The following is a 110,844-nucleotide window of genomic DNA, read 5'->3' on the forward strand; positions in this document are numbered from 1 at the left end:
GAGCAGGGGATTGAAAATCCCCGTGTCGGCGGTTCGATTCCGTCTTCGGCCACCACTTTCGAAGGCCTGCAGAAATGCGGGTCTTTTTTTTCCGGGAACCGGGTGTGATCACGGTTGCCACACAATTTGGCCGAGTAGCTCAGTTGGTAGAGCAGGGGATTGAAAATCCCCGTGTCGGCGGTTCGATTCCGTCTTCGGCCACCATCTTCAGAGACCTGCAGAAATGCAGGTCTTTTTTTTTGCGTGACCGTGCCTGCCGGCTCTGTAGTACCGTCCTTGGTCCACTGTATGGAGCACTGATGACATGGATGACGCACCTTCTCTACCCCAACTGCAGCAATCGCTGCGACGCCGGCACTGGCTGGTTGCCGGGCTGTCCATGTTGTTGCTGGGCCTGGCCGCAGTAACGGCCTGGCTGCTTTCGCAGCGCGATGCCCCATTACACGTCGATCATTTGAGCACGCGGCAGCTGCAGGTACTCGACGAGCACGGCGTGGTGCGGGTGGAGATTGGCCAGGACAGCGCAGAAGACGGGCGACGAAGCCGCGCCGCGGGCATCCTGATTTTCGATGCTTCCGGCGCCGAGCGAGGCGGCCTGAGTACATTCGAGGACGACAGCGTCGCTCTTGCCCTGGATGCCCCGAAGGGACAGGGCGAGGACCGGTGGCGGGACCGGGCCGGACTCCGTGTGGACGCCGACGGCTCCGCGCAACTGCTGCTCACCGACAATCTGACCCGCGGCGCAGTACGCCTGCATTCCAAGGGAACCGGCGGCGGAGGGCTGGACACCTTCAAATGGGATATGAGCAGCGGCACGCTGCATACGCGAACGCTTACCTTTGACGGCGACGAGCGCAGTCAACGCCCGTTCGAGCAGTAGTTGCAAAAGTCGGCGGCAATGGTTGCCGGCGCATGGAACCTTTACACGTGGCCTTGGCCGCTCGCCTAAGCTCAGGACTCCTGAACGGAGTACACCGATGTCTCTGCGCCCCGCCCTGCTCGCCTGCCTGCTGCTGGCCGCCCTGCCGGTGATCGCCGCCGAGCCGGTGCGCGCGGTCGACACGCTGGACATCGATCGCTATGCCGGCCAGTGGCACGAGATCGCGCATCTTCCGGTGTCGTTCCAGAAGCAGTGCGTTGGCGAAATCACCGCCAACTACGGGCTGCGCCGCGATGGCCGCATCAGTGTCACCAACGCCTGCCGCAACGGCGACGGAGAACGTGTGGTTGCTGAAGGCGTGGCACGCCCGGTTGCCGGCCACCCCGGGCAACTACAGGTGCGCTTCGTTCCCGACTGGCTGAGCTGGGTGCCACTGGTCTGGGCCGACTACTGGGTGCTGGCACTGGACCCGGACTATCAGTGGGCGTTGGTCGGCGAACCGGACCGCAAGTACCTGTGGATTCTTTCGCGCCTGCCGGAAATGGATCGCGCCCGGTTCGAACAGCTGAAAGAAAAAGCCGAAGCTATGGGCTACGACCTCGGCCCGCTGCGCCTGATGGCCCCGATTCGCGATACGCCCGCCAACTGAACCGCGCCACACGCGCACCACACGCGCGCCATCCGGCGCCGCGCACGCCCGACCGCCATCTTCACGCGCTACCCTCTGCGACGGGTCGCCACAGGCGATCCAAACGACCATACGCCGTAGTATGCTTATCCAACGCACCCCTCCAGAGGACCTGCGCCCATGCTCCACCGTTTCCGTATCGCCTTGATCGTCCTGTGCACCCTCGCCCTTGTTGCCTGCAACAACGGCATCGTCAAGCGTGTTTCGGAACCGGCGGCCAGCCTGCAGCAGCTGACCGTGCGCGCCGACGGCAACTGGACCGTGGCCCTGCGCCTGCAGAACTACAGCTCCATGCCCATGACCTTCGATGACGTCGCGCTGGCGCTGACCGTCGGCGACAGCGACGCCGGCACCCTGCAGGCCAAGCCGGGCATCTCCATCGGCGGCACCTCGGCCGATGTCATCCAGGTCGACCTGGTGCCCAGCTCGGCCGCACGCCTGGTAGTGGCCGATGCGCTGGCCGGCAACCGCACCCTGGCCTATGGCCTGAAGGGAACGGTGGCGGCCACGCCGCAGGAAAAGAAGCAGCGCAGCTTCGACATCAGCAGCCGCAGCACCCTCAACCAGGCCCCAGGCCTGCCGGGCGTGCTGCGCTGATTCCCACCTTCCGTCGCGGCGCCTGGCGCCGCTCTCCCCTGCCCTGATCAAATCGAGACGTACCGATGAGCAGCTACACCGCCCCGCTTTCCGACCTCCGTTTCGCCCTGCACGACGTGCTCAAGGTCGAACCCCTGTTCGCCCGCCTGGGCTTCACCGACGCCACCGCCGACGTGGTCGATGCCGTGCTGGAAGAAGCCGGCCGTTTCAGCGCCACCGTGCTGGCCCCGCTCAACAGCGTCGGCGACGAGATCGGCTGCGTGCTCGACCAGGCCACCGGTGAAGTGACCACCCCGCCCGGCTTCAAGCAGGCCTACGACCAGTTCGTCGATGGCGGCTGGACCGGCCTGACCGCCTCGCCGGAGCTGGGCGGCCAGGGCCTGCCGCACACCCTCGGTGTGCCGCTCAACGAAATGATCAATGCTGCCAACCTGGCGTGGGGCAACTTCCCGCTGCTTTCGCACGGCGCCATCGAAGCACTGAAGCAGCACGGCGAGGCCTGGCAGCACGAAGCCTTCCTCAAGCCGCTGATCGAAGGCCGCTGGACCGGCACGATGTGCCTGACCGAACCGCACTGCGGCACCGACCTGGGCCTGCTCAAGACCAAGGCCGAGCCGAACGCCGATGGCAGCTACTCGATCACCGGCACCAAGATCTTCATCACCGCCGGCGAGCACGACCTGACCGGCAACATCGTGCACCTGGTGCTGGCCAAGCTGCCCGACGCTCCTCCGGGCGCCAAGGGCATCTCGCTGTTCGTCACCCCCAAGTTCAAGGTCGACCGCGAAGGCAACGTCGGCGAGCGCAACGCACTGCGCTGCGGCTCGATCGAGCACAAGATGGGCATCAAGGGGTCGGTCACCTGCGTGATGAACTTCGATGGCGCGCAGGGTTACCTGGTTGGCCAGCCGCACAAGGGCCTGCAGGCCATGTTCACCATGATGAACACCGCGCGCCTGGGTGTCGGCCTGCAGGGCATTGGCCTCTCCGAGCGTGCCTACCAGAACGCGCTGAAGTACAGCCGTGAGCGCCTGCAGTCGCGCGCCCTCAGCGGCGCCAAGTTCCCGGACAAGCCGGCTGACCCGATCCTGGTCCACCCGGACGTGCGTCGCATGCTGCTGACGGTGAAGTCGCTGGTCGAAGGCAGCCGCCTGCTGGCCCTGCACGCCGCCACCCTGATCGACGTTGTCCATCACGCCGAGGATGCCGCCGAGCGCGAGCGCGCCGACACTCTGGTGAGCTTCCTGACCCCGATCTCCAAGGCCTGCCAGACTGAATGGGGCATCGAGAACACCTACAACGCCCTGCAGTGCTTCGGTGGCCACGGCTATATCCGCGAACACGGCATGGAACAGCTGGCCCGCGACGCGCGCATCACTACGCTGTATGAAGGCACCACCGGCATCCAGGCGCTGGACCTGATCGGCCGCAAGACCGCGTCCAGCCAAGGCGCCGGCCTGAAGCTGATGCTGGCCGAGATCGAAGCCTTCGCCAAGGAACACGAGGCCAACGAAGCGCTGGCCGAGTTCATCGGCCCGCTGCGCGCCAAGGCCGCCGAATGGGGCAAGCTGACCATGGACGTGCTGCAGCGCGCGGCCGGCAATCCGGACGAACTGGGCGCAGCCAGCTACGACTACCTGTTCTATTCGGGCTACGTGGTACTGGCCTACTGGTGGGCTCGCAGCGTGGCCGCCGCCGACGCCAGCGCGCACGGCGCCGCTTTCGCCCAGGGCAAGCGCGAAACCGCTCGCTTCTACTTCGCCCGCGTGCTGCCGCGCACCCTCAGCCATGCCGCCGCCATCCAGGCCGGCGCCGCCCCGCTGATGGCGATGGACGACGAGCGCTTCGGCGCCTGAGCCGGGCTACCGCCCGGCACCTGCGGTAGTGCCGGCCGCTGGCCGGCAACCGCAACAGCCGGCTTCCTGCGGGATTTCGAGGTGGGTCCAATTGCGGGGGACGGCGCAAGTACGTCCCTGTAGCCTCGGTCGCCGCATCCATGCGGCTCACGCCCCGCAACCGGACCCACCCCGCCTTCGACAGATTTGTGCTGCTGGTAGGTGTCGACCTTGATCGACACGGCAGATCCACGCCATGCGTGGATGGAAACCCCCGAAATCCCTCTGGAGAAGAGCCCCCTTTTGTTAAAGGGGGCGCGCCGACAGGCGCGGGGATTAGGAGGGATGCGTGGACCTGAATCATTGCGATTTGGGCATCGCCCTCGGGGCGATACCCAAATCGCAATGATTCAGGTATAAGCTGTTCTCCCGATGGAGACAGACACTACACGCTTGGGTCTGATCGAAGCCGGAGCTCCGTTTTCTGCTCCGGGCGCCGAAGCATCGCCCAACGCCACGACGCTGCATCGCCCCGGCTCGGTCCGGCTGCTCTCGCTTGATGCCCACGGGCGCGTACTGGACTGGATCACCTGGCAGGACGCGGCGTGCCTCTACGCCCGCGAAGCCGTCGCCTGGACGCTCGGCGATCCCTGCCTGCACATCCATGGCGGCACCAACCGCTTCAGCGGCCTGCAGAGCGGGATGGACCTGCACCCGATCATCGCCGCCCGCGGCCACGCCCGCTCCCGCGCGATCGACCCCACGCCGAACCTGACCAACCCGGCCCTGTTCGCCCGCGACGCCCATCTATGCATGTACTGCGGCCAGCAGTTCAACCGCCCTACGCTCACCCGCGACCACGTCATGCCACTGTCCAAGGGCGGCCTGGACTGCTGGGAAAACGTGGTCACCGCCTGCTTCCACTGCAACTCGCGCAAGAGCGACCGCACCCCGCAGCAGGCCGGAATGCCGTTGCTGGCGGTGCCTTACCGGCCCAGCTGGATCGAACACCTGATCATGTCCAACCGCAACATTCTGGCCGACCAGATGGCCTTCCTGAAGGCGCAATTGCCGAAGCGTTCAAAACTGAGCACCTGAATCGCTGAAAATGCAACCCTCACCGTCCTGTCACGGGCGGCGGCGTTTGCTTGCCCCACCCCCGTTTGAGGGCGAAAATGGGCGTTCAGAACAAGTGCGAACATGATGATCGACTCTGCCCGCTATCCCCGCCTCGCGCGCATCCAGACACCGGATGACCTGCGCACGTTCGACGAATCCGAATTGAGGGCGGTCGCCGACGAACTGCGCGCCTACCTCATCGAATCGGTGGGCAAGAGCGGCGGCCACTTCGCCGCCGGCCTGGGCGTGATCGAACTCACCGTGGCCCTGCACTACCTGTACCAGACCCCGCAGGACCAGCTGGTCTGGGACGTCGGTCACCAGACCTACCCGCACAAGATCCTGACCGGTCGCCGCGACGAGATCCACACCGTCAAGCAGAAGGACGGCGTGGCGCCGTTCCCGAAGCGTGAAGAGAGCGAGTACGACACCTTCGGCGTCGGCCATTCGTCGACCTCGATCTCGGCCGCACTCGGCATGGCCATCGCCCGCCAGTCCGAAGGCGACAACCGCCAGGTCGTTGCGGTGATCGGTGACGGTGCAATGACCGCCGGCATGGCTTTCGAAGCGCTGATGCACGCCGGCGGCATGGAACCCGAGCCGAACCTGCTGGTGATCCTCAACGACAACAACATGTCGATCTCCGAGGCGGTCGGCGGCCTGACCAAGATGCTCGGCCGTGCCACCGGCAGCCGCACGCTCAATGCACTGCGCGAAGGCGGCAAGAAGATCCTCGGCGACAAGAAGAACAACCCCGCGCGCTTCGTGAAGCGCTGGGAAGAACACTGGAAGGGCATGTTCGTGCCCTCCACCATGTTCGAGGAAATGGGCTTCCACTACACCGGCCCGATCGACGGCCACGACATGCCCGCCCTGCTGTCCACGCTGAAGACGCTGCGCGCCTCCAAGGGCCCGAAGCTGCTGCACGTGATGACCACCAAGGGCAAGGGCTATGAGCCGGCCGAGGGCGACCAGATCGGTTACCACGCCGTCGGTCCGTTCGATCCGGACAAGGGCCTGGTGGCCAAGGCCGGTGCCAAGAAGCCAACCTACACCGATGTGTTCAGCGACTGGCTGTGCGATGCCGCCGCCGCCGAGCCGCGCCTGTACGGCATCACCCCGGCGATGCGCGAAGGATCCGGCCTGGTGCGTTTCAGCAAGGAATACCCGCAGCGCTATTTCGACGTAGCGATCGCCGAGCAGCACGCGGTCACCCTCGCCGCCGGCATGGCGACCCAGGGTGGCAAGCCAGTGGTGGCGATCTACTCCACCTTCCTGCAGCGCGCGTACGACCAGTTGGTGCACGACGTGGCCATCCAGGACCTGGACGTGCTGTTCGCCATCGACCGCGCCGGTGTGGTCGGCCCGGACGGTGCGACCCACGCCGGCAACCTCGACCTGAGTTTCCTGCGCTGCGTGCCGAACATGGTGGTGATGGCGCCATCCAATGAAGCCGAGTGCCGCCAGATGCTCAGCACCGGCCTGCAGCACCCGGGCCCGGCCGCCGTGCGCTATCCGCGCGGCACCGGCACCGGCGTGGCTGCCGGCACCGATCTGTCCACCCTGCCGATCGGCAAGGGCGAGCTGCGTCTGCAGGGCAGTCGCATCGCCCTGCTCGCCTTCGGCAGCACCGTGGCCGCCGCCGAACAGGTCGGCCGCGAACTGGGCCTGAGCGTGGTCAACATGCGTTTCATCAAGCCGCTGGACCGCGAGCTGGTGCTGGCTGTCGCCGCCCAGCACGAGGGGCTGGTGACGATCGAAGACAACGTGGTGGCCGGTGGCGCCGGCTCCGGCGTCGGTGAGCTGCTCAATGCCGAAGGCGTGCTGCGCCCGATCCTGCACCTGGGCCTGCCCGACAGCTACCAGCACCACGCCAGCCGCGAGGACCTGCTGGCCGAAGCCGGCATCGACGCCGCAGGCATCCGCGCGGCGGTACTCAAGCGCTGGCCACAGCTGGGCGCAGGAACCCCACCGCTCAGCGCGGCAGGCTGAGGCCGATCACTACCCAGTGGATCCAGCATGGCGTGGATCCACTGCGGAACAGGGGTCGATCCACGCCATGCGTGGATAACGAGCTCCGGAAGCCCCAACCCTCAGCCGTAGCTGACCGCTTCCACGAACGCGCCGCTGGCCTCCACCCGCACCGCAGCGCGCTGCCCGGTGTCGACAAAGTGGAGGCGTGCAAGGGTTTCAGCGAAATCGTACGCCCGGGCACCATCGCGGAACTCGATCGGTTCCGGCCGGTCCGGGTGCAGCACGCGCCATTGGCGTTGCTCGCATTGCAGGCGGATCAACATGCAGCTCACTCCTTGAGGCAGCGTATCGACGGTAGCGGGACGGGCGTGCCGGTTACGGCAGACTTCATCACGAGGGATCAGGGGCACGCAGAGGTGCCCTGATCGCAGAAGATACGACGTTCAAAATGTGAGCTGTATCAGATTATTCTGATTTTCGAGTGGCGTACTCAATTCACCTGGAATTGCGCCCGGCAGCCGTCGCTGACCCAGATGCCACGACGGTCCCAGCCCCAGGTCTGGCCCTCGATGCAGGCGCTGCGTGAATCCTGGCGGACCAGGCGCACGCCACGACGGATGCGGGCATCGCAGTACTCCTGGCGGTGGCCATTGGAATGACAAGTGATCACCTCACCACCGCCCCAACCGTTTCCGTTGCCGTTGCCCCAGCCGCCTCCGTTGCCCCAGCCACCGCCACGACGATACTCGCCAACGAACTCGGCGCGACAGCCCTGGGTCACCCAGACGCCGTAGCGCGACTGGCCCCACGTCTCACCTTCCACGCAGGGTGAACCGGACAACTGGCGGATCATCCGCGCCCGGCCTTCAAGACGGCACTCGTTGCTGCGGTTCTTGATCGATTCGCAGCGCACGATGCCGCTGCCTTCGCGGCCGCCGTAGCGGTCATCGTCATAGCCGTAGCCATAGCTCTGCGCCTGGGCGCCACCCGCCGCCGCCAGCATTGGCAGCAGGGTGCAGGCCAGGGTGCGCCAGGTGAGTGCCTTGCCCATCGAGATCTCCAGATGAATACGATGGCGCAAGCATCCGGGATTCGCGGCACGGCGCACAGGGGGGCGCGTGACGGCGGTTTTTCCCCATTCAAACAACGCAACCGTAGCTGACTGCACCACGGCGGTCGGCGTCAGTCTCCGACGTGAAGGGCATCCACCGTGCTGCCGAGCGCCTCGACCCGCACCGTGCTGCGCTGGCCGGTGCGACGGTGGTGCTCGAGGGCCCGCGCCGCGGCGACATCGAAAGCCTCGGCGCCCCGCGCATAACGGGTGGCGTCATGCGCCTGCGGATCCAGCACGGACCAGTGCCGGGCGTTGCATTGAACGGTAATGACCATGAGGGGCTCCTGCGGTTGGAAGGATGCGACGGCAGGCGGACGGGCCACGTACCGGTACACCTTCAGGCTAGCGATCACCTCAGGGATGGCCCATCAGATTTGTACGAAAATGCCGCGCCCTCTGGTCAGCCCTTCCCTGCCCTCACATCCCTGAGCCCGTTTAGCCTGTTCTTTCCGTGATCCTTGTCACGGAGTCAGCAGAGCTTCACACTATCGTCACCAACAGGGGCCCCTTCCACATGCGCACCTTCTTCTCCCAGCAGCGTTGGACGCTGCTGAAGTTCTACTTCGTCGCCAGCTACCTCGTCCTGATCGAGGAACTGATCCGCGCCGCCCTGCACTGAGCACTTGCTGCCGTTTTTCCTGCGGCCGACACTGTTGCTTTAGGCACGGAGCTTCGCCGATGAAATCCCTTCTTCTGATTCCAGCCCTGCTGGTCCTGGCCGCCTGTGCCAGCCCGGACAAGGCGCCCACGCACGCCGAAGCGGCAGCCACGTCGCCAGCCACGCCGGTGGTCGGCGGTGATCGCGATGCGCATGGCTGCATCGGTTCGGCCGGCTACCAGTGGTGCGAGCACAGCCAGCGTTGTGAGCGCCCGTGGGAACTGGCGCAGGCGCAGGGCCTGGCGAATACCGCCGAAGCCATCGACGCCTATTGCGCAAAGCCGGCCAGCCCGGCGCGCAAGTGAGTCGCTTCCACCATGGCTGAGCTGAGCCCGCTACCAACGCTGGCCCCGGGCCGCTACCGCCACTTCAAGGGCGGCGAGTACGAAGTACTCGAGATCGTCCGCAGCAGTGAGACCCTGCAACCGATGGTGCTGTACCGCGCGCTGTATGGCGAAGGTGGTCTGTGGGTACGCCCCTATGCCATGTTCGTCGAGCAGGTGCCGGGCGAGCACGGACCGCAACCGCGTTTCGCCCGCATCGACGCATGACGGTTCCGCTGCCGGTCCAGGCCGGCAGCGCGGTAACGCAGCGGGCCTGCGCTACAATCGTACCGTCCAGTCGGTTTCTTCCTGCCATGTCCGCATCCCCTTCCCGTTCGCGCCGCAAGGCGCCCGACAGCGTGCGCCAGTCACTGCTGCAGGCCACCATTGAAGTGATCGGCGGTCATGGCCTGGCCGCGCTGACCGTGCAGGACGTCGCGCAGGCCGCCGGTGTCAGCAAGGGTGCGTTGTTTCATCATTTCAGCAGCAAGCAGGCACTGGTGGATGAAGCCATCGGAGCGCTCATCGGCGAGTTCGAAGCGCGGGTACGTGCCCTGCTGCAGGAAAACCCCGAAGGCCATGGCCGTTTCAGCCGCGCTTATGTGCAGGCCAATTTCGAGCATCTGCTGCAGCAGGAACAGGACAACGACATCGGCCTGACCCTGGGCAACCTGATGGAGCCGGCCCTGCTGGCGCACTGGCGCGACTGGAAGCGCGCGATGCTGGCCGAGTTTCCCGGCGAGGCCACCGACCCTCGCCTGTACGCTGCGCGCTGTGCGGCGGATGGTTACTGGGCCACCGCTTACGGCCGGCCACTGGACGAAGAAGAGCGCATCAATGCACTGGCGATGGCCGAGCAGGCCCTGAAGCTGTGCGATCCTCTGTAAGCCGGAGCCCGCGATGAATCCCTACGCCTACCTCGCCGCCGCGATCGTGCTGGAAGTGATCGCCACGTCGCTGCTGAAGGCCTCCGACGGTATGAGTCGACTGGCGCCGACACTGGGCGCGCTGGTCGGCTACGGACTGTGCTTCTACCTGCTGTCGGTGACCATGAAGTCGATCCCGACCGGCATCGCCTACGCCATCTGGTCCGGCGTCGGCATCGTGCTGATCTCGCTGATCGGGCTGATGGTGTTCAAGCAGCGCCTGGATGCACCGGCGTTGATCGGCATCGGCCTGATCTGCGCCGGCGTACTGGTAATCAACCTGTTCTCGCGCAGCAACGCACACTGAGCACGCTGCTGCGCGACACACGCTAGCTGACCTTCTTCGCTACGGTCATGCCGAGCAGGAACAGCACCACCGCGATGATGATGCCGGCCCAGAACAGGAACTTGGCGATGCCGACCGCAGCGCCGGCAATGCCGCCAAAGCCGAGCACGCCGGCAATGACGCCGATGATGGCGAAGATGATGGCCCACTTGATCATGTCAAACCTTTCCCCGCAGGGACTGCGTACTGGATGATCAGGCTAGGCCGTAGCCGATGCCGCAGTCGTGAACAGGCCGCGTGCGCGGCGTGAATCAACGCGGACGGAAGCGCAGCAGCGCGACGGCAAACGCCAGGAACACGCTGCCCACCAGCCGCTCGAACCAGCGTCGTGCGAACGGCTTGGCCAGCCAACGGCGCAGGCCATGGCCACCGGCTGCATACATTACGTACCAGAACAGTTCGCAGGCGGCGAAGGTGGTCACCAGCACGCTGTACTGCAGCGCCTGGCCACGGGACGGATCGACGAACTGCGGCAGGAACGCCGCCGCGAACAGCAGCAGCTTGGGATTGCTCAGACCCACCAGAAGGCCACCACGGAACACCTTCCACGCGCCCAGCGACGCCGCAACCGGCAGCGCGGCATCGACCGTCACCGGTGGTGCTGGCCGGCAACTGTCACGCCATGCCTTCAGGCCCAGCCAGGCCAGATAGGCCACGCCCAGATAACGCAGCACCTCGAACAGCATCGGCGAGGAATGCAGCAACGCACTCAGGCCCGCTGCGGAGGCCGCCAGCACCAGCAGCATCGCCAGCAGGCAGCCGGCCATCGCCGGCACGCTGCCGCGGAAGCCGAGCCCGACGCTGCGGCCGAGGATATGCAGCATGTTCGGCCCCGGCGTGCCACACAGAACGAACACCGTGGCGAGGAACCACCACCAGGTATGCAGGGCCATAGCGCACATCCACTTCAGAAGACCCAACCAGCATAGAGTGTGCCTGCAGCGCGCGGCACATACACCACAACATGGATATGGTGGTTACAGATCGCCGGCGTCGGCAACCGGGCACCATCTGTGCTGCAATGAGGGTTCCTGGCTTGGAGCTGCGCATGAAAACCCTCGGCCTGATCGGCGGCATGAGCTGGGAAAGCTCGGCCCAGTACTACCGGCTCATCAACGAGGACGTGCGGCAGCGCCTCGGTGGCGCACATTCGGCACAACTGCTGCTGTGGTCGGTGGATTTCGCCGGCATCAAGCAGCTGCAGCATGACGGCGACTGGGCTGCACTGGGCGACCACATGGTTGACGCCGCACGGCGCCTGCAGGCCGGTGGCGCCGATCTGCTGCTGGTCTGCACCAATACCATGCACAAGCTGGCTGACCGCATCGAGGCAGCCTGCCCACTGCCGCTGCTGCATATCGCCGACCCCACCGCCCAGGCCATCGTGCAGGCCGGCGCACGCAAGGTGGGCCTGCTTGGCACCGCCTTCACCATGGAGCAGGACTTCTACCGCGGCCGGCTGCAGGATCGCTTCGGCCTGGAGGTGCTGGTGCCCGGTGCCGATGACCGGTGCAGCGTGCACGACATCATCTACCAGGAGCTGATTGCCGGCGTGGTCAGCGAGCAGTCACGACAGATCTATGCCGGCGTGATCGCGCGACTGGTGGCGCGCGGCGCCGAAGCGATCACTCTTGGCTGCACCGAGATCATGCTGCTGGTACGCCCGGAGGACAGTGCAGTGCCGCTGTTCGATACCACTGCCCTGCATGCGCGGGCTGCGGTGGACGCAGCACTGGCTTGAATCGCTGCGCGCCGGAGCGCGGAATCAGTCCGCGCCCTGCACTTCCAGCGCGGTGATCAGCCACTCGACCACCGCCTGTGAATCGCACAGGAAGAAGATGGCGTCACCGGAGCGCGCTTCGGTAAGCAGCCGATAGACCGTGATCGCCACCGCCGACTGGTTGGCGATGAACACTTCCGGGCTGCGCGGCCCTTCACTGTGCCCGGCAACGGCATGCAATGCCTTGCGCGCAGCCACGGTGGCAGCCGGGTCCGCGCTACGGGTCAGTTCCGGCCCGCGCAGGCCCCAGGCGATGAACACATGCTTGCCCTTGAACGTAGTGTCCAGGACCCGCACCTCGGCGCCACCTGCGTCGGCCGAGCGATGAATGACGGTACTGCTGATCAACGCAACCCCCTGTGGTCGTCGTGGTCCGCGCATCCTCCCCCACAGGCCGCCCGCACACCAGTGACGGCAGCCACAGGCTGCGCCGACAGACGTGGGAGACATGTAAGAAGGTGTAAACCGATGCGATCGGATGTGCAGCGATGATACGGGATGTAAGCCTCTGCATGGGCCCGTGCGCACTACTAAATCCCTACTGAGCCAGTTCCGGAACGATGCGTTCCGACGGTCCCATGCTGGGTCATTCTTGCCGCCCGAATCCCCGCTCGAGGCTCCCCATGACCCTTCGCCCGCTGCTGCCGATCACCGGCGCCGCCCTTGCCCTGCTGCTGGCCGCCACCGCCGTGGCCGCCCAGGACTACGACACTGATCACATTCCAGCGCTGCGCTGCGAATCCCAGTTCAACAAGACCGAGCAATGCCCCATCGAGGGTCCGATGCGTCTGGCCAGGCAGCTGTCGGTGACCCGTTGCGTGGAAGACCAGAACTGGGGCCAGAGCCGGCGCATGCTGTGGGTGACCGATGGCTGCCGCGCCGAGTTCGTCGCCGACGAACATGGCCGCTGGCCGGGTCGTGGCCGCGGGCGTGGTCGCGACAACGAGGGTGAACGCCTGGTCTGCGAGTCCTACGAGAACAAGGACAAGGAGTGCCGGATTCGCGTGCGTCACGAGGTGCGGCTGGTCAAGCAGAAATCGGTGACGACCTGCATCGAGGACCGCAACTGGGGCTGGGACCGCCGCGGCGTGTGGGTCAGCGACGGCTGCCGTGCCGAGTTTCGTGTGTATTGACTGCCGACCACACGCTGGCTGTGGCGGATGCGCAGATACGGCCGACGTGACCGATAGACTGGGCGCACCCAGCCCTGGAGCCTTCGATGCCGCCGCCCGCCCCCTCCTCGACCATGCTCTATATCCGCGAGGCGATGCCCGGCGACGTTCCCGCGCTGATCGCGCTCGACAGCGTTGCGGCCCACGATCCGCGACGGGCACGGCAGATCCCCGACTGGCTGGCCGGCGGTGGCGTGCATGTGGGCGAACGGGCCGGCCAGCTGGCCGGTTACCTGGTCATCCACCATCACTTCTTCGGCGAAGCCTTCGTCGAGATGCTGATGGTGGCGCGCGAACAACGCAGCCAGGGCGTGGGTGCCGCCCTGCTGCGCCATGCCATCGCGCTACAGGGCCAAGGCAAGCTGTTCACTTCGACCAATGCCTCCAATACCGCTATGCAGCGCCTGCTCGCCGCCTCGGGTTTCATCGACAGCGGCATCGTGCATGGACTGGACGAAGGAGATCCGGAGTTGATCTACCGCTTTGCCGGCAGCTGACCGAGATATGCGGCCACCTTGGCCTCCAGCAGGTCCATCAACAGCGGATCCATGCAGCGATAGTCGTCGGCGATGTCCAGGCAATGCAGGCGCTTGTGTTCCAGCAGGCGCGCGTATGCGGCCTGCAGGCGATGCTGGTGCTTGGCTTCCATCAAGAGGATGACATCGGCCCAGCGGATATCCGCCGGACCGATGGGGCGTCGTGCATGCGGGCTGGTGCCGGCCGACAGCGCGGCGAAGCCGGGCCGCCGTCGCCACATGGCTTCGGCGGTCGGGCTGCGCAGCTGGTTGCGGCTGCAGACGAACAGCAGGTTGATCATTCCTGTTCCTGCAGTTGGCGGGCACTGAGGACCGGATAGGTGAAACCCAGCTGGCGTGCACGCGCGAGCTTGGCATCGCGCGTATACAGCAGCTTCCAGTTCTTCTCGGGCTTGTAGCTGTACGCGGTCGTGGCGCGGTCGCCACCGCGGTTGCGGGCCTGGCTGCGGCGCCAGGCACGGTTTCTTGCAGATTCCATGATGTGTTCTCGTGAGTACCGGGTTCAGCAGCCGCGGTAGTACGAGTGGCGCGCAGCATACACCGCACGCACAAAAAAGCCCACGCATCGCTGCGCGGGCTTCTTGATTCATCACAGTGGTCGGGACGGCCGGATTCGAACCGACGACCCTCTGCCCCCCAGGCAGATGCGCTACCAGGCTGCGCTACGCCCCGACTGATGCTGCGATGTGCCCGCCAGTGCGGCGGGCCGTGAAGTATAGCGGATTACGATGGAAATGGGATCAGCGGCGCAACAACTGCAGCACTTCTTCCAGTTCCATGCGTACCTGCTTGATGATCTGGTTGCTCAGCGCCGATTCCTCGCGGGCATCGGGGCCGTCCAGACGCAGGCGTGCACCACCGATGGTGTAGCCCTGTTCGTACAGCAGGCTGCGGATCTGCCGCACCATCAGCACGTCATGGCGCTGGTAGTAGCGGCGGTTGCCTCGGCGCTTGGCCGGCTCAAGGCTGGGAAACTCGGTTTCCCAGTAGCGCAGGACGTGCGGCTTGACGTCGCACAGCTCGCTGACTTCACCGATGGTGAAGTAGCGCTTGGCCGGGATCGGCGGTAGTTCGCGGTTACTGCCCGGATCCAGCATAAGCTTCCACCCTCTCCTTGAGCTTCTGGCCCGGACGGAAGGTGACCACCGTACGGGCGGAAATCGGAATTTCCTCGCCGGTCTTGGGGTTACGGCCCGGGCGCTGGTTCTTGCGCCGCAGATCGAAATTACCGAAGCCCGACAGCTTCACCTGACGTCCCTGTTCCAATGCTTCACGCAGCACATCGAAAAACGCGTCGACGAATTCCTTGGCTTCCCGCTTGTTCAGACCGACTTCGTCGAACAGCTTCTCCGCCATCTCCGCCTTGGTCAATGCCATTGCCTGCTACCCCCGAGTGCTGCCCGCTCAGCCGCGGATCCGGGCGTGATGTTCACGCTCGATGGCAGTGACCGCCTCGGCCACCACCGCATCCACGTCGCGGTCCGTCAGAGTGCGCGACTTGTCCTGCAAAATCAAGCCCATAGCGAGACTCTTGAACCCCGGCTCGACACCCTGACCGACGTAGCGGTCGAACAGGTTCAGGTCGCGCAGCAGCGGACCGGCGGCCTGGCGGACGGTGGCGGCCAGGTCGGCCCAGGCCACCTGTTCAGGAACCAGGAATGCCAGGTCGCGACGCACCGCCGGGAAGCGCGACAGCTCGCCGGCACGCGGCAGGCGACGGGCGGTCAGCGGCTCCAGGTCCAGCTCGAAGGCGTAGACATCGGCTTCGATGTCCATTGCCTTGGCCAGGCGCGGGTGGATCTGACCGATCCAGCCGATTGCCACGCCATCGCGGAATACGTCGGCTGAACGCACCGGGTGGCCATAGGGTCGGGCCGACGGGCGGAACGCCAACTGCGCGCCACTGGCGGCCGCCAGCGACTCCAGGTCGCCCTTCAGGTCATGGAAGTCGACCTTGCGGGTCGGCAGGCCCCACTGCACCGCCTGCGCCTCGCCGCAGACCGCAGCGGCCACACGTGGGGCTTCCAGCGGTGCCGGTTGGCCGTCTCCGGCCTGCTGGGCGAACACGCGGCCGAGCTCGAACAGGCGCACGCGGCCCAACTGGCGGGCGGCGTTGCGGCCCAACGTGGCGACCAGGCCCGGCAGCAGCGACGGGCGCATCACTGCCAGTTCGGCCGACAGCGGGTTGGCCAGCGGGACCAGGCCGTCGCGCAGCTTCCACTGGGTCAGCAGCGCGTCGTCGACGAAGGCGAAATTTACGGTTTCCTGCTGGTCGCGGGCGACCAGCTGGCGACGCACGCTCAGCGCGTCCAGCTGGGTCTCGCTCGGCATCGCCACGCGCGAGGCACCGCCCGGCAGCGTGGTCGGGATCTGCTCGTAACCGTGGATGCGCGCGAGTTCCTCGACCAGGTCCTCTTCGATGGCGATGTCGAAGCGGCGGCTCGGCGCGATCACCTGCCAGCCGTCGGCGGTGGCGACCACGTCCATGCCCAGCGCGCGCAGGATGCGCTCGACTTCAGCATCGTCGATGGTGATGCCGAGCACGCGGGTGATGCGGGCGCGGCGCAGCAGGATCGTCGCCGGCTTCGGCAGGTCATCGGCGCGCACGGCCTCGGTGACCGGCGCCGGGGTACCACCGGCCAGGTCCAGCACCAGGCGGGTGGCGTATTCGATTGCGGTGCGTGGCAATGCCGGGTCGACGCCACGCTCGAAGCGATGGCCGGCATCGGTGTGCAGGCCCAGCTTGCGGCCACGGCCCATGATCGCGGCCGGTGCGAAGTGCGCGGCTTCCAGGAACACGGCGGTGGTGGCGTCGGTGACACGGGTGTCGAAGCCGCCCATCAGGCCGGCCAGGCCAACCGCACGGTCAGCATCGGTCACCACCAGGAAGCTGTCATCCAGCGCGGCATCGCGGCCATCCAGCAGCTTCAGGCTCTCGCCCGCGCGCGAATGGCGCACGGCGATGCTGCCCTGCAGGGTGGCGAGGTCGTAGGCATGCATCGGCTGGCCCAGCTCCAGCATCACGTACTGGGTGATGTCGACCAGCAGCGAGACCGGACGCACGCCGCTGCGGCGCAGGCGCTCGGCCATCCACAGCGGGGTGCTGGCGGCGGCGTTTAAGCCTTCGATGACGCGGCCCAGGTAACGCGGCGCTTCCGCGCCGGCGTCGAGCTGGATCGACAGTTCGCGGCTGCCGACCGCCGGAATGGCGTCTGCCGCGAAGTCCAGCACTTCGCTGCGGGTCGCGGCGGCGACGTCGTAGGCGATGCCGCGCAGGCTGAAGCAGTCGGCGCGGTTCGGGGTCAGCTTGATCTCGATGCTGGCGTCCGGCAGGCCGAGGTACTCGACCAGGGTCTGGCCCACCGGTGCGTCGTCCGGCAGTTCCAGCAGGCCGGAGGCATCATTGTCCAGGCCCAGCTCCTTGGCCGAGCAGAGCATGCCGTTGGACTCGACGCCGCGCAGTTTGGCTGGCTTGATCTTCAGTTCGCCGATCTGCGCCCCGACCATCGCCAGCGGCGCGACCAGGCCCGGGCGAGCGTTCGGCGCACCGCAGACGATCTGCAGCAGCTCGCCCTGCCCGGCATCGACCCTGCACACCTGCAGGCGGTCGGCTTCCGGATGGCGTACTGCGTCGACGATGCGTGCCACGACCACGTGATCGAGGCCTTCGCCCAGCGCAGTCACCTCTTCCACTTCCAGACCGATGGCGGTCAGCACCGCGCTCAGTTCATCGCGCGAGGCGGAGGTCGGGACGTGGCTGCGCAGCCAGTTTTCGGAGAATTTCATGGTGTCACCCTGGTGGGCCCGGCGCATGCGCCTGGGCCTGCGAATTTAGGAGCAGCCGAGCATGGCTCGGCTCTACATGGTTGCGGCTTATGCGAACTGCTTCAGGAACCGCACGTCGTTCTCGAAGAACGCGCGCAGATCATTGACGCCGTAGCGCAGCATCGCGAAACGCTCCACGCCCATGCCGAAGGCAAACCCGGTGTAGCGCTCCGGATCGATGCCGACATTGCGCAGCACGTTCGGATGCACCATGCCGCAGCCGAGCACTTCCAGCCAGCGGGTGCTGCCATCGGGCTGCTGCCAGGCGATGTCCACTTCCGCGCCCGGTTCAACGAACGGGAAGTAGCTTGGGCGGAAGCGCATTTCGAAGTCGCGCTCGAAGAACGCGCGCACGAACTCGGCCAGCGTGCCCTTCAGGTCGGCGAAGGTCGAATGCTCGTCCACCAGCAGGCCTTCCACCTGGTGGAACATCGGCGAATGGGTCTGGTCGCTGTCGCTGCGGTACACCTTGCCGGCGGCGATCATGCGCAGCGGCGGCGCGTGGTCGCCCATGTAGCGCACCTGCACACCGGAGGTATGCGTGCGCAGCAGGCGGCCGTCGCCGAAGTAGAAGGTGTCGTGCATGGCGCGCGCCGGGTGGTGCGGCGGGAAGTTCAGCGCCTCGAAGTTGTGCCAGTCATCCTCGATCTCCGGCCCTTCCGACAGCTCGTAGCCGAGCCGGCCGAAGATGCCGGTGATGCGCTCGAGGGTGCGGGTGATCGGATGCAGGCCAGCACGGTCGCCGTTGCGGCCCGGCAGGGTGATGTCGATGGCTTCGGCGGCCAGGCGCGCATCCAGTGCCGCGTCTTCCAGCAGCGCCTTGCGCTCGCCCAGCGCGCGGGTCAGCGCGTCGCGGGCCTGGTTGATCGCTTCACCGGCGGCCTTGCGCTCGTCGGCCGGCAGGGCGCCGAGCTGCTTGAGCTGCGAGGTGATGCTGCCACTCTTGCCAAGCAGGGCCACGCGCAGCTGTTCCAGCACGTCGGGGCTCTGTGCGGCGGCCACATCGGCCAGCGCCTGGGTGGTGAGGGATTGGATGTCGCTCATGGTGGGCCGGAACTCCAGTCGATCTGCCATCGCGATGCGCGAAGGGCCGCCCCCTGTCGCCACCGCCGTCCCCGCGCTGCCGCCATGGCCTCGCCGGGACCCAAAAAAGAATGGGGAAGGACTTGCGCCCTTCCCCATGCATTGCCTTGACCTGACACCGTTCCGAGTGAACGGTTACGGCATCGGGAAGGACTTATGCCGCCAGCGCGCCCTTGGCCTTTTCGGCCAGCGCGGCAAAACCGGCTGCGTCGTGCACGGCGATGTCAGCCAGGACCTTGCGATCCAGGGTGATGCCGGCCTTCAGCAGACCGTTCATGAAGCGGCTGTAGCTCAGACCGTTGATGCGGGCAGCCGCATTGATACGGGTGATCCACAGCGAACGGAAGTTGCGCTTCTTCTGCTTACGGCCGATGTAGGCGTACTGCTGTGCCTTGATGACCGCCTGCTTGGCGACGCGGAAGACCTTGCGACGGGCGTTGTAATAGCCCTTGGCGAGATCCAGAATCTTCTTGTGGCGGCGACGCGCCTGTACGCCACGCTTAACTCGTGCCATTTTTCAGTTCCTCAGAGGTAAGGGAGCATGCGGTCCAGACGGCCTGCGTCTTCTGCACGGACATGGCCCGTCTGACGCAGATTACGCTTACGCTTGGTCGCTTTCTTCGTGAGGATGTGGCTACGGTTGGCGTGGCCGCACTTGTACTTGCCCGAGGCGGTCTTGCGGAAACGCTTGGCCGCTGCCCGGTTGGTCTTGATCTTGGGCATTGCAATGTCCTTGATGGGATATGACCCTGGTTTCTGACTGATCTGGCGGCGGCCTGGGCCGCTCTTTCCGTCCTGCCATGATCGGCGTACGACCCGTCCTGGGTGGGTCGAGCCGGGCATGATACAGGCAAAACCGCCCTGCCACCAGCCCCTGCAACCCTCCGCCGGCAATTCACCGGCTTCCTGCAAAAGCAAAGGGACGCCAATGGCGCCCCTTTGCCCTGAACCATTCAGCCAGGCGCCCCGGAAGGCGGCCCGTCAGGCCTCAGGTCTTCTTCTTCGGCGCGATCATCATGACCATCTGACGCCCTTCCAGGCGCGGACGGGATTCAATGACGATGTCCTCGCCCAGATCGGTCTCGATCCGGTTGGCCATTTCGCGACCCAGTTCCTGGTGGCTCATTTCACGGCCACGGAAACGGATGTTGACCTTGATCTTGTCGCCTTCTTCAAGGAACCCGCGCATCTTGCGCAGCTTGATCTGGTAGTCGCCCTCGTCCGTGACCGGACGGAACTTCACTTCCTTGATCTCGACCTGCTTGGTCTTCTTCTTGGCCTCGCTGGCCTTCTTCTGCGCTTCGAACTTGAACTTGCCGAAGTCCATGATCTTGCAGACCGGCGGATCGGCCTGCGGCTGGATTTCGACCAGGTCCAGGCCTTCATCTTCGGCCATGGACAGCGCTTCGTCGCGCGACAACACGCCGATCATTTCACCGTCACTGCCGATCACGCGGACGCGCGGCACACGGATTTCCTGATTCTTGCGGTTCTGTTTGTTGTCAGGGGTGCTGATATTACGTTCTCCCAAGGGTATCGAACCGGTCCGGGTGCCTGTGCCCCCGGACCGGACCTTTGCTTACGCGCCCTCGGCCTGGAGCCGCTCGATGAAGGCCTGCAGGCTCATGCTGCCCAGGTCTTCGCCAGAACGCGTACGCACCGCCACAGCCCCATTCTCCTTCTCGCGGTCACCAATGACCAGCAGGTAGGGCACGCGCTGCAACGTATGCTCACGGATTTTATAGCCGATCTTCTCGTTACGCAAATCCGAGCTGACGCGGAAGCCTTGCTCCGCAAGGGTTTTGGTCACGCCCGAGACGTAGTCGGCCTGGGCGTCGGTGATGTTGGCCACCACCACCTGGGTCGGCGCCAGCCAGGCCGGGAACTGGCCGGCATGGTGCTCGATCAGGATGCCCAGGAAGCGCTCCATCGAGCCGACGATGGCGCGGTGCAGCATGACCGGATGCTTCTTCTGGCTGTTTTCGTCCACGTACTCGGCGCCGAGGCGGCCCGGCATCATGAAGTCGACCTGCATGGTGCCCAGCTGCCAGGTACGGCCGATGGCATCCTTCAGGTGGTACTCGATCTTCGGGCCGTAGAAGGCACCCTCGCCCGGCAGCTCCTGCCATTCCACGCCACAGGCGGACAGTGCCGAACGCAGTGCGCCCTCGGCCTTGTCCCAGGTGGCATCGTCGCCCAGACGCGATTCCGGACGCAGCGCGATCTTGATCTGGATCTCATCGAAACCGAAGTGCTGGTAGACCGCCAGCGCCTGCTGGTGGAAGGCGGTCACTTCCGATTCGATCTGGCTCTCGGTGCAGAACACGTGGCCATCGTCCTGGGTGAAACCACGCACGCGCAGGATGCCGTGCAGCGCGCCGGACGGCTCGTTGCGGTGGCAGGAACCGAACTCACCGTAGCGGATCGGCAGGTCGCGGTAGCTGTGCAGGCCCTGGTTGAACACCTGGATGTGGCCCGGGCAGTTCATCGGCTTGACCGCGTAGGTGCGCTTCTCCGACTCGGTGAAGAACATGTTGTCCTGGTAGTTGTCCCAATGGCCGGACTTCTTCCACAGGCTCACGTCCAGGATCTGCGGGCAGCGCACTTCGCCGTAGCCGCTGTTGCGGTAGACCTTGCGCATGTACTGCTCGACCACCTGCCACAACGCCCAGCCCTTCGGGTGCCAGAACACCAGGCCCGGCGCTTCTTCCTGCAGGTGGAACAGGTCCTGCTGCTTGCCGATGCGGCGGTGGTCGCGCATCTCGGCTTCCTCGATGCGCTTGATGTACGCCTCGAGCTGCTTCTTGTCGGCCCAGGCGGTGCCGTAGATGCGCTGCAGCTGCTCGTTCTGCGCGTCACCGCGCCAGTAGGCGCCGGAGATGCGGGTCAGCTTGAAGGCCTTCAGGAAGCGCGTGTTCGGCACGTGCGGGCCGCGGCACATGTCCACGTATTCCTGGTGGTAGTACATGCCCATCGCCTGGATGTCGTCGGACATGTCCTCGATCAGGCGCAGCTTGTAGTCCTCGCCACGGGCCTTGAAGATCTCGATCACTTCGGCGCGCGGCGTCACCTTCTTGATGACGTCGTAGTCCTGGGCGATCAGCTCGCCCATGCGCTTCTCGATCGCCGCCATGTCGTCCGGGGTGAACGGGCGCTCGGAGTAGATGTCGTAGTAGAAGCCCTCGGCGATCACCGGGCCGATCACCATCTTCACGTCCGGGTACAGCTGCTTGACGGCGTGGCCGACCAGGTGGGCGCAGGAGTGGCGGATGATCTCCACACCCTCCTCGTCCTTGGCGGTAATGATGCGCAGGCTCGCATCGTGGTCGATGACGTCGCTGGCATCGACCAGCACGCCATCCACGGCACCGGCGATGGTGGCCTTGGCCAGTCCGGCGCCGATCGACTGGGCGACCTGCATGACGCTGACGGGGTTTTCGAATTCGCGGCGGCTGCCGTCGGGAAGAGTAATGTTGATCATCGCAGTGGCTTCGTGCGGGGCCCGCTGAGCGGGCTGGAAAGCGTTCCCGGGGCTGCGCCCGGGCAATAAAAAAGCGCCGCGAGGGCGCCTGGAACACAGGGCCTTCGGGGGCAGGTCAACAGTGGGCGGTGGTAGTGCTCATGTCGCACGCTCGGCCGGCGCTGGGCGCGGGCCACCTTGTTCCAGTCAGGGTTCTGCGATGATCTTAAACCAGTGCACGGGAAAGCCCAAGGCCCACCGTACGGTCCCCTGAATGGGTCTCGCTGGCGGCGTGAAATGGCAATGATTACCATGTCGGCGCAGGCGCCTCGTGCCAGCCTGCCCGCTTTCCCCAGGACCCCGTGATGCGCCACCCGCTCCGACCGGCTCCCGCCGGCCCCGCCCGTGTCCCGCGTTCGCCGGCCCGCTGCCACGCTGGCCGCCCGCGATGATCACCGTCGGCCTTTCCACGCTCGGCTTCTGCAGCCTGGGCATGCTGGCAGCGATGTTCTCGGCGCTGGCCTTCTACGCCGCCTCGCCGCACTGCCGCTGGCCACGCCTGCGCCGCGCCGGCCGCCTCGGCCACCAGATCGGCCTGGTCGCCGCGGCTGCCGCGCTGTGGCTGTGGATGGCCGAGCTCGGCTTTGCCGCCGGCCTGGTGGCCATGCTGTGCACCTGGATGCTGGCGGCGATGCTGCTGCCGGCGCTGGCCGCCTGGCACCGCCCCGGCACGGAGTCACCCTGATGTGGCCGCGTGCCCTTGCCGGCATCATCGCCGGCTTCTTTCTGGCCGCAGCCGCCACCGGCCTGCTGGCGTGGCTGCCGCCCGGCCCGTGGCAGCGGGCGCTGGTGCCGACCCTGATCGCCTTCATCCCGCTGTGGATGCTGGCCGCCCTGTGGGCGTTCAGTTTCCGCAGTGCGCTGCGCGCCTGGCTGGTGCTGGCCGGCAGCGCGGCCACCGGTTTTGCCGTGCTCGGGCTGCTGCGCCTGACCGGCGCGGTGCAATGAGACCCCTCCCATGAAGTTCAGTTCGCAGACCCTGCGCACGTTTACCACCCTGCACACCTGGGTCGGCCTGGTCGCCGGCTTCGGCCTGTTCGTGGCCTTCTACGCGGGTGCGCTGACCCTGTTCCATCACGACCTGCCGCTGTGGCAGACCCCGGGCGCAGCCACCGCGCTGCCGGCGGGCCTGGACGACGCGCAGTATCTGCTGGAAGACGTACTGGCGGCACACCCGGAAGCCCGCCGCCACGTCGGCATGACCTTCCCCGGCGCCGAACATCCGCAGCCACTTGCGTACTGGCAGGCCGATGATGGCAGCTGGCGCTATGCCTGGCCCGGCCAGATCGCCGGCAGCACCACACCACCACAGACCGGACTGGCCGAGCTGGTCAACGAGCTGCATTACAGCCTCGGCCTGCCGGTGGCCGGCATCTACGTGATGGGCATCGTCAGCCTGCTGTATGGCATGGCGCTGCTGAGCGGCCTGGTGATCCACCTGCCGAAGCTGTTCAGTGATCTGTTCGCGCTGCGTCCGGGCCGCAACCTGAAGCAGCTGTGGCAGGACGCGCACAACGTGGTCGGCGTGCTCAGCCTGCCTTTCCACCTGATGTTTGCGGTGACCGGCGCCCTGCTCTGCCTGGTGTTCGTGCAGATGGCCCTGCTCAACCCGTTGATCTACGACGGCAAGGCCCTGCAGGCGGTGCCGACGGCGATGGACACCGCGCCCGTGCGCGAGGCCAGTGGCATTCCGGCGCCGCCGGGCAGCCTGCGCGTGCTGCATGCACGTGCGCTTGAAGTCGCCCGCGCACAGGGCGTGGCCAACTTCGAGCCGGCCTACCTGAAGCTGGCCAATGCCGGCGATGCCAATGCCACCATCGAGATCACCGGTGAATCCACCGGCACGCTCGGCCCGCTTGGCGCGGTGGCGCTGGACGTGACCACCGGCAACGTTCTGGCCTCGCAGCTACCGGGCCAGCGCGACGCCAACCATGCCACGCTCAGCGCCGCCTACGCGCTGCACTTCGGCGAATTCGGCAATGGCGTGGTGGTCTGGCTGTACTTCCTGCTCGGCCTCGGCGGTGCCTTCCTGTTCTACTCCGGCAACCTGTTGTGGATCGAATCGCGGCGCAGGCGCCGCCAGCCGCAGCAGCCGCGTGCCGGGGTGAACATGGCGCGGGCGACGGTCGGTGTGTGCATCGGCCTGTGCGTGGCGATCTCGGTCGCCTTCGTCACCGCACTGGTGCTGGAGCGGCTGGCGCCGACGGCGGTCGACCACGGCATCCGCTGGGCCTGCTTCGGCAGCTGGGCGGCCTGTGCGCTATGGGCCGCGCTGCGACGCCCGGCGCAGGCCGCACGCGAACTGCTGTGGGCGGCAGCGATCAGTACCGCGCTGGTGCCGGTGCTGCACGGCGCACTCAATGGCGACTGGCTGTGGCGTGCTGCGGGGCGTGGTCACTGGCCGCTGTTCTGGGTCGATGCCATCGCGCTGGCCATGGCGTTCGGCTTCGCCCGCCTGGCCGTCGCCAGCCAGCGCCGCGCCCGCATCGGCGACCCCAACAGCGTCTGGGCCAACTGAGCCTCCGCCGGGCATGGCCCGGCGCTACCTACCGTTGCGCGCAACGCCCCCTGTAGCGTCGAGCTTGCTCGACAGCTGTTGATTTCGCGCCAATGTAGAGTCGAGCTTGCTCGACTGGCGTTGATTTCGCGCCAAGCACCGTCGAGCAAGCTCGACGCTACCCAAGCAGGATCATGCCTCGCCGGGGTAACGACTCACTTCGATCAGGTTGCCATCCGGGTCGCGGAAATACACCGATTCGATCGGTCCCAGCGCGCCGGTGCGTGCGACCGGCCCCTCCTCCACCGCAACGGACTGCGCCTGCAGGTGGGCCAGCACATCGACTGTCGCCGTACGCGTGACCAGGCACAGGTCGGCACTGCCCGGCGTGGGTCGCCGCGCATGCGGCTGCAGCGGTGCACTGGCAGGATGCAGATTGATCTTCTGCTGGCCGAACTGCACCGCGGTACGGCCCGCACCGAAGCGCACGACCTGCATGCCGAGCACGCGCTGGTAGAAAGCACAGCTGCGTTCGATGTCGGCGACGGTGAGGACCAGGTGGTCCAAGCGTTCAAGATGGATCATGCCCACAGCGTAACGCTGCGGGCATGGACATGCTGTGCGGGGTCGGGCCGATGGCATTGCAGCATTGCTGCAGGACATCGCCTGATGCAGCTCAGTCGCCGATGCGCGCTTTCTGCCACGGGCCCAGCATGGCGTTGAGCAGGCTGGCCTGTTCGTCGTCGCCGGTCAGCTCCCACATGAACACCCCGGCCAGGCCCTGCTCACGGGCGAACTGCGCACGCAGGCCGATCGAGCGCGGGTCTTCATAGCTGATGAAGATCTTCTGCCCGGCGTTGTACAGCCATGGGCTCTGCGCCTGCGGCTGCCAGTGCTTCGTCCAACCCGGCTGGTCGAGATAGCGTGCCTTGATCACCCGCCAGTCGCCGGCATCGGCCGGTGCACTGTAGGACTGGTACAGCCCATCCGCGGCATCGCCGGTGACCTTGAAGCCGCGCCCGTAGAACGGTACGCCCAGCACCAGCTTCTCGGCCGGCACGCCGTGCTCGCGGTAGTACTGCACCGCGCCGGCGGCGTTGTTCCAGCGCCGCAGCTCCGGCGCCAGCGGATCGGCCGGCACTTCATGCAAGGGCGCGTTGAACGTCGACACTGCCGAGAAGCCGGTGCCCATGTCGTAGCTCATCAGGTTGATGAAATCGAACACCTTGGCCAACGCCGGCAGGTCATAGCTCGCTGCTGGATCGTACGGGCCATCGGTCTGCAGGCGACCGGCGGCCAGCGCAGCGGTCAGCAGCATCGGCTGCCCCGCCTTGCGGCCGTGCGCGTCGAGTGCCACGCGGAACGCCTGCGCGAGCCGGGTCAGATTGGCGCGATCCTGCGGGCGATGCGCCAGCTCTTTCGGCCCGCCACTGACCGGGAATTCCCAGTCGATGTCCACGCCGTCGAAACTGCCGGCATGACGATCGAAGAACAGCGCCATGCACGAGTCCACCAGGCGCTTGCGGCTGGCCTCGGTCAGCGCTGCATCGGAGAACCCACCTGCGCCCCAACCACCGATCGAGATCAGCGTGCGCAGGTGCGGGTGCGCCTTCTTGAGTTCAGCCAGCGCGGCGAAGTTCTTCGGCGCCTCCGCACCGACCGTGCAGCGGCCGTCCTCAATGGTGGAGAACGCATAGAACAGATGGGTCAGGCGCTCGGCGGGAATGCTCGACACCGGGTAGCGCTCGGCCGAACCACCGGGGTAGTAGGCGCCGAAGATCGGCGCTTGCGCGGGCGCGGCGAGCGCGGCAATGGGCAAGGCACCGGCAATCAGCACGGCAAGAACGGCCACGGTCTGGCGGAACATGGGAACTCCCGGTTCGAAGGCGCCGCCACGTTAGCAAACCGATGGGGCTGTGGGACGGTTGTCGCGGCATGTCGTCCAGTGGACAGCAACGATCAGCCAGAGGGCGACAACGAGGCAGTCATGCCACTGCCATCACGCATTGCAGCAGGACACGCGCCGACGCAACGCACCCGGCCCCCTGCTTCGGCGAACGTGGCCGCGGATCTTCAACCGCACATGGATATGAACACCGACACCCGACCTAAGGCAACCTGCTGGACGATGCGTCCCTCGACGAACACCAGATACTGGAAGCGCGCGCCTACGATGCGTTCCACGAGGGCGATCTGGCGAAGGCGGTGGAGCTGTTCGGCGGACTGATCGCCATGGCCATCCGTGGGTCAACTGGCCGTTATAGCTGCAGCGGTCGAACGCCGGAGCCTTGTGGCACAAGGCCTTCAGAATTCTTCAGGCCGGCTTCCAGCACTTCAGACGCAGCGCAGGCTCAATCGGGTTCCCTTTCGATGGAGTCCGACGATGCGTTCGATCCTGTCTGTCCTCACCCTGCTCTGCGCCATCTGTGGCGCGCCCCTCGCCGCCCGCGCCACGCCCCCGGACCCGACCCGGCTGGCGGCGCTGGAGCGTGCCATCGCCAGCGACGAGCTCAAGCAGATCCGCAGCGTGCTGCTGCAGGTCGATGGCACCGTGGTCTATGAGGGCTACTTCAACGGTGCAGATGCCGAGACCCTGCATGACGTGCGGTCGGCCAGCAAGAGCGTGACCGCGCTGCTGGTCGGCGCCGCCATCGGCGAGGGCACGCTGCCCGGCGTGCAGGCCCCGGTCTATGACTACTTCCCTGCCTTCACTGCCCGGCACACGGTCGACCCGCGCCTGCGCGCCACCCGCGTACAGGACCTGCTGACCATGAGCAGCCTGTGGGAGTGCGATGACGAGAACCCATTCTCGGCCGGCCACGAGGAAAGCATGTACGTAACCGAGAAATGGCTGGACTTTGCACTGAGCTTGCCGATGAAGGGCTTCGCGCCGTGGATGCAGCGGCCGCAGGACAGCCCGCATGGGCGCGCATTCGCCTACTGCACTGCAAACCCGTTCGTACTTGGCGCGGTGCTTGAACAGGCCAGTGGGCAGCCGTTGGCCGATTACGCCGCGCGGGTGCTGGAGCGTCCGCTGGGGATCACCCACAGCCAATGGAACCGTTCGCCAGAAGGGATAGGCATGGGCGGCGGCGGCACCCGCTACCGCACGCGTGATCTGGCCCGCTTCGGTCAGCTCGTGCTCGATGGTGGCCGCTGGCAGGGCCGGCAGCTGATTCCGAAGGACTATGTCGAGACGATGGTACGGGCGCAGGCAACCGCCCCCGACGGCAGCGACTACGGCTATCAGTGGTGGGGCCTGAAGCTGGATGTGCACGGTTCACCGCGCACGATATGGGCGATGTCCGGCAATGGCGGCAACTATGTGTTCGTAGTGCCCGAACAGCGCGTGGTGGCGGTGGTCACCAGCCAGGCGTTCAACCGCAGCTTCGCCCATCCGCAGTCGCGACGGATCCTCACCGAGTTCCTGTTGCCGGCGCTGCACTGAGCGAGGCCAGGTCGTCGGGGCGCCAGGCTGAGGCCAGCACCTTGGCGCGCTGCCGGCCGATATCGGTATCGAGGCGATCCAGCAGTGCCGCCCAGCCCGGGGTGTCGCGCAGTGGGGCGAACAGTGGCGTAGCACGCAGCCACGCCACATCGCGGAATCCGTCATCAACGGCCCGGTGCAGTGCTGCCACCGCGTCATTGCTGCGCCCAGCGGCCTGCAGCAACAACGCGCGCTCCAGGGCTGCATCGGGCCAGCCGTCGCCGTCGCTGTCGCCGAGCCTCCGCAGACGCTGATCGATCCACCCCTGATCCGCCGGCTGCGGTCCATGCAACGCCGCCAGGGCCTGCCCCAGCGACTGTTGGGGCCGCAGCTGGCGGCCACGCTCGAAGGCTTCGGCAGCGGCCGTGCGGTCACCGGCCAGCAACGCCAGTTCGCCCTGCAGGCGCAGCAGCTGCGGATGCGGCGTGCCGCGCGCCAGCGCCTCGTCCAGCGCCTGCCTGGCCTGCTGCGGCGCGCCGGCCAGGTACAGGCTGCGCGGCCAGGCAATATTGGAGAAAACGTTGTCCGGGTACAGCTGGAAGTTGCGCGCGTGGCGAACCGCAGCCGCCTGGGTGAAGCCCAGCAGTTCCAGCTCGCGCGCGACCTGCACATCACGGAAGCGGATGCGCTCGGGAGCCTTCAAGGTCAGGTTGGCCTGCAGCGCTGTGGCGAGCTGGCCGCGCTCCTGCTGCAGGTAGGCCAGCGATGCGCGGCTGCGCTCGTCTCCCGGGTCCAGTTCAATGGCACGCGCATATCCCTGGATTGCCTTGCGCATGTTGCCCTGGCAGTCCTGCGCGTAGCCCCACAGCGCATGGGTGGCTGCGTCGCGCGGCGCACGCTGGCGCTCCAGTTCGGCCAGGGACAGCGCTTCGCTCAGCTGCGCGGGCGTACCGTTGAACAGGCACCCCTGCGCCGACAGGGCGCGAGACAGACCACGCCGCGCGCCAGCAGACTCCGGGTCGGCCTGCAATGCCTGCCGATACAGGCTGATGGCCCGTTCGTTGTTGCTGGCCTGGCCGATGCCGGCGTAGTAGTCGGCGCGCTGCAGCAACGCCTGTGCGCCGCTTTGCGATGCCGACCGCGACCACGGCAACAGTGCGGCCACCCCGCACAGTACCGCCACGGCGGCTACGCCCCAACCGAATCGGCGACGCCAGCGTGATCGCTCGGGCGGTACGGCCGCAGGCAGCGGCGGCACACACAGCTGGTAGCCGCGACCGCGCACCGAACGGATGTAGCGCGGGCGTCGGCTGTCGTCACCCAGGGCCTGGCGCAGCAGTTTGACCCGCTGGCTGACCGCATCTTCACCGACCACCGCCGGCGCCCAGACCTGCGCGGCAAGCGTGTCGAAATCCACGACGTCGGTGCCGTGCGCGAGAAGCACATCGAGCAGGGTCCAGCTGACGCCGCTGACCGGCAATGCCTCGCCGTTGCGACTGACGCGCCGCGCCGGGCGATCGATGTCCAGGTCGAGCAGGCGCAGGGTGTCCATGGCCGAAGCATAGCGGCTGCAGCGCGCTGGATGACAGGCAAAGAAAAAGCGGGCCGAAGCCCGCTTTTTCATTTGCGAAAGCGTGAGGACCAACGGTCCCCACCCACCGCGCAATCGACCGGAGGTCGATTACTCGGCGCTGACGGCGTCGCCTTCTTCCACGGCCTTCATCGACAGGCGGATACGGCCCTGCTTGTCGACTTCCAGCACCTTGACCTTGACCACATCGCCTTCCTTCAGCACGTCGCCGACCTTCTCGACGCGATCGCTGGAGATCTGCGACACGTGGACCAGACCGTCCTTGCCCGGCAGGATCGTGACGAACGCACCGAAGTCCATGATCTTGGCGACCTTGCCTTCGTAGATGCGGCCCGGCTCGACATCCGAGGTGATCTGCTCGATGCGGGCCTTGGCAGCCTGCGCAGCGATGGCATTGACCGAAGCGATGACGATGGTGCCGTCATCCTGGATGTCGATCTGGGTGCCGGTTTCCTTGGTGATGGCCTGGATGGTCGAGCCACCCTTGCCGATCACTTCGCGGATCTTGTCCGGGTGGATCTTGATGGTCAGCAGGCGCGGCGCGTAGTCCGACAGCTCTTCGCGCGGAGCGGTCAGGCCGTGGGCCATTTCGCCCAGGATGTGCAGACGACCAGCCTTGGCCTGCTGCAGCGCCTGCTTCATGATCTCTTCGGTGATGCCTTCGATCTTGATGTCCATCTGCAGGGCGGAGATGCCCTCAGCGGTACCGGCCACCTTGAAGTCCATGTCGCCCAGGTGATCTTCGTCACCCAGGATGTCGGACAGGACGACGAAGCGCTCGCCTTCCTTGACCAGACCCATGGCGATACCGGCAACCGGCGCCTTCACCGGCACGCCGGCGTCCATCAGGGCCAGCGAGGAACCGCAGACCGAAGCCATCGACGAGGAACCGTTCGACTCGGTGATTTCCGAGACGACGCGGATGGTGTACGGGAAGGCTTCCAGCGACGGCATGACAGCCAGCACGCCGCGCTTGGCCAGGCGACCGTGGCCGATTTCGCGGCGCTTCGGGCCCATCATGCGGCCGCACTCACCCACCGAGAACGGAGGGAAGTTGTAGTGGAAGAGGAAGTTTTCCTTGTACTCACCGGCGACGGCATCGATGACCTGGCCGTCACGGGCGGTGCCCAGGGTGATGGTCACGATGGCCTGGGTTTCGCCGCGGGTGAACAGCGAGGAACCGTGGGTACGCGGCAGCACACCGGTCTTCACGGCGATCGGGCGGACGGTATCCAGCGCACGGCCGTCGATACGGACCTTGGTGTCCAGCACCGAGTCACGCATGGTGCGGTATTCCAGCTCGCCGAATTCCTTCGACAGCTCGGCCGGGTTCCAGCCTTCAGCGGCCACGCGGCCAGCCAGGGTTTCGAACACGTCCTTCTTGATCGCCGAGATGGCGTCGCGGCGCTGCAGCTTGTCGCGCACCTGGAAGGCTTCGCCCAGGCGCGGGCCGATGGCTTCCTTCAGGGCGGAGATCAGCACGTCATTCTTCGCCGGGGCTTCCCAGGTCGACGGCTTGGTGCCGGCTTCGACGGTCAGCTCGTTGATCGCGTTGATGACCTTCTGCATCTCGCGGTGACCGAAGGTCACGGCGCCCAGCATCACTTCTTCGGACAGCAGCGCGGCTTCGGATTCAACCATCAGCACGGCGTTGGAGGTACCGGCGACGACCAGCTCCAGCTGCGAGTCAGCCAGTTCGCTGACGGTCGGGTTCAGGATGTACTCGCCGTTCTTGTAACCGACCTTGGCAGCGCCGATCGGGCCCATGAACGGGGTGCCGGCCAGCGACAGGGCAGCCGAGGCACCGATCAGGGCAGCAATGTCGCCGTCCACGTCCGGGTTCAACGACATGACCGTGGCGATGATCTGCACTTCGTTCTTGTAGTCCTCCGGGAACAGCGGACGGATCGGACGGTCGATCAGACGCGAGATCAGGGTTTCCTTCTCGGTCGCACGGCCTTCACGCTTGAAGAAACCACCCGGGATACGGCCGCCGGCGTAGAACTTTTCCTGATAATCGACGGTCAGCGGGAAGAAGTCCTGGCCTTCACGCGCGCTCTTGGCGGCGACGGCGGTGACCAGCAGTACGGTGTCGTCCATCTTGACGATGACGGCACCGCTGGCCTGACGGGCGACTTCGCCGGTCTCGAGCGTGACGGTGTGCTTGCCGTACTGGAAGGTTTTGGTGATTTTTGCCACGGAGGGTGTCCTTGGGGATGCTGTCTGCGAATTTGGACCGTCGGCGACCCTTGCCGCCAGCGGGTGGCCGGATCGTTCCGGCCTGAATCGGGGATTGCGGTGCTACAAAACAAAACCGCGGCGCATCGCTGCGCCGCGGGGGATTCGTTGCTTAGCGACGCAGGCCAAGCTTTTCAATCAGGGCCTTGTAACGCTCGACGTCCTTCTTCTTCAGGTAGTCGAGCAGGCTGCGACGGCGGTTGACCATCTGCAGCAGGCCGCGGCGGCTGTGGTGGTCCTTCTTGTGGGTCTTGAAGTGGCCGGTCAGCAGTTCGATGCGGGCGGTCAGCAGGGCAACCTGGACTTCCGGGGAGCCGGTGTCAGCCGAGCTGCGCTTGTTGTCTTCAATGACCTTCTGGGTGTCGATCGACATTTTCTTTTTTTCTCTGTGATGCGTGGCCGGCAGGAACGCGCTTCGCGCACCGCCAGGCTCGCCGTGGACTACAAGGATGAAACCCGCGCGAGGCAGGCTGCCGGAAAACGGCCGCGAAATTGTAACGGGCGGGGGCTTCCGGGACAAGGACCGGGGCTGAACCGGCAGGCCAGGTCAGAGGTTGAAACGACGCTGCGGGGCCAGCAGGCCACTGTCGTCGACCTGACCCAGGCCCTGGACAGCGTCGTCCGGACCGAACACGGCCACCAGGCCATGGGGCCAGGACGGGTCGCGCTGGCGCTGGCCGACGCAGAAGCGGTGGGTCTGGTCGGCATCGAGGTCGATCCGTGGATACTCAGCCAGGCCGGCCGCCAATGGCAGCAGCAGCGCGTCCATGCCCGTCTCGTCACCCGCCTCGACCATCGCCCGCAGCTGATCCAGGGTGACCATCGCCGGTTCACGGAATGGCTCGACCCAGAGGCGGCGCAGCGCGCTGATGTGGGCACCACAGCCCAGCGCCTCGCCCAGGTCGCGGGCCAGGCTGCGGATGTAGGTGCCGGAGCCGCAGGTCACCCGCAGGCGCAGCCGTTCCGGCTGCTGCTCCAGCACCTCGATGGCATGCACGTGGACCTCGCGTTCCGGGGCCTCGATGACATCCCCACGGCGGGCCTTCACATACAGCGGTTCCCCACCCTGCTTCAGCGCCGAATAGATCGGGGCGCGTTGGCGGATGCTGCCGGTCAGCGGCACCAGCGCAGCCTGCAGGGCCTCGGCGCTGATCGAAGGCACCGGGCGCTGCAGCAGCACCTGGCCTTCGGCGTCATCGGTATCGGTTGTCTGGCCGAGCACGATCTCGGCGTCGTAGGCCTTGGCCGAGCCGAGCAGCAGGCCGGCGATCTTGGTTGCCTCGCCGAAGCACAGCGGCAACAGGCCGGTGGCCAGCGGATCAAGGCTGCCGGTATGGCCGCCCTTCTCGGCACGGAACAGGCGACGGGCCACCTGCAGGGCGGCGTTGGAGCTCATGCCGGTCGACTTGTCGAGCAGCAGGATCCCGTCCAGGCGGCGGAACTGAATTCGGGTCATGACAGAATTTCGTAGAGTCGAGCCATGCTCGACTGCCGCAGCGGGGTCTGCATCAGACATCGCGCAGCCGGAATGCAACAACGCCGGGCATGCCCGGCGTCGCGCGCTTATTCTTCGTCGCTCTCGCGACGCTTCTCCGCGGCCAGCGTATCGGGCAGGTCGCGCAGGATGTTGTCGATGTGCTCGCCACGGTCGACCGAGTCGTCGTAGTGGAAGTGCAGTTCCGGCACGTGGCGCAGCTTCATCGCGCGGGCCAGGTCCATGCGCAGGCGATAGCCCAGCTCCTTCAGGCCGGCCACGGCTTCAGCCGAACGTTCGGGCATCAGCGCGGTGACGAACACCTTGGCATGGGCCATGTCGCGGGTGATTTCCACGTCGGACACGCTCACCGAGGGCAACCCGTGCTCACGCACGGCGTTGTGCACCAGGGTGCCGAGTTCACGGCGCAGCTGGGCGGAGACACGGTCGGTTCGATGGAAAGTCTTGGGCACGAGGAGCTCTTGGTTCAGTTGTCGCCCGACCAACGGTCGGCCGCTACCCATCTGACGCTGGCCGGCAACCGGACCCATCAGGCCGCGCGGGCCAACCCGCCCTTCGCATCCGCCGTGGTCGACAGATCGAACACCTCCACCGCGTCGATCAAGCGGTTCGCCTGCTGTTCCAGGCTGCGTGCGGCGGCACTGGCTTCCTCCACAAGCGCGGCGTTCTGCTGGGTGGTGCCGTCCATCTGGATCACGGTCTGGCTGACCTGTTCGATGCCCGCGCTCTGCTCCTGCGAGGCGGCGGAGATCTCGGCCATGATGTCGGTCACGCGCTGCACCGACGCCACGATCTCGGCCATGGTGTCGCCGGCCTCACGCACGCGCCGTGCACCGTGCCCGACCTGTTCCACCGAGGCTTCGATCAGCGACTTGATCTCCTTCGCGGCCGCCGCCGAACGCTGTGCCAGCGTGCGGACCTCACTGGCGACCACCGCGAAGCCGCGGCCCTGCTCGCCGGCACGCGCCGCTTCCACCGCCGCATTCAACGCCAGGATGTTGGTCTGGAAGGCGATGCCGTCGATCACGCTGATGATGTCGGCGATCTGCCGCGACGAGCCTTCGATCGCATCCATCGTCGCCACGACCTGGCCGACCACTTCACCGCCCTGCGAGGCCACGCTGTGTGCGCCGATCGCCAGCTGGTTGGCCTGGCGCGCATGCTCGGCGTTCTGGCGCACGGTGGAGGTCAGTTCTTCCATCGATGCCGCCGTCTCTTCCAGATTGGCCGCCTGCTGTTCGGTGCGGCGTGACAGATCGTTGTTGCCGGCGGCGATCTCCGCTGCCGCCGTGTGGATGTTGCCGGAGGCGTGCTTGATGTCGGTGACGATGGTTGCCAGCTGCGTAGCGGTGGTGTTGGCGTCGCCGGCGATACGCGCGAACACGCCCTGGAAATCACCGTGCATACGCGCGCCGAGGCGGCCATCGGCAATCGCGCGCAGCATGCTGGAGACCTCGCCGAGGTTCAGTTCGGTGGTCTGCATCAATCGATTCAGGCCGTCGAGCATCGCGCGGAAGTCATGCTCGAAGCGTGCGCTGTCGCCGCGCTGGCTGAAGTCACCGGCGGCAGCGGCCTCGGCCAGGCGGCGGATCTCGCCATTGATCACGCCGAGATTGGCCTTGGCCGTATCCAATGCGTCGGTGATCACGGCCTTCTCGCCGGGCAGGCGTTCCATGTCCTCGCTGAGGTCACCGATCGCGTAACGGCCCATGATCGCAATCGCACGCAGCTTTACCTGGATATGCGCGTCGACCAGCGCGTTGCTGTCGGCCACCATCGTGCCGAACGCGCCGGGGAAGGCATCGGCATCCATGCGGTGGCTGATGCTGCCGGCTTCATGCGCCTGTGCCATCGTGGCCTGTGCATCCAGCACGTCGCGCAGCGTGGACTGCACCGCCTGCATCGCCTGCGCAAGGCGACCGATCTCATCGCGGCTGCGCACCTGCACAACGTGCTGCAGGTCGCCGGCAGCGACTGCACGCGCGGCGGCTTCCACCGCCAGCACCGGCTGCACGACGGCACGCCGCAGCCACCAGGCCAGTCCCATCAGCAGCAGCACCGCAGCCAGCACGGTCAGCGCCGCGCACAGCAGCAGGGTCTGGCGTGCCTGCTGCGAGCGTGCCGTCAGCGCCGCTTCGCCCACCTGCGTGGCGTGCGTGCTCAGCGCATCCAGTGCCGTCGCCACCGGGCGATCCTTGCCGCGCACGAGGTTGTCGCCGGCGGCCGGGTCGTAGCTGGCCTCGGCGAACGCCTGCAGCGCCCCGTGGTAGTCCTGCTGCAGCTGTGCGTGCAGGCCGATGAAGGCCTGTGCCAGATCACGCGTGCGCGCATCCGGGCTGCTGGTCAGTCCCTTGGCCAGCTGCTCGACCAGGCGGCCTTCACTGTCGAACGCCTCCAGGTGGCGCTGACGCAGTGCGTCGTCGCGGCCGCGCAGCAATACGTTCTTCCATTCCTGTACCTGGCCGCGGAACTCACGCTGCAGGCGTTCCGCATCGCGGCTGTGCGCGACTTCGGGCGGAACTTCGGTGGACAACTTCAACCAGGCGGAGGCCAGGCCCGCCAGTGCGCACAGCAGGACCACGGCCAGACCAACGGAAACCGCGCCGAGCAGCTTGGACTGCAGGCGCGGAGCACGGACAGACGCTTTCATGGAAGGGACTCTCGGGAAGGGGCAATGCGGTATCGACCCGATGCGTGCATGCTGAAGTGGGACGCGCATCACATTCGCGTTTCGTTTAGTGATGTGAAGGAGATGTTTCACAGGACAAATGTGTCCATATGGAACGAATGCGGACTCTCGACAGAGGATTTAAATGTAACTATTGTTGTTACATGAAATCCGCGAACCCGCTTTCCGACGCCCTGCATGTGATGGCGCACCTGGTCGGCCAGGCCGCTCCGCGCACCTCCGAGCAGCTGGCATCGTGCCTGCCCACCCATCCGGTGGTGATCCGGCGCCTGCTGACGCAGCTCCAGAAGGCCGGCCTGGTGAGCAGTGCCCGCGGCCACGGCGGCGGCAGCCTGCTGGCCCGCGATGCTGCCGCAATTACCCTGCATGACATCTATCTGGCCGTGGGCGCACCGCCGCTGGTGCAGGTCGGGGCCCGCGATTCGGGTGGCGGCTGCCCGATCCAGCAGCTGGTCAACGGCGCCCTGCTCGAGGGCGCACGCGAGGCGCAGCGCCTGCTCGAAGCGCGGCTGCAGGCGACCACGCTGGACCAGCTCGGCGCCGACTTCGCCCGACATCTTGCCCATCACCGTTCCCTGGAAGGTCACCATGAATCCTGATGTGCTCATCGTCGGCGGCAGCTACGCCGGCATTGCCGCCGGCCTGATCCTGGCCCGCGCCCGTCGCCCGGTCACCGTCATCGACGCCGGTTCGCCGCGCAATCGTTTCGCCGGTCATTCGCACGGGGTGCTGGGGCTGGATGGCGTCAGCGGCGCCGAGCTGCTGAAGACCGCGCGCCAGCAGCTGCTGGACTACCCCACGGTGCGTTGGGTGCATGCCGAAGCCGTGCAGGCCAGCGCCAGCGCCGAAGGTGTGGAAGTACGCACCGCCGATGGCCAGGTCATGGCGGCGCGCAAGCTGCTGCTGGCCAGTGGTATCGCCGACCAGTTGCCGGCGTTGCCCGGACTGACCGAGCGCTGGGGCAGCACCGTGCTGCACTGCCCCTACTGCCATGGCTATGAAGTGGGTGGTGGTGCCATCGGCCTGCTTGGCGGCCATCCGATGTCCGCCAGCAAGGCGCCGCTGTTCGCCGACTGGGGCAATGTCACGTTCTTCAGCATGGGACTGGACATCACTGATGAAGAGCGCGCCGCCATGCAGCAGCGCGGCGTGCAGATCGAGACCTCGCCGGTGCTGGGCGTGCAGGGCGACCAGCCGACCTGGCTGGAAGTGGAACTGGCCGATGGCCGCCGCATCGCCCAGCGTGCGCTGTTCGTGCCGGCCACCCAGGCGATGGCCACGCCGCTGGTGCAGCAGCTGGGCTGTGCGCTGGCCGAGAGTCCGCTGGGTGTGCTGATCGAAGTCGACATGATGAAGCAGACCTCGGTGCCGAATGTGTATGCCGCAGGCGACGCCACGACGGTCGGCAACATCACGTTGGCTGCTGCCGAGGGCGTGCGTGCGGGCATTGGCGTGCACCACGCGCTTGTGGCCGAGGACAGCGTGGCGCGCTGATCGTTCCACAGGTGGGTGCCGACCTTGGTCGGCACCGCGCCGTTACCCCTTCACGCACAGCACCTGCCGCAGCGTGTGCACCACGTCCACCAGGTCCAGCTGGGCGGCCATCACATCATCAATCGACTTGTACGCCGCCGGTGACTCGTCCAGCACACCGCTGTCCTTGCGGCATTCCACATGCGCGGTGGCCTCGCGGTGCTGGGCCAGTGTGATCCGCTGGCGTGCAGCGCCACGGCTCATCACCCGGCCGGCACCGTGGCTGCAGCTGTGGAAGCTGTCCGCGTTGCCCTTGCCGCGCACGATGTAGCTGCGCGTGCCCATGCTGCCGGGAATGATGCCCAGCTCGCCCTCGCGCGCACTGACCGCGCCCTTGCGTGTCACCAGCAGTTCCTGCCCGTGGTGCGTTTCCTTCTGCACGTAGTTGTGGTGGCAGTTCACCGCCATCGCGGCCAGCTGGAACTTCGGCAAGCGATGACGCATCTCGGCCAGCACCCGCGACATCATCGCCTCGCGGTTCTGCCGCGCGTAGTCCTGCGCCCACGACACGGCTTCGACGTAGTCGTCGAACAGCGGCTCGCCTTCCATGAAGAACGCCAGGTCCTTGTCCGGCAGGTGGAAGCCCAGCACGCGCCGGGCCAGTTCCTCGCGCGCCTTCTCGATGAAGTAGGTGCCGATCAGGTTGCCCGTGCCGCGCGATCCGCTGTGCAGCATCACCCACACCGTGTCCGTCTCGTCCAGGCACAGTTCGATGAAGTGGTTGCCGCCGCCCAGCGTACCCAGCTGGCGGTCGAACTTGTCGGTGCGGATCCTGAGGTGCTTGTCCTTGATGTTCTCCAGGCCGGCGGCCAGCCCGGACTGCACCAGCCGCGTATGGATGCTGTCGGGCATGCGGTGGTGCTCGCCGCCACGGCCGTTGCCGACCGGGATGCTGCGCTCGATGCTGTTGCGCAGCTGCCGCAGGTCATCGGGCAGGTCGTTGGCACGCAGCGTTGTACGCACCGCGGCCATGCCGCAGCCGATGTCGACGCCGACCGCGGCCGGGATGATCGCACCGCGGGTCGGGATCACCGAGCCCACGGTCGCGCCCTTGCCCAGGTGCACGTCCGGCATCACGGCCACCCACGGCCCGACGAACGGGATCGCGGCGATGTTGCGCAGCTGCTCATGCGCCTGCGCTTCCAGCGGCACACCGTTGACCCAGCCCTTGATCGGCGTGGTGCCCTCGGCGTGCAGCCATTGATAGTTGTGTTGAGTGTCCATGTCTTCGTGTATGTCCTTGATGGGCCGGCGGCGCGTCCCTGCGCCGCCGCTACCCCCTACCTGATCGTCACCAGCTGCTTCAGCACGCCATCCAGGCCGCCGAACACGGTGAGCTTGTCGATCTTCTCGGTGACCTTCTCCAGCGCCTCCAGCTCCTTCAAGCGCATCAGCACCGGGTTGTCCTCGATCAGCTTTGCGGTGTTGAGCTGCGAACGCGTGGCGTTGGCCTCCTCGCGGCGACGGATCACGCTGGCCTGGGCCTGCTTCTCGGCCAGCACCACGCCGTTGAGGATCTCCTTCATCTCGCCCGGCAGGATCACGTCCTTGATGCCGACGCCGAGCAGGCGTACACCGTGGCCCTCGATCGCGGCCTGCACATGGGCGGCGATCTCGCCGTCCAGCGCGGCCTTGTCACCGAGCAGCTCGTCCAGGCTGCGTGCGGCGATCGCCTGGCGCAGGCCGAACTGCAGCTGCCGATAGATGAACTCATCGGCATTGCTGAGCGTGCGGTGTGCACGCACCGGGTCGACCACCTGCACGGTCGCGGCCAGGTTTACCCGCAGGGTCACCTTGTCGCGGCTCAGCAGTTCCTGGCCGGACACGTCCAGCGAACGCGCGCGCAGCTCCACACGCTCCACCGACACGTTGCCGTTGAAGTTCCAGAACGCGTGCAGACCGGCATCCAGCGTCTGCCGCAGCGTGCCGTCGATGAACAGCAGGCCGACCGACTCGCTCGGCACGGTGCTGATCACCGCCACACGCGGCAGCACGCCCAACTGGCCCAGGCGCTGCTGCACGTCCGCCGGAATGCGCGGCTCGTCACCCAGCGCCATCACGCGCACCTGGGTGTCGACCGAACCACGCCAGTACAGACGGCGGCTGCCCGGCGGAAGGACTTCATCGATGCGACCATTGCGCAGCACCAGGCCGACCTCGCCGGCACCGACGTTGGCCAGTACGAAGTGCGTGTCCAGCTGTGTGCCCAGCGCTTCGATCAGGCTGTCCTGGTCGCTGCCGGTATAGGCCGCGCCCTTCGATGCAGTGTGGATGTCCACGTGCGGCCGGCCGCCGAGCGGCGACAGGCGGTGCACGCCCGGCAGCAGGATCTGCTGGAAACGACGGTTGCGATACACCAGGCCGCGCTCGCCGTCGCCGATCACGACCTTGATGGTCCAGAACATGGGAGTCTCTCCTTGTATGGCTCTGGTGGTTCGACCCGTTGCGGATGAACCGCCATGACCCGGGTCGATCAGGTCCTGGCGAGGCCACCTGCACACCACGTGCAGGCAGCGGAAGAGGGCGGCCATCGACGGACGGTCCGCGCGCGGAGCCTTCGGTGCACCGGCACTGCTGCCATCGTCGTTGCCGGCAGGAAGCACCGGGGCGGAACGTGGCTGGCAGTGGCGGCGGACCGGGGCCCGGCGTGCGGTCCGTTGCCTTCCACGCCCCGCCCGAAGGCGATGGCGGTGGACGGCGACGATGGCCGCTGGGGCTTGCGCCCCGGGTGTTGCTTCAAGTCATGACGTGACAGGTCATGTGGTTTGGAGTGGGAGTCGAACCCACGACAGACGGAATCAGGATCCGTTGCTCTGACCAAGCTGAGCTATCCAGTTGGGGACCGCGCGGAATCGAACCGCGTACCGGCGAACCGGCGCCTGCCTCCAGCAGGCGATCCAGGCGATGGCATGTCCGCGACCTCCGGCATACGCCACGGCAACGCCGCGCGCACCAGCCCGTGGTTGAAACGGGACCGTTGGAGAATCGAGGGTGCAGGCCACCGACATTATCGGCGAGCGATAATGTTTTGATGCGATGCAGATAATGTCCAGGCGCTGCCGGTCGCGCGAAGTAAATCCTTCGGCGGGGCGGGAAAAGCCTGGGTCAGTGAGCGGCGAGTTGCCGCGCGGGGTGCAGTTCTGGCATCGCGGGTCCTTGTGCCGACGCAAACGAAAACGCCCCCGGGACTTGCGTTCCGAGGGCGTCGTCAGGCCTCGGAGATCGGGGTGGCCGATCTCCGCAGGGCGGGTATCAGGCCGTTGTCAGCTGGTCTTCCTTGCCGAACGCGCGCGCCAGCACGTCCATGCGCAGGCATGGCAGCAGTTTGGCGGTGGCGACGGAATGCGCGTTCAAGGCAAGTTTCCAGTGGTTGTTGAAACGAGGTGCGCACGATAAACCACGATTTACTCGCGCGCAACCATTTTGTTCAATTATTTTCTTCGCCGTTGTGCAATGCCGGCCAGCGGCCGGCACTACAACTCAGGCTTCCGCGCTGGCGGCGTCGAGTTGCGCGATATCCTGCACGCTCAACGACAGGTTGGCCGCTGCCAGCAGATCGTGCAGCTGCTCGACGCTGGTGGCGCTGACGATCGGCGCGGTGATCGACGGCCGTGCGATCTGCCACGCCAACGCGATCTGCGCGGCGGTCGCGCTGTGCTTGCTGGCCACGTCATCGAGTGCCTGCAGGATGCGCAGGCCACGCGGATTCAGATAGCGCTTCACCACGTTCTCGCCACGCGCCGGGCTCTTGGCCGCATCGGCCGGCGTGCGGTATTTGCCGCTGAGGAAGCCACTGGCCAGCGCGTAGTAGCCGATCACGCCGATCTGTTCGCGCTGCACCAGCGGTTCCAGTTCCTTTTCGTAGCCGGCACGGTCGTACAGGTTGTACTCCGGCTGCAGGGTTTCGTAACGCGGCAGCTTGTAGTCGGTGGATACCTTCAGCGCATCGGCCAGGCGCGTGGCGCTGTAGTTGGACGCACCGATCGCACGTACCTTGCCGGCTTCGATCAGGCGGCCGAACGCGGCCAGGGTCGCTTCCAGTGGCGTCGACTCATCATCCTCGTGGGCCTGGTACAGATCGATCACGTCGGTCTGCAGGCGGCGCAGCGAATCCTCGACCGCGGCATTGATGTTGTCCGGGGTCAGGCCGGGGCGCTCGGCCCACTTCGCCACCTTGGTTGCCAGCACCACCTTGTCGCGCTTGCCGCTGCGGGCGAACCACTTGCCGATCAGCGTTTCCGATTCGCCGCCGGCATTGCCCGGCACCCAGGCCGAATACACATCGGCGGTGTCGACCAGGTTGAAGCCGGCATCGACGAAGGCATCGAGCAGGGCGAAGCTGGCCTTCTCATCGGCGCTCCAGCCGAACACGTTGCCACCGAAGGCGAGCGGACGTACATGCAGGCCGGAACGGCCCAGTTCGCGGGTTGCCGTCATGGGCACGGACTCCTTGGGGGAAGTGCTCCAGAATAAAACGCGTTGTGTGACCGTGCTGCGGCGATGGCCACAAAACAGTGTTCCGCGATGCGCACGCAGCTAACGTTTTGTGAACACCTGGGGCGCCGTGGCTGCTAGTCTCGCCGCATCTTCCGCTGGAGTCGCTCCTATGATGCCTGCTTCGTCCCTGCGTGGTTGCCGCCTGCTGCTTGCTTCGGCCCTGCTTGCCGCTGCTCCCGCGTTCGCCGCACCGGCCACGGTGGCACCGGCAAAGATCCAGGTGTCACCGGCCATCGATGCGGCGGTGAAGGCGTCGACCCGTGATGCCAACAACGTCAAGCGCGATGGCTTCCGTCATCCGGCGCAGACGCTGTCGTTCTTCAAGGTGACGCCGGAAAAGACCGTCATCGAGATCACCCCCGGCAACGGCTGGTACTCGGAAATCCTGGCGCCGCTGCTGCAGGACAAGGGCCACTATGTTGCCGCCGTGGTCGACCCGATGGCGGTGCCCGAGGGCCGCGGCCGTGACTACCAGCAGCGCAGCCGCGACAGCCTGGAAAAGAAGTACGCCGGTGCACCGGCAGAGTTCGGCAAGACCGCCGTGGTCGCCTACGATCCGGCCAAACCGGTGTTCGGCCCTGCCAATTCAGCCGATGTGGTGCTGACCTTCCGCAACGTGCACAACTGGCGCAAGGCCGGCCAGGTGCAGGGCATGTTCCAGGGCTTCTTCAACGTGCTCAAGCCGGGCGGCGTGCTGGGCGTGGTCGAGCATCGCGCCAAGGCCGATGTGGCCGACGAGGATGACACCGGCTATGTCGGCCAGCAGCAGGTGATCGCGATGGCCGAGGCCGCCGGCTTCAAGCTGGACGCGCGCAGCGAGGTCAACGCCAACCCGCGTGACACCAAGGACCACCCGAACGGCGTGTGGACGCTGCCGCCGACCAACCAGCACGACAAGGCCGATGATGCGAAGTACCAGGCGATCGGCGAAAGCGACCGCATGACCCTGCGCTTCATCAAGCCGTAAGGGGGGGCATGCGCTGACCCTGTAGAGCCGAGCCCATGCTCGGCTCATCGCGCGCAGCGCGACAGGGAACAACAGCAGCCGAGCATGGGCTCGGCACTACAGGGACGTGGCGCGTGGCACGGCATGGGACAATGCCCCACCCGCCGACTGCCGTGCCCGCAATGCTGATCGCCTTCAACAAGCCCTTCAACGTGCTCTGCCAGTTCACCGACCGCAGCGTGCCGCCACGGCCGACCCTGGCCGGGTTCGGCCTGCCGCCGCGCGTGTATGCCGCCGGCCGCCTGGACCATGACAGCGAAGGCCTGCTGCTGCTGACGGATAACGGTACGCTGGCGCACAAGTTGACCGACCCGAAGCACAAGGCCGACAAGACCTACTGGGTGCAGGTGGAAGGCACGCCCAGCGATGAGCAGCTGCAACGGCTGCGCGATGGGGTGGAACTCAATGATGGGCCGACCTTGCCGGCGAAGATCCAGCGCCTCGATCCGGCGCCGTCGCTGTGGACACGCGATCCGCCGGTGCGCTTCCGCAAGACCGTGCCCGATGCCTGGCTGGCGATCACGATCCGCGAGGGCCGCAACCGCCAGGTGCGGCGGATGACCGCGGCGGTGAACCTGCCGACGCTGCGGCTGGTGCGGGTGTCGATGGGGCCGTACCGGCTGGAGGACCTGCAGCCGGGGCAGTGGCGGCAGATCGGTTGAAATGAAAAGGCCGGAGCCCTTCCTGCGGAAGGACCCCGGCCCTGGCAGTGGCCGACGATCTCAGGCGTCGCTGCCGATATCGCTGTGCTCGTCCACCACGGTGTCGTTGCGGCGGTCGCGTGCGTTGATGCGCTGCGCCTGCCCATTCACCACGTGGCCATTGGCAGCCTTCTTCTTCTGCTGCTTGCGGTACAACGCGTAGCCGAGCAGGCCGACGCCGACGGCAGCTGCGGCAATGGTCACGGCCGGGTTGCGGCGGGCGAACTTGGTGGCGACCTTGCCGCCGGTCTTCACTGCGCCGAGGGCGGCGCCGGTCTTGATCCAGTCCGCATTGCGCAGGCTGCCACCGGCGCTCTTCAGGCCATCGCCGGCGGTGTGGGCCAGTTCCAGGGCGCGCTCCAGAGCGCGGTCGGTGATTACGGTCAGCTTGCTCATGCGGGGGTCCTTTGCCTCGGGTCGAAGTCCAGTGTCGCGTGTTGCCCGTAAACGGTATGTCAGCCGGGGACGCACGTGGTGTGACTTTACCGCAGCCATTCAGGATCAGGCAGGCTCCGCAATCGGCCGTGCCGGCACGACCGGTCAGGTTCCGCGCGGCTTGGCCCGGTGCGTGGCCGTGGCCGTCCACGGATCATCCGGCCACGGATGGCGCGGGTAACGGCCCTTCATCTCCTTTTTCACTTCGGCGTAGGTGCTTTCCCAGAAGTTGCGCAGGTCCTGGGTGACCTGCAGCGGGCGGCCGCCGGGAGAGAGCAGGTGCAGGGTCAGCGGCACGCGGCCATCGGCGATGCGCGGCGTGTCGGCCAGGCCGAACAGTTCCTGCAGCTTCACCGCCAGCACCGGCGGCAGTGGTTCGCCGCTCTCGCTGTCCAGCGCATAGGTGATCGGCCGCTCCAGTCCTGACGGCACGGTGATGCGGGTCGGTGCATGGCGTTCGACCAGCTGCCGTTGTGACCACTCCAGGGGCGACTTCAGCGCCTCGCCGAAGCTGGATTCGTCCAGCGCATCCAGACGGGTCTTGCCGGCGAACGCGGGCTGCAGCCATTGCGCACGCGTGGCCAGCAGGGCGTCGTCGCTGCAATCAGGCAGGCCGAGCTCAGGCATCCAGCGCCGCAGCGATTCCACCCGTGCCTGCCACTGGCGCAGGCCTTCGGTCCACGGCAAGGCCTGCAGGCCGAGTTCGGCGACCGCGTCGGTCAGGGCCTGCGCGGCGTGCTGCGGATCGACCCGCCCGGCCGAGCGGCTGTCCAGCACGATGCGGTCGAAACGGGCCTCGCGCAGCGCCACCAGGGCGCGGCGCTCGCTGTCCCAGCGCACCACGTCTTCGGTGACGAAGCGCTCCGGCCACGCCTTGCGCAGCTGGCCTTCGTCCACCGGTGCGGCACGCAGCAGCAGCGCATCGCGTGCCTCGAAGCGAAGCTCGCTGGCCACCAGCCACGGTTCGCCACGCAGGCCGCTCAGTTCGTGCAGGCGCGCGCTGCGGCCATTGGCCAGCAGGTAGCGCAGCGGATCACCGGGATGCTGGAAACCGATACGGTCGGGGAAGGCATGTGCGAGCAGGTCGCCCAGCTCGTGGGCCTCGATGCTGGCCGGCGGCGCGGCATCACAGCGCAGGCGACGTCGCCACTGCCTGGCGGCCGCATCAATGGCGGCCAGACCGCTGCGGTTGGCGTCACCCGGTGCGCGGCCATTGCGGAACGCGGCCAGCGCGCGCCAACGGCTCGCCAGCGCGTCGCCACCCTGACGCAGCGGGTCGCGGGCTTCCAACAGCGCGGCCAGATCGGCGGCCAGCGCCTGTGCGCGTGCATCGGGCGCCGCCAGCAGCATCGCCGCCATCCGTGGATGCGTGCCCAGCGCCAGCACACGCCGGCCGAGTGCGGTGATCGCGCCACTGCTGGACAACGCGCCCAACCGCTGCAGCAGTTCGCGGGCGGCGCCCATTGGGCCGGCCGGTGGCGGATCCAGGAAGCGTAGGTCGCTGCTGCCCCACGCGGCCAGTTCCAGTGCCAGTCCGGCCAGTTCCACCTGATCGATCTCGGCGCGGCGCTGCGGCTCCAGCCGCTGCGACTGCGGCCACAGCCGCCAGGCCACGCCTTCGGCCACGCGACCGGCGCGACCGGCGCGCTGGTCGGCCGACGCCTGGGCGATGGCCACCACGTCCAGCCGGGTGAAGCCGCTGTTGGGGTCGTAGCGCGGTTCGCGCGCCTGGCCGCTGTCGATCACCACACGCACGCCGGGCAGGGTCACCGAGGACTCGGCCACGTTGGTGGCCAGCACCACGCGGCGGCGACCATCGCTGGCGGCCTGCAGCACGCGCGCCTGCTGTTCCACCGGCAGCTCACCATGCAGGGCCAGTAGCTCGACGTTGCCGTCGAGTGATTCCTGCAGCCCCGCCTGCACGCGCGCGATCTCGCGTTGACCGGGCAGGAACACCAGCAGGTCGCCGGGGCGTTCGGCCAGCGCCTGCTGCACCGCGCGGCGCACCTGCAGTTCCAGCGCCTCATCGCGGCGCGCCGGGAAGTGACTGACCGCCACCGGGTAGCTGCGGCCCTCGCTGCTCAGCCGCGGCGCATCGAGGAAGCGCGCCAGCCGCTCGCCATCCAGCGTGGCCGACATCACCACCAGGCGCAGGTCGTCGCGCAGCTGCGCCTGCACATCCAGCGCCAGAGCCAGGCCGAGGTCGCCGCTGAGATGGCGCTCGTGGAATTCGTCGAACAGGATCGCACCGACCTCTTCCAGCATCGGGTCGTCCTGCAGCATGCGGGTCAGGATGCCTTCGGTGATGACTTCAATGCGCGTGCGCGCCGAGACCTTGTTCTCGAAGCGGATGCGGTAGCCGATCGTGCCACCGACCTCCTCGCCCAGCTGCCGCGCCATGAACAGTGCAGCGCTGCGTGCGGCAACCCGGCGTGGTTCCAGCAGGATGATCTTTCGGCCCTGCAGCCACGGCGCATCGAGCAGGGCCAGTGGCACCTGGGTGGTCTTGCCGGCGCCGGGCGGAGCTTCGAGCACCAGCCGTGGCTGCACGGCGAGGTGCTGCTGGATCTGCGGCAGCAGCGGGGAAATCGGGAAGAGCGGGGCGTTCATGTGCAAAGGATAAGGGGCCATGGCGGGCGCAGGTACAATGCGCGGGCACTTTTCCCCCGCGATGACCATGCACCTGATCGATATCGGCGCCAACCTGACCCACGACTCCTTCGACCGTGACCGCGATGCCGTCCTCGACCGCGCACGGCAGGCCGGCGTGGTGCAGATGGTCATCACCGGTGCCAGCCGCGAGCACTCACCGTTGGCGGTGCAGCTGGCGCAGCAGCATCCGGGCTTCCTGTATGCCACGGCCGGCGTGCACCCGCATCACGCGGTGGAGTACACCGAAGAATGCGATGCCGAGATGCGCGCGCTGCACGCCTATCCGGAAGTGGTGGCGGTGGGCGAGTGCGGGCTGGACTACTTCCGTGACTTCTCGCCGCGCCCGGCGCAGCACCGTGCGTTCGAGCGCCAGCTGGAGCTGGCCGCAGACAATGGCAAGCCGCTGTTCCTGCACCAGCGTGATGCGCATGCCGATTTCATGGCGCAGATGAAGAACTTCGAAGGCCGCATCGGGCCGGCGGTGGTGCATTGCTTCACCGGCGAGCGCGATGAGCTGTTCGATTACCTGGACCAGGACTGGTACATCGGCATCACCGGCTGGCTGTGTGACGAGCGCCGCGGCGCGCACCTGCGCGAGCTGGTGAAGAACATTCCGGCCAACCGCCTGATGATCGAGACCGACGCACCGTACCTGCTGCCGCGCACGCTGAAGCCGCTGCCGAAGGACCGACGCAACGAACCGATGTTCCTCTCGCACATCGTGGAAGAGCTGGCGCGTGACCGTGGCGAGGACGTGGCGGTGACGGCGGCCAATGCAACTGCCGCGACGCGTACGTTCTTCCGCCTGCCCGACGCGGGTTGATTCCCTTCGTCGCGTCGAACGCGGCGACCGTGTGTCGTAGAGTCGAGCTTGCTCGACTGCCGTGCAGAAGCAGTCGAGCAAGCTCGACTCTACAAGCGGGTCAGAGTGATTCCAGCAGCCCGCAGTCCTTCCCGGTACGTCGGGAACCTCGGCTTCCAGCCCAGGGCTTGACGCGTGCCACGGCTGTCGATGCGCTTGTTGCTCTCATAGAAGCGCCGCAGCGTCGGGCTCAGTGTCGGGTCGTCCCAGGCCACGGCAGGCGGCATCGCAAACCCGCCCAGCTTCGCGGCGAAGGCCAGCACATCCTGTGGTGGTGCCGGTTCGTCGTCGCTGGGCAGGTACAGGCCCCGGTGCGCCGGTCGCTGCATCGACGCGATGATCACTGCCGCAAGATCCTCTACGTGCAGGCGGTTGAACGCCAGGCCCGGCCGAATCACATGGCGGGCACGGCCCTCCGCCAACTGCAGCAGGGCATTGCGGCCAGGACCATACAGCCCTGGCAGGCGGAAAACCGCCGAGGCGATGCCGCGTTGTTCAGCCAGTGCAAGCCACTGTGCTTCCGCGAGCAGGCGCCGTACGCCCGTCGTTTCAGTGGCATCGGCCACGCTGGTTTCGTTGATCCAGCCGCCGGCCCGATCGGCATATACCGACGTGGACGACAGATAGCCCACCCAGTGCAGTGCCGGACTTTCGTGCAGAGCCGGAAGCAGCAGACGCAGTGCCGGGTCGCCCTCGGCATCGGGTGGCACGCTGCACAGCACGGCCTCGGTCTGCGCGGTCTCATCGAGCAGGGCAGGCGACGGTGGGGAGTCAGCTCGCAGCTGATACCGCAGCAGGCCGTCGTCCGGTGCCGACGAGGGATCGCGCACCGTCCCGGCCACGCGCACTCCCTGTGCCTGCAGCTGCGTGGCCAGCACGCATCCGCTCCAGCCCATACCGAGGATCAGCACCCGCGTAGGCAGCGCGCTGGCCTGCAACGGGATGCTCACGCGCCGCGCAGTGCCTGGTAGGCCTGCAGGCTGCTGTAGGCGACCTGCAGCAACAGGGCTTCCTGGTCGGCTTTGCGCGCACGCACCAGCATGTCGCCGACAATCTGTTCGGCCTCTACCTGCTGGCCGGCTTCCAGATCTCGCAGCATCGATGCCTTCAACGCCGAGCCCGCCTGGGTGAGGGTGCCGCGTGCGGTGTCCTGCGCGGCGTCGGGAATCGGCTCACCGGCAGCTTCGGCCACGGCCAGGCACTCGTCGTACAGGCCACGCACGATCGCCTCGCCATCATCGGTGGCGACGATGGTGCCGATATCCGCACGCAGCAGGCAGGTCGCGGCGGCCAGCGCGGTCAGGAAGGTGTACTTGATCCACTGTTCCTGGCCGATGTGTTCGCTGGCCAGGTGATCAAGATTGGCCTGCGCGCAGGCGGCGGCGAAGGCACGTACGCGTGCGGACGCCGCGCCGCCATCGCGCTCGCCGAAGGTGAGCTTGGCCGGCTTGCCCAGATGCAGCACGGCGCCATCGGGTGCCTTGGTGGCGCTGATGAAGCACAGGCCGCCCAGCACCGCCTCGCGGCCGAAGCGCAGGTCCAGCGCATTGTAGTGATGCAGGCCATTGAGGATGGGCAGCACGGTGGTGTTCGCGCCCACGGCTGGAGCAATGGCGTCGATCGAGCTGTCGAGGTCGTAGGCCTTGCAGCTGAGGATGACCAGGTCGAACGGCTTCTGCGCGGCCAATGCGGGCAGCGCATCGGCGGTGACGTGCTGCACCGGGAAGTTGGCATCGCCGATCGGGCTGCGGATGACCAGGCCATCGCGGTCCAGCTGTGCGGCGCGCGCGGGGCGTACGAGGAAGGTTACGTCCACGCCGGCCTGGGCCAGGCGACCACCGAAGTAACCGCCGGTACCGCCGGCGCCAAGGATCAGGATGCGCATTGCACGTTCACCGTTTTCTGGGGAATCAGGAGTGCGATTGTGCCGGAGATTGCGGCCAACGGCGGAGCCCCTCGTGGTGGTTCGCGCAGTTGGTTTCATGAGCTGGGTCGTGTGAGATGGGTTCGCGGGGGACGCCGTGAACCCCGCTCCGCGGTCCGGCCCAGCCGCTGGCGGCTGTGCGTTCGGGCGCTTGCGAAGCAATGCTTCGCAAGCAAAGCGCCCTCACCCCTGGGGCTTAGCCGCGCCATCCATGGCGCGGATACCCCCGCGAGCCCATCGCACACGACTCCTGACAGTTTCCGGGTGCGGCCACCACGGAAAACAGATCAGGAGCAGAAGCGGGTCGCTCGCTGCGCTCGCTCGTGCAGAGCGGTGCTCAGGTCAGTTGTTCGCTGAAGCCTTCGGTATAGCCCAATAGCAGTGTGGTGCGGGTGGCCAGCGTTGCAGCCAATTGTGACCAGGTGTCGTGTGTTCCGGCAGCGTAGACGCGCTGCAGGTCAGCGACCAACGCATTTGCCTGTGCAGGCGACGGCGCGCTGTCGCGCTGGAAGCCCAGCCACGATGCGCCAAGTCCGAACAGGCGGTAGTCGTGGCGCTCCTGCAGATGCCGTATCAGGGCATGGTTCTGGAAGATGTCCCAGTCCGCGCTGAAGTACCCATTGGGCAGGGCGGCAATCAGCAGGTCATCGCGGTCCACCGGCACCTGCTGCACGCAGACCACCTCGTCGACGATGAGGTCCGGCGTTGCATTGGCGGCGACCAGCGCCTCGATGTCCTCGTTGCTGCACATCAGCGTGCCCGCCAGCGCGCTCCATTCCAGCCGATGAGAGGAATGCTCGAGCTGCGCGACCACATGCGCCAGCAACCGCTCGCGTGCGGCCAATGCATCTTCGGGGGTTTCCGGGTCTTCTTCCTCGTACAGCGCGATGCGCGCGTCGTCTGACGCGTGCATGCTGGTGTAGCGGCACTGGCCGGCATCATCGAGCGTGCACAGGTAGCGATGGCGGGGATCGGCCACGTGCAGCGAGGCCAGGCAATCCAGCACCTCATCCAGCGTGGGCGAATCGCTCAGCAGGACATGGCTGAATGCATCGACGGGGCCATCCGACACGGCCTTGTCCAACGGAATGGAAGTGATCTTCATGACCACAGCCTAGCCGCAATCCCGAACGAAAAGAGCCGAGCATCGGCCTTACCGTGAATGCTCCATCCACGCATGGCGTGGATCTACCGTGTCGACCAAGGTCGACACCTACCAACAGCAGCGCAGAATGACATCCCGGAAGATCGCAGGAATTCGTCGAAGGCGGGGTGGGTCCGGTTGCGGGGGCGTGAGCCGCATGGATGCGGCGACCGAGCTTACATGGACGTACTTGCAGTGGCCCCCGCAACCGGACCCACCCCGCCATCCCGCGGATAGTCAGCTTTTGCCGTTGAAGTTGACGTTGACGTTGATTCGGCGGGTGCAGGGCTGCAGGCCCTGCAGGCCACCCTCAGCTGCGCATGCCCACGCCGCGACGCAGCAGCCACAGCGCCAGCGCCGTCAGCACCACCACGAATCCGATCATCAGGCCGTAGGCCACCGGCAGCGGTACGTCACTGCTGCCCAGCAGGCCATAGCGGAACGCATTGACCATGTAGAAGATCGGATTCGCATGCGTGGCCGCTTCGGCCCAGCCCGGCAGCAGCTTCACCGAATAGAACACGCCACCCAGGTAGGTCAGCGGGGTCAGGATGAAGGTCGGCACGATCGCCACGTCGTCGAACTTCTTCGCATACACCGCGTTGATGAAGCCGGCCAGCGAGAAGATCGTCGCGCCCAGGATCACCGTCGTCAGCATCACCAGCGGGTGCGGGATGCGCACCGGGGTGAAGAACATCGCGATGATCAGCACGATCACGCCCACCATCAGGCCGCGCAGCACGGCGCCGGCCACGTAGCCCCACAGGATCACCCAGTTCGGCATCGGACTGACCAGCAGTTCTTCCACGTGACGGCCGAACTTGGCGCCAAAGAACGAGGAACTGATGTTGCCGTAGCTGTTCTGGATCACGCTCATCATCACCAGGCCCGGCACGATGAACTGCATGTAGGTGTAGCCGCCCATGTCACCCACGCGCGACCCGATCAGGTTACCGAAGATCAGGAAGTACAGGGTCATGGTGATCGCTGGCGGCACCAGGGTCTGGCCCCAGATGCGCATGATGCGGGCGACTTCGCGGCGCACGATGGTCATCAGTGCGACGCGGTTGCGCTGGCCGTCGGTCAGCTCGGTGGTGCTCATGCAGGCTTCTCCAGGTTGCCGGTGAGGCGCACGAACAGCTCCTCCAGGCGGTTGCTCTTGGTACGCATCGAACGCACGCGGATACCGGCCTCGTTGAGCGTGGCGAACACGCGGTTGAGGTCCATTGCGCGCGGCATGTCGATGTCCAGCGTGTGCGGGTCCGGCGCGGTCAGCGTCGCACCTTCGATCACCGGCAGCTGTGCCGGCAGGTCACCGTCGATGTCCAGCAGGAAGCCCTCCACGTCCAGCTTGGCCAGCAGGGTGCGCATCGGCCCCTGCTCGACGATCTGGCCATGGTTGATGATCGCCAGGTGACGGCACAGGTACTCGGCTTCTTCCAGGTAGTGCGTGGTAAGGATGATCGTGGTGCCTGCGGCATTGATCTCCTTCAGCACGCGCCACATGTCGCGGCGGATTTCGATGTCCACGCCGGCGGTCGGCTCGTCCAGGATCAGCAGGCGCGGGCGTGTCATCATCGCGCGGGCGATCATCAGCCGGCGCTTCATGCCGCCGGACAGCGTGCGGCTCATCACCTGTGCTTTTTCCCACAGGTGCGCGCGTTTCAGTTCCTCTTCGGCGCGCTGCTCGGCTTCCTCGCGCGGTACGCCATAGAAGCCGGCGTAGTTCACCAGGATGTCGAAGGGCTTCTCGAACAGGTTGAAGTTGATTTCCTGAGGCACCAGCCCGATCAGGCGCATGGTGGCGCTGCGGTTGCGCACCAGGTCGCTGCCGAACACTTCCACCTGGCCCTCGCTGAGGTTGACCAGGGAGCTGATGATGCCGATCAGGGTCGACTTGCCGGCGCCGTTGGGGCCGAGCAGGGCGAAGAAGTCGCCCGGGGCCACTTCCAGGGAAACCCCCTTCAGGGCCTGGGTGCCGTTGTCGTAGGTCTTGCGCAGGTCGCGCACGCGCAGGGCGGGCGCCGTATCGTTCTGGGATGCCAAGCTCGAAGCCTTCGCGCCCATGGGCTGGCGCTGGAGAGGGGCGGGGAGGGGCTATTATAGAAGACCCCGAGGGCTTGCCCCGGCTACACACTGTCCCGAAAAGTCGTGCCTGTTCAATTCCCCCTCAAGCTGGTCGGCTGCCGCATGCTGGCCCCGACCGTCGGCCACTACCAGTTCGTGCGTGATGATGGACAGCCGCTGGATTTCCAGCCCGGCCAGTTCATCCAGGTCCATTTCAGCTACGCAGACGGCACCGAAACCAAGCGCAGCTACTCGCTGGCGACCATCCACGACCACGCGCTGGGCCCAGGCGAGGCGGTGGATATCGCCGTCAGTTTCGTGCCCGGCGGCGCCGCCACGGCCCTGTTCGAGGCACTGGAGCAGGGCGGCCAGATCAGTGCGTCCGGCCCCTATGGCCGGTTCTGCCTGAACCCTGGCGACCACAACGCCCGTTACCTGCTGATCGCCACCGGCACCGGCGTTACCCCGTACCGCTCGATGCTGCCGCTGCTGGAAAAGGCCATGGCCGAACGCGGTGTGCAGATCGTGCTGCTGCAGGGCGCGCGCAGCCCGGGCGAGCTGCTGTACAGCGAAGATTTCTACAGCTTCGCCGAAAAGCACCCGAACTTCCGCTATGTTCCGTGCCTGTCGCGCGAGTTGCCGGCTGATCCGCACCCGGACGTGCAGCACGGCTACGTGCAGCAGGCACTGGCCGGCTTCACGCCGGACCCGGCCACCGACATCGCCTACCTGTGCGGCAACCCGGACATGGTCGATGCCTGTGCCGACCTGCTGAAGGCTGCCGGCCTGGGCAACCCGCAGATCCGCCGCGAGAAGTACGTCAGCAGCAAGTAGGCCCGGGTAGTGCCGGCCGCTGGCCGGCAACTCCAAGAACCGGAGGCGGCGCCACGCCGCCCCCGGTGCCCTGCCTCAGTACGCGATCCAGGCATCACGCCAGGCAAAGCCGGTGCCCGGGCGATAGGCATCGGCGTTGATGTTGCACCACGCACCTTCCGGGAACGGCCGGCAGGCGTAGAGCTTGCCGTCGGTGCCCTTGACCACGGTTTCGCCCGGCTTGTAGCTGCCGAGGCCGGCGGGATACACGAAGTCGTAGTCGTCACCCGGCGGCGGATCGACCGGATCGACCGGGCCCGGCACGCGGGTATCGATCTGGAACAGGTTGCCCGGCTTCAGGTAGACGCGGTTCTCGGTGGCCGAGGCGACCGGTGTGATCACGCCGTTCTTCATCACGCCCACGCGCGCCTGCTGTGCACTGGCGTTGACCTTGCGGGCCAGCGCCAGCGGCCACTGGTTCGCAGCGGTCTGACCTGCGGCCAGGGTGATCTCCGGGCGCTCCAGATCATTGCCCTGGGCGTTGAACACGCGCAGCGTCAGGGTGGTGCCTTCTTCCAATGCACCGCGGGCGGTGACCGGGCCGGCATCCTGCCACTGCGGCGGCGGTTCGATGCCACCACCGCCTTCGAAGCGCACGTCCGCGCAGGTGTAGAACGCCTCACCGGAATCCGAGCGCTGCCAGGTGTTGTAGATCACGTGCTGGCCACTGCGCTTGGGCAGCGGGCAATCCAGCTTGTAGACGTCGCCGGAGACCGGCACGTTGCCCAGCGTGCAGAATTCCTGCAGGTCGGCCCAGCGCAGCGGGCTGCCCGGCTGCCAACCGTCTCGGGTGACGTAGAACTTCCACTCGCGGGTGGCATGCGGGGCCGGCGCCTTGAACTCGAAGGTGTAGCGCCCGCGCGAATCGGCGCGGATCGGCGAGGTCGGCCAGTCACTGCGGTTCAGATCGAGGCCGCGGTACTTGCTGTTGCCGCCGCTGCACAGCTCGCCATCTGGAACCACCGCTTGATGGTTGCCGTTGGCGTTGGCCTGGTTGACGCCGGCCCAGTCATAGAACGGCTGTGCGCCACCGATGGCCTTGGCGGCGGCACACGCCGGATTGGTCGGGTTCTCGGGGTTGCCCTGGTAACAGGCATAGACGCGGCTGGACGGCTTGGACAGAGTGCCGTGTGCGAAAGCACCGCCAGAAACGGCTACGCCTGCGACAACGGAGAGTGCGAGGACGGCTCGCCGGGACAAATGCATGGAGAATCTCCTGAGGGTGATGGAACCCCTCGGAGTTTCGGAACGTGCCCCCCCTATCGCCATAGGAATAGTTTGAAAGGGGAAAGTGCGTTTGCCTTGCTGAGATGAAACTCACACTGTGCCGGGAACGGCGTTCTTCCGCCGTTCCCGGCATGGCATCTCAATACGGCACCCACGCATCGCGCCACGCCGCACCCACACCCGGGCGGTACGCCTCGGCATTGACGTTGCACCACGCACCTTCCGGGAACGGGCGGCAGGCATACAGCTTGCCGTCGCTGCTCTTCACCACGGTCTGGCCCGGCACATAGCTGCCGATGCCCGTCGGGTACACGTGGTCGAAATCACCGCCCGGCGATGGCGTACCCGGGTCCGGCACCTTGGTGTCGAGCTGGAAGCGGTTGCCGTCCTTCAGGTACACGCGATTGTCGGTGGCCGACGCCGACGGCGTGATCACGCCATTGGCAAGCACGCCCACGCGCGCATGCTGGGCACTGGCATTGACCTTGCGCGCCAGCGCCAAGGGCCACTGCGCGGCCGAGGTCTGGCCGCTGGCCAGCGTCGCTTCCACACGTTCGACATCGTTGCCGTTGGCATTGAACACGCGCAGTGCCAGCGTCGTACCCACCGGCAATTCACCGCGGGCGGTGACCGGGCCGGCATCCTGCCATTGCGGTGCCGGCGTCGTACCACCGCCGCCGCCTTCAAAGCGTACGTCCATGCAGGTGTAGAACGCTTCGGTCGAATCCGAGCGCTGCCAGGTGTTGTAGATCACATGCTGGCCGGTGCGCTGCGGCAGCGTGCACTGCAGCTTGTAGGTGCCATCGGCAGAGAGCGGTGTATTGCCCAGCGTGCAGAACTCCTGCAGGTCGGCCCAACGCAACGGGCTGCCTGGTTGCCAGCCGTCGCGGGTGACGAAGAAGCGCCAGTCGCGCGTGGCGTGCGGCGCGGTCGCCTTGAACACGAAGGTGAACTTGCCATTGGCATCGGCCTGGATCGGCGTGGTCTGCCAGTCACTGCGGTTCACGTCCAGGCCGCGGAAGGTCGGGTTGTTGCCGCTGCACAGCTTGCCGTCGGGCACCACGGCCTGATGGTTGCCGTTGGCGTTGGCCTGGTTGATGCCGTTCCAGTCGTAGAAAGCCTGCGATCCGCCGACAGCCTTGGCGGCTGCACAGGCCGGGTTCGTCGGGTTCTCGGGATTGCCCTGGAAACAGGCATAGACGCGGCTGACCGGCGTGGTCATGGTGCCGTGGGCAAAAGCATCGCCGGCCAGCAACAGGCCAGCGGCGGCCAATGAAGTAGCCAGCAGCAGCGGTGTGGATTGGAATGACATGGCGCTTCCTTGTGGTCGTCGAAAGAGAGCGGTGACCGCAGAGTTGCGCTGCGCGGCGGACTTTCGGCGGCACCATGGCGAGTATCGAATTGCGATGCCGGGTGCGGAACCATGGAAATGCTGATCCGTGACTGTGGGTGTGAAGCCCTTCCCGCGGGCTTCACGTGGGACTGAACGGATGCGCTGGCGATCACGTGTTCGGCGTGGCAACGATCACGTCGTGGAGATCCGGCTATGTCGGCGCCATGCCGACGCGATCCGCCTGGCATGAGAAGCAGCCGTGGGCCGCGTTGTGCAGCTGCACGAAGGCCACGGCAGGGTCGGCAAACAGCGCGTCCAGCCGAGCGCCGACATCCGTGCCTGCACTGATCTCGGCGGCCAGCATCAATGCAGCCTGGTCATAGGCGCGCAACGAGATCATCCGGCGCTGCACATACGGGGGCACCTCGCCTGGCGGCAGCACGCAACGGGTCACGCCACGCTGTACGAAGATCGGGCCCGAGGCGTGATAGGGCGAGTGCAGGGGCAGGTGCACATGGGACAACAGCAGCAGCTCGCTGCCACTGGGTGGATCGCTCAGGCTGACCCGGCAGGGGTGTCCTCCTGTTTCGCCGGCCCAGCGACGCTGGATGCCCAGCGCGGCCAGCGCGGTGTCGCTCTTCTCGAACAGGTGCAGGAACGGGCGGTGGTCGATGCCACCGAGGTACCACGCATGCATGGGCGTCTCCTTGGTTTTCCGAGGATTCTGCGCATGCGCCGGCGCCGTGCTCGCCGTTTTCGGACCCCGCATCTGCATCGGGCCAGGCAGCGCCACCGGGACCGCAGCACAAGGCGCTAAGATGCGCGCGCCGCCCCAGCCGATGAGCGTCGCATGTCCCTGGATTTCCGCACCCTCACCGTGCTTGGCTTCCTGCTCTGCATCGGCATTGCCGTGGGGTTCTCGTTGTTGCTGGTGGTGTTGCGCGGGCAACCGGTGCTGCGCCTGTGGACCGCAAGCCTGTGGCTGCTGACCCTGGGCGTGACCCTGCTGGCGCTGCGACCCTACCTGCCGTTGGCGCCGGCCATACTGGCCGGGAATGCGGCGATGGCCGGCTGCGCGCTGCTGATGCTGCGTGGCGTGGCGCTGCATCTGGAACAACCGCTGCCGCTGTGGCGGCCGTTGCTGATGGCAGCCGTGTTCATGGCCTGCATCTTCGCCTTCCTGGTGCTGTGGCCGGACCTGGGCGTGCGCCTGCAGGTGTTCAGTGTGTTCACGCTGCTGGTTGATGGCTGGATCGCGTGGCTGCTGCTGCGGCATGCCCCCGTGCAGCAGCGCACCAGCTGCCGTCTGGCGGCGGTGGTGTTTCTGGCCGAGGCGGCCCTGTACGCGGTGCGCCTGTTCCTGCCGGTGGCACCCGATGCCGGTGAGGACATCATGCGCACCGGCACGCCGATGTTCGTCACCTACATTGCCGGTGTGATGCTGGAACTGGCGCGATGCTTTGCGATGGTGCTGCTGCTGGTCGAACGCATGCTGGTCGATCTGCGGCGTGCGGCGCGCACAGACGGCCTGACCGGGCTGCTCAACCGCAGCGCGGTGCTGGCCGATGGCCAGGTGCAGTTGCAGCGGCTGCGCCGGCAGGGCCGGCCACTGGCCCTGCTGCTGATCGACGTCGATCACTTCAAGCAGATCAACGACCGCTGGGGCCATCTGGCCGGGGACGAGGTACTGCGCCACTTCGCTGCGTTGCTGCAGCACGGTTTGCAGGGCCGTGACACGTTGCTGGGCCGCTATGGTGGCGAGGAGTTCGTGCTGGTTCTGGCCGGAAGCACGCAGGCTGAAGCGATGGCGCGGGCTGCGACGATCCGTACCGCCCTGCAGCAGAAGCCGGCGCGGCTGGCCACCGGGCCGGTGACGTTCACTGCCAGCATCGGCCTGGCGATGGACGACGGCCAGGGCGAGCTGTCCACGCTGCTGGCAGCGGCGGACGCGGCGCTGTACCGGGCCAAGGCCGCGGGCCGCGATCGCCTGGCCTGCGCTACGCCGGCGGAGATTTCGCGTCTGCCCATCGCCGACGACGCCGTGCCCGTGTAAGTTGAGTCACATCTTCCGCGGCAGCCCGTCGTGGTTGCCAGGAACGTCCTCCAGGGGAAACGAGCACGATGCAAAGACACCACCTCGCGTTGGCCGCAGTGTTGGCCAGCCTGATGCTTGCCGGTTGCAGCCAGTCACCGTCACCCGGCGCCGAAGGCGCCAGCGATGCACCCAGCCGCCGTTTCGGCACGATCGACTTCCAGCCCTGCACGCTGTCCACGGTAGGTGCCAGTGCCAACGTGGAAGCGCAGTGCGCCACCCTGCAGGTGCTGGAGGACCGGGCCCAGCCCGCTGGCCGGCGCATCGGCCTGCGCATCGCCTGGCTGGAGTCGGGCAGCAGCGGCTCCAGCCAGCCCGACCCGGTGTTCTTCCTGGCCGGTGGCCCCGGCCAGGCCGCCAGCGAAGTGGCCGTCATTGTCGATACCGCGCTGCGCCAGGTGCGCAAGCAGCGGGACATCTTCCTGGTCGACCAGCGCGGCACCGGCGGCTCCAACCCGCTCAGCTGCCTCGGCGCGGACGGAAAGGAACTGCCGATGGACGAGGACGCGGCGCCCTCCGAGGCCTTGCTGCGCGACTATGCCCAGCGATGCGCGGCTTCCCTGCAGGGACGTGCGGACGCACGTTTCTACACCACCACCGAAGCCATTGCCGACCTGGACGCGGTCCGCCAGGCCTTGGGCGTGGACCGGGTCAATCTGATCGGTGCGTCCTACGGTACCCGCGTGGCCCAGCGCTATGCGGGTACCTATCCACAGCACACCCGCAGCATCGTCATCGATGGCGTGGTGCCGAATGAGCTGGTGGTGGGCGGCGATTTCGCCAGGACGTTCGAAGATGCGATCGCCCTGCAGTCGGCGCAGTGCCGCAAGGACGCTGCCTGCAGCAAGCGCTTCCCGACCGATACCCGTGCGCAGCTGCGCAGCGTGGTCGAGACCCTGCGCCGTGCACCGGTTCCGGTCGAGTATCGCGATCCCGGCACCTACGACACCCGGAAGGATGTGCTGACACCGGACAGCGTTGTGGGCCTGGCTTTTGCGTTTTCCTATGTACCCCAATACGCCTCATTGCTGCCGCTGGTTCTTGATGAAGCCGCGCACGGCCGCTACGCCCCGCTCGCCTCGCTGGCGCGCGGTGCGAACCGCAGCATGGATTTCCAGATCAACCGTGGCATGCATTGGTCGGTGATCTGCAGCGAAGATGCGCCGCGCTACCAGGCGCCGGCCGAGGACCCCGGGCGCCTGTTCGGCAACGACGTGGCAAGTTCCTTCTTTGCCGCCTGCCCGGCATGGCCGCACCGGCCGGCACCGGCAGCCAATGCCGTGCCGCTGCGCAGTGACGTACCGGCGCTGCTGTTGTCTGGTGAACTGGACCCGGTGACCCCGCCGCGCTATGCCGAGCAGGTCCTCAAGGGCCTGCCCAATGGACGCGCGCTGGTCGCCCGCGGCCAGGGCCACGGCACACTGACCGCCGGTTGCATGCCGCGCCTGCTCGGCCAGTTCATCGACACGACCGATGCCAAGGCGCTGGATGCCGGCTGCCTGGACACGCTGAGCTACGTGCCGGCGTTCACCTCGTTCAACGGATGGGAACCATGATCGTCGCCGACAACCTGCACAAGGCCTTCGACACCCGCACGGGCCGCATCCAGGCGGTCGCCAACGTTGGCTTCCGCGCCGAGGATGGTCGCATCACCGGTCTGCTGGGGCCCAATGGCGCCGGCAAGACCACCACCATGCGCATGCTGTACACGCTGATGACGCCCGACCAGGGCAGCATCAGCGTCGATGGTGTGGACGCTGCGCGCAATCCGGTGGAAGTGCGTCGCCATCTCGGCGTGCTGCCCGATGCGCGTGGCGTCTACAAGCGCCTGACCGCGCGCGAGAACATCGCTTACTTCGGCGAACTGCATGGACTTTCGGCCGAGCGCATCCGAGAGCGCATCGAGGTGCTGTCGCACGCGCTGGACATGGGTGACATCCTCGACCGCCAGACCGATGGCTTCTCGCAGGGCCAGCGCACCAAGACCGCGATTGCCCGCGCGCTGGTGCACGACCCGCGCAACGTCATTCTCGATGAACCGACCAACGGCCTGGACGTGATGACCACGCGCGCACTGCGCCGCTTCCTGCTGGGTCTGCGCGAAGAGGGCCGCTGCGTGATCCTGTCCAGCCACATCATGCAGGAGGTGGCCGCGCTGTGCGATCACATCGTGATCATCGCCAAAGGCACGGTGATGGCCGCCGGCAGCGCCGATGAACTGCGCACGCAGTCCGGCGAATCCAACCTGGAGGATGCGTTCGTGAAACTGATCGGCAGCGAAGAGGGCCTGCACGCATGAGCATGATGTCGACCCTGATGACGGTGATGCGCAAGGAGCTGCGTGACCTGTCGCGCGACCGCCGTACGCTGGCGCTGACCCTGCTGTTCGGGCCGCTGCTGTACCCGCTGCTGATCCTGGGCATGGGCAAGCTGTCCGAAAGCCGCGTGCGCACGCAGATCGAGCAGCCGCTGCAGATTCCCACCATCGGCGCCGAACATGCGCCGAACCTGGTGCGCTTCCTGGCTGCCCAGGGCCTGCATGCCGCTGCTGCGCCGAAGGACCTGGCCGAGGCCATCCGTTCGCAGGACATCGACGTGGCGCTGCGCATCAGCCCGGACTTCGGCAGGGACTGGGCCGATGGCAAGCCGGCGCTGGTGGAGGTGATCAGTGACAGCACACGACGCGCCGCCGAGGTGCCCACTGCGCGCCTGCAGGCGGCGTTGGCCACATACAACGGGCAGGTGGGGGCGCTGCGGCTGATGGCGCGGGGCATCGACGCCCAGGTCGCACGGCCACTGGACGTGGCCAGCCAGGACATGGCCAGTGCCGAAGCCAAGCGTGGCCTGATGCTGTCGGCGTTGTTGCCGATCCTGCTGACCCTCACCTCGTTCCTCGGTGGTGCCTACTTGGTGATGGACACCACCGCCGGCGAGCGTGAGCGGCAGTCGCTGGAGCCGCTGCTGGCCACGCCCGGGTCGCGCAGCGCCATTGTCAGCGGCAAGATCGCCGCCGCCTGCATGGTCGGCTTTGCGTCGCTGCTGTTGACCCTGGCCGCGTTCAAGGTGAGCGCGCAGATCGCCCCCGGCAACATCGGCCGCCAGCTCAACATGAACATCATGGCGATGGTGCAGATGCTGCTGGTGATGCTGCCGATGCTGCTGATCGGCACCTCGCTGCTGACCTTCCTGGCCGCAGCCGCCAAGAGCATGAAGGAAGCGCAGAGCCACATGACCTGGTTGATGCTGCTGCCGATGCTGCCCGGCTATGCGCTGATTGCCTACCCGGTGAAGAGCCAGCTGTGGCAGTACGCCGTGCCGTTCCTGTCGCAGAACCAGATGCTGCTGAAGGTGATCCGCCACGAGACCATCACACCGGCGGTCTGGGCCATCTACCTCGGCGCCAGCCTCGGCCTGGCCGCCGTGCTGTGGTTCGCCGCCGTGCGCCGCTACCACAACGAGCGTCTGGCCATCTCCGGCTGACATGCAAAAAAGGGGACGGAGGGGATTAAGTCGTTTCCAGCCCTCCCGTCCCCTCTTTGCGCGGGCGCCCCCGCTTGCGCAGCATCGCAGGTCGTCCAAGTGTCTGCTCCACCATCCGCAGGTACGCTGTACTTCCCAATGGATGCTGCGCAGCACTGTGAGCGCGGATTGCCTGCAGGTCAGCGGACGCATCTAGATCCCGCAGGAACTGCCCATAGAGCGTCGTCCGCTGTCGCTTGCTCGCGGCCAGTGCCTGAAATGCAGGGTGCTCTGTCAGCATCGGATCGTGCCGTCGCTGCAGGTTTCCGTGCACGCTCGACCATGGGTGATCTTCCGGGCCGGCTGTCATCCCTGCACGAACCGGATTGAGTTCGATGTAGCGATAGACGCTGAGCAGATAGGCGTCGCTGTCCACCATTGAAGAATGGAAGCGGCCCTGCCAGAGCGGTCCGCTGCGCCCATGTCGCTGATTGAAGGCCTGGACGTAGTTGTTGCCCTGCATCCGCATCGCATTGGCTAGGCCCACACCCGTGGAAGGTGTGGCCAACAGATGGACGTGATTGCCCATCAATACGTAGGCATGTAGCGCGACCTGATGCTTCAGAAACGCACTGTGCAACAGGTGCAGAAACAGCTGGCGGTCGATATCGTCAACGAAGATCGCCCCCTTGTTCACACCGCGCTGGGTCACGTGGTACGGCTGGCCGGCCAACATCAGGCGTGCTTGTCGAGGCATGGGAGTTCAGGGATTCAAGGAACCACCAGCCTGCCGCCAACGTGGCTGCGGTGGACATCAGGTGATGCCGCGAGAAGGTGTGGGGTAGGGCAGAAGCGACTTAATCCCCTCCGTCCCCTTTTCCGTAGCGCGCAGGCGTCACCCCCATCTCACGCTTGAACACGTTGATGAAGGAACTGGGCGTCTCGTAGCCCATCGACAGGGCGACGCTGATCACCGGCTCGCCCGCCAGCAGGCGTGGCAGTGCCAGCAGTACGCGTAGGCGTTGCCGCCACTGGCTCAAGGTCATGCCTGTTTCGGCCTGCCAACGGCGGGCGAGACTGCGGCTGGACAGCCCGCTGGTGGCCGCCCACGCCTCGACACCGCGCAGGTCGTCCGGCCAACGCACCAGCACCGAAGCGATCTTCTGCAGTCGCCGGTCACGCGGTTGTGGCAGGGCAAGCGGCAGGGGCGTGCTGGCGGCAATCTCATCGGCGATCACACCGGCCAGTCGTGCCTGCGCAGCATCCAGGGGCGGGTGGGGCCACCGCAGCGCACGTGTTGTTGCCGCCTGCAGCAGTGCATCGGGCTGGAAAATGCGCGGTGTGGTGGGCAGACCCAGGCAGGCCTCGGCGTTGAAGTACAGGCTCCAGCCATCGAACCCGTCCGCGCCCAGCAATGCGTGGGGTAGCAATGGCGGTATCCAGGCGACGTGACCTGCGGGCAGCAGCCAGTGCCGGTCGTCGGCGGCGATCCGCAGCAGCCCCTGATGCGCACCCAGCAGCTGCCCACGGGCATGCCGGTGGCGGGCGGTGCGACGCTTGCCGAGCTGGTGCAGCCGGGCCGCCAGCACCACCGGCCCGTCGGCGGCATCGGCCAACGCGGGGTCGAGCAATGGAGGAGTTGTCTGATCTGCCATATCCATTGGCAGTTATACGGCAGAAGCGTCGCGTCCGTGCCCCGACACTGGAGCCCACTTAACGGAGCGCTTCCCCATGCAGCCACAGGACATTCTTCCCGACCATCAGAACGACGTGCAGGTGAACGGCCTCACCGTGCGCAAGGGCAGTGTGGGTGCTTTCCTCGCCAGCGTTCGTGACTGGCAGGATCCGGCCAGCGATCCCGCCACGCGTGCCACTGCCGAAGCCGACCTGCGTGCGCTGCTGCCGGGCCTGCACGCGCTGGGCCTGTTCCAGGTACTGACGGCGCGCGATCCGGCACTGCAACGACTGATCGATGGAGCGGCCTGAAACGGACAAGGCCCGGACATGCCGGGCCTTGGCGTCATTGCAGGGGCAGAAACGACTTAATCCCCTCCGTCCCCTTTTTCGTTCAGTTGTTGCCCGGCGCGAACACCAGCGTACGGCGGGTGGTCACCGGCGCGCTGACCGGCTCGAAGCGCCAGCGCTTGACCGCGTTCAGAGCTTCACGGTCGAACACGCGTCCCGGCGTCGCGCGCAGCACGCGAGCGTTCACCACCGAGCCGTCAGTGCCGACGGTGATCTCCACCAGTACTTCGCCGGAGGTTCCCGAACGCAGGGCTTCGCCCGGATAGCGCGGCGCCGGTGTGCTGACCGGGCGCAGGGTGGGCGCTGCGGGTGCGGCGGCCTGGCGTGCGGCGCTGGCCTGCTGCGCGGCGGCCTGCTGCTGCTTCTGCTCGGCCTCACGACGGGCGGCGGCCTGGCGCTCGGCCTCCTGGCGCTCGTTGTCGCGGCGCGCGGCATCCTGCTGCGCGGCAATCTGCTTGGCGGCGTCGGCTTCCTTGGCGCGCTGCTCGGTCAGGCGCTGCTGCTCGGTCTGCTGCTTGCTGCGGTCCTCGGCGTCCTTCTTCGCCTTCTCGGCTTCGGCTTCGGTGCGCTTGGCCGCGTTCTGCACGCCCTTGGCCAGGCCATCCTTCAGGCGCGGCAGCGCCGGCGCGGAGGCATCCACCTTCTCGATCAGTGCCACCAGGCGCTGCGCTTCGGTGTAGTCCTCGCGGCCCAGGTGCTGTTCGGCGGCGATCAGGGTGTAGGGCAGCAGGTCGGTCAGCGCGCTCTTCACCGAGGCGTCGTCCGGGGTCTTGTCGCGCAGGGCGAGGTAGTACTCGATGGCGTTGTCGCCGGCCGGCGCGTACATGCGGTTCTCGCGCAGGGCCTGGCTGGCCGACTCACGCAGCTGCTCGGTGCCCATCGACTGCACCTTGGCGGCGACCACCGGTGCGGCCGGTGCAGCGGCGGTGGGTGCGGCGGCCGGGGCCGGTGCTGCGGTTTCTTCCTTGCCCGAGCAGGCGGCCAGTGCCAGTGCCAGGGCAACCGGCAGCCACCGGCGCGCGGCGGTGATCGTTGAGACGTGCGACATCCTGCTCCCCTCTAGAAGACGACGTGACGTAAATCATTGATATGCATGGCCGGGACCTGCGGTCCGGGCACGGCAGGGTGACGTTTCCCGACGCCACCGCCGGCAACGGCGAGGGTGCAATCTAGCATCCCGGCCACCGCCGCGTACAAGGGGCAGGGGCCGGGACGGGGCAGCGGCGGTCAAGCCGCTGGTGGCACCGGCCTCAGTGGTCGTGCGCCTTGTCGTGCGACCTGCTGTGGCTGTTGGACATCAGCTTGTCGGTCCACGCAATGCCGATCGCCGACAGGATGAACACGCAGTGGATGATGGTCTGCCACAGCACGCCGTCCTGGGTCAGCATCGAGCAGCGAGCGACACCGATGTTGGCCGCGGCCACGCTCATCTGCTCCGGCGTGCACAGCGGAATACCGCCCAGCGCACCGCTGGCGATGAAGGTCTTCAGCAGGTGGATCGAGGAGATGCCGATGATCGCCATCGCCAGCTTCACCTTCAGCACGCTGGCGTTGACGTGGCTCAGCCATTCCGGCTGGTCCGGGTGGCCTTCCAGGCGCAGGCGCGAGACGAAGGTTTCGTAGCCACCGACGATCACCATCACCAGCAGGTTGGAGATCATCACCACGTCGATCAGGCCCAGCACGATCAGCATGATCTGCTGCTCGCCCATCGACACCGAATGCGAGATCAGGTGCCACAGTTCCTTGCCGAACAGGAACACATAGACGCACTGCGCCACGATCAGGCCCAGGTACAGCGGCAGCTGCAGCCAGCGCGAGGCGAAGATCAGCGTGGACAAGGGGGAGAGCGGCGGGCGGTTTGCACTCATGCGAGGGATGCTGCGTTGCGGGGGAGAGGCGAGGTTACCGGCCCGCCATGACGGTGCCAACCCAACTCACGCACTAGACTTCAGGTTCCTTTCCGCACCTCGAGCCGACGCCATGATCGACCTGTATTACTGGCCCACCCCGAACGGCCACAAAGTGACCCTGCTGCTGGAAGAAGCCGGCCTGGACTACCGCATCCACCCGGTCAACATCGGCTCGGGCGACCAGTTCAAGCCGGAATTCCTCGCCATCTCGCCCAACAACAAGATGCCGGCCATCGTCGATCATGCCCCGGCCGATGGCGGCGCCCCGCAGAGCGTGTTCGAGTCCGGTGCGATCCTGCTGTACCTGGCCGAAAAGACCGGCCAGTTCCTGCCCAGCGACCCGCGCGGCCGCGTCACCACCCTGGAATGGCTGTTCTGGCAGATGGCCGGTCTGGGTCCCATGAGCGGCCAGATGGGCCACTTCAACGTCTACGCGCCGGAGAAGATCCCGTATGCCATCGAGCGCTACGACAACGAAGTGCGCCGGCTGCACGGCGTGATGGACAAGCGTCTGGCCCAGCATGCCTTCCTGGCCGGTGACGAATACACCATCGCCGACATGGCCAGCTACCCGTGGGTCGGCGCCTACGACAAGCTGCCGGTGGACTTCGCTTCCTTCCCGAACCTCAAGCGCTGGCACGAGATGATTGCCGCGCGCCCGGCCACCCAGCGCGCCTATGCCCTGCGCCAGCAGGTGAACCCGAACGCCGGCAAGCCGCTCAGCGACGAAGAGCGCAGGCACCTGTTCGGCCAGCGTTGACCCGGGCAGCTGAAGATGGGTGCCGACCGTCGGTCGGCACCGCGTATGGGCAGAAGGTCATGCTGCCTTCCTGCACGGGCTTGGTTAGGATGGGGAACGACCACCCCGTGCCCCGAGCCGGGGTGGACCTGCCGTTTGCCGGGATCCTCCATGCGCCACCTGTTCGCTTCGCTCGCCCTCATGCTCGCCACCACAACCGCCGCCCACGCTGAAAAGCTGACCCTGGAAGCCATCACCGGCCCGCTGCCGTTGTCCGGCCCGACCCTGATGAAGCCGAAGGTGGCGCCGGACGGTTCGCAGGTCAGTTTCCTGCGCGGCAAGGACAGTGACCGCAACCAGCTGGACCTGTGGACCTACGACATCGGCAGCGGTCAGACCCGCCTGCTGGTCGATTCCAAGGTAGTGCTGCCCGGCACCGAGACCCTCAGCGATGAGGAAAAGGCACGCCGCGAACGCCAGCGCATCGCCGCGATGACCGGCATCGTCGATTACCAGTGGTCGCCGGACGCGCAGCGCCTGCTGTTCCCGTTGGGCGGCGAGCTGTACCTGTACGACCTCAAACAGCAGGGCCAGGCCGCAGTACGCCAGCTGACCCACGGTGAAGGCTTCGCCACCGACGCCAAGCTGTCGCCCAAGGGCGGCTTCGTCAGCTTCATCCGCGGCCGCAACCTGTGGGTGATCGACCTGGCCAGTGGCAAGCAGCTGCAGCTGACCCGCGACGGCAGCACCACCATCGGCAACGGCGTGGCCGAGTTCGTCGCCGACGAGGAAATGGATCGCCACACCGGTTACTGGTGGGCGCCGGACGATTCGGCGATTGCCTTTGCCCGCATCGACGAATCCCCGGTACCGGTGCAGAAGCGCTACGAGGTCTATGCCGACCGCACCGACGTGATCGAACAGCGTTACCCGGCCGCCGGCGATGCCAACGTGCGCGTGCAGCTGGGCGTGATCGCACCGGCCGTCGATGCGCAGCCGCGTTGGGTCGACCTCGGCAAGGAACAGGACATCTATCTGGCCCGCGTCGATTGGCGCGATGCGCAGCACCTGAGCTTCCAGCGCCAGTCGCGCGACCAGAGGCAGCTGGACCTGGTGGAAGTGGCGCTCGATTCCAACCGCCAGCGCGTGCTCGCCCACGAGACCAGCCCGACCTGGGTGCCGCTGCACAACAGCCTGCGCTTCCTTGAAGACGGCAGCGTGCTGTGGTCATCCGAGCGCACCGGCTTCCAGCACCTGTACCGCATCGACAGCAAGGGCAAGACCACCGCGTTGACCCATGGCAACTGGCCGGTGGACGAGCTGCTGGCGGTCGATGAAAAGGCCGGCAAGGCCTACTTCCGCGCCGGCATCGAGACCTCGCGCGAAAGCCAGATCTACGCGGTATCGCTGCAGGGCGGTGAGCCGCAGCGCCTGTCGAAGGCGCCGGGCATGCACAGCGCCAGCTTCGCCCGCAACGCCAGCGTCTACGTCGACAGCTGGTCCAACAGCACCACGCCGCCGCAGATCGAACTGTTCCGCGCCAATGGCGAGAAGATCGCCACCCTGCTCGAGAACGACCTGGCCGATCCCAAGCACCCCTATGCGCGCTACCGCGATGCGCAGCGCCCGGTGGAGTTCGGCACGTTGATGGCTGCCGACGGCAAGACCCTGCTGAACTACAGCCTGATCAAGCCGGCCGGCTTCGATCCGTCCAAGCGCTACCCGGTGGCGGTGTACGTCTATGGTGGCCCGGCCAGCCAGACTGTCACCGACAGCTGGCCTGGCCGTGGCGACCACCTGTTCAACCAGTACCTGGCCCAGCAGGGCTACGTGGTGTTCTCGCTGGACAACCGTGGCACCCCGCGACGTGGCCGCGACTTCGGTGGCGCGTTGTACGGCAAGCAGGGCACGGTGGAAGTGACCGACCAGCTGCGCGGCGTGACCTGGCTGAAGCAGCAACCTTGGGTGGACCCGGCGCGCATCGGTGTGCAGGGCTGGTCCAACGGTGGCTACATGACCCTGATGCTGCTGGCCAAGGCCTCGAACCAGTACGCCTGTGGCGTGGCCGGTGCGCCGGTCACCGACTGGGGCCTGTACGACAGCCACTACACCGAACGCTACATGGATCTGCCGGCGCGCAATGAAGCGGGTTACCGAGAAGCGCGCGTGCTGACCCATATCGACGGCCTGCGCTCGCCGCTGCTGCTGATCCACGGCATGGCCGATGACAACGTGCTGTTCACCAACTCGACCAGCCTGATGAGTGCGCTGCAGAAGCGTGCACAGCCGTTCGAACTGATGACCTATCCGGGTGCCAAGCACGGCCTGTCCGGTGCCGATGCGCTGCATCGCTACCGCGTGGCCGAAGCCTTCCTGGGACGTTGCCTGAAACCCTGATCACCCGCCGGGAAGGAGCCCGCCATGACCCTGCCACCACCGATTCCCACCCCTGGACAGGCCTCCACCGGTTGGTGGTGCCGTCATTGGCGCTGGGCGATGCCGTTGACGGTGGTGCTGGTGCTGGGCGGTGCAGGTGGCGTGGTGACCTGGAGCGTGTTGCGCTGGAGCGAGGCGGCACGCGAGAGCCCGCCGATGCGCGAAGCGCTGCGTCGCGCGGGCTGCAGCATCGAACTGGTGGAAGCCTTCGGCGAGCCGCTGCATATTGAATCGATGCCACTGGGCAGCATGGAGACCGCGATCAACGGCCAGCGCGATGTCGGCCTGACCGTGGCCCTGGAGGGTCCGCACGCGCACGGTCGGCTGTTCGTGAAGGGCACCCGCAGTGACGACGTTTGGGATTACCCGGTGATGTACGTGCTGGGCGAGAACAAGCAGACCTTCGACCTGACGGCGCTGGATGATGATGAAGCCGCGCAGGAGTGCGAGCTGCAGGCCTGCCGCGAACGCGGCGAATGCCCGCTGACCGCCGCGTTGTGACCTCCACGGGCAGGCGACTGCGGGACGTCGACCGGGTAGATTCGACTGTCAGTCGACTGCTCTTCGATCAGATAGCGAAACCCCCGCGCTGCGCGCGATAGTCGACTGACAGTCGACTCTACGCCGGCAGGCTTCCGCGGAGCCCCGGCTGCACAACCAGCCCGCCATGACTTCCCGCCGATTGTCGCCATCGCCGTGAGCGCGTAGGGTGCGGGCAACCCTTTGCTGGAGTGTCCCATGAAGCCGATTGCGCTCGCCGTTGCCTTGGCCCTGACTGCCGCCCCGCTGCTGTCCGCCCCGCCGGCCCTGGCCGCGCCGGCTGCGAAGGCTGCCACACCGGCCAGCCCGGCCTGGGTCGCCCGCAGCAATGCGCTGGCGCAGATCCTGCTGGATGCGCAGGGGCCGTTCCAGCCGGAAGAGACCGGCTTCTTCGGCGTGCCCGGCTACGACGACAAGGTGGCTGACCTCGGTCCGGACAACGGCAAGCGCTACCGCGCTGCGATGGCCAAGGCCCGCGACGAACTGAAGGCGAAGCTGGCCACCGAGAAGGATCCCAATGTCCGCCAGGACCTTGAGATCATGATTCACGCCGCCAGCCAGAACATCGAAGGCAGCGAGCTCAACGAGAAGTACCTGCTGCCGTGGAGCGATGCGCCGCAGACCGTGTTCAGCGGCCTCAACCTGCTGCTGTCCGACCAGGTGCCGGCCGAGCGCCGGGCCAAGGCGCTTGACCGCCTCAAGGCCTATGCGGGCCTGCAGCAGGGCGGCACCGCCTTCACCACGCTGGCCCGCCAGCGCTACGAAGAACGCCTGAAGGACAGCAGCCTGCTGCAGCCGACGAAGATCGAAGTGCAGCAGTCGCTGGACAACGTCGAGACCTACATCACCGGCATCGAGTCGCTGCTGAAGAAGTACCAGATCGCCGGCGCCGATGAGGCGATGAAGGCACTGGCCGGGCAGATGAAGGACTACGCCAACTGGACGCGCACCAGCGTGCTGCCGAAGGCGCGCACCGACGCACGCCTGCCGGCGCCGCTGTACGCCTACCAGCTCAAGCAGGTCGGCATCGACATCGATCCGAAGCTGTTGATGCAGCGCGCGCAGCTGGAATTCATGGAAACCCGCTCGGCGATGCAGCAGCTGGCACCGCTGGTGGTGAAGGACAAGGGCCTGAAGGTGGCGGACCCGAGCGACCCGGTTGCGGTGATCCGCGCACTGAAGGCCGACAAGATTGCCGACGATCATCTGGAAGGCCACTACCGCAAGGTGATCGATGCGATCGACCCGCTGATCCGCGAGCACGCCATCGTCGACGTGCCCAAGCGCGCCATGCAGATGCGCCTGGGTTCGGCTGCCGAGAGCGCGGCCAGCCCGGCTCCGCATTTCCTGCCGGCGCCGCTGGTCAACAACACCGGGCAGCAGGGCACCTTCGTGCTGCCGCTGGGCAACCCGGCGGCGGGTCCGGGCGCACAGTACGACGATTTCAACTTCGGTGCGGCGGCGTGGACGCTCAGCGCGCATGAAGGCCGCCCCGGCCACGAGCTGCAGTTCACCGCCATGGTCGAGCGTGGCATCTCGCTGGCACGCACCATGTTCGCGTTCAATTCGGTGAACGTGGAAGGCTGGGCGCTGTATGCCGAGGCCGAGATGGTGCCGTACGAACCGCTGGACGGTCAGATGATCGCCCTGCAGTTCCGCCTGCTGCGGGCCGCGCGCGCGATGCTGGACCCGATGCTCAACCTCGGCCTGACCGACCGCGCCAACGGCGAGCGCGTGCTGATGGAGCAGGTCGGCCTGTCCAAGGCGATGGCCACCCAGGAACTGGACCGCTACATGGTGCGCATGCCGGGCCAGGCTGGGAGCTACTTCTATGGTTACACCCGCATCCTCGAACTGCGCATGCAGACCGAGCTGGCGCTGGGTGCGAAGTTCGACCGCCTGGCCTTCAACAACTTCCTGCTCGACCAGGGCCTGCTGCCGCCGGACCAGCTGGCCGACGCGGTGAACAAGGTGTTCGTGCCGAAGTACAAGCGCTGAGCATCTCCGGTAGTGCCGGCCGCTGGCCGGCAACCGGTGTTGGTAGATGCCGACCTTGGTCGGCGCTGTGGGTTCGTGCCAACCAAGGTTGGCACCCACCAGAGCGATGTGTTGGCTGTTGCAGGGATGTGCCGGCCAGCGGCCGGCACTACCCGCTTTGACGCTGCTGCGTCACCGCTGCGGGGTGATCACCTGTGTCGGCAACCGCGCCGGCGGTGCCGGATTCGGCACCCAGATCGCGACGCCGGCGGCGCGCTTCTGCGTGGTCGGAATACCAATGCCGACGCCGCCACCGACGTGCGAGCCAAACGAACCGGCGCCGACCGACATGCCCACCGGCGAGCCACTGCTGCCCACGCCCATCAACACCACGCCATTGGCGCCGAGCGCGGCGGCCTCCCGCTTCAGGCGTGCCACGGCGGCATCGGTCTGGCCCTGGGTGCCGAAGCCGACGGCGGACGCCGATTCCAGCTGGGCAATTTCCTGGGACCCCGCCGGCGGGGTCGAGTAGATCTGCACCAGCGCCGGATCGATCGGTGCGCGGGCGCGGCCCAGCATCACCTTGGAGGTGCTGGCACAGCCAGCGGCGACCAGCAGGATGGCCGCCAACGCGGCCCAACGGATGTTCATGGCACGACCCCTGTAGGACTGGTTGCGATCATCGGCGGGCCACTCTGAATCGGCGCCAACACCCGGGCCAGGGCTCGCACGGCAGCACGCTAGCACGGTGCGGGTGACAGCCCCGCCAATGGCAGTAGGCGGCGGCAGCGGGAACGTCTATGGTTGGGGCAGGAACCAACTGCGGGAGAGCGGCATGGGTGTGATCAGTCTGTTGTGGGGCGTACTGGCGCTGTTGTGGATGATCCTGGCGCTGATTCCACTGCTCGGCTGGGGCAACTGGTTCCTGATCCCGTTCGCTGCAGTGGGCGCGGTCATCGCCGCGCTGGGCATCCTGTTCACCCACCCGAGCAAGCGTGGCCGGGCCTGGGCCGGTCTGGTCCTGAACGGCATCGTGGTGGTGGTGGGCATCCTCCGCCTCGGCCTGGGTGGTGGCGTCATCTGAGCCCACGCCCGGGTGCGACAGGGCGTCGCAGGCGCACGGTCCATGGCCGGGCAGGGGCGTACAATGAATGGCTGCGCGAGCCCCCCGCGTGCCTGTGAATCCGCGCCCGGCGCGGCTGCCCCATGATCATCCGACCCCGTCCCCACGGCTGGCAACTGCTGTACATCCTGCGCGGTTCGATCGTCAAAGCGATCGCGCCCAAGGTGCTGGCCATCCTGATCCTGTCCATCGCCGTGGCCGCGGTAGTGGAACTGGCGCCGCCGACCGGCATCGAACGCGTGTCGGTCACGCCGTTCACCCTGCTCGGCCTGGTGCTGTCGATCTTCCTCAGCTTCCGCAACAGCGCCTGCTACGAGCGCTGGTGGGAAGGCCGCAAGCTGTGGGGCCAGCTGGTCTACGAATCGCGTTCGCTGGCCCGCCAGGTGAACCTGCTGCTGGCCGATGACACCGGCCGCCGTCGCCGCATCGCCTACCTCACCACCGCGTTCGCCCACGCCCTGGCCGGGCGCCTGCGCGGGCGCATCGTGGCGCTGATGGCCCTGCCGTGGCTGGACAAGCGCCAGCGCGAACAGCTGGGCCAGCGCGAGAACGTGCCCGACGCGCTGCTCTCGATGATCGCGGCCGAGCTGGCCCAGGCGCTGCGCAGCGGTGAGCTCGATCCGATCCTCTACACCCAGCTGGAAGAGCGCCTGCACGCGATGTCGTCGATCCAGGCCGGCTGCGAGCGCATCCTCACCACCCCGCTGCCGTTCGCCTACACCCTGCTGCTGCATCGCTGCGCGTGGATGTTCTGCGTGCTGCTGCCGTTCGGCCTGGCCAGTTCGCTGGGCTGGGGCACGCCGGTGCTGTCGGCGGTGCTGGCCTATGCCTTCTTCGGCCTGGACCAGCTGGGCGAAGAAATGGAAGACCCGTTCGGCCTGGAGCCGAACGACCTGCCGCTGGACGCGCTGGTGCGCACGATCGAGATCGACCAGCTCGACGCGCTCGGCGAACGCCCATTGCCCGAACCCCTCCTGCCGCAGGGTTACCTGTTGCAATAGCCACTCCTCGGAGCCTGCCATGTCCCACCCGCTTTACCGCCCGCGCCGCATGCGCCATGACGAGTTCTCACGCCGCCTGATGCGCGAGAACACGCTGACCACCGACGACTTGATCTACCCGGTGTTCGTGCACGAACTGGCCGGCCGCACCGCAGTACCGTCGATGCCGGGTGTGGAGCGGCTGTCGATCGAAGAACTGCTGAAGGTGGCCGAAGAGGCGCTTGAGCTGGGCATTCCGGTGATCGACCTGTTCCCGGTGATCGACCCGTCGCTGAAGTCGCTGGATGCATCGGCGGCGTGGGCCGAGGACGGCCTGGCGCAGCGTGCGATCCGCGCGCTGAAGTCGCGCTTCCCGGAGCTGGGGGTGATGACCGACGTGGCGCTGGACCCGTACACCACCCACGGCCAGGACGGCATCATCGATGACAAGGGCTATGTGCTGAACGACATCACCGTCGAGGCGCTGGTCAAGCAGTCGGTATCGCACGCCGAGGCCGGCGTCGACATCGTATCTCCGTCGGACATGATGGACGGCCGCATCGGCGCGATCCGTCGTGCGCTGGATGCCGACAATCACGTCAACGTGCGCATCATGGCTTACTCGGCCAAGTACGCCTCGGCGTTCTACGGTCCGTTCCGTGATGCGGTGGGCAGCGCGGCCAGCCTCGGCAAGGCCGACAAGAAGACCTATCAGATGGACCCGGCCAACGGCGACGAGGCCCTGCGCGAGATCGCGCTGGACCTGGAAGAGGGCGCCGACATGGTGATGGTCAAGCCGGGCATGCCGTACCTGGACCTGGTGCGCCGGGTGAAGGAAAAATTCGGCGTGCCGACCTTCGCGTATCAGGTGAGTGGCGAGTACGCGATGATGAAGGCCGCCTTCGCCAATGGCTGGCTGGACGAGCGCGCCTGCGTGCTGGAGTCGCTGCTGGGCTTCAAGCGGGCCGGTGCCGATGGCGTGCTGACCTATTTCGCGCCGCAGGTGGCGCGATGGCTGCGCGAGCGCTGACAATAGCGCCACGATAGACGGAGGACTGCGCGATGGGACCCGAACTGGGATGGATGCAATGGCTGATCTGGGGCACCGGCACGCTGGTGTTCGGCGCCATCATCGTCGGTGTCTTCATCGCCGCCTGGCGGGCTGGCAAGCGCCCGCCGGAGCAGCTCTCCGCCGCCCGCCATGTCGCCCGTGAGCAGGCCCTGCCGGACAGCGTGCAGGCCGAACTGGCCGCGCTGAACCAGCGCAAGGACAATGGCCAGCTGAGCGAGGTGGAGTACGAGCAGTTGCGCGCCCAGGTGTTGTCGCGCTGACCGGGCGTTTCATCCACGCATGGCGTGGATCTACTGGTAGTCGCCAACCTTGGTTGGCGCTTTCACGTATGCCAACCAAGGTTGGCATCTACCAAACGGCTATCCACGCATGGCGTGGATCTACCGGATACACCCGGCCACCGCCGCCACCTTCGGCACCGCCAGCCGGTACACATCCACGCCACCGGCACGCGGTGCCCTGGCCGCGCTGCTGGCCACCATCATCTCGCCCGGCTTGGCGTTGTCGATCACCGGCGCGCCGGTCCAGCCGCCGGCCTGGTTGAACGACAGCCCCAATGGCTGCAGCGACGCGCCAGTCCACGCACAACCGCTGCTCCACACCTGTGCGGTCGCGCCGCTGCCGCGGCTGAACACCACCGCGCCGTCGTTGCCCAGCCAGTCGCCGTCGGTCTCATCGTCGGCGCTGTTCAACGCGGTCAGTGCGGTGGCCGGGCCACGCACGCCCTGCGCGTCCAGCGGCGCCACGAACAGGTCCCAGCCGGCGCCGCGGCCCTGCTGGCGGGCAAACAACAGCTGCCTGCCATCCGTGCTCAGGGCCGGCCCGCGCTCTTCCCGGCGACCGCCGTCCCCCGCCATCGGCTGCGCCGGGCCCAGCCGACCATCGGCTTCCACTGCGGCCCGGTACAGCGCCAGCTTGCCCTCGCGGCCGGCCGCGAACAGCAGCCAGCGGCCGTCACGGCTGAAGTAGGGATCACGGGCCTCACCGGCCACGCCTACCGGCAGTGCCTGCGCCTGCTGCCATCGGCCGTCGACCACGCGCGCCTCCCACAGGCCCCAGCCATCTTCGCCGCGGCGGGCGAAAACGATGCGCTGGCCATCGGCGCTGATCGTGGCGCGGCCCTCGTCGGCACGGGTCGAGACCAAGCCCATGCCTTCGATGCCGTACTCGTTCAACGCCATCGCCACGGGGGCAGAGAGTAGACTGGCGGCAAGCACCAGCAGGGGCGGGGTGATGCGCATCATCCGGGTCCGTGCACGAAAGAGCATCAGTCTAGCCAGCTTGAGGATTCCATGACCGACCGTTACGCCGTCTTCGGACACCCCGTTGCCCACTCGAAGTCGCCGCAGATCCACGCGACGTTCGGTCGCCAGGAAGGCATCAGCATCGACTACCGTGCGATCGACCTGGCCCCGGATGCGTTCCTGGCCGGCCTGGAAGCCTTCGCCGCCGACGGCGGTGTCGGCGCCAACATCACCTCGCCGCACAAGGAAGCCGCGTTCTCGGTGTGCACCACCCTGACCGCACGTGCGCGCCGTGCCGGCTCGGTCAACACGCTGCTGCGCAAGGGCGACCGCTGGCATGGCGATACCACCGATGGCATCGGCCTGGTGCGTGACCTGACCGACCGCCATGGCCTGGACCTGCGCGGCCGCCGCATGCTGCTGATCGGTGCCGGTGGCTCCGCGCGCAGCGTCGCCCCGGCCTTCCTTGATGCCGGCATCACCGAACTGGTGGTGGTCAACCGCACGCCGGAACGCGCCGATGAACTGATCGACGCGATGGGCGAACCGGGCCGCGCGATCAGCCGCTACTGGGAAGACCTGCGTGACCTGGGCGACTTCGAGCTGATCGTCAATGCCACCTCGGCCGGCCGCGACCGCGACGTCGAGTTCAAGCTGCCGCTGTCGCTGGTCAATTCAATGACCACCGCCGTTGACCTGAACTACGGCGAGGCCGCCATCGCTTTCCTGGCCTGGGCGCGCGCGGCGAACTGCCGCAATACCGTGGATGGCCTGGGCATGCTGGTCGAACAGGCGGCCGAGAGCTTCCTGCAGTGGCATGGCGTGCGCCCTCAGACCGACGAGATCTACCAGTCGCTGCGCCAGGGCGCGGCGGTGCTGGCCGGCGAGGACTGATCGATGGACAGCACAACGTTGATGGTGACCGTGCTGAGCATGGTCGGCGTGCGCCTGCCGGTGCTGATCGCGCTGTGCATCGGGCTGGTCTGGGTGGTCGGCGCACCGCGCGATGCCACCCGCACCGGCGCCCTGGTCGGCCTGGTGCTGTTGCTGCTGTCCAGCCTGGGCGGCCTGGCGGCGGGTGTCCTGCCGATGTGGCTGGTCAGCAGTGGCAACTTCAGCGCCATCTCAGGCATGGGCACCATCCTCGGCGTGCTGCATTTCGCCCTGGCAATGGTCGAGGCCATCGGCGTGGTGCTGCTGGTCTGGGCACTGGTGCGCCTGCTGCGTAGCCGTACGATCCCGGCCACCTGAGCGGCAGCGCCGGGCCATGCCCGGCGTATCTGCCCCTGGGATGGTCCGGCCACTGGACCGGGACCGCCAGCGGGCGTCGTCGCTGGCCCGTTCAGGGTGCCAGCAGCAGTGAACGTGGCCGGCCATGCGACAATGACCGGCCTGATCCAGCCACGGTAATTCCCGGCGTGACCGAAACCGTCGCCGCTCCGCGCACGCTTGATGACGCCTTGAAGGACGCGATCCGCAAGGCGTACACGACGCTGCAGGCCAATACACCCGGCTTCTCCACCCGCCGCTCGCAGAGCCAGATGATCGGTGTGGTGTCGCGCGCGCTGTCGAAAAGCGGCGGCGTCGGCGTGGTCGAGGCGCCCACCGGTGTCGGCAAGAGCCTGGGCTACCTCACCGCAGGTGTACCGATCGCGCTGGCCACCAAGAAGAAGCTGGTGATCAGCACCGGCACCGTGGCCCTGCAGTCGCAGCTGGTCGAGCGCGATATCCCGAATTTTCTCAAAGCCACCGGCCTGGAAGCGACCGTGGCGCTGGCCAAGGGCCGTACCCGCTACCTGTGCACGCGCAATGCCGCCGAGGCGCAGGGCGAGGGCTCGCAGGGCGGCATGTTCGAGGATGACGCGCCACTGTTCGACCGGCCGCTGGCGCCGATCGAGATGGACATCGCCAAGCGCCTGACTGACGCCTTCACCGGCGGCAGCTGGGACGGCGACATCGACAACGCACCGGAGACCATCAGCCCTGGCCTGCGCAGCCGCATCACCACGCCGGCCTCGGGCTGCGCCGGGCGCCGTTGTGCCTATTCGGCGCAGTGCGCGGTGCTGCGCTCGCGCAACACGGTGCGCGACGCGCAGATCGTGGTCACCAACCACGCACTGCTGCTGTCGGCGCTGTCGATCGGCGACAGCGACAACGGCCAGCCGTTGATCGCGCCGCCGTCGGACATGCTGCTGGTGCTGGACGAAGGCCATCACATCGGCAACGTGGCGATCGACCAGGGCGCGGCCAGCCTGGCGCTGGACGAGATGGCCAAGCGCACCGGCCGCCTGCAGATCCTGATCGCCGGTGCCTACCGCGCGGTCGACAAGGATCGCCTCGGCAACCTGTTGCCGAACGAAGCGATCGAAGTCGCCAGCAACGTGGCCAAGCAGCTGCGCGCGTTCCGCGATCACATCGAGCGGGTGTGGATGCCGGCACCGGCGGACGAAGAGCCGATGTGGCGCGCGGCCAACGGGCGCCTGCCCGAGGCTTGGCGCGAGCCGATCGAGGCCCTCGCCGACGATACCCGCAGCCTCTACAACTGGGCGCACGCCGCCACCGCGCAGGTGGCCAAGGGCAAGCCGGACGATGCCGGGCGCGAGCGCCTGCAGCGCAACCTGGGCATGGCGCTGGAAATGATCGAGCAGCAGTACAACCTGTGGCAGGCCTGGCGCCGTGAGGACAAGGACGGCGCGCCGCCGATGGCGCGCTGGGTCACCGCTACCCGCGATGGCGACCTGGTGCTGCACGGCTCGCCGGTATCGGCCGCGCACGTGCTGCGCAAGCTGCTGTGGGATGAAGTGGACTCGGTGGTGATGACCTCGGCGACGCTGACCGGCGGTGGCGACTTCCAGTCGCTGGCGATCGACAACGGCATCCCCGAAGAGGCCGAGATGGTCTCGCTGTCGTCACCGTTCGACCTGCCCAACCAGGCCGAGCTGATCGTGCCGAAGTTCCCGGTCACCCCGGACGACCGCGAAGGCCACCCGCGCGAAGTGGCGCGCTACCTCGACACCGAGCTGGACTGGGCCAAGGGCTCGATGGTGCTGTTCACCTCGCGCTGGAAGATGGAGAAGGTGGCCGGGCTGATGTCGGCCGCGCGCCGCAAGCAGGTGCTGGTGCAGGGCGAGATGTCCAAGACCCGCCTGATCGACGAGCACCTGCGCCGCGTGGCCGCGGGCGAGGGCTCGGTGCTGTTCGGGCTGAACTCGTTCGGCGAGGGCCTCGACCTGCCCGGTGAGGCCTGCACCACCGTGGTGATCACCCAGGTGCCGTTCGCGGTGCCGACCGACCCGCAGACCGCCACCCTCAGCGAGTGGTTCGAGGGGCGCGGGCTCAACGCGTTCAACCTGATCGCCATTCCGCATGCGCTGCGCACGCTGACCCAGTTCGCCGGCCGCCTGATCCGCACCTCCACCGACACCGGCCGCGTGGTCATTCTTGATTCGCGGCTGCTGACCCGCCGCTACGGCAAGCGCATCATCGACGCGCTGCCGCCGTTCAAGCGCGTGATCGGCTGAGAAAAGGGGACGGAGGGGATTAAGTCGTTTGTGCCTCAAACGACTTAATCCCCTCCGTCCCCTTTTCCAGATGCCGGCCAGCGGCCGGCGCTACCGGATCGGCATCAATCGCCGAGCAGCGCGGTGTTGCGTACGGCGCCCTTGTCGGCGCTGGTGGCCAGCAGGGCGTAGGCCTTCAATGCGCTGGTGACCTTGCGCGGGCGCGGCGCACGCGGTTTCCAGCCGCGTGCATCAGCGTCGGCGCGGCGTTGGGCCAGCGTGGCCTCGTCCAGCAGCAGATCGATGCGGCGGGCGGGGATGTCGATGCGGATGCGGTCGCCATCTTCCACAAGGCCGATGACACCGCCACTGGCCGCTTCCGGTGAGACGTGGCCGATCGACAGGCCCGAGGTGCCGCCGGAGAAGCGGCCGTCGGTGAGCAGTGCGCACTGCTTGCCCAGTCCCTTCGACTTCAGGTAGCTGGTCGGATAGAGCATTTCCTGCATGCCGGGGCCGCCCTTCGGACCTTCGTAGCGGATCACCACCACCTCGCCCGGCTGCACTTCGTCGGCGAGGATGCCGGCCACGGCGGCGTCCTGGCTTTCATAGACGCGCGCGGGACCTTCGAACACGTGGATCGATTCGTCCACGCCGGCGGTCTTCACCACGCAGCCATCCACGGCCAGATTGCCGCGCAACACGGCGAGGCCGCCTTCCAGTGAGTACGCATGCTGCAGCGAGCGGATGCAGCCTTCGGCGCGGTCCACGTCCAGCGTCGGCCAGCGCGTGGCCTGGCTGAAGGCCTCCTGGGTGGGAATCCCGGCCGGGCCGGCCTTGAAGAAGGTATGCAGGGTGTCGTTGTCACTGCGCACCACGTCCCAGCGTTCCAGTGCGTCGGCCAGGCTGGCGCTGTGCACGGTCGGCACCGTGGTATCGAGCAGGCCGGCACGGTCCAGTTCACCCAGGATGCCGAACACACCACCGGCGCGGTGCACGTCCTCGATGTGGTACTTCGGCGTGTTCGGCGCCACCTTGCACAGCTGCGGCACGCGCCGCGACAGCGCGTCGATGTGGGTCAGGTCGAAGTCGACCTCCGCTTCCTGTGCGGCGGCCAGCAGATGCAGGATGGTGTTGGTGGAGCCGCCCATGGCGATGTCCAGGGTCATCGCATTGGCAAATGCGGCCTGGGTGGCGATGCCGCGCGGCAGCGCGCTGGGGTCTTCGCCGCCATACCAGCGGTGGCAGAGTTCGACGATCAGGCGGCCGGCGCGGCGGAACAGCGCTTCGCGGTCGGCATGGGTGGCCAGCGTGGTGCCGTTACCGGGCAGCGACAGGCCCAGCGCTTCGGTCAGGCAGTTCATCGAGTTGGCGGTGAACATGCCCGAGCAGGAACCGCAGGTGGGGCAGGCGCTGCGCTCGAACGCCGCGACCTTCTCGTCGGAGGCGCTGTCATCGGCGGCCACCACCATCGCATCGACCAGATCCAGCTTGTGCTCGGACAGCTTGGTCTTGCCCGCTTCCATCGGCCCGCCGGAGACGAACACCACCGGGATGTTCAGGCGCAGCGCGGCCATCAGCATGCCGGGGGTGATCTTGTCGCAGTTGCTGATGCACACCAGTGCGTCGGCACAGTGCGCGTTGACCATGTACTCCACGGCGTCGGCAATGATCTCGCGGCTGGGCAGCGAATACAGCATGCCGTCGTGGCCCATCGCGATGCCGTCGTCCACGGCGATGGTGTTGAATTCCTTGGCGACGCCACCGACCTGCTCGATCTCGCGCGCGACCAGCTGGCCGAGGTCCTTCAGGTGCACGTGGCCAGGCACGAACTGGGTGAAGGAGTTGGCGATGGCGATGATCGGCTTGTGGAAGTCGCCATCCTTCATGCCGGTGGCACGCCACAGGGCGCGGGCGCCGGCCATGTTGCGGCCGGCGGTGGAGGTGCGGGAACGGTATTCGGGCATGGCTGGCGGAACGGGCGGGCCGTACGACGTGGGGGTCGCCTGATCATGGCCAATTTTTTCGGTTGCTGCTGCAACCACCGGATCACGCCCCCGCAACCGGACCCACCCCGCCTTCGACAGTTTCCTGCGATCTGTCGGGGCCGGCGCTCTGCTCCTGGTAGGTGCCGACCTTGGTCGACACGGTAGATCCACGCCATGCGTGGATGATGGGGAACGACGAAAATGAAAGGCCGTTCATCTTTCGGACTTTGCCGATTCCGGTTGCTGGTCAGGATTTGGCATCATTGGGGCATTGATCCGTCGACAGGGCATGAGGCCATGAAACGTTCCCGCACCACCGCGCTGCTGCTGATGAGCGCCGCGCCGCTGCTGTTCACCGCCTGCCAGAAGGAGCCGGAGGTGAAGGTGCAGGAAGGCCTGTACACCTCGGTGGAGGCCTGCACCGAGGCCACCGGCGATCCGTCGTCGTGCCGCAATGCCTTTGCTGAAGCGCAGAAGCAGGCCGCCGATGCCGCGCCGAAGTACGCCAGCAAGGAAGCCTGCGAGAAGGACTACAAGCCGGAACAGTGCGTGCAGCAGCACACCTCGGCCGGTACCTCGTTCATCGGCCCGATGATGATGGGCTTCTTCATGTCGCAGATGCTGAGCAACCGCGGTGGCCTGGCCCCGCAGGCGCCGGCGGCGTCGCCGGCCTACCAGGACAAGAGCGCCGGCTGGGCGCGCCCGGCTCCGGGCGGCAGCGGCGGCCTCAACACCGCCAGCGGCATCGGCGCCGGCAAGGCCGGCCTGGCCCCGGTCACCAGCGAGCCGAACCGTGCGGTCACTGCCAGCCGTGGTGGCTTCGGCAACACCAGCGCGCGCCGCAGCACCAGCGGCAGCTACGGCGGCTGATCGACCCATGCAGCGCATCCGGATTGCCGAGCGTGCCCAGTGGCGGGCACGCGCGGAAGAGGCGGGTTTCCGCTTCCACACCATCGACGGCCAGCCGTACTGGGATGAAAGCGCGTACTACGCCTTCACCCTGCGCCAGATCGAACAGGACATCGAAGACCCCAGCGCCGAGCTGCACCAGATGGCGCTGGACCTGGTCGGGGATGTCATCGGCAGCGAACGGCTGATGGACCAGCTGGCGATTCCGTCGCACTACCGCGACTGGATCGCCGACAGCTGGCGCCAGCGCCAGCCACACCTCTATGGCCGCCTGGACCTGGCCTATGACGGCACCGGCCCGGCCAAGCTGTACGAACTGAACTACGACACGCCGACCTCGCTGTTCGAGGCCAGCTTCTTCCAGTGGCAGTGGCTGGAAGACCAGCGTAATGCCGGTCGCCTGCCGCAGCATGCCGACCAGTTCAACGCGATCCACGAAGCGCTGGTTGAACGCTTCGGCGAACTGGCCACGCAGCTGCCGCCGCCGCTGTACTTCAGTGCCGTGGGCAGTTCGGAAGAAGACCGCGGCACTGTCGACTACCTGCGCGACTGCGCTTCGCAGGCCGGCCTGCATGGCCAGGCCATTGCCGTCGAGGACATCGGTCTGTCCGAGGACGGGCGCTTCACGGCGCTGGATGATTCGGTGATCGGCACGCTGTTCAAGCTGTATCCGCTGGAAGACCTGATGGCCGAAGAGTTCGGCCGCGCGCTGCCCGGTTCGGGCGTGCAGCTGCTGGAACCGGCCTGGAAGGCGGTGCTGAGCAACAAGGGCATCCTGCCGCTGCTGTGGCAGCGCAACGTGGGCCATCCGAACCTGCTGGAAGCGCATTTCGATGACGGCAGCACGCTGGCGTCGGGCTGGGTGCGCAAGCCGCTGTTCTCGCGCGAAGGCGCGAACATCGAGATGCATCTGGCCGATGGCAGCACCCAGCGCAGTGACGGTCCCTACGACGGCCCGGCGATCATCCAGCGCGCGCATCCGCTCACCCGCTTCGAAGGCGGCTACCCGCTGATCGGCAGCTGGGTGATCGGTGACCACGCCTGCGGCATCGGCATCCGCGAGGACGACAGCGCGATCACCCGCGACAGTGCGCGCTTCGTGCCGCACGCGATCGTCGATGAGGCGCCGACGCGGATCTACGTCTGATGGCGGTGCGGCGCAATCGCGACCTGCGGCCTGCGCCACTGCCGGGTCGGCATCTGGATGACGGCCACGCCCTGTGGCGCTATTCGGACCGGATCGCGGTGCGCTGCCATCGCTGCGATACGCCCGGCTGGGTGGTGGGGACGTCGGAATCGCGACGTTTCCGCTGCCTGGGCTGCAGCGCATCTCTCGACAGTGGATGCAGCTGTGGTTGCTGTGTTGCGGGCGACTGGGTCGGACCGGTGCGCTACAGCGGCTATCGTCCCTGCGGATACTGTGGGCACAAATGGGTCCGCGTCGAGCTGCACCGCGCGCGTGCAACGTCGCCGTTGCGGACGCTGGCGGCGGACTGCAGTCAGTGCGGACGCAGCAGCGAGGTGGAGGTCACGCTGTCGCGGTGGCGTGGCAATGAGGCGATCGACCCGCACTTCGGCATGCCGCTGCGGTTGATCGAAAAGACCGCGGCGGGCGTGCTGTGGGCCTACAACGAGGCCCATCTGCAGGCACTGCACGATTACGCTGCCGCGCCTCTGCGCGAGCGCGCGGGCGTCACCAATGGCTCGATGTTTTCGCGCCTGCCGCAGTGGATGAAGCTGGCCCGCAACCGGGTGCTGCTGCAGCGTGCGGTGGAGCGGTTGCAGCGGCGGTTGTTGCAGGGGTAATGCCGGCCGCTGGCCGGCAACCGGTGTTGGTGGATGCCGACCTTGGTCGGCGCTGTGGGTTTCGTGGCAACCAAGGTTGGCACCCACCAGAGCGATCACTGGTATCAGAGCAGCCCTTCGCGCTTCACCGCCAGGTAGCGCTCCACCAGTGCGCCCGGCAGGGCATCGGCGGTCACGTCGAGCACCATGACCTTTTCGCTGCGCAGCGCGTCGTGCGCCTTCGCGCGCTGCTGCAGGTACAGCGCCGCTGCACCGGCCTGGGTGGCATCCTCCAGCGTCTGCACTTCGCCCTCCAGCACGCCGTCCAGCTCGCGCTCGCGCAGGCTGGCCACGCATACCAGGTGGCGCCGCTGCAGCAGGCGCACCGCCGCCAGCAGGTCTTCGATGTCCTCGTCGCGCACGTTGCTGACCAGCATCACCAGCGCACGCCGGCGCTGGCGCAGCGATACCTCGGTGGCGGCGGCCAGATAATCGGTGGCCACCGCGCGCGGCTGCAGGTCGTAGCTGGCACGCAGCAGGTGCTCGACCGTGCCCATGCCGCGCTGCGGCGCCACCCAGCGGCGTTCGCCGCCGGCAGCGAACAGGCCGGCGGCATCGCCCTGGCGCAGCGCCAGGTAGGCCACCACCAGCGAAGCGTTCAAGGCATGGTCGAAGTGCGAAAGCCCGCCTTCGCTGGCCAGCATGCGCCGGCCACTGTCCAGCATCAGCAACAGCTGCTGGTTCTTCTCGTCCTGGTACTCGCGCGAGATCAGCTTGCGCGCACGCGCGGTGGCCTTCCAGTCGAGCTGGCGCAGGCTGTCGCCGATGCGGTACTCGCGCATCTGGTGGAAGTCGGTGCCTTCACCCCGGCGGCGCTTCACGTGCGCACCGACCAGCCGCGAGGCCTGGTCGGCACTGAACAACGCAAAGCGGGTGAGCGGCACGAAGTTCGGATAGACACGCACGTCCAGCGCGGGGGGCAGCGTGCGTTGCTGCCACCACAGGCGCCACGGCGAGCGCATGCGCAGGTGCACGCCCTCGAAGCGGAAATGCCCGCGCTGCAGCGGCTGCAGATGGTAGCGCAGGGTGGCAGCGGTGCCCGCCTGCAGGTGCACGCGCTGTGGCAGCGATTCCAGCGGCCAACCGCCGGGCACCAGGTCGAACACCTGCACCGTCATCGACGCGTCTGCCTGCAACCGCAGTGCAGCCTCGCGGCGCACGCCCAGTGCCAGCGCTTCGGGCAGTTCGCGCTGCACCTGCGGCGACGGACGCCGCGACTGCCGCCACAGATCCATCAACGCCGGCACGGCAATCGCCAGCGCCGCCAGCGCCCAGCTCCAGCGCGGCAGCAACCCGCCCAGCACCAGACCGCCCAGGGCAGCCCAGGCCAGCAGCAGCGCCAGCAGCAGCGGGGCCGGCCTCATCGGCGCGGTGCTTCCACCTTGGCCAGCAGCGCGCCCAGCACGTCGTCGGCGTCCTGGCCTTCGATCTGCAGTTCCGGGGCCAGCGCAATGCGGTGGCGCAGCGCCGGGCGCGCAATGTCGCGCACGTCGTCCGGCGTGACGAAGTCGCGGCCGGCCAGCACCGCCTGCGCGCGCGAGGCACGCACCAGCGCGATGCTGCCGCGCGGACCGGCACCGACCGCGATGCCCGGCCACTGCCGGGTAGCGGCCACAATCCGTACCGCGTAGTCGATCACTTCGTCATCGACGGTGATCGCCGCGGTGGCACGCTGCAACTCCAGCAGTTCGCCGGCACCGAGCACGCGTGGCACCTGGCTCAGGTCGAAATCGCTGGCGGCACGACCACTGGTGATCGCGGTCACCATGCGCTTCTCGTCCTCCAGCTGCGGGTAGTCGATCAGCACCTTCAGCAGGAAGCGGTCCAGCTGTGCTTCCGGCAGCGGGTAGGTACCTTCCTGCTCCAGCGGGTTCTGCGTAGCCAGCGCCATGAAGGGCGGCGCCAGGGTGAAGGCCTTGCCTTCGATGGTCACCTGGCCTTCCTGCATCACTTCCAGCAGTGCCGACTGGGTCTTGGCCGGTGCACGATTGATTTCGTCGGCCAGCAGCAGGTTGGTGAACACCGGGCCGCGGCGGATCTTGAAGCTCTCGCTTTTCGGGTCGTACACCGCGTGGCCACTGACGTCGCTGGGCATCAGGTCGGGGGTGAACTGTACGCGGCCATAGTCCAGCTCCAGGGCCTGTGCGAGTGCGCGCACCAGCAGGGTCTTGCCCAGCCCGGGCACGCCCTCGATCAGTACGTGACCACCGGCCAGCAAGGCCACCAGGATCTGGTCCAGCACTTCGGCCTGGCCGATGAAGGCGTGGCCGATGGCATCGCGGATGGCATCGACGCGTTCAATCAGGCGGGCGTTGGCGGCCGCCGGCAGCTCGGGGACTTCGGTCATAGCAGGGATCTCATCTGGAGCAGCAAGCGGATGCGCTCGCGCAGGGCGGAGGAATCGTGTGGCGGAGGGGGCGTGAGCGCGCTGGCGACGCGGGCCTGCGGCCACTTCAGCAGCTCGGCGATGGCCTGATCGCGTGGCGCACCATCCAGTGCGGCGGCAATCGGTGCGCGCAGGCGCAGGCGGTGCAGGAACAGGGCGAGCACCGCCTCGTACAGGCGTATGCCGTGACCGAAGCGCAGCAGCAGTTCGCCACTGGCGCGCACGTGCTCCAGCAGCGAACGGCGTTCCAGCACCGGTGACGGCAGCAGGCTGCCGAAGCGCTGCGAGCGGCTCCACAGCCAACCCAGCAGGGCAAGCAGCAGCGGTGCCCACAGCGGCCAGCCCTGATAGAACATGCGCGACCATAGCGACGGCGGGCGGCTGGCATAGACCAGCCAGACCGCACCCTTGCCGTAGTTCGGATCGAGCAGGTAGCGGGTCAGGTCGCGATGGGCAGGATCATGCAGGCCGTCGCTGGCCTTGCCTGCGGCAGAGGCCAGGCGCGCCGCCGGTGAGTCCACTTCGCCGCGCATGAACTCCATGTCGGCCAGCACGCTCACTCTGCCCTGGCCGTGGTGCAGGCGCGCGAACACCAGGTCGCGATCCGTGCCCCAGCGGCGTTCGGCCTGCGCACTGGCCGCAAACCCCAGGGTGAAGCGGCGCCCACCACAGAATTCGACGTGGCCCGGATCGTCGTCGACATGGAAGGCCTGGCAGTCGCTGCGCTGGAACAGGCTGTCCACGCCCAACTGGTCCAGCAGGGGGCCCTGCGTGCTGCTGGCATCGTCCTCGGCCGGTGGCGGTGTACGCACCAGCAAGTGGCCGCCCTGGTTCACCCAGTCCAGCAGCTGTTTCACCGCCGGCACCGGCAGTTCGCTGCTGTCCTGCAGCAGCACCACCGTGTCATGGCGCCCCAGCGTCATCTGCCGCAGTTCCAGACGCGGCCGTGAGTGCACCTGGATGCCATCGGCGCGCAGGGCCTGGCCGAGTACATACAGCGGGTTGTAGGCGGCCTCGCCCTGTGGCGGCAGCCGGATCGTCTCGGTCACCCGCTCGTGCGTGCGCAGGTAGAGGATGGTCAGCGGTACGCCGAACAGCACCAGTGCACCGAGCAGCAGCGACCAGAACAGGCGCGGACTCATGCCTGCCACCCGAACTGCTGGCGCAGGGTATCGGCCAATGCATCGAAATCGGCACGACTGGGCAGGCGGCCACCGTAGGCGGCGTACTGCCACATGCGCACGATGCGTGCGAACAGGTCGCGGTCACTGGCCTCGGGCATGCGCCGCGAAGCGCGCAGGCATTGCGCTTCGGTGGCACCGGGTGGAAACGCGATGCCGCTGCGCTCGCCCACCGTGCGCACGCTGGCGCGGTACAGCAGGGCCAGCGCCTGCCGCGGCCGGCCCTGGTCCCACAGCAGGCCGGCCTGGGTGGCCACGTCCGGCGGCAGCACCACCGGCAGTTCCACCTGTTCCTCCAGCACCTGCGGTGCTGCCTCGGCCTTGCGCCGGCCACTGCCCCGCAGCCACGGCAGCCACAGCCGCGCGGTCAGCAACAACACCAGCAGCAGGATGCCGAGCAGGCCCCACAGGCCCCATTCGGCCAGCCGCGCCAGCCAGGCGATGCCATCCTTGCGCGCTTTGCGTTCACCTTTGCTGTTGGTGTCACGCTGCAGCTGCTTGTCTTCCTTCTTCTTTTCCTCGGCCTGCTCGACCGGCTTCCAGCGCGTGACCTGGCGGGTCGGGCGCTGCAGCGGGTCTTCATAGGCGCGGTTCACTGCCTGACGGAAACCGGCGGTGTCCACCGGCGTACCGCCGAAGATCATGGCCGGGGTATTGGCCCGGTCGTTGGCTGCAGTGGCCGGTTCTTCCGCGCTGTCCTCGTCCACCTCGGCATCGTCGGCATCGTCGGCCTGCTCAGCGACCGTCTGCGCCTGCTGCGCATGAACCGGCGCGGAGGCCAGCGGCAGGGCAAGGCACAGCAGCAGCGCCAGCGTCGACGCCGTCGGCAGCAGGCGATCGCGCAGGCGGCGCAGGGCGATCTCCACGTCCCACGCTTCCATCTGCGTACGCCGGTTCAAGTACAGGCCGAAGCCGGCGCCGACGTAGAACGGTCCGATCAGCACCGAGGCCAGCCAGCACGCCAGGTTGAAGCCCGCCCGCGCCCATGCGGGTGTGTCCTGGCCGATCATGTCCCATGCGGCGCGCCAGGATTCGGACATCAGCTCCAGCGGCATGAACATGAACACCGCACCGATCCCACCTGACACCAGCACCGCTTCGAACGCCATGCAGGTCAGTGTCAGCACCATTGCCGCACCTGCGGCGCCGGCCGCCACCGCGCGTCGGCGTGGACCGCGCTGGCCAGGCGTGTTGCCTTCCAGCAGGTTCACCGGCAGGCACAGGCTGCGCAGCACGCTGAAGCGGCGCCAGCCCAGGTAGCCCCAGAAGCCGCTGTTGCCCCAGTGACCCTGCGCGCGCAGCGCCGCCAGCGTGCCGACCGGTTCGCCGAAGATGCCGCGCGACAGCACGTACAGCGGCGCACGCTCGAACAGTGGCTTGCACCACCACATCGCCAGCCACGCCCAGCCGAAGGCATCCAGCCACCAGCCCAGTGCATTGAAGATCACGAACAGCGGAGCGCTGGCCAGCAGCCAGCTGCCCCATACCGCACGTGCGTGCCGGCGGGTGAGGGCACTGCCCAGCTCCATCGCTTCCCAGCCGCTGCGCGCGCGCAGCACCACGTCCAGACGGTCAATGCGCATCGCCGCCTCCGCGTCCGCCGCGCCACAGCCACAACAGCACGCCGGCCCAGAGCACGCCGGCCACGCTGAACTTGCCCCATGCGGGTACTTCGGCGATTGATGACCAGAAGGCTTCGATGAAGGCGGCGACCAACAGCATGAAGGCGACCCCGAGGCACAGCCGCGCGCCGATGCGGCCACCGTCGACCAGTGCATCCAGGCGGCTGCGCCGGCCGGGGGCCAGCAGCTTCATGCCCAGCTGCAGGCCGGCACCGCCGGCGATCACGATCGCAGTCAGCTCGAAAGCGCCATGGCCGACCACGAAGCGCCAGAACGGGCTGCCGTGGCCGATGTGCTGCAGGTGGCCGGCCACCGCACCGATGGTCACGCCGTTGAACAGCAGTACCAGCAGCGTGCCCAGCCCGGCCAGCAGGCCGCTGGCGAAGGTGCGCAGGGCGATGCTGATGTTGTTCATGACGTAGTGGCCGAACATCATCCAGTCGGTGCCGCTGTCGCGTCCCAGGCGCTCGGCCGCGGGGTCGTACATGCGCTCCATCTCAGCGATCTGGCGGTTGTCCATCAGCATGTGGATCAGGTCCGGATAGACCTGCACCAGCACGAAGCAGGCCACTGCTGGCAACGCGAACATCAGCAGTGCCACCCACATGCTGCGTGCCTGGCTGCGCACCAGCAGCGGGAAGTCGGCCACCAGGAACTCCAGTGCCGCGCGCCAGCGCGTTGGCCGCGTGCGGTACAGCACACTGTGGCCCTGCTGCATCAGCTGCTGCAGGCGCTGCACCAGCTGTGGGCTGTAGCCGCGCTCACGGGCCAGCGCCAGCTGCTGACACAGGCGGCGGTAGCGCTGTGGAACGGCGGTGTCGTCCAGTGCCAGCCCGCTGGCCTTGCGCCGCGTGCGGCGCGAAGCACCGGCGCGCAGCAGCAGCCAGTGCTCCAGGTCCTGCCATTCCTGCTGGTACCGGGCGACGAACTGTTCCTGCTTCATCGCCGCCCCAGCAGCCAGTTGGCCATGGCATACAGGCGCAGCACGGCGACCTGGCCGTGGGTGCCGGTGAGGGGCTCGGCAATGCCGGCCAGCTCCTGCTGGCGCGCCGCCGACAAGCGGGGCGCGCGCTCGGCAAAGGCCATCAGCGCCGCCTGTTCATCCGGGCGCAGCGGCTGCGGCGGGGCCAGCACGCTGTCGATGGTGGGTGGCGGCGGCAGGTACAGCGCAGGCGCGTGCACCACCACGGTGCCGGCCACCAGATCACCCAGGCGGCGGCCATGCGGGTCGAACAGGCTGCTGATCAGGCCCAATGCATAGCCGAACGGCAGCATGTCCACGGTACGCAGCAGGTTACGGGTGATCGACGCCATCCAGCCCACCGGTGCGCCATCGCGCGACAGCACGCGCAGGCCCAGTGCGCGCTTGCCGAGGGTACGGCCCCACAGTGCCTCGCAGATGATCGGGTAGGCCCAGTAGACCAGGAACATCAGCACCAGGTAGAGGCCGGAGCCGAACTTGTCCAGCAGTGCCAGCGGGATCGACATCAGCACCAGCACCGCGATGCGAACACCGAGATCCACCAGCCAGGCCATCGCCCGCGGCAGCGGGCCGGCGGCCGGCAACTGCAGCAGCACACCCTCCGGCGTCACCACCTCGCGGTAGGTATCGAGCATCGGCGCGGCCATCAGTGCGATGGCCTTGGTTGTGGGCGGCGGAGTCCTCTCCGGCAGGCAGCCACAGGCATGGGGGTCTCGACAGGTCCTGGTCGGGCCCAGACTTTAGCAGAGCCGCATGGCGGCGTTGGCCGTTCAGCCCAGGTACTCGTCCTTCAGCCGCACGTAGTGGTCGGCCGAGTAGTGCAGCGACTCGATCTCCTTGTCGCTCAGCGTGCGCGCCGGGCGGGCCGGGTTGCCTACCCACAGCTCGCCTTCGCCGACCACCTTGCCCGGGCCGACCACCGCACCGGCGCCGACGAAGCCATGGCGCTCGACCCGCGCGCCGTCGAGGATGCAGGCACCCATGCCGATCAGGCTGTAATCGCCGATGGTGCAGGCATGGATGATGCAGCCATGACCAACGGTCACGCCTTCGCCGATCAGGGTCGGGTAGCCGGCCTTGTTGTACGGGCTGTGGTGGCTGACGTGGATGATGGTGCCGTCCTGCACGTTGGTGCGTGCGCCGATGCGCACATGGTTGACGTCACCGCGGATGATCGTGCCCGGCCACACCGACACGTCGTCGGCCAGTTCCACATCACCGATGAGGGTGCAGGCCGGATCGATGTACACGCGCTCGCCGAGGACGGGCATCTTGTCGCGGAAGGGGCGCAGCGGGTTCATCGATGTCTCCGGAAATCAGGGCGTTCGCGACGATGATACCTGCGTGGTGCGTTGTAGAGCCGAGCCCATGCTCGGCTCCCTGCGCAGCCGAGCATGGGCTCGGCTCTACAGGGAGCTCAGGGCTCGTAGCTGTAACCCATGCCGTAGACCGAACGGATCGGCTCGCCTTCCATGCCGGCGTCGGCCAGCTTGCGGCGCAGGTTCCGCACATGGCTGTCGACGGTTCGGTCGACCACCACGCGATGGTCCAGGTACAGCCGGTCGAGCAGTTCATCACGCGCCCAGATCCGGCCTGGCGTAGCCAGCAGGGTGCGCAGCAGGCGGTATTCCACCGGCGTCAGATCCAGGCCCCTGCCGTTCCAGGTAGCGCGCGCGGCCGGCTCGTCGATGTGCAGGCCGTCGTTGGCACGCGCCGATGGGTCCGGGCGGTAGCGGCGCAGCACTGCGACCACCCGCGCGACCACCTCGCGCGGACTGAACGGCTTGCAGATGTAGTCGTCGGCACCGATCTCCAGACCGAGCAGGCGATCGATCTCTTCCACCCGCGCGGTGACCATGATCACCGGCACGTCACTGCTGGCACGCAGTTCGCGGCACAGGTCGACGCCATCGCGCTGCGGCAGCATCAGGTCCAGCAGCACCAGATCGGGCTGGTAGCGCGCGAACGCGTCGATCACCTGACCACCATCGTCCACCCATTCGCTGGCCATGCCGGCGGCGGCCAGGTAGTCGCGCAGTACCGAGGCCAGGCGTGGCTCGTCCTCGACGATCAGGATCTTCGCGGACGTGGCGGGGGACGTGCTCATGCAGGCTCCGGCAGGGTGATGACCACGCGCAGGCCGCCCAGCGCCGAAGGCTCGGCGTGGATGTGGCCGTGGTGGGCGAGGATGATGTTGTGGCTGATGGCCAGACCCAGCCCGCTGCCACCGCTGGCCCGGTTGCGCGAGCTCTCCACCCGGTAGAAGCGCTCGAACAGCAATGCGCATTTGTCGGCCGGCACGCCCGGTGCGGTGTCTTCCACGATCAGCTGCACCCCGGCAGATACACGCGCTGCCTGCACACGTACACGGCCGCCGGTATGGGTATAGCGCAGCGCATTCTCCAGCAGGTTGGCCAGCACCTGCTGCAGGCGCCGCTCGTCACCGGAAACCTGCAGCGGAGTAGTGGGCAGGTTTTCTTCCAATGCCAGCCCCGCCGTGGCGAAGCGCACGCGCATGCCAGTGAGCTCGCTGCGCAGCAGCGCCGCCAGGTCCAGCGGTGCGAAGCGGTAGGCCAGGCCGCCGGACTGGGTCATCGACAGGTCGTGCAGGTCGTCGATGAGTTTGCCCAGCTGGCGTATCTCGCCCTGCAGTGCACCGAGGTTGGCGCGGTCCAGCGGGCGGATGCCGTCCTCGATCGCCTCCAGCTCGGCGCGCACCACCGCCAGCGGCGTGCGCAGCTCATGCGAGATGTCGGCGATGAAGGCGCGGCGGTTTCGCTCGGTGTCGTCCAGCGCCTGCGCCATCCGGTTGAAGTCGTTGACCAGTGCATCCAGCTCGTCATCGCTGGTGCGTTCGATGCGGGTGGCATAGTCACCGGCGGCGAGCCGGTGGGTGGCCGCGGCCAGCTTGGCCAGGCGCTGGCGCAGCGCGCGCGACACCAGCCAGGCCAGCAACACCGTCACCAGCAGCAGCGAGATGCCGATCACCCACCACGCGCGCACCTGGGTGTTATAGAAGTTCAGGTCGTTGGTGGCGATGACGGTCTGGAACGGCACCATGCCCAGCCAGCCGACGGTGTGCCCGTCCAGCTGCACCGGATGCGGCTCGTCATCGCTGGTGGCATCGGGGTTGCCGGCCACGAAGCGGTGCTGCGCATCGAACAGGCCCAGCCGCGACGGCACGCCAGTCTGGTCGGACAGCGGCGGCACCGGCCCCTCGTGGCCATGGGACAGGTCCGGGCGCAGCAGTCGCGCCCAGCGGTCACTGTCACCGCGCAGATGCTCCCAGCCGCCGTGCGCGCTGTACTCACGCTGCAGGTGTGGCATCAGCCGCTGCATGCGCAGATCGCCCTGGTCGTTGAGGTAGTCCAGGAAGCCGGTCTGGAACGCCACGCGGCTGGCAATGCCGTTCACTGCCAGCACCAGCAGGCAGGCGGTGAAGATCGCGAGGAAGGTCTTCGCGGTCAGGCCGAATTTGAATTGAATCTTCGCCATCGCGGGGGCCATTAGCGGCGCATGTGGCGCCGAAAGCAAGCGCCGGCTGAGCCGGTCGCACAATCTCCATATTCTCTGCACAGTTTCACGGCAGCGTGCACGGGTCAACGCAAGGCCCCCCACGCCCCCATGTCATTCGTGCGCCCGCTGTCCCGTTGTTCCCGTACGCTGTTGCTGCCCCTGCTGCTGGCCCTGGCCGCCTGCTCGGCGGGCAGGACCGAAGCCCCGGCCACCCCCGAAGTGGGCGTCATCACCGCCAGCGCGCAGCCGCTGGCACTGCAGCAGACCCTGCCCGGCCGGGCGGTGCCGTTCGAGGTGTCCGAGGTGCGGCCGCAGATCGGTGGGCTGATCCGCCAGCGGCTGTTCACCGAAGGCCAGCAGGTCAAGGCCGGCCAGCTGCTGTACCAGGTCGATCCGGCACCGTACCAGGCGGCCTTCGATACCGCGCGCGGGCAGCTGGCGCAGGCCGAGGCCACCGTGCTGTCGGCGCAGCCGAAAGCCGAGCGCACCCGCACGCTGCTGGGCATGGACGCGGCCAGCAAACAGGATGCCGACGATGCCACCTCGGCGCTGAAACAGGCGCAGGCCAATGTGATCGCCGCGCGCGCCGCATTGCAGGCCGCGCGCATCAACCTCGATTACACCCGGGTGACCGCACCGATCGAGGGCCGCATCGGTACCTCCAGCGTCACCGCCGGTGCGCTGGTCGCTGCTGGCCAGGATGCGGCGCTGGCGACCATTCAGCGGTTGGACCCGATCTATCTGGATGTCACCCAGTCCAGCACGCAGATGCTGGCACTGCGCAAGCAGCTCGATGCCGGCCTGGTGAAGGCCATCGATGGCAAGGCACAGGTGAAGGTGCTGCTGGAGGACGGCAGCACCTATGCGCATGAAGGCACGCTGGAGTTCGTCGGCAGCGCGGTCGATCCGGGCACCGGCAACGTGGTGCTGCGCGCGGTCATTCCGAACCCGGACGGCCTGCTGCTGCCGGGCATGTACCTGAAGGCGGTGCTGCCGATGGCCACCGACGCGCGTGCCCTGCTGGTGCCGCAGAAGGCGGTGCTGCGCAATGAACGTGGAGAGCCGCTGCTGCGCCTGCTCGATGCCAGGGACCACGTGGTGGAACGCCGGGTCAGTACCGGTCAGGTGGTGGGCAACCAGTGGCAGATCACGCAGGGCCTGAAGGCCGGCGAGCGGGTGATCGTCAGCAACGGCAGTGCGGTTTCGCTCGGCCAGCAGGTGAAGGCAGTAGCAGCCACCACGGCGCAGCTGGCCGCCATGCCGGCGATCGACCCGAACGGCAACACCGACGAAAAGTCGCACTGAGGCCCGCCGCGCATGGTTCGTTTCTTCATCGACCGGCCGATCTTCGCCTGGGTGATCGCCATCGCGGTCAGCCTGCTCGGCCTGCTCGCGATCCTGATCCTGCCGGTGGACCGCTACCCGCAGATCGCCCCGCCCACCATCACCATCCGCGCCACCTACACCGGTGCCTCGTCGCAGACCGTGGAAAATGCAGTCACCCAGGTCATCGAGCAGTCCCAGCAGAGCCTGGACCACCTGATGTACATGACCTCCACCAGTGCCTCCGATGGCTCGGCGCAGGTGAACCTGGTGTTCGCCACCGGCACCAACCCGGACACCGCGCAGGTACAGGTGCAGAACCAGCTGCAGGCCGCCATGGCCACGTTGCCGCAGGCGGTGCAGCAGAACGGCCTGACCATCACCAAGTCCAGTGGTTCCATCTTCGAGGTGCTGTCGTTCACCAGCGAAGACGGCAGCATGGACAACTTCGATGTTGCCAACTTCATGGAAGCGCGCATCGACGACCAGATCAGCCGTGTCAGCGGCGTCGGCAACATCCAGCCGATCGGCCAGGAATACGCCATGCGCATCTGGCTGGATCCGGAAAAGATGCGCCAGTACGCGCTGATGCCCTCGGACATCGAGACCGCACTGCAGGCGCAGAACACCGACGTCTCGGCCGGTGAACTCGGTGGCCAGCCGGCGCTGAAGGGTCAGCAGCTGGACGCCACGGTGACCGCGCGCAGCCGCCTGCACACGCCTGAGCAGTTCGCGCAGGTGGTGCTCAAGGCCGATGCCAACGGCAGCGTGGTGCACCTGGGCGACGTGGCGACGATCGGCCTGGGGCCGGAGAGCTACGACAGCATCAGCACCTTCAACGGCAAGCCGTCGGCGTCGCTGGGCATCGAACTGAACGCCGGTGCCAACGCCATCGCGGTGTCCAAGGCCATCGATGCACGGCTTCAGCAGCTGCAGAAGTACTGGCCGCACGGCTATACCGCCCACGTGGCGTTCACCACCACGCCGTTCGTGACCATCTCGCTGAAGGAAGTGGTGATCACCCTGATCGAAGCCATCATCCTGGTGGTGCTGGTGATGTACCTGTTCCTGCAGAACTGGCGCGCCACCCTGATCCCGACCATTGCGGTGCCGGTGGTGCTGCTGGGCACGTTCGGCGTGCTGGCCGCATTCGGCTATTCGATCAACACCCTGACCATGTTCGCGCTGGTACTGGCCATCGGCCTGCTGGTGGACGATGCCATCGTGGTTGTGGAGAACGTGGAGCGGGTGATGACCTTCGAAGGGCTGGCGCCGAAGCCGGCCACGCTGAAGGCGATGGGCCAGATCACCGGCGCGCTGGTCGGCATCGTGCTGGTGCTGACCGCGGTGTTCCTGCCGATGGCGTTCTTCAGCGGTGTTACCGGCGTGATCTACCGCCAGTTCTCGGTGACGATTGCCGCGGCGATGATCCTGTCGGTGCTGGTGGCGATGACCATCACCCCGGCGCTGTGCGGCAGCATCCTGCACCAGATTCCCAAGGGCGGCCATCCGCATGGCGACCACGCGGGCGAGCCGAGCCTGCTGGGCAAGTTCTTCATCTGGTTCAACCACCGTTTCGAACGCACCTCGAACGGGCTGCGTCGACGCGTGGATGGCTTCCTCGGCCGGCGCACGCTGGGCGTGGTGTTCTACCTGGTGCTGAGCGTGGTCACCGGCCTGCTGCTGTGGCACCTGCCGGGGGCGTTCCTGCCCGATGAAGACCAGGGCATGCTCAACGCGCTGGTGAAGCTGCCAGCCGGCGCCACGCTCGAGCAGACCCGTGCAGTGATGGATCGCCTCAGTGCCGCCGCAGTGAAGGACGACAGCGTGCTGTCGATCCAGGCCACTGCCGGTTTCAGTGTCACCGGCAGCGGCCAGAACGTTGGCCAGGCCTTCATCCGGCTCAAGGACTGGGATGACCGCAAGGACGATGCCGATACCATCGCCGCACGGTTGACGCGGGCGATGGCCAGCGTGCCCGATGCGCAGGTGTTCATCACCTCGCCACCCGCCATCCTTGGCCTCGGCGATGCGGGCGGTTTCACCCTGGAACTGCAGGACGAAGGCGGTGCCGGCCATGCCGCCGCCGTGGCCGCGCGCAACACGCTGCTGAAGGAGGCGGCCAGGGATTCGAAGCTGGTCAACGTGCGTTATGCCAGCCTGGAAGACGCGCCGGTGTACGCGGTGAAGGTGGACGACGCGAAGGCACAGGCGATGGGCGTGAATCCGCAGGACATCAATGACACCTTGAACGCGGCGTTGGGCGGCGACTTCGTCAACAACTTCATCTACAAGGGCCGCATCAAGAAGGTGTTCATCCAGGGCACGGCCGAAGCGCGCATGCAGCCGCAGGACATCGAGCGCTGGAGCGTGCGCAACCAGGCCGGGCAGATGGTGCCGCTGTCGTCGCTGGTCAGCGCCCACTGGACCAGCGCGCCGGCCGCATTGCAGCGCTACAACGGTGTATCGGCGATGGAGATCACCGGCCAGCCGGCGCCCGGCGTCAGCTCGGGCGAAGCGATGGCCGAGATCGCGCGCCTGGCCGACACGCTGCCGGAAGGCTTCAGCCATGCCTGGTCGGACATGGCCTACCAGGAACAGCTGTCGGGCAACCAGGCGCCAATGCTGTACGCCATCTCGCTGCTGTTCGTGTTCCTGTGCCTGGCCGCGCTGTATGAAAGCTGGGTGGTGCCGTTCGCTGTGATGCTGGCGGTGCCGGTGGGCGTGTTCGGTGCCGTGCTGATGATGAACCTGCGTGGCCTCAACAACGATGTGTACTTCCAGGTCGGCCTGCTGACCACGATTGGTCTGGCGGCGAAGAACGGCATCCTGATCGTCGAGTTCGCGCGCATCCTTGAACAGCAGGGCAAGAGCACCCGCGAGGCGATCCTGCAGGCGGTCTATCTGCGGCTGCGGCCGATCGTGATGACCTCGCTGGCGTTCCTGATGGGCGTGTTGCCGCTGGTGTTCGCCACCGGCGCCGGTTCGGCCGCGCGCCGTTCGCTGGGTACCGGCGTGGCCGGCGGTACGGTCGCCTCGATGGTGCTGGGCATGTTCTTCGTGCCGTTGTTCTACCTGCTGGTGCGCCGCATGTTCCCGGGCCACGCGCCGGCCGAAGCCACTGCCCCGGAGGCAAGCCCATGAAGCCGATGCTGCTGCGCGCCCTGGCGGCCGCAACGATGACCACCGTACTGGGTGGCTGCGTGAGCATGGCACCACACTACCAGCGCCCCGAGGCACCGGTGCCGGCACAGTTCGGCAATGCCGCCACCGGCGAGGCCGGGCCGGCACTGGCGATGCCGGCCTGGCGTGAGGTGTTCCTGGAACCGCGCCTGCAGCAGGTCATCGCGCTGGCGCTGCAGAACAACCGCGACCTGCGCGTGGCGGTGCTGCAGGTGGAGAAGGAACGCGCGCAGTACCGCATCCAGCGTGCGGCGCTGCTGCCATCGGTGGATGCCGGTGGCAGTGTCACCCGCTCGCGGGTGAGCGATGCCAACAGCGAGACCGGTGCCACCCAGGTAACCGAGTCCGACGCGGTGCAGGTCGGCATCAGCAGCTGGGAACTGGACCTGTTCGGGCGCATCCGCAGCCTGAAGAACGAGGCCCTGCAGAACTGGCTGGCCAGCGCCGAGAACCAACGTGCCGCACGCACCAGCCTGGTCGCCGAAGTGGCAACGGCGTGGCTCGCGTTGGCGGCCGATGGGCAGTCGCTGGCATTCACGCAACAGACCCTGGACAGCCAGCAGCAGACCCTGCAGCGCACCGAGGCCCGTCATGCGCAGGGGCTGGCCTCGGGCCTGGATCTGTCGCAGGTACAGACCAGCGTGGACGCCGCGCGCGGTGCGCTTGCCAAGCTGCAGACGCAGCAGGCGCAGGATCGCGATGCATTGCAGCTGTTGGTAGGGGCACCGCTGGATCCGGCCCTGCTGCCAACCACGCAGGCGCTGGATGGCAGCGTGGCACTGGCGCCGCTGCCGGCCAACCTTCCGTCCAGCGTGCTGCTGCAGCGCCCGGACGTGTTGTCCGCCGAACACGCGCTGCAGGCGGCCAATGCCGATATCGGTGCCGCGCGCGCTGCGTTCTTCCCCACGCTGACCCTGACCGCCAACTACGGCCACAGCTCCACCGCGTTGTCGACGCTGTTTTCGGCCGGCACCCGTGGCTGGTCGTTCGCGCCGAGCATCACCGCGCCGATCTTCCATGCCGGTGCACTGAAGGCGTCGCTGGATGCCTCGAAGATCGGCAAGGACATCGGCATCGCGCAGTACGAGAAAGCGATCCAGCAGGCCTTCAGTGAAGTGGCCGATGCGCTGGCCACGCGTGACCACCTGACCGCACAGATGGACACGCAGCGCGCGCTGGTGGCCGCCAGCCAGCGCAGCTACACGCTGGCCGACGCGCGTTACCGCACCGGGTTGGATGGCTACCTGCAGTCGCTGGATGCACAGCGCAGCCTGTATGCCGCGCAGCAGGACCTGATCGCCCTGCAGCAGCAGGAAGCGGGCAACCGGGTGACCTTGTTCAAGGTGCTGGGCGGCGGCGCCGACGCACGGTAACGCGATCTGCTCTGGTAGGTGCCGACCTTGGTCGGCACGAATCATCAGATCGCGACACTCCATGCTTCCGTGCCGACCAAGGTCGGCACCCACCAGGGCAGATTCATGTGCCGACCAAGGTCGGCAGCCACCAGAAGCAGGTGCGACCGCTTACGCCACGCGGCCCCGGCGTGCGCGCTCCAGATGCACCAGCAGCAGTGAGATCGCTGCCGGCGTCATGCCGGGAATCCGCTGCGCCTGGCCGATGGTCTGCGGGCGCACGCGCTCCAGCTTCTGCAGTGCTTCGGCCGACAGCCCGCGCACCGTCGCGTAATCGAAGGCTTCAGCGATCGGCGTGGCTTCATGCCGTTGCTGGCGCTCGATCTCCTCGCGCTGGCGGTCCAGGTAGCCGGCGTACTTCACGCCGATCTCCACCTGCTCGGCCACCTTGGCGTCGGCCACGGCCGGGCCCAGCGACGGTACCTGCATCAGCTGTGCGTAATCCAGTTCGGGGCGCTTGATCAGGTCCAGCACGTTGGTTTCGCGGCTGACCATGACGCCCAGCGTGTCCTGCACTTCGCGGCCGAGCGCATTGGCCGGCGTGGCCCACAGCGCGCCCAGACGTGCGCGCTCGGCAGCGACGGCGGCCTGCTTGGTCTCGAACGCGTTCCAGCGGCGGTCATCCACCAGGCCCATTTCGCGGCCGGCCGGGGTCAGGCGCTGGTCGGCATTGTCCTCGCGCAGCTGCAGGCGGTACTCGGCGCGGCTGGTGAACATGCGGTACGGCTCGTTGGTGCCGTGGGTGATCAGGTCATCCACCAGCACGCCCAGGTACGCCTCGTCGCGGCGCGGGCACCAGCCATCCAGCCCGCGCACCTGGCGCGCGGCGTTGAGGCCGGCCAGCAGGCCCTGCGCGGCGGCCTCCTCATAGCCGGTGGTGCCGTTGATCTGGCCGGCGAAGAACAGGCCGTTGACCAGCTTGGTTTCCAGCGAGGCCTTCAGCCCGCGCGGGTCGAAGAAGTCGTACTCGATCGCGTAGCCGGGGCGGGTGATGTGCGCGTTCTCGAAACCACGGATGCTGCGCACCATCTCCAGCTGCACGTCGAATGGCAGCGAGGTGGAGATGCCGTTGGGGTAGATCTCGACGATGCCCAGGCCTTCGGGTTCGACGAAGATCTGGTGGCTGGCCTTCTCGGCGAAGCGCACCACCTTGTCCTCGATGGACGGGCAGTAGCGCGGGCCGATGCCTTCGATCTGGCCGCTGTACAGCGGTGAGCGGTGCAGCGCGTCGCGGATGATCTGGTGGGTCCGTTCGGTGGTGTGGGTGATCCAGCAGCTGACCTGCTGCGGATGCTCGTCCACCGAGCCGAGGAAGGACATCACCGGCCGCGGCGAATCGCCGGGCTGCTCATCCATCACGCTGTAGTCCAGCGAGCGGCCGTCGATGCGCGGCGGCGTGCCGGTCTTCAGGCGATCCACCTGGAACGGGCGTTCGCGCAGGCGCGCAGCCAGCGTGGTGGCCGGCGGGTCGCCCATGCGGCCGGCGGCGTACTGGGTCGGGCCGACGTGGATCTTGCCGGCCAGGAAGGTGCCGGCGGTGAGCACCACGGCTTCCGCGTCGAAGCGCAGGCCGGTCTGGGTGATGACCCCGCGCACGTGGTCGCCCTCGATGACCAGGTCATCCACCGCCGCCTGGAACACGGTCAGGTTGGCCTGGCCTTCGACGATGGCGCGGATCGCCATGCGGTACAGGTTGCGGTCGGCCTGGCAGCGGGTGGCGCGCACGGCCGGGCCCTTGGAGGCGTTCAACGTGCGCCACTGGATACCGGCGCGGTCGGCGGCATGCGCCATCGCACCGCCGAGGGCGTCGATCTCCTTGACCAGATGGCCCTTGCCGATGCCGCCGATGGCCGGGTTGCAGCTCATTGCGCCCACCGTTTCGATGTTGTGGGTCAGCAGCAGGGTGCGCACGCCGGTGCGGGCCGCGGCCAGCGCGGCTTCGGTGCCGGCGTGGCCACCGCCGATGACGATGACGTCGTAACGATGGAAGGACGGGTTCATGGGGGTTGTTCAGCTGGGGGCGGGCGCGGCTGGGGCGGCGCCGGGGTGGCGATTTTAGCGCCATTCGGGGCCGGGGCGTCGGCGTCCACTGGCCGGCGTCGAAATCAGCGCTAAAGTTGGCAGGATTTTTGCAGATAACCCAATAGCACCCACCGTGGCTGGCGCCGTAGGCGCCCGTGACCGGAATTGGAACAGGGGCCGGTACAGGCGCATGGTGGGGGAGCAGAGGGCCGGCAGTCGGGGGACTGTCCGGCCCTGTTTTTTGCGGCTGTCGGGAAGGCGCCATCCACGCATGGCGTGGATCTACTCAAGCTGGGGCCCTCGTCGGTTGGCGACCCAACAAAACAAACGGCCCCGCATTGCGGGGCCGTCTGCCTTCAGAGGTGCCGACATCCGACAGGGCCGGAACAGGGGGGATCCAGATGTTCCTGTCGGATATCGACGTAGAGCTATTTGCGGCGGCCCGTGTCGTTTTTGTCACTTTGTGACGCGGGCCGTCACTGTCCGCGTAGATTGGGGCTTAGACCGTGTGAAATGCAAGATGGTTCAGCGCTCAACTGTGCGCTGCGTCGCACGATCCATGTTGCGCCAAGGGGAACCGTTCATCCTCGGCGCGCTCGGCGCCGGCGCCGGACGGGCCTGCGGCGGAGGGGCCGAAGGCCGCACGCCGGACTGCGGCGGGCGGCGCATCGAGTCCATGTTCCGCCACGGCGAACCCCCGTTGTACGACGGCCGCGACGGCGGTGGCGGACGGTTCTCCCCTCCATTGCCCGGGCGCGGCGGCGGGCGGTGGTTGTGCGGCGGGCGGTAGATCGGGCGCGAGTAATACGGGTTGCCGTAGCCGCCGTAATAGCCGCCATAGCCACCGTAGTAGGGGCCGTAGTTGTAGGGATAACCGGCCGGGTAGCGGTATTCCACCGACGGCGCACCGTGGTAGTAGCTGCCGCTGCGGCCGCCGCCGACATAGTCGTAGGTGGTGCAGCCGGTCAGGGCCAGCAACAGGCCACCGGCAAGCATCAGGCGCGTTTTCATGGTGGGTCCCCCCAGAGGACGGGTGTGCAGTCAGCTTCGGGCGCCAGCATTGAATCGGCCCTTAATTCCGCCGGCCAGGATGAATGGAGGCGTAGGGCTACATGCTGGCATGACCTTGTCCCGGTCGCCAGCGCGAAGCCATACGTTAATCTTGCGTCATGAGCGATTCACTGTTGCCCCGCGCCGACGACGTCCTGCTTGCTGCCGCGAGGATCGCCCCGCACGCCAGCGTGACGCCGGTGCTGCGCTCGCGCACGCTCGATGCGCTGGCCGGCGCGAGCCTGGCGTTCAAGGCCGAGCACCTGCAGCGCGGTGGCGCATTCAAGTTCCGTGGTGCCTGCAACGCGGTGTGGTCACTGGAGGCCGATCGCGCCAGTGCCGGCGTGGTCACCCACTCCTCCGGCAATCACGGCGCCGCACTGGCACTGGCCGCACGCACCCGTGGCATTCCCTGCCACGTGGTGGTGCCCGAAGGCGCAGTGGCGGCCAAGCTGGCCAACATTGCCCGCCATGGCGCGACGCTCTGGCGCTGCCCGCCGACCATTGCCGATCGTGAGGCCACCTGCGCCAAGGTACAGGTCGATACCGGCGCGACTCTCGTCCATCCCTATGCCGACCCGGCAGTGATGGCCGGGCAGGGCACCGCCGCCCTGGAATTGCTGCACAGCGACGGCCCGTTTGATGTGCTGGTGGTGCCGGTGGGCGGTGGCGGCCTGGCCAGCGGTACCGCCTTGGCGCTGCAGCATGCCAGCCCGCAGACCCGGCTGGTGCTGGCCGAGCCGGCCGGCGCCGATGACACCGCGCGATCACTGGCCGCAGGCGAGCGCCAGGGGGCGTTCACCCCCGACACGATCTGCGATGGACTGCGTACCCTGATCGGTGCGCCCAATTTCGAACTGCTGCGCGCGGCCGGTGCCGAGGTGATCGTGGTTGATGACGCGGCGACGATGGCCGCGATGCGCTTGCTGTGGGAAGTCCTCAAGCAGGTGGTCGAGCCGTCCTCGGCTACCGTGCTGGCCGCGGTGCTGGCGCAGCCGCAGCGTTTTGCCGGGCTCCGCGTGGGCCTGGTCCTGTCCGGTGGCAATGTCGACCTGCCCGCACTGCGCTGGGGCGCGCCTTGAGCCGCGAGCGCAACCGGCATCGCACCGGCCTGGTGGGCTGGCTGTGGAGGCTGTTCGTGGTGCTGGTGATCTGGCTGCTGGGCGTGACTGCCTGGATTGTCTGGGTCGGTGAACGTGACCAGGCGGCCAAGGCAGACGCCATCATCGTGCTCGGTGCGGCGGCCTACGACGCCAAACCGTCACCGGTGTTCGAAGAACGCATCCGCCACGGTCTGGATCTGTACGAGGCCCAGTACGCGCCACTGCTGATATTCACCGGTGGCTATGGCGGCACCGGCGCGCGCTTCTCCGAATCGCAGGTGGCGCGGCGTTATGCGCTGAAGCATGGCGTGCCGGATGATGCGATCCTGATCGAAACCGCTTCGCGCAACACCGTGCAGAACCTGGTCGAAGCCAAGCGGCTGATGGACCAGCGTGACCTGCACCGGGTGATCATCGTCAGCGACCCGCTGCACATGGCGCGCGCGCTGCGCCTGAGCAAGGCACTGGGCATCGATGCGCTGGCCTCGTCCACGCCCAGCACGCGCTTCCGCAGCTTCCACACCAGCTGGCGCTTCCTGGTGCAGGAAATCTATTTCTTCCACCGAGACCTGGTGCGCCCGCCGCTGAGCTCGCCGGCCAATACCTGAGGGCGGCCTGCATTTGGTGGGTGCCAACCTTGGTTGGCACAACCTGTCAGATCGCGATGCTGCCGGCACTGTGCCGACCAAGGTCGGCACCTACCAGAGCGGGTTCCGTGCATGAATCGGTAGTTGCCGACCTTGGTCGGCGCATGACCTGCGAACGGACGATCAGCTTTGCTTGCGACGGATCGGAATCGCCGACACCGGCACCGAGGCCACGTCATGTCCGCCTTCGCGGATCGGTGCGCCCGGGTCCGGTGCCCAGGCATGCGCATAGATCACTTCCCAACTGCTGGGCAGCTTGCCGTCGGCACGGCGCATCGGCTCGTATGCCGCCGCCGCCGCCGCGAAACGGCTACGCCCGGTCAGTGTATGGCGGCGGTCCACCCGTGCGTTGGTCGCGCCCATCGCACGCAGTTCGCGCATCAGCGACGGCAGGTCGTCATAGGTCAGGGTGAACAGATCGCGATCCAGCACCGGGTCGCGGAAGCCCGCCATCATCAACGCGTCGCCGAACTGGGCGATCTGCGCGAAGCGGCTCACGTGCGGTCGGTCATCGGCGGCCGCGAAGGCCTCGTTGAGTTCGACCAAGGTCTCCGGGCCGAAGGTCGAGCACAGCAGCAGGCCACCAGGCTTGAGCACACGGCGGAACCCGGCAAATACCGCCGGCAGGTCGTCCAGCCACTGCAGGCACAGGTTGCTGAAGATCACGTCCACGCTGTTGTCGGCCAGCGGCAGCGCAGCGGCGTCGCCGCACAGGCGCTGGAACGGCTTCCACCAGCCGGCCTGGCGCTTGGCCTGGTCCAGCATCGGAAGCGCCACGTCCAGCGCGATCACCTGCGCCTTCGGCCAGCGCTTCTTCATCAACGCACTGGCATGGCCGGTACCCGCGCCGATGTCCAGTACCACCTCGGGCTTGCGCGCCTCCAGGTAGTCCAGCGATTCGATCAGCCGCGACTGCACCTCCCGCTGCAGGGCGGCGGCGGCGTCGTAACTGCTGGCGGCACGCGCGAACGCGCGGCGGACGTGGCGAGCATCGAAGTGGGACGGCATTGCGAAAGTCTCTTAGAACGTACCGGGGTAGGCGCCGCCGTCGATTAGCAGGTTCTGCCCGGTGAGGTAACTGGCCTGTGCACTGCACAGGAAGGCGCAGGCGGCGCCGAATTCGTCCGGCGTGCCGAAGCGGCCGGCGGGAATCTGCTGGCGGCGGCGCTCGGCCACTTCGCCGGCATCGCCGTCCTTGCCCGCGCTGTGGGCGAAGTTGGCGCGCAGGCGGTCGGTGTCGAACTGACCGGGCAGCAGGTTGTTGATCGTGACGTTGTGGGCCACGGTGCGGCGCGACAGGCCGGCGACGAACCCGGTCAGGCCGCTGCGCGCGCCGTTGGACAGCGCCAGGATGTCGATCGGGGCCTTCACCGCCGACGAGGTGATATTGACGATGCGGCCGAAGCCGCGCTCGATCATCGCGTCGACGGTGGCGCGGATCAGCGCGATCGGCGCCAGCATGTTGGCGTCCAGCGCGGCGATCCAGTCGTCGCGCTCGAAATTGCGGAAATCACCGGGCGGCGGACCACCGGCGTTGTTGACCAGGATGTCCACCTGCGGGCATGCGGCCAGTGCCGCCGTGCGGCCGGCCTCGGTGGTGACATCGGCGGCGACTGCACGCACCTCGGCGGCGCCGGCCAGTGCGCGCAGCTCCTCGGCGGCGGCCTGCAGCGCAGCGTCACCACGGGCCACGATCACCACGTTGACGCCCTCGCGCACCAGCGCACGCGCGCAACCCAGGCCCAGCCCCTTGCTTGCGCCGCAGACCAGTGCCCAGCGGCCGTTGATACCCAGATCCATGCGTCAGTCCTGCGGAATTCGGAAGGCGCTCATTGTCCGCCATCGGCCGGTGACAGGCCGGCAACGAAGTGTTGCAGGGCGGCGGCCACTTCGTCGGCATGACCGAGGAAGGGCGCATGGCCGCCGTGGGCGATGGTCAGCGCCTGCGCGCCCGGGGCGAGTGCCGCGGCGGCCTGCATCGCCGCAGGAGACACCAGCCGGTCACGCTGGCCGGCGATCCACAGGCTGGGTTTGCCCAGGGTCGGCAGTGCACCGCGCAGGTCGGTGCTTTCCAGCAGGCGCAATCCCTCCAGCAGTGCACGTTCGGTGGGCGCACCGCGCTCGACCAGGCGCTGGCGCAGCGTGCGCAGCTCTTCGCGGGCGTGCGCCGAGCCCATCACGTCCAGCGCGAGGAAGCGTTCCAGGGTGCCGGCGAAGTCGGTGGCCAACTCGCGACCGAACTGCTCGAACACGGCCGGTTCCACCGCATGCGGCCAGTCCTCGCCACGTACGAAGCGCGGCGTGGCGGCGATCATCGCCAGCCCGCGCACCTTCGGCAGCGTCGCCGCCGCATGCAGTGCGAACAGGCCACCCAGCGACCAGCCGCACCACACCGCCGGTGGCGTGGCCGCGGCAATGGCATTGACCACGAACGGCAGGCGCAGCGGCGTGGTGTCCTCGCGGCTGTGGCCATGGCCGGGAAGGTCGACCAGATGCAGGGTGAACTGGTCCGCCAGGCGCTGCACCAGTGGTGCGAACACACCGCCCTGAAGGGCCCAGCCGTGGATCAGAACCAGGTCCGGCCCGCGGCCGGTGACTTCAATATGCATGGGCGACTACACGGAACTCAGGCAAAGGCGGGCAGCGGCGGCGGCGCGGCTTCGCGCACGGCCAGGGTGACGCGGTCGCGCGCGCTGGCGATGGCTTCCACCAGGCCGCGCACCTGTTCCGGCGTGTGCAGCGCGGACAGTGTCACGCGCAGGCGTGCCTTGCCTTCCGGCACCGTCGGCGGGCGGATTGCACCAACCAGCCAGCCGGCCTGCTCCAGCGCCTGGGACATCGCCACGGCGGTGTGGTCATCACCGCACAGCAGCGGCTGGATCGGTGTGTCGGAAGCCATCAGGTCCAGTCCATGACGACGCGCTTCACTGCGGAACAGCGCGATCAGGTCGGTCAGCTTGGTGCGGCGCCAGTGGTCGCGGCGCGCCAGGCGCACCGCTTCAAGCGCAGCAGCGGCCATCGCCGGTGGCACGGCGGTGGTGTAGATGTACGGGCGTGCGGTTTCGGCCAGATGCTCGATCAGGTCGTCGCGGCCCAGCACCAGCGCACCGGAACCGCCCAATGCCTTGCCCAGCGTGACCAGTTGCAGCGGCACATCGTCCACGCCCAGCCCGGCGGCGGCCACGGCACCACGGCCATCACCGACCACGCCTACACCGTGCGCATCATCCACATAGAACAGCGCCTGCTGCAGGCGTGCCACAAGCGACAATGCACGCAGCGGTGCGATGTCGCCATCCATGCTGAAAACACCATCGGTGGCCAGCATTGCCGCGCCATCGGGCGCGTGCTTGAGCTGACGCATTGCGCCTTCCGCATCCAGATGCGGATAACGGCGCAGGCGTGCACCGGCCAACCGGGTGGCATCGAGCAGGCTGGCGTGGTTGAGCTTGTCCTGTACGCAGACATCGTTCTCTTCGCTCAGCAGTGCCTGCTGCACCGCCAGATTGGCGGCGAAGCCACTGCCGAACAGCAACGCACACGGATAGCCCAGCCACTCGGCCACCTCGCGTTCCAGCGCCTCATGCAGGGCGTGGTGGCCGCAGACCAGGTGCGAGGCACCGGCGCCAGCGCCTTCGCGCGCGGCGGCGTCCTGCAGCGCGTTGACCACGCTGAACTGCTGGCCCAGGCCAAGGTAGTCGTTGCTGCAGAAGCCGGCCAGCCACTGGCCGTCCACTTCCAGGCGCACGCCATCACGACGGGTGACCGTGCGTCGCGGGCGGCGACGGCCTTGGGCATCGCGCAGAGCGCGCTGGGCGTGGAGGCGGGCGGTCAGGTCGGGGCGGGCCATGGTGGCTGATTGCGTCGACGGGGCGGCTAGGGTAGCGCGTTGCCGCGGCGCCTGCTTGCGGCCCGTCTCAGGCCGCGTGAGCGCAGCCACAGCCGGGCGTATCGGCACTGATATCGGCGTGAACGGTACCGCCGTGGTCGTGGCCTTCGGCATCCACCTGCACCGCCATCGGCTGCAGCCCCAGGCGCGCGAACAAGGCCAGGTCGCGTTCGCTTTCCGGGTTGCCGGTGGTCAGCAGCTTGTCGCCATAGAAGATCGAATTGGCACCGGCCAGGAAGCACAGCGCCTGCAGCTCGTCGCTCATCGCCTCGCGCCCGGCCGACAGCCGCACCATCGAGCGCGGCATGGCGATGCGCGCCACCGCGATCATGCGCACGAACTCGAACGGGTCCAGCTCGGCACTGCCATGCAGCGGCGTACCCGCCACCTGCACCAGCTTGTTGATCGGCACCGAATCGGGATGCGCCGGCAGCGTGGCCAGCGCCAGCAGCAGGCCGACGCGCTGCGCGCGCGTCTCGCCCATGCCGACAATGCCGCCGCAGCAGGTTCTCAGGCCTGCATCGCGCACGTGCTCCAGCGTATCCAGGCGGTCCTGGTACTGGCGCGTGTGGATGATCGAATCGTAGTAGTCCGGCGCGGTGTCGAGATTGTGGTTGTAGTAGTCCAGGCCCGCATCCTTCAGCGCACGCGCCTGCTCGCCACTGAGCATGCCCAACGTGGCGCAGGTCTCCAGGCCAAGCGCCTTCACCCCGGCGATCATCGCCGCCACCTTCGGGATGTCGCGGTCCTTCGGCGAACGCCACGCGGCACCCATGCAGAAGCGCGAGGCACCGGCGGCCTTGGCCTGGCGTGCCTTGGCCAGCACCGCATCGGTGTCCATCAGCTTCTGCGCGTTCACGCCGGTGTTGTAGCGCTGCGCCTGCGGGCAGTACGCACAGTCTTCCGGGCAGCCGCCGGTCTTCACCGACAGCAGCGTGGAGACCTGCACCTGCGAGGGGTCGAAATGCTCGCGGTGGACCGCTGCGGCGCGGAACAGCAGCTCGGGGAACGGCAGATCGAACAGCGCCTGCAGTTCGTCCTGTTGCCAGTCGTGGCGGATGGCGGCAGCCATGGCGGGACCTTGGGTACGAGTGGAACGAGGGCGGCAGTGTGGGTGGGTGCGTCCGCACTGTCAACCATCTATTAATCAAAACGGTTTACAGTCCGGCCGTTCAATCAAGTCCGAAGGATGCGCCGCATTTCACCGCATCCTGCAAGGCCTCCGGCCACAGTGGCCGCTGCCCAACGCAAGCGCTGGCGCGCAGACTCTTTCCCATGATCGATCTTTACCGCCTCCGCGTCCGCATCACCGCGCTGGTTCTCAGCGAGGCCTGGCGCCGCCGCGCCGCGCTCTGGGGCGGCGCCGTGGCCGTGGCACTGGTGGCGATCCTGTTCGCCAAGGCCAGCGACGCCGCGTTCCACCTGTTCCAGCGCATCACCTCGCACTCGCTGTGGTGGGCCCTGCTGCTCACGCCGGGCATCTTCGCGCTGTTGGCCTGGCTGACCGCGGGCGTGCTGAAACCCACCCGCGGCAGCGGCATTCCGCAGGTCATCGCTGCGTTGGACAAGCCAGATGAGTCGTTCCGGAAAACCAACCTTTCGCCTGCGGTGTCGGCCGGCAAGTTGCTGCTGACCTCGCTGTCGCTGCTCGGCGGTGCGTCCGTTGGCCGCGAAGGGCCGACGGTGCATGTGGGTGCGAGCTTGATGTATCTGTTCGGCCGCTGGTTCGGCTTCAAGGATCCACGCGAGCTCTCGCACTTCCTGCTGGCCGGTGGTGCAGCGGGTATCGCGGCGGCGTTCAACACGCCACTGGCCGGCATCGTCTTCGCCATCGAAGAGCTCAGTGGCCGTTTCGAGCATCGATTCTCCGGCACCCTGCTGACCGCGGTGATCGTCGGCGGCGTGGTATCGCTCGGACTGCTGGGCAACTACACCTACTTCGGCCATGTAAGCGCGCGGCTGCCGCTGGGCCAGGGTTGGCTCGCGATCCTGCTGTGCGGCGTAGTGGCCGGGTTGCTGGGAGGCCTGTTCGCGCGCGCCGTGCTGGCGAGTGCGGCGGGCCGCCCGCGATGGCTCGGGCAACTGCGTCAGCGGCATCCGGTTCTGTTGGCCGCAGGCTGCG

108 protein-coding genes and 3 tRNA genes (1 of these 111 only partly in view) are annotated in these 110,844 nt (G+C 67.3%); 49 read left to right on the forward strand and 62 right to left on the reverse strand.

Features of this window, described 5'->3' with window-relative positions:
- The first annotated feature begins 128 nt into the window (after positions 1-128).
- From R1H25_RS04855 to dxs, 7 genes are all read left to right on the forward strand, one after another.
- Positions 129-204 (forward strand) — tRNA-Phe (locus tag R1H25_RS04855).
- 100 nt (positions 205-304) lie between these two features.
- Entirely contained in the window at positions 305-880 is a 576-nt protein-coding gene (locus tag R1H25_RS04860; protein ID WP_317222911.1) for a hypothetical protein, read from the forward strand.
- A gap of 97 nt (positions 881-977) precedes the next feature.
- A complete protein-coding gene (locus R1H25_RS04865; RefSeq protein WP_317222912.1) occupies positions 978-1,529 on the forward strand; it encodes a lipocalin family protein in 552 nt (183 codons plus the stop codon).
- Between the two features lie 159 nt (positions 1,530-1,688).
- Positions 1,689-2,165, forward strand: a complete 477-nt coding sequence (locus R1H25_RS04870) for an LEA type 2 family protein (RefSeq protein WP_317222913.1) — start codon at positions 1,689-1,691, stop codon at positions 2,163-2,165.
- A gap of 65 nt (positions 2,166-2,230) precedes the next feature.
- Positions 2,231-4,021 carry an acyl-CoA dehydrogenase C-terminal domain-containing protein gene (locus R1H25_RS04875; protein ID WP_317222914.1) on the forward strand — a complete coding sequence of 597 codons (1,791 nt, stop codon included), beginning with the start codon at positions 2,231-2,233 and terminating at the stop codon, positions 4,019-4,021.
- A 411-nt stretch (positions 4,022-4,432) separates the two neighbouring features.
- Entirely contained in the window at positions 4,433-5,098 is a 666-nt protein-coding gene (locus tag R1H25_RS04880; protein WP_317222915.1) for an HNH endonuclease, read from the forward strand.
- 105 nt (positions 5,099-5,203) lie between these two features.
- Positions 5,204-7,111 carry a 1-deoxy-D-xylulose-5-phosphate synthase gene (gene dxs / locus R1H25_RS04885; protein ID WP_049445810.1) on the forward strand — a complete coding sequence of 636 codons (1,908 nt, stop codon included), beginning with the start codon at positions 5,204-5,206 and terminating at the stop codon, positions 7,109-7,111.
- Positions 7,112-7,212: 101 nt separating this feature from the next.
- Here the strand turns inward: dxs and R1H25_RS04890 are convergent, their stop codons facing one another.
- The 3 genes from R1H25_RS04890 to R1H25_RS04900 form a co-directional block, all read right to left on the reverse strand.
- Positions 7,213-7,416 carry a hypothetical protein gene (locus tag R1H25_RS04890; protein ID WP_005417823.1) on the reverse strand — a complete coding sequence of 68 codons (204 nt, stop codon included), beginning with the start codon at positions 7,414-7,416 and terminating at the stop codon, positions 7,213-7,215.
- A gap of 167 nt (positions 7,417-7,583) precedes the next feature.
- A complete protein-coding gene (locus R1H25_RS04895) occupies positions 7,584-8,144 on the reverse strand; it encodes a DUF3011 domain-containing protein (protein WP_005410417.1) in 561 nt (186 codons plus the stop codon).
- A 131-nt stretch (positions 8,145-8,275) separates the two neighbouring features.
- The gene (locus R1H25_RS04900; RefSeq protein ID WP_057502001.1) at positions 8,276-8,482 is read right to left on the reverse strand and encodes a hypothetical protein; all 207 of its coding nucleotides are present in this window, start codon (positions 8,480-8,482) and stop codon (positions 8,276-8,278) included.
- Between the two features lie 403 nt (positions 8,483-8,885).
- On the opposite strand from R1H25_RS04900, the gene R1H25_RS04905 reads away from it, so the two are divergent.
- The 4 genes from R1H25_RS04905 (at position 8,886) to R1H25_RS04920 (ending at position 10,421) form a co-directional block, all read left to right on the forward strand.
- Complete coding sequence (locus tag R1H25_RS04905; protein WP_049445791.1) at positions 8,886-9,170, forward strand: hypothetical protein; 285 nt, start codon at positions 8,886-8,888, stop codon at positions 9,168-9,170.
- Positions 9,171-9,182: 12 nt separating this feature from the next.
- Positions 9,183-9,416 carry a DUF1653 domain-containing protein gene (locus tag R1H25_RS04910; RefSeq protein WP_049445789.1) on the forward strand — a complete coding sequence of 78 codons (234 nt, stop codon included), beginning with the start codon at positions 9,183-9,185 and terminating at the stop codon, positions 9,414-9,416.
- Positions 9,417-9,502: 86 nt separating this feature from the next.
- Positions 9,503-10,075: a TetR/AcrR family transcriptional regulator gene (locus R1H25_RS04915; RefSeq protein WP_088480185.1), complete on the forward strand. Its 573-nt coding sequence runs from the start codon at positions 9,503-9,505 to the stop codon at positions 10,073-10,075.
- A gap of 13 nt (positions 10,076-10,088) precedes the next feature.
- On the forward strand, positions 10,089-10,421 hold the full coding sequence (locus R1H25_RS04920; protein ID WP_049445782.1) for an SMR family transporter: 333 nt from the start codon (positions 10,089-10,091) through the stop codon (positions 10,419-10,421).
- A 22-nt stretch (positions 10,422-10,443) separates the two neighbouring features.
- On the opposite strand, the gene R1H25_RS04925 is transcribed toward R1H25_RS04920, so the two are convergent.
- Both R1H25_RS04925 and R1H25_RS04930 read right to left on the reverse strand, forming a co-directional pair.
- Positions 10,444-10,617, reverse strand: a complete 174-nt coding sequence (locus R1H25_RS04925; protein ID WP_006380555.1) for a DUF1328 domain-containing protein — start codon at positions 10,615-10,617, stop codon at positions 10,444-10,446.
- Between the two features lie 94 nt (positions 10,618-10,711).
- Positions 10,712-11,353, reverse strand: coding sequence for a LysE family translocator (locus R1H25_RS04930; protein ID WP_088480183.1), 642 nt, complete (start codon positions 11,351-11,353; stop codon positions 10,712-10,714).
- 155 nt (positions 11,354-11,508) lie between these two features.
- On the opposite strand from R1H25_RS04930, the gene R1H25_RS04935 reads away from it, so the two are divergent.
- The gene (locus tag R1H25_RS04935) at positions 11,509-12,201 is read left to right on the forward strand and encodes an aspartate/glutamate racemase family protein (protein ID WP_317222916.1); all 693 of its coding nucleotides are present in this window, start codon (positions 11,509-11,511) and stop codon (positions 12,199-12,201) included.
- Positions 12,202-12,225: 24 nt separating this feature from the next.
- On the opposite strand, the gene R1H25_RS04940 is transcribed toward R1H25_RS04935, so the two are convergent.
- Positions 12,226-12,621 (reverse strand): hypothetical protein, encoded by a 396-nt coding sequence (locus tag R1H25_RS04940; protein ID WP_012511691.1) that lies wholly within the window; start codon positions 12,619-12,621, stop codon positions 12,226-12,228.
- Between the two features lie 242 nt (positions 12,622-12,863).
- On the opposite strand from R1H25_RS04940, the gene R1H25_RS04945 reads away from it, so the two are divergent.
- Both R1H25_RS04945 and R1H25_RS04950 read left to right on the forward strand, forming a co-directional pair.
- Complete coding sequence (locus R1H25_RS04945) at positions 12,864-13,373, forward strand: DUF3011 domain-containing protein (protein WP_317222917.1); 510 nt, start codon at positions 12,864-12,866, stop codon at positions 13,371-13,373.
- A gap of 86 nt (positions 13,374-13,459) precedes the next feature.
- The gene (locus R1H25_RS04950) at positions 13,460-13,909 is read left to right on the forward strand and encodes a GNAT family N-acetyltransferase (RefSeq protein WP_317222918.1); all 450 of its coding nucleotides are present in this window, start codon (positions 13,460-13,462) and stop codon (positions 13,907-13,909) included.
- On the opposite strand, the gene R1H25_RS04955 is transcribed toward R1H25_RS04950, so the two are convergent.
- From R1H25_RS04955 to thrS, 11 genes are all read right to left on the reverse strand, one after another.
- The gene (locus R1H25_RS04955) at positions 13,888-14,229 is read right to left on the reverse strand and encodes a phosphotyrosine protein phosphatase (protein ID WP_317222919.1); all 342 of its coding nucleotides are present in this window, start codon (positions 14,227-14,229) and stop codon (positions 13,888-13,890) included. The two genes, R1H25_RS04950 and R1H25_RS04955, sit on opposite strands and share 22 nt — an antisense overlap.
- The gene (locus tag R1H25_RS04960; RefSeq protein WP_014037933.1) at positions 14,226-14,426 is read right to left on the reverse strand and encodes a hypothetical protein; all 201 of its coding nucleotides are present in this window, start codon (positions 14,424-14,426) and stop codon (positions 14,226-14,228) included. The genes R1H25_RS04955 and R1H25_RS04960 overlap by 4 nt, the downstream gene beginning before the upstream one ends.
- A 117-nt stretch (positions 14,427-14,543) precedes the next feature.
- A tRNA-Pro gene (locus R1H25_RS04965) sits at positions 14,544-14,620 on the reverse strand.
- A 68-nt stretch (positions 14,621-14,688) separates the two neighbouring features.
- Entirely contained in the window at positions 14,689-15,045 is a 357-nt protein-coding gene (locus R1H25_RS04970; RefSeq protein WP_005410431.1) for a MerR family transcriptional regulator, read from the reverse strand.
- Positions 15,026-15,325, reverse strand: coding sequence for an integration host factor subunit alpha (locus tag R1H25_RS04975; RefSeq protein ID WP_005410432.1), 300 nt, complete (start codon positions 15,323-15,325; stop codon positions 15,026-15,028). Before R1H25_RS04975 ends, R1H25_RS04970 begins: the two co-directional genes overlap by 20 nt.
- A 27-nt stretch (positions 15,326-15,352) precedes the next feature.
- A complete protein-coding gene (pheT, locus tag R1H25_RS04980) occupies positions 15,353-17,734 on the reverse strand; it encodes a phenylalanine--tRNA ligase subunit beta (protein WP_317222920.1) in 2,382 nt (793 codons plus the stop codon).
- A gap of 87 nt (positions 17,735-17,821) precedes the next feature.
- Positions 17,822-18,817, reverse strand: coding sequence for a phenylalanine--tRNA ligase subunit alpha (locus R1H25_RS04985; RefSeq protein ID WP_005417865.1), 996 nt, complete (start codon positions 18,815-18,817; stop codon positions 17,822-17,824).
- Positions 18,818-19,010: 193 nt separating this feature from the next.
- Entirely contained in the window at positions 19,011-19,370 is a 360-nt protein-coding gene (gene rplT / locus R1H25_RS04990; protein ID WP_005410435.1) for a 50S ribosomal protein L20, read from the reverse strand.
- A gap of 11 nt (positions 19,371-19,381) precedes the next feature.
- Positions 19,382-19,579 (reverse strand): 50S ribosomal protein L35, encoded by a 198-nt coding sequence (gene rpmI / locus R1H25_RS04995; protein WP_005410436.1) that lies wholly within the window; start codon positions 19,577-19,579, stop codon positions 19,382-19,384.
- A gap of 265 nt (positions 19,580-19,844) precedes the next feature.
- Entirely contained in the window at positions 19,845-20,387 is a 543-nt protein-coding gene (infC, locus tag R1H25_RS05000) for a translation initiation factor IF-3 (RefSeq protein WP_079222586.1), read from the reverse strand.
- 48 nt (positions 20,388-20,435) lie between these two features.
- Positions 20,436-22,337, reverse strand: coding sequence for a threonine--tRNA ligase (gene thrS / locus R1H25_RS05005; protein ID WP_057502008.1), 1,902 nt, complete (start codon positions 22,335-22,337; stop codon positions 20,436-20,438).
- A gap of 427 nt (positions 22,338-22,764) precedes the next feature.
- Between thrS and R1H25_RS05010 the strand changes: the two genes are divergently transcribed.
- From R1H25_RS05010 to R1H25_RS05020, 3 genes are read left to right on the forward strand one after another with little or no spacing between them, the layout of a single operon-like run.
- Positions 22,765-23,061 (forward strand): hypothetical protein, encoded by a 297-nt coding sequence (locus R1H25_RS05010; RefSeq protein WP_049445770.1) that lies wholly within the window; start codon positions 22,765-22,767, stop codon positions 23,059-23,061.
- Positions 23,061-23,324, forward strand: a complete 264-nt coding sequence (locus tag R1H25_RS05015) for a hypothetical protein (RefSeq protein WP_049445768.1) — start codon at positions 23,061-23,063, stop codon at positions 23,322-23,324. Before R1H25_RS05010 ends, R1H25_RS05015 begins: the two co-directional genes overlap by 1 nt.
- Before the next feature lie 10 nt (positions 23,325-23,334).
- The gene (locus R1H25_RS05020; RefSeq protein ID WP_317222921.1) at positions 23,335-24,894 is read left to right on the forward strand and encodes a PepSY-associated TM helix domain-containing protein; all 1,560 of its coding nucleotides are present in this window, start codon (positions 23,335-23,337) and stop codon (positions 24,892-24,894) included.
- A gap of 171 nt (positions 24,895-25,065) precedes the next feature.
- On the opposite strand, the gene R1H25_RS05025 is transcribed toward R1H25_RS05020, so the two are convergent.
- Both R1H25_RS05025 and R1H25_RS05030 read right to left on the reverse strand, forming a co-directional pair.
- Positions 25,066-25,458 (reverse strand): VOC family protein, encoded by a 393-nt coding sequence (locus tag R1H25_RS05025; protein WP_317222922.1) that lies wholly within the window; start codon positions 25,456-25,458, stop codon positions 25,066-25,068.
- A gap of 91 nt (positions 25,459-25,549) precedes the next feature.
- The gene (locus tag R1H25_RS05030) at positions 25,550-26,740 is read right to left on the reverse strand and encodes a glycoside hydrolase family 18 protein (protein WP_317222923.1); all 1,191 of its coding nucleotides are present in this window, start codon (positions 26,738-26,740) and stop codon (positions 25,550-25,552) included.
- A gap of 516 nt (positions 26,741-27,256) precedes the next feature.
- Between R1H25_RS05030 and R1H25_RS05035 the strand changes: the two genes are divergently transcribed.
- Positions 27,257-28,321: a serine hydrolase gene (locus R1H25_RS05035; RefSeq protein WP_317222924.1), complete on the forward strand. Its 1,065-nt coding sequence runs from the start codon at positions 27,257-27,259 to the stop codon at positions 28,319-28,321.
- Here the strand turns inward: R1H25_RS05035 and R1H25_RS05040 are convergent.
- From R1H25_RS05040 to R1H25_RS05065, 6 genes are all read right to left on the reverse strand, one after another.
- A complete protein-coding gene (locus R1H25_RS05040) occupies positions 28,290-29,852 on the reverse strand; it encodes a winged helix-turn-helix domain-containing protein (RefSeq protein ID WP_317222925.1) in 1,563 nt (520 codons plus the stop codon). The genes R1H25_RS05035 and R1H25_RS05040 overlap by 32 nt on opposite strands.
- A 129-nt stretch (positions 29,853-29,981) precedes the next feature.
- Positions 29,982-32,090, reverse strand: coding sequence for a polyribonucleotide nucleotidyltransferase (gene pnp / locus R1H25_RS05045; RefSeq protein ID WP_057502013.1), 2,109 nt, complete (start codon positions 32,088-32,090; stop codon positions 29,982-29,984).
- A gap of 151 nt (positions 32,091-32,241) precedes the next feature.
- A complete protein-coding gene (gene rpsO, locus R1H25_RS05050) occupies positions 32,242-32,502 on the reverse strand; it encodes a 30S ribosomal protein S15 (protein ID WP_005410445.1) in 261 nt (86 codons plus the stop codon).
- A gap of 174 nt (positions 32,503-32,676) precedes the next feature.
- Positions 32,677-33,585, reverse strand: coding sequence for a tRNA pseudouridine(55) synthase TruB (gene truB, locus R1H25_RS05055; protein WP_317222926.1), 909 nt, complete (start codon positions 33,583-33,585; stop codon positions 32,677-32,679).
- Between the two features lie 107 nt (positions 33,586-33,692).
- Positions 33,693-34,076, reverse strand: coding sequence for a 30S ribosome-binding factor RbfA (rbfA, locus tag R1H25_RS05060; protein ID WP_005410447.1), 384 nt, complete (start codon positions 34,074-34,076; stop codon positions 33,693-33,695).
- A gap of 77 nt (positions 34,077-34,153) precedes the next feature.
- Positions 34,154-36,274, reverse strand: coding sequence for a methyl-accepting chemotaxis protein (locus tag R1H25_RS05065; RefSeq protein WP_317222927.1), 2,121 nt, complete (start codon positions 36,272-36,274; stop codon positions 34,154-34,156).
- A 182-nt stretch (positions 36,275-36,456) separates the two neighbouring features.
- Between R1H25_RS05065 and R1H25_RS05070 the strand changes: the two genes are divergently transcribed.
- Complete coding sequence (locus R1H25_RS05070) at positions 36,457-36,912, forward strand: Rrf2 family transcriptional regulator (protein WP_049443577.1); 456 nt, start codon at positions 36,457-36,459, stop codon at positions 36,910-36,912.
- Positions 36,902-37,807, forward strand: a complete 906-nt coding sequence (locus R1H25_RS05075; RefSeq protein ID WP_317222928.1) for an NAD(P)/FAD-dependent oxidoreductase — start codon at positions 36,902-36,904, stop codon at positions 37,805-37,807. The genes R1H25_RS05070 and R1H25_RS05075 overlap by 11 nt, the downstream gene beginning before the upstream one ends.
- A gap of 42 nt (positions 37,808-37,849) precedes the next feature.
- Here R1H25_RS05075 and R1H25_RS05080 read toward each other — a convergent pair whose 3' ends face one another.
- The 4 genes from R1H25_RS05080 to R1H25_RS05095 all read right to left on the reverse strand — a co-directional run bounded on the left by R1H25_RS05080 (position 37,850) and on the right by R1H25_RS05095 (position 42,283).
- Entirely contained in the window at positions 37,850-39,070 is a 1,221-nt protein-coding gene (locus tag R1H25_RS05080) for an RtcB family protein (protein WP_317222929.1), read from the reverse strand.
- Between the two features lie 56 nt (positions 39,071-39,126).
- A complete protein-coding gene (locus R1H25_RS05085) occupies positions 39,127-40,251 on the reverse strand; it encodes a slipin family protein (protein WP_317222930.1) in 1,125 nt (374 codons plus the stop codon).
- Between the two features lie 356 nt (positions 40,252-40,607).
- A tRNA-Gln gene (locus R1H25_RS05090) sits at positions 40,608-40,681 on the reverse strand.
- Positions 40,682-41,326: 645 nt separating this feature from the next.
- Positions 41,327-42,283 (reverse strand): aldo/keto reductase, encoded by a 957-nt coding sequence (locus R1H25_RS05095; protein WP_317222931.1) that lies wholly within the window; start codon positions 42,281-42,283, stop codon positions 41,327-41,329.
- 169 nt (positions 42,284-42,452) lie between these two features.
- Here R1H25_RS05095 and R1H25_RS05100 point away from each other — a divergent pair, with 169 nt between their 5' ends.
- Entirely contained in the window at positions 42,453-43,310 is an 858-nt protein-coding gene (locus R1H25_RS05100; RefSeq protein ID WP_317222932.1) for a methyltransferase, read from the forward strand.
- 161 nt (positions 43,311-43,471) lie between these two features.
- The gene (locus R1H25_RS05105) at positions 43,472-44,011 is read left to right on the forward strand and encodes a pseudouridine synthase (RefSeq protein WP_317223017.1); all 540 of its coding nucleotides are present in this window, start codon (positions 43,472-43,474) and stop codon (positions 44,009-44,011) included.
- 60 nt (positions 44,012-44,071) lie between these two features.
- On the opposite strand, the gene R1H25_RS05110 is transcribed toward R1H25_RS05105, so the two are convergent.
- Positions 44,072-44,446 (reverse strand): hypothetical protein, encoded by a 375-nt coding sequence (locus tag R1H25_RS05110; protein WP_005411574.1) that lies wholly within the window; start codon positions 44,444-44,446, stop codon positions 44,072-44,074.
- Between the two features lie 144 nt (positions 44,447-44,590).
- Positions 44,591-47,095, reverse strand: a complete 2,505-nt coding sequence (hrpB, locus tag R1H25_RS05115; protein ID WP_317222933.1) for an ATP-dependent helicase HrpB — start codon at positions 47,093-47,095, stop codon at positions 44,591-44,593.
- A 67-nt stretch (positions 47,096-47,162) separates the two neighbouring features.
- Here hrpB and R1H25_RS05120 point away from each other — a divergent pair, with 67 nt between their 5' ends.
- Positions 47,163-47,960 carry a TatD family hydrolase gene (locus R1H25_RS05120; protein WP_317222934.1) on the forward strand — a complete coding sequence of 266 codons (798 nt, stop codon included), beginning with the start codon at positions 47,163-47,165 and terminating at the stop codon, positions 47,958-47,960.
- Between the two features lie 89 nt (positions 47,961-48,049).
- Here the strand turns inward: R1H25_RS05120 and R1H25_RS05125 are convergent, their stop codons facing one another.
- The 5 genes from R1H25_RS05125 to R1H25_RS05145 all read right to left on the reverse strand — a co-directional run bounded on the left by R1H25_RS05125 (position 48,050) and on the right by R1H25_RS05145 (position 53,134).
- The gene (locus tag R1H25_RS05125) at positions 48,050-48,949 is read right to left on the reverse strand and encodes an epimerase (protein ID WP_317222935.1); all 900 of its coding nucleotides are present in this window, start codon (positions 48,947-48,949) and stop codon (positions 48,050-48,052) included.
- On the reverse strand, positions 48,946-49,884 hold the full coding sequence (gene panE, locus R1H25_RS05130; RefSeq protein WP_317222936.1) for a 2-dehydropantoate 2-reductase: 939 nt from the start codon (positions 49,882-49,884) through the stop codon (positions 48,946-48,948). The genes R1H25_RS05125 and panE overlap by 4 nt, the downstream gene beginning before the upstream one ends.
- 376 nt (positions 49,885-50,260) lie before the next feature.
- A complete protein-coding gene (locus R1H25_RS05135) occupies positions 50,261-51,028 on the reverse strand; it encodes a hypothetical protein (RefSeq protein ID WP_317222937.1) in 768 nt (255 codons plus the stop codon).
- A 349-nt stretch (positions 51,029-51,377) separates the two neighbouring features.
- A complete protein-coding gene (locus R1H25_RS05140; protein WP_010482250.1) occupies positions 51,378-52,169 on the reverse strand; it encodes an ABC transporter permease in 792 nt (263 codons plus the stop codon).
- The gene (locus R1H25_RS05145) at positions 52,166-53,134 is read right to left on the reverse strand and encodes an ABC transporter ATP-binding protein (protein WP_005411567.1); all 969 of its coding nucleotides are present in this window, start codon (positions 53,132-53,134) and stop codon (positions 52,166-52,168) included. The genes R1H25_RS05140 and R1H25_RS05145 overlap by 4 nt, the downstream gene beginning before the upstream one ends.
- An 84-nt stretch (positions 53,135-53,218) precedes the next feature.
- On the opposite strand from R1H25_RS05145, the gene R1H25_RS05150 reads away from it, so the two are divergent.
- Positions 53,219-53,968 (forward strand): ferredoxin--NADP reductase, encoded by a 750-nt coding sequence (locus R1H25_RS05150; RefSeq protein ID WP_080354817.1) that lies wholly within the window; start codon positions 53,219-53,221, stop codon positions 53,966-53,968.
- 75 nt (positions 53,969-54,043) lie between these two features.
- Here the strand turns inward: R1H25_RS05150 and R1H25_RS05155 are convergent, their stop codons facing one another.
- The 3 genes from R1H25_RS05155 to R1H25_RS05165 form a co-directional block, all read right to left on the reverse strand.
- Complete coding sequence (locus tag R1H25_RS05155; RefSeq protein WP_317222938.1) at positions 54,044-55,213, reverse strand: lytic polysaccharide monooxygenase; 1,170 nt, start codon at positions 55,211-55,213, stop codon at positions 54,044-54,046.
- Between the two features lie 160 nt (positions 55,214-55,373).
- A complete protein-coding gene (locus R1H25_RS05160; protein ID WP_088479476.1) occupies positions 55,374-56,546 on the reverse strand; it encodes a lytic polysaccharide monooxygenase in 1,173 nt (390 codons plus the stop codon).
- 232 nt (positions 56,547-56,778) lie between these two features.
- Positions 56,779-57,264 carry a DUF1203 domain-containing protein gene (locus tag R1H25_RS05165; protein ID WP_049445117.1) on the reverse strand — a complete coding sequence of 162 codons (486 nt, stop codon included), beginning with the start codon at positions 57,262-57,264 and terminating at the stop codon, positions 56,779-56,781.
- Positions 57,265-57,417: 153 nt separating this feature from the next.
- On the opposite strand from R1H25_RS05165, the gene R1H25_RS05170 reads away from it, so the two are divergent.
- The 4 genes from R1H25_RS05170 (at position 57,418) to R1H25_RS05185 (ending at position 62,139) form a co-directional block, all read left to right on the forward strand.
- Positions 57,418-58,620, forward strand: a complete 1,203-nt coding sequence (locus R1H25_RS05170) for a GGDEF domain-containing protein (RefSeq protein ID WP_317222939.1) — start codon at positions 57,418-57,420, stop codon at positions 58,618-58,620.
- Between the two features lie 68 nt (positions 58,621-58,688).
- Entirely contained in the window at positions 58,689-60,215 is a 1,527-nt protein-coding gene (locus tag R1H25_RS05175) for an alpha/beta fold hydrolase (RefSeq protein ID WP_317222940.1), read from the forward strand.
- On the forward strand, positions 60,212-60,958 hold the full coding sequence (locus R1H25_RS05180) for an ATP-binding cassette domain-containing protein (protein ID WP_049445108.1): 747 nt from the start codon (positions 60,212-60,214) through the stop codon (positions 60,956-60,958). The genes R1H25_RS05175 and R1H25_RS05180 overlap by 4 nt, the downstream gene beginning before the upstream one ends.
- Entirely contained in the window at positions 60,955-62,139 is a 1,185-nt protein-coding gene (locus R1H25_RS05185; RefSeq protein WP_317222941.1) for an ABC transporter permease, read from the forward strand. Before R1H25_RS05180 ends, R1H25_RS05185 begins: the two co-directional genes overlap by 4 nt.
- A gap of 25 nt (positions 62,140-62,164) precedes the next feature.
- On the opposite strand, the gene R1H25_RS05190 is transcribed toward R1H25_RS05185, so the two are convergent.
- Positions 62,165-62,875: a transposase gene (locus R1H25_RS05190; RefSeq protein WP_164159044.1), complete on the reverse strand. Its 711-nt coding sequence runs from the start codon at positions 62,873-62,875 to the stop codon at positions 62,165-62,167.
- Positions 62,876-62,975: 100 nt separating this feature from the next.
- Positions 62,976-63,773 (reverse strand): helix-turn-helix transcriptional regulator, encoded by a 798-nt coding sequence (locus R1H25_RS05195; RefSeq protein ID WP_317223018.1) that lies wholly within the window; start codon positions 63,771-63,773, stop codon positions 62,976-62,978.
- A gap of 76 nt (positions 63,774-63,849) precedes the next feature.
- On the opposite strand from R1H25_RS05195, the gene R1H25_RS05200 reads away from it, so the two are divergent.
- A complete protein-coding gene (locus R1H25_RS05200) occupies positions 63,850-64,104 on the forward strand; it encodes a hypothetical protein (protein WP_049445097.1) in 255 nt (84 codons plus the stop codon).
- A gap of 82 nt (positions 64,105-64,186) precedes the next feature.
- On the opposite strand, the gene R1H25_RS05205 is transcribed toward R1H25_RS05200, so the two are convergent.
- Positions 64,187-65,191, reverse strand: coding sequence for an energy transducer TonB (locus R1H25_RS05205; RefSeq protein ID WP_049445093.1), 1,005 nt, complete (start codon positions 65,189-65,191; stop codon positions 64,187-64,189).
- Positions 65,192-65,393: 202 nt separating this feature from the next.
- Positions 65,394-66,014, reverse strand: coding sequence for a TIGR00645 family protein (locus R1H25_RS05210; protein WP_012481561.1), 621 nt, complete (start codon positions 66,012-66,014; stop codon positions 65,394-65,396).
- 112 nt (positions 66,015-66,126) lie between these two features.
- Here R1H25_RS05210 and R1H25_RS05215 point away from each other — a divergent pair, with 112 nt between their 5' ends.
- The 4 genes from R1H25_RS05215 to R1H25_RS05230 all read left to right on the forward strand — a co-directional run bounded on the left by R1H25_RS05215 (position 66,127) and on the right by R1H25_RS05230 (position 71,769).
- Entirely contained in the window at positions 66,127-66,816 is a 690-nt protein-coding gene (locus R1H25_RS05215) for a glutathione binding-like protein (protein ID WP_317222942.1), read from the forward strand.
- Between the two features lie 150 nt (positions 66,817-66,966).
- Positions 66,967-69,192 carry a S9 family peptidase gene (locus R1H25_RS05220; protein WP_317222943.1) on the forward strand — a complete coding sequence of 742 codons (2,226 nt, stop codon included), beginning with the start codon at positions 66,967-66,969 and terminating at the stop codon, positions 69,190-69,192.
- 24 nt (positions 69,193-69,216) lie between these two features.
- Positions 69,217-69,732 carry a cytochrome c oxidase assembly factor Coa1 family protein gene (locus tag R1H25_RS05225; RefSeq protein WP_317222944.1) on the forward strand — a complete coding sequence of 172 codons (516 nt, stop codon included), beginning with the start codon at positions 69,217-69,219 and terminating at the stop codon, positions 69,730-69,732.
- Positions 69,733-69,969: 237 nt separating this feature from the next.
- On the forward strand, positions 69,970-71,769 hold the full coding sequence (locus R1H25_RS05230) for a DUF885 domain-containing protein (protein WP_317222945.1): 1,800 nt from the start codon (positions 69,970-69,972) through the stop codon (positions 71,767-71,769).
- Between the two features lie 171 nt (positions 71,770-71,940).
- On the opposite strand, the gene R1H25_RS05235 is transcribed toward R1H25_RS05230, so the two are convergent.
- Complete coding sequence (locus tag R1H25_RS05235; protein ID WP_088479483.1) at positions 71,941-72,399, reverse strand: hypothetical protein; 459 nt, start codon at positions 72,397-72,399, stop codon at positions 71,941-71,943.
- Between the two features lie 184 nt (positions 72,400-72,583).
- Between R1H25_RS05235 and R1H25_RS05240 the strand changes: the two genes are divergently transcribed.
- The 4 genes from R1H25_RS05240 to R1H25_RS05255 all read left to right on the forward strand — a co-directional run bounded on the left by R1H25_RS05240 (position 72,584) and on the right by R1H25_RS05255 (position 75,183).
- Positions 72,584-72,832, forward strand: a complete 249-nt coding sequence (locus tag R1H25_RS05240; RefSeq protein ID WP_006475755.1) for a hypothetical protein — start codon at positions 72,584-72,586, stop codon at positions 72,830-72,832.
- A 122-nt stretch (positions 72,833-72,954) separates the two neighbouring features.
- Entirely contained in the window at positions 72,955-73,872 is a 918-nt protein-coding gene (locus R1H25_RS05245) for a bestrophin family ion channel (protein ID WP_317222946.1), read from the forward strand.
- Positions 73,873-73,891: 19 nt separating this feature from the next.
- A complete protein-coding gene (gene hemB, locus R1H25_RS05250) occupies positions 73,892-74,881 on the forward strand; it encodes a porphobilinogen synthase (protein ID WP_005414824.1) in 990 nt (329 codons plus the stop codon).
- 32 nt (positions 74,882-74,913) lie between these two features.
- Positions 74,914-75,183 carry an SHOCT domain-containing protein gene (locus tag R1H25_RS05255; protein ID WP_317222947.1) on the forward strand — a complete coding sequence of 90 codons (270 nt, stop codon included), beginning with the start codon at positions 74,914-74,916 and terminating at the stop codon, positions 75,181-75,183.
- 120 nt (positions 75,184-75,303) lie between these two features.
- Here R1H25_RS05255 and R1H25_RS05260 read toward each other — a convergent pair whose 3' ends face one another.
- Complete coding sequence (locus tag R1H25_RS05260; RefSeq protein WP_317222948.1) at positions 75,304-76,167, reverse strand: hypothetical protein; 864 nt, start codon at positions 76,165-76,167, stop codon at positions 75,304-75,306.
- 48 nt (positions 76,168-76,215) lie between these two features.
- Here R1H25_RS05260 and aroE point away from each other — a divergent pair, with 48 nt between their 5' ends.
- The 3 genes from aroE to dinG all read left to right on the forward strand — a co-directional run bounded on the left by aroE (position 76,216) and on the right by dinG (position 79,688).
- Positions 76,216-77,061: a shikimate dehydrogenase gene (gene aroE, locus R1H25_RS05265; RefSeq protein WP_317222949.1), complete on the forward strand. Its 846-nt coding sequence runs from the start codon at positions 76,216-76,218 to the stop codon at positions 77,059-77,061.
- A 3-nt stretch (positions 77,062-77,064) separates the two neighbouring features.
- Complete coding sequence (locus R1H25_RS05270; RefSeq protein WP_049445074.1) at positions 77,065-77,418, forward strand: hypothetical protein; 354 nt, start codon at positions 77,065-77,067, stop codon at positions 77,416-77,418.
- A 167-nt stretch (positions 77,419-77,585) separates the two neighbouring features.
- Entirely contained in the window at positions 77,586-79,688 is a 2,103-nt protein-coding gene (dinG, locus tag R1H25_RS05275) for an ATP-dependent DNA helicase DinG (protein WP_317222950.1), read from the forward strand.
- Between the two features lie 104 nt (positions 79,689-79,792).
- Here dinG and ilvD read toward each other — a convergent pair whose 3' ends face one another.
- Positions 79,793-81,631 carry a dihydroxy-acid dehydratase gene (ilvD, locus tag R1H25_RS05280; protein ID WP_057501003.1) on the reverse strand — a complete coding sequence of 613 codons (1,839 nt, stop codon included), beginning with the start codon at positions 81,629-81,631 and terminating at the stop codon, positions 79,793-79,795.
- A 318-nt stretch (positions 81,632-81,949) separates the two neighbouring features.
- Between ilvD and R1H25_RS05285 the strand changes: the two genes are divergently transcribed.
- Genes R1H25_RS05285 through R1H25_RS05295 form a run of 3 tightly spaced genes read left to right on the forward strand, consistent with a single transcriptional unit; the run spans position 81,950 to position 84,367 of the window.
- Positions 81,950-82,522 (forward strand): DUF1190 domain-containing protein, encoded by a 573-nt coding sequence (locus R1H25_RS05285; RefSeq protein ID WP_014038869.1) that lies wholly within the window; start codon positions 81,950-81,952, stop codon positions 82,520-82,522.
- A gap of 7 nt (positions 82,523-82,529) precedes the next feature.
- Positions 82,530-83,708: a glutathionylspermidine synthase family protein gene (locus tag R1H25_RS05290; protein ID WP_317222951.1), complete on the forward strand. Its 1,179-nt coding sequence runs from the start codon at positions 82,530-82,532 to the stop codon at positions 83,706-83,708.
- Entirely contained in the window at positions 83,708-84,367 is a 660-nt protein-coding gene (locus tag R1H25_RS05295; protein WP_049444235.1) for a hypothetical protein, read from the forward strand. Before R1H25_RS05290 ends, R1H25_RS05295 begins: the two co-directional genes overlap by 1 nt.
- A gap of 104 nt (positions 84,368-84,471) precedes the next feature.
- Here R1H25_RS05295 and R1H25_RS05300 read toward each other — a convergent pair whose 3' ends face one another.
- The 9 genes from R1H25_RS05300 to baeS all read right to left on the reverse strand — a co-directional run bounded on the left by R1H25_RS05300 (position 84,472) and on the right by baeS (position 94,084).
- Positions 84,472-85,770 (reverse strand): DUF58 domain-containing protein, encoded by a 1,299-nt coding sequence (locus R1H25_RS05300; protein WP_099588955.1) that lies wholly within the window; start codon positions 85,768-85,770, stop codon positions 84,472-84,474.
- Positions 85,767-86,753: a MoxR family ATPase gene (locus tag R1H25_RS05305; protein ID WP_012512415.1), complete on the reverse strand. Its 987-nt coding sequence runs from the start codon at positions 86,751-86,753 to the stop codon at positions 85,767-85,769. Before R1H25_RS05305 ends, R1H25_RS05300 begins: the two co-directional genes overlap by 4 nt.
- Positions 86,750-87,934, reverse strand: coding sequence for a DUF4350 domain-containing protein (locus R1H25_RS05310; protein WP_317222952.1), 1,185 nt, complete (start codon positions 87,932-87,934; stop codon positions 86,750-86,752). Before R1H25_RS05310 ends, R1H25_RS05305 begins: the two co-directional genes overlap by 4 nt.
- Positions 87,931-89,556 carry a DUF4129 domain-containing protein gene (locus R1H25_RS05315; RefSeq protein ID WP_317222953.1) on the reverse strand — a complete coding sequence of 542 codons (1,626 nt, stop codon included), beginning with the start codon at positions 89,554-89,556 and terminating at the stop codon, positions 87,931-87,933. The genes R1H25_RS05310 and R1H25_RS05315 overlap by 4 nt, the downstream gene beginning before the upstream one ends.
- Positions 89,546-90,538, reverse strand: coding sequence for a stage II sporulation protein M (locus R1H25_RS05320; RefSeq protein ID WP_317222954.1), 993 nt, complete (start codon positions 90,536-90,538; stop codon positions 89,546-89,548). Before R1H25_RS05320 ends, R1H25_RS05315 begins: the two co-directional genes overlap by 11 nt.
- A complete protein-coding gene (locus tag R1H25_RS05325) occupies positions 90,535-91,224 on the reverse strand; it encodes an RDD family protein (RefSeq protein WP_049444247.1) in 690 nt (229 codons plus the stop codon). Before R1H25_RS05325 ends, R1H25_RS05320 begins: the two co-directional genes overlap by 4 nt.
- Before the next feature lie 123 nt (positions 91,225-91,347).
- On the reverse strand, positions 91,348-91,878 hold the full coding sequence (locus R1H25_RS05330; protein WP_317222955.1) for a gamma carbonic anhydrase family protein: 531 nt from the start codon (positions 91,876-91,878) through the stop codon (positions 91,348-91,350).
- Between the two features lie 116 nt (positions 91,879-91,994).
- Positions 91,995-92,684 (reverse strand): response regulator, encoded by a 690-nt coding sequence (locus R1H25_RS05335; protein ID WP_049444251.1) that lies wholly within the window; start codon positions 92,682-92,684, stop codon positions 91,995-91,997.
- Positions 92,681-94,084: a sensor histidine kinase efflux regulator BaeS gene (baeS, locus tag R1H25_RS05340; protein WP_317222956.1), complete on the reverse strand. Its 1,404-nt coding sequence runs from the start codon at positions 94,082-94,084 to the stop codon at positions 92,681-92,683. Before baeS ends, R1H25_RS05335 begins: the two co-directional genes overlap by 4 nt.
- A 117-nt stretch (positions 94,085-94,201) precedes the next feature.
- On the opposite strand from baeS, the gene smeA reads away from it, so the two are divergent.
- The 3 genes from smeA to smeC are packed head-to-tail and all read left to right on the forward strand — an operon-like array spanning position 94,202 to position 99,972.
- Entirely contained in the window at positions 94,202-95,398 is a 1,197-nt protein-coding gene (gene smeA, locus R1H25_RS05345; protein ID WP_317222957.1) for a multidrug efflux RND transporter periplasmic adaptor subunit SmeA, read from the forward strand.
- 12 nt (positions 95,399-95,410) lie between these two features.
- Entirely contained in the window at positions 95,411-98,560 is a 3,150-nt protein-coding gene (gene smeB / locus R1H25_RS05350) for a multidrug efflux RND transporter permease subunit SmeB (RefSeq protein WP_317222958.1), read from the forward strand.
- Complete coding sequence (gene smeC / locus R1H25_RS05355; protein ID WP_317222959.1) at positions 98,557-99,972, forward strand: multidrug efflux transporter outer membrane subunit SmeC; 1,416 nt, start codon at positions 98,557-98,559, stop codon at positions 99,970-99,972. Before smeB ends, smeC begins: the two co-directional genes overlap by 4 nt.
- A 150-nt stretch (positions 99,973-100,122) precedes the next feature.
- Here smeC and mnmG read toward each other — a convergent pair whose 3' ends face one another.
- Both mnmG and R1H25_RS05365 read right to left on the reverse strand, forming a co-directional pair.
- On the reverse strand, positions 100,123-102,012 hold the full coding sequence (gene mnmG / locus R1H25_RS05360; RefSeq protein WP_317222960.1) for a tRNA uridine-5-carboxymethylaminomethyl(34) synthesis enzyme MnmG: 1,890 nt from the start codon (positions 102,010-102,012) through the stop codon (positions 100,123-100,125).
- Positions 102,013-102,558: 546 nt separating this feature from the next.
- Complete coding sequence (locus R1H25_RS05365; protein WP_049444263.1) at positions 102,559-103,044, reverse strand: hypothetical protein; 486 nt, start codon at positions 103,042-103,044, stop codon at positions 102,559-102,561.
- A gap of 158 nt (positions 103,045-103,202) precedes the next feature.
- On the opposite strand from R1H25_RS05365, the gene R1H25_RS05370 reads away from it, so the two are divergent.
- Both R1H25_RS05370 and R1H25_RS05375 read left to right on the forward strand, forming a co-directional pair.
- Positions 103,203-104,165, forward strand: a complete 963-nt coding sequence (locus R1H25_RS05370; protein ID WP_057500802.1) for a pyridoxal-phosphate dependent enzyme — start codon at positions 103,203-103,205, stop codon at positions 104,163-104,165.
- Positions 104,150-104,794 carry a YdcF family protein gene (locus R1H25_RS05375; RefSeq protein ID WP_317223019.1) on the forward strand — a complete coding sequence of 215 codons (645 nt, stop codon included), beginning with the start codon at positions 104,150-104,152 and terminating at the stop codon, positions 104,792-104,794. The genes R1H25_RS05370 and R1H25_RS05375 overlap by 16 nt, the downstream gene beginning before the upstream one ends.
- A gap of 162 nt (positions 104,795-104,956) precedes the next feature.
- Here the strand turns inward: R1H25_RS05375 and bioC are convergent, their stop codons facing one another.
- From bioC to bioB, 5 genes are all read right to left on the reverse strand, one after another.
- Entirely contained in the window at positions 104,957-105,841 is an 885-nt protein-coding gene (gene bioC / locus R1H25_RS05380) for a malonyl-ACP O-methyltransferase BioC (RefSeq protein ID WP_057500801.1), read from the reverse strand.
- A 12-nt stretch (positions 105,842-105,853) separates the two neighbouring features.
- Positions 105,854-106,633: an SDR family oxidoreductase gene (locus R1H25_RS05385; protein ID WP_317222961.1), complete on the reverse strand. Its 780-nt coding sequence runs from the start codon at positions 106,631-106,633 to the stop codon at positions 105,854-105,856.
- A 29-nt stretch (positions 106,634-106,662) separates the two neighbouring features.
- Positions 106,663-107,442, reverse strand: a complete 780-nt coding sequence (gene bioH, locus R1H25_RS05390; RefSeq protein WP_317222962.1) for a pimeloyl-ACP methyl ester esterase BioH — start codon at positions 107,440-107,442, stop codon at positions 106,663-106,665.
- 17 nt (positions 107,443-107,459) lie between these two features.
- Positions 107,460-108,683 (reverse strand): 8-amino-7-oxononanoate synthase, encoded by a 1,224-nt coding sequence (bioF, locus tag R1H25_RS05395; protein ID WP_317222963.1) that lies wholly within the window; start codon positions 108,681-108,683, stop codon positions 107,460-107,462.
- Between the two features lie 67 nt (positions 108,684-108,750).
- Complete coding sequence (gene bioB, locus R1H25_RS05400) at positions 108,751-109,794, reverse strand: biotin synthase BioB (protein WP_317222964.1); 1,044 nt, start codon at positions 109,792-109,794, stop codon at positions 108,751-108,753.
- A gap of 203 nt (positions 109,795-109,997) precedes the next feature.
- Here bioB and R1H25_RS05405 point away from each other — a divergent pair, with 203 nt between their 5' ends.
- Positions 109,998-110,844, forward strand: partial view of a chloride channel protein gene (locus R1H25_RS05405; protein WP_317222965.1) — the 5' portion only. 497 nt of this gene lie beyond the right edge of the window; 847 of the gene's 1,344 nt are visible here — the first part of the coding sequence; the start codon lies at positions 109,998-110,000; its stop codon lies beyond the right edge, outside the window.

It is taken from the genome of Stenotrophomonas veracruzanensis, from assembly GCF_032911525.1.
In the GTDB taxonomy this organism is placed as follows: Bacteria; Pseudomonadota; Gammaproteobacteria; order Xanthomonadales; family Xanthomonadaceae; genus Stenotrophomonas; species Stenotrophomonas africana.

Bases quoted from the DNA above. Each gene is read 5' to 3' on its own strand.
- R1H25_RS05100 (WP_317222932.1), top strand. From the start codon at position 42,453: ATGATGCCTGCTTCGTCCCTGCGTGGTTGCCGCCTGCTGCTTGCTTCG.
- panE (WP_317222936.1), bottom strand. From the start codon at position 49,884: ATGCGCATCCTGATCCTTGGCGCCGGCGGTACCGGCGGTTACTTCGGT.
- R1H25_RS05070 (WP_049443577.1), top strand. From the start codon at position 36,457: ATGAAATCCGCGAACCCGCTTTCCGACGCCCTGCATGTGATGGCGCAC.
- R1H25_RS05135 (WP_317222937.1), bottom strand. From the start codon at position 51,028: ATGAAGATCACTTCCATTCCGTTGGACAAGGCCGTGTCGGATGGCCCC.
- pheT (WP_317222920.1), bottom strand. From the start codon at position 17,734: ATGAAATTCTCCGAAAACTGGCTGCGCAGCCACGTCCCGACCTCCGCC.
- rpmI (WP_005410436.1), bottom strand. From the start codon at position 19,579: ATGCCCAAGATCAAGACCAACCGGGCAGCGGCCAAGCGTTTCCGCAAG.
- R1H25_RS04940 (WP_012511691.1), bottom strand. From the start codon at position 12,621: ATGCGCGGACCACGACGACCACAGGGGGTTGCGTTGATCAGCAGTACC.
- R1H25_RS05015 (WP_049445768.1), top strand. From the start codon at position 23,061: ATGTGGCCGCGTGCCCTTGCCGGCATCATCGCCGGCTTCTTTCTGGCC.
- smeB (WP_317222958.1), top strand. From the start codon at position 95,411: ATGGTTCGTTTCTTCATCGACCGGCCGATCTTCGCCTGGGTGATCGCC.
- R1H25_RS05170 (WP_317222939.1), top strand. From the start codon at position 57,418: ATGTCCCTGGATTTCCGCACCCTCACCGTGCTTGGCTTCCTGCTCTGC.
- R1H25_RS05080 (WP_317222929.1), bottom strand. From the start codon at position 39,070: ATGGACACTCAACACAACTATCAATGGCTGCACGCCGAGGGCACCACG.
- R1H25_RS05030 (WP_317222923.1), bottom strand. From the start codon at position 26,740: ATGTTCCGCCAGACCGTGGCCGTTCTTGCCGTGCTGATTGCCGGTGCC.
- R1H25_RS05210 (WP_012481561.1), bottom strand. From the start codon at position 66,014: ATGAGTGCAAACCGCCCGCCGCTCTCCCCCTTGTCCACGCTGATCTTC.
- thrS (WP_057502008.1), bottom strand. From the start codon at position 22,337: ATGATCAACATTACTCTTCCCGACGGCAGCCGCCGCGAATTCGAAAAC.
- R1H25_RS04985 (WP_005417865.1), bottom strand. From the start codon at position 18,817: ATGAGCGACATCCAATCCCTCACCACCCAGGCGCTGGCCGATGTGGCC.
- R1H25_RS05120 (WP_317222934.1), top strand. From the start codon at position 47,163: ATGCACCTGATCGATATCGGCGCCAACCTGACCCACGACTCCTTCGAC.
- R1H25_RS05235 (WP_088479483.1), bottom strand. From the start codon at position 72,399: ATGAACATCCGTTGGGCCGCGTTGGCGGCCATCCTGCTGGTCGCCGCT.
- R1H25_RS05095 (WP_317222931.1), bottom strand. From the start codon at position 42,283: ATGACGGCAACCCGCGAACTGGGCCGTTCCGGCCTGCATGTACGTCCG.
- R1H25_RS05330 (WP_317222955.1), bottom strand. From the start codon at position 91,878: ATGAACCCGCTGCGCCCCTTCCGCGACAAGATGCCCGTCCTCGGCGAG.
- bioB (WP_317222964.1), bottom strand. From the start codon at position 109,794: ATGGCTGCCGCCATCCGCCACGACTGGCAACAGGACGAACTGCAGGCG.
- R1H25_RS05240 (WP_006475755.1), top strand. From the start codon at position 72,584: ATGGGTGTGATCAGTCTGTTGTGGGGCGTACTGGCGCTGTTGTGGATG.
- R1H25_RS05190 (WP_164159044.1), bottom strand. From the start codon at position 62,875: ATGCCTCGACAAGCACGCCTGATGTTGGCCGGCCAGCCGTACCACGTG.
- R1H25_RS04920 (WP_049445782.1), top strand. From the start codon at position 10,089: ATGAATCCCTACGCCTACCTCGCCGCCGCGATCGTGCTGGAAGTGATC.
- aroE (WP_317222949.1), top strand. From the start codon at position 76,216: ATGACCGACCGTTACGCCGTCTTCGGACACCCCGTTGCCCACTCGAAG.
- baeS (WP_317222956.1), bottom strand. From the start codon at position 94,084: ATGGCCCCCGCGATGGCGAAGATTCAATTCAAATTCGGCCTGACCGCG.
- truB (WP_317222926.1), bottom strand. From the start codon at position 33,585: ATGACCCGAATTCAGTTCCGCCGCCTGGACGGGATCCTGCTGCTCGAC.
- R1H25_RS05145 (WP_005411567.1), bottom strand. From the start codon at position 53,134: ATGGGCGCGAAGGCTTCGAGCTTGGCATCCCAGAACGATACGGCGCCC.
- R1H25_RS05305 (WP_012512415.1), bottom strand. From the start codon at position 86,753: ATGACCGAAGTCCCCGAGCTGCCGGCGGCCGCCAACGCCCGCCTGATT.
- R1H25_RS04955 (WP_317222919.1), bottom strand. From the start codon at position 14,229: ATGATCAACCTGCTGTTCGTCTGCAGCCGCAACCAGCTGCGCAGCCCG.
- R1H25_RS04975 (WP_005410432.1), bottom strand. From the start codon at position 15,325: ATGGCATTGACCAAGGCGGAGATGGCGGAGAAGCTGTTCGACGAAGTC.
- rplT (WP_005410435.1), bottom strand. From the start codon at position 19,370: ATGGCACGAGTTAAGCGTGGCGTACAGGCGCGTCGCCGCCACAAGAAG.
- R1H25_RS05035 (WP_317222924.1), top strand. From the start codon at position 27,257: ATGCGTTCGATCCTGTCTGTCCTCACCCTGCTCTGCGCCATCTGTGGC.
- R1H25_RS05290 (WP_317222951.1), top strand. From the start codon at position 82,530: ATGCAGCGCATCCGGATTGCCGAGCGTGCCCAGTGGCGGGCACGCGCG.
- R1H25_RS04865 (WP_317222912.1), top strand. From the start codon at position 978: ATGTCTCTGCGCCCCGCCCTGCTCGCCTGCCTGCTGCTGGCCGCCCTG.
- R1H25_RS05140 (WP_010482250.1), bottom strand. From the start codon at position 52,169: ATGAGCACCACCGAGCTGACCGACGGCCAGCGCAACCGCGTCGCACTG.
- R1H25_RS05335 (WP_049444251.1), bottom strand. From the start codon at position 92,684: ATGAGCACGTCCCCCGCCACGTCCGCGAAGATCCTGATCGTCGAGGAC.
- hemB (WP_005414824.1), top strand. From the start codon at position 73,892: ATGTCCCACCCGCTTTACCGCCCGCGCCGCATGCGCCATGACGAGTTC.
- R1H25_RS04890 (WP_005417823.1), bottom strand. From the start codon at position 7,416: ATGTTGATCCGCCTGCAATGCGAGCAACGCCAATGGCGCGTGCTGCAC.
- R1H25_RS04935 (WP_317222916.1), top strand. From the start codon at position 11,509: ATGAAAACCCTCGGCCTGATCGGCGGCATGAGCTGGGAAAGCTCGGCC.
- R1H25_RS05365 (WP_049444263.1), bottom strand. From the start codon at position 103,044: ATGAAAACGCGCCTGATGCTTGCCGGTGGCCTGTTGCTGGCCCTGACC.
- R1H25_RS05160 (WP_088479476.1), bottom strand. From the start codon at position 56,546: ATGTCATTCCAATCCACACCGCTGCTGCTGGCTACTTCATTGGCCGCC.
- R1H25_RS05025 (WP_317222922.1), bottom strand. From the start codon at position 25,458: ATGATCCATCTTGAACGCTTGGACCACCTGGTCCTCACCGTCGCCGAC.
- R1H25_RS05180 (WP_049445108.1), top strand. From the start codon at position 60,212: ATGATCGTCGCCGACAACCTGCACAAGGCCTTCGACACCCGCACGGGC.
- R1H25_RS05065 (WP_317222927.1), bottom strand. From the start codon at position 36,274: ATGAAAGCGTCTGTCCGTGCTCCGCGCCTGCAGTCCAAGCTGCTCGGC.
- R1H25_RS05085 (WP_317222930.1), bottom strand. From the start codon at position 40,251: ATGTTCTGGACCATCAAGGTCGTGATCGGCGACGGCGAGCGCGGCCTG.
- R1H25_RS05020 (WP_317222921.1), top strand. From the start codon at position 23,335: ATGAAGTTCAGTTCGCAGACCCTGCGCACGTTTACCACCCTGCACACC.
- R1H25_RS04870 (WP_317222913.1), top strand. From the start codon at position 1,689: ATGCTCCACCGTTTCCGTATCGCCTTGATCGTCCTGTGCACCCTCGCC.
- R1H25_RS05185 (WP_317222941.1), top strand. From the start codon at position 60,955: ATGAGCATGATGTCGACCCTGATGACGGTGATGCGCAAGGAGCTGCGT.
- hrpB (WP_317222933.1), bottom strand. From the start codon at position 47,095: ATGAACGCCCCGCTCTTCCCGATTTCCCCGCTGCTGCCGCAGATCCAG.
- R1H25_RS05205 (WP_049445093.1), bottom strand. From the start codon at position 65,191: ATGTCGCACGTCTCAACGATCACCGCCGCGCGCCGGTGGCTGCCGGTT.
- R1H25_RS04860 (WP_317222911.1), top strand. From the start codon at position 305: ATGGATGACGCACCTTCTCTACCCCAACTGCAGCAATCGCTGCGACGC.
- R1H25_RS05295 (WP_049444235.1), top strand. From the start codon at position 83,708: ATGGCGGTGCGGCGCAATCGCGACCTGCGGCCTGCGCCACTGCCGGGT.
- mnmG (WP_317222960.1), bottom strand. From the start codon at position 102,012: ATGAACCCGTCCTTCCATCGTTACGACGTCATCGTCATCGGCGGTGGC.
- bioC (WP_057500801.1), bottom strand. From the start codon at position 105,841: ATGCCGTCCCACTTCGATGCTCGCCACGTCCGCCGCGCGTTCGCGCGT.
- R1H25_RS04930 (WP_088480183.1), bottom strand. From the start codon at position 11,353: ATGGCCCTGCATACCTGGTGGTGGTTCCTCGCCACGGTGTTCGTTCTG.
- R1H25_RS04925 (WP_006380555.1), bottom strand. From the start codon at position 10,617: ATGATCAAGTGGGCCATCATCTTCGCCATCATCGGCGTCATTGCCGGC.
- R1H25_RS04905 (WP_049445791.1), top strand. From the start codon at position 8,886: ATGAAATCCCTTCTTCTGATTCCAGCCCTGCTGGTCCTGGCCGCCTGT.
- R1H25_RS05270 (WP_049445074.1), top strand. From the start codon at position 77,065: ATGGACAGCACAACGTTGATGGTGACCGTGCTGAGCATGGTCGGCGTG.
- bioH (WP_317222962.1), bottom strand. From the start codon at position 107,442: ATGCATATTGAAGTCACCGGCCGCGGGCCGGACCTGGTTCTGATCCAC.
- R1H25_RS05260 (WP_317222948.1), bottom strand. From the start codon at position 76,167: ATGATGCGCATCACCCCGCCCCTGCTGGTGCTTGCCGCCAGTCTACTC.
- R1H25_RS04875 (WP_317222914.1), top strand. From the start codon at position 2,231: ATGAGCAGCTACACCGCCCCGCTTTCCGACCTCCGTTTCGCCCTGCAC.
- R1H25_RS05230 (WP_317222945.1), top strand. From the start codon at position 69,970: ATGAAGCCGATTGCGCTCGCCGTTGCCTTGGCCCTGACTGCCGCCCCG.
- R1H25_RS05285 (WP_014038869.1), top strand. From the start codon at position 81,950: ATGAAACGTTCCCGCACCACCGCGCTGCTGCTGATGAGCGCCGCGCCG.
- R1H25_RS05040 (WP_317222925.1), bottom strand. From the start codon at position 29,852: ATGGACACCCTGCGCCTGCTCGACCTGGACATCGATCGCCCGGCGCGG.
- R1H25_RS05310 (WP_317222952.1), bottom strand. From the start codon at position 87,934: ATGAGTCCGCGCCTGTTCTGGTCGCTGCTGCTCGGTGCACTGGTGCTG.
- R1H25_RS05245 (WP_317222946.1), top strand. From the start codon at position 72,955: ATGATCATCCGACCCCGTCCCCACGGCTGGCAACTGCTGTACATCCTG.
- R1H25_RS05010 (WP_049445770.1), top strand. From the start codon at position 22,765: ATGATCACCGTCGGCCTTTCCACGCTCGGCTTCTGCAGCCTGGGCATG.
- R1H25_RS04960 (WP_014037933.1), bottom strand. From the start codon at position 14,426: ATGGAATCTGCAAGAAACCGTGCCTGGCGCCGCAGCCAGGCCCGCAAC.
- smeC (WP_317222959.1), top strand. From the start codon at position 98,557: ATGAAGCCGATGCTGCTGCGCGCCCTGGCGGCCGCAACGATGACCACC.
- R1H25_RS05155 (WP_317222938.1), bottom strand. From the start codon at position 55,213: ATGCATTTGTCCCGGCGAGCCGTCCTCGCACTCTCCGTTGTCGCAGGC.
- R1H25_RS05105 (WP_317223017.1), top strand. From the start codon at position 43,472: ATGCTGATCGCCTTCAACAAGCCCTTCAACGTGCTCTGCCAGTTCACC.
- rpsO (WP_005410445.1), bottom strand. From the start codon at position 32,502: ATGTCGATCGACACCCAGAAGGTCATTGAAGACAACAAGCGCAGCTCG.
- R1H25_RS04900 (WP_057502001.1), bottom strand. From the start codon at position 8,482: ATGGTCATTACCGTTCAATGCAACGCCCGGCACTGGTCCGTGCTGGAT.
- R1H25_RS05215 (WP_317222942.1), top strand. From the start codon at position 66,127: ATGATCGACCTGTATTACTGGCCCACCCCGAACGGCCACAAAGTGACC.
- R1H25_RS04895 (WP_005410417.1), bottom strand. From the start codon at position 8,144: ATGGGCAAGGCACTCACCTGGCGCACCCTGGCCTGCACCCTGCTGCCA.
- R1H25_RS05220 (WP_317222943.1), top strand. From the start codon at position 66,967: ATGCGCCACCTGTTCGCTTCGCTCGCCCTCATGCTCGCCACCACAACC.
- R1H25_RS05300 (WP_099588955.1), bottom strand. From the start codon at position 85,770: ATGAGGCCGGCCCCGCTGCTGCTGGCGCTGCTGCTGGCCTGGGCTGCC.
- R1H25_RS04970 (WP_005410431.1), bottom strand. From the start codon at position 15,045: ATGCTGGATCCGGGCAGTAACCGCGAACTACCGCCGATCCCGGCCAAG.
- R1H25_RS05200 (WP_049445097.1), top strand. From the start codon at position 63,850: ATGCAGCCACAGGACATTCTTCCCGACCATCAGAACGACGTGCAGGTG.
- R1H25_RS05370 (WP_057500802.1), top strand. From the start codon at position 103,203: ATGAGCGATTCACTGTTGCCCCGCGCCGACGACGTCCTGCTTGCTGCC.
- smeA (WP_317222957.1), top strand. From the start codon at position 94,202: ATGTCATTCGTGCGCCCGCTGTCCCGTTGTTCCCGTACGCTGTTGCTG.
- R1H25_RS04950 (WP_317222918.1), top strand. From the start codon at position 13,460: ATGCCGCCGCCCGCCCCCTCCTCGACCATGCTCTATATCCGCGAGGCG.
- R1H25_RS05165 (WP_049445117.1), bottom strand. From the start codon at position 57,264: ATGCATGCGTGGTACCTCGGTGGCATCGACCACCGCCCGTTCCTGCAC.
- R1H25_RS05325 (WP_049444247.1), bottom strand. From the start codon at position 91,224: ATGGCCGCGCCGATGCTCGATACCTACCGCGAGGTGGTGACGCCGGAG.
- R1H25_RS04945 (WP_317222917.1), top strand. From the start codon at position 12,864: ATGACCCTTCGCCCGCTGCTGCCGATCACCGGCGCCGCCCTTGCCCTG.
- R1H25_RS05110 (WP_005411574.1), bottom strand. From the start codon at position 44,446: ATGAGCAAGCTGACCGTAATCACCGACCGCGCTCTGGAGCGCGCCCTG.
- R1H25_RS05195 (WP_317223018.1), bottom strand. From the start codon at position 63,773: ATGGCAGATCAGACAACTCCTCCATTGCTCGACCCCGCGTTGGCCGAT.
- R1H25_RS05315 (WP_317222953.1), bottom strand. From the start codon at position 89,556: ATGCGCATTGACCGTCTGGACGTGGTGCTGCGCGCGCGCAGCGGCTGG.
- R1H25_RS04915 (WP_088480185.1), top strand. From the start codon at position 9,503: ATGTCCGCATCCCCTTCCCGTTCGCGCCGCAAGGCGCCCGACAGCGTG.
- dxs (WP_049445810.1), top strand. From the start codon at position 5,204: ATGATCGACTCTGCCCGCTATCCCCGCCTCGCGCGCATCCAGACACCG.
- R1H25_RS05075 (WP_317222928.1), top strand. From the start codon at position 36,902: ATGAATCCTGATGTGCTCATCGTCGGCGGCAGCTACGCCGGCATTGCC.
- R1H25_RS05175 (WP_317222940.1), top strand. From the start codon at position 58,689: ATGCAAAGACACCACCTCGCGTTGGCCGCAGTGTTGGCCAGCCTGATG.
- R1H25_RS04880 (WP_317222915.1), top strand. From the start codon at position 4,433: ATGGAGACAGACACTACACGCTTGGGTCTGATCGAAGCCGGAGCTCCG.
- ilvD (WP_057501003.1), bottom strand. From the start codon at position 81,631: ATGCCCGAATACCGTTCCCGCACCTCCACCGCCGGCCGCAACATGGCC.
- R1H25_RS05385 (WP_317222961.1), bottom strand. From the start codon at position 106,633: ATGGATCTGGGTATCAACGGCCGCTGGGCACTGGTCTGCGGCGCAAGC.
- R1H25_RS04910 (WP_049445789.1), top strand. From the start codon at position 9,183: ATGGCTGAGCTGAGCCCGCTACCAACGCTGGCCCCGGGCCGCTACCGC.
- R1H25_RS05225 (WP_317222944.1), top strand. From the start codon at position 69,217: ATGACCCTGCCACCACCGATTCCCACCCCTGGACAGGCCTCCACCGGT.
- R1H25_RS05255 (WP_317222947.1), top strand. From the start codon at position 74,914: ATGGGACCCGAACTGGGATGGATGCAATGGCTGATCTGGGGCACCGGC.
- bioF (WP_317222963.1), bottom strand. From the start codon at position 108,683: ATGGCCCGCCCCGACCTGACCGCCCGCCTCCACGCCCAGCGCGCTCTG.
- R1H25_RS05320 (WP_317222954.1), bottom strand. From the start codon at position 90,538: ATGAAGCAGGAACAGTTCGTCGCCCGGTACCAGCAGGAATGGCAGGAC.